The sequence below is a fragment of the Pseudomonas sp. NFPP12 genome, assembly GCF_900103205.1.
Classification (GTDB): Bacteria; Pseudomonadota; Gammaproteobacteria; order Pseudomonadales; family Pseudomonadaceae; genus Aquipseudomonas; species Aquipseudomonas protegens.
Map to the genome: position 1 here is coordinate 454,410 of NZ_FMWW01000002.1, position 109,565 is coordinate 563,974.

At 61.5% G+C, this 109,565-nt stretch carries 121 protein-coding genes and 1 other RNA gene (2 of these 122 cut by a window edge); 31 read left to right on the plus strand and 91 right to left on the minus strand.

All coding sequences use genetic code 11. From position 1 onward, the window contains the following. Positions 1 to 158, minus strand: partial view of a paraquat-inducible protein A gene (locus tag BLS75_RS09665; protein WP_015636707.1) — the 5' portion only. It extends 451 nt beyond the left edge of the window; only the first 158 of its 609 coding nucleotides appear in the window; the start codon lies at positions 156 to 158; its stop codon lies off the left edge, out of view. A gap of 151 nt (positions 159 to 309) precedes the next feature. On the opposite strand from BLS75_RS09665, the gene BLS75_RS09670 reads away from it, so the two are divergent. Beyond that, positions 310 to 957: a TetR/AcrR family transcriptional regulator gene (locus BLS75_RS09670; protein WP_072450736.1), complete on the plus strand. Its 648-nt coding sequence runs from the start codon at positions 310 to 312 to the stop codon at positions 955 to 957. Between the two features lie 7 nt (positions 958 to 964). Here the strand turns inward: BLS75_RS09670 and BLS75_RS09675 are convergent, their stop codons facing one another. Beyond that, entirely contained in the window at positions 965 to 1,399 is a 435-nt protein-coding gene (locus BLS75_RS09675; protein WP_011062813.1) for a multidrug/biocide efflux PACE transporter, read from the minus strand. A gap of 88 nt (positions 1,400 to 1,487) precedes the next feature. On the opposite strand from BLS75_RS09675, the gene BLS75_RS09680 reads away from it, so the two are divergent. Continuing rightward, the gene (locus BLS75_RS09680; protein WP_015636709.1) at positions 1,488 to 2,342 is read left to right on the plus strand and encodes a LysR family transcriptional regulator; all 855 of its coding nucleotides are present in this window, start codon (positions 1,488 to 1,490) and stop codon (positions 2,340 to 2,342) included. Positions 2,343 to 2,364: 22 nt separating this feature from the next. Here the strand turns inward: BLS75_RS09680 and BLS75_RS09685 are convergent, their stop codons facing one another. Further along, entirely contained in the window at positions 2,365 to 3,189 is an 825-nt protein-coding gene (locus BLS75_RS09685) for a LysR family transcriptional regulator (protein ID WP_011062815.1), read from the minus strand. A gap of 111 nt (positions 3,190 to 3,300) precedes the next feature. On the opposite strand from BLS75_RS09685, the gene BLS75_RS09690 reads away from it, so the two are divergent. Then, positions 3,301 to 4,026: an SDR family oxidoreductase gene (locus tag BLS75_RS09690; RefSeq protein WP_011062816.1), complete on the plus strand. Its 726-nt coding sequence runs from the start codon at positions 3,301 to 3,303 to the stop codon at positions 4,024 to 4,026. A gap of 52 nt (positions 4,027 to 4,078) precedes the next feature. Here BLS75_RS09690 and BLS75_RS09695 read toward each other — a convergent pair whose 3' ends face one another. From BLS75_RS09695 to BLS75_RS09710, 4 genes are all read right to left on the minus strand, one after another. Continuing rightward, positions 4,079 to 5,326 carry an RNA polymerase sigma factor gene (locus BLS75_RS09695; protein ID WP_011062817.1) on the minus strand — a complete coding sequence of 416 codons (1,248 nt, stop codon included), beginning with the start codon at positions 5,324 to 5,326 and terminating at the stop codon, positions 4,079 to 4,081. Then, on the minus strand, positions 5,326 to 5,817 hold the full coding sequence (locus BLS75_RS09700) for an SRPBCC family protein (protein WP_072450737.1): 492 nt from the start codon (positions 5,815 to 5,817) through the stop codon (positions 5,326 to 5,328). The genes BLS75_RS09695 and BLS75_RS09700 overlap by 1 nt, the downstream gene beginning before the upstream one ends. 26 nt (positions 5,818 to 5,843) lie before the next feature. Beyond that, entirely contained in the window at positions 5,844 to 6,188 is a 345-nt protein-coding gene (locus BLS75_RS09705) for a YciI family protein (RefSeq protein WP_011062819.1), read from the minus strand. 67 nt (positions 6,189 to 6,255) lie between these two features. Further along, positions 6,256 to 6,690, minus strand: coding sequence for a YybH family protein (locus BLS75_RS09710; RefSeq protein WP_072442730.1), 435 nt, complete (start codon positions 6,688 to 6,690; stop codon positions 6,256 to 6,258). 182 nt (positions 6,691 to 6,872) lie between these two features. Here BLS75_RS09710 and BLS75_RS09715 point away from each other — a divergent pair, with 182 nt between their 5' ends. Continuing rightward, the gene (locus tag BLS75_RS09715) at positions 6,873 to 7,358 is read left to right on the plus strand and encodes a GNAT family N-acetyltransferase (RefSeq protein WP_011062821.1); all 486 of its coding nucleotides are present in this window, start codon (positions 6,873 to 6,875) and stop codon (positions 7,356 to 7,358) included. Between the two features lie 34 nt (positions 7,359 to 7,392). Here the strand turns inward: BLS75_RS09715 and BLS75_RS09720 are convergent, their stop codons facing one another. After that, entirely contained in the window at positions 7,393 to 7,890 is a 498-nt protein-coding gene (locus tag BLS75_RS09720; RefSeq protein ID WP_072450738.1) for a GNAT family N-acetyltransferase, read from the minus strand. A gap of 211 nt (positions 7,891 to 8,101) precedes the next feature. Here BLS75_RS09720 and BLS75_RS32380 point away from each other — a divergent pair, with 211 nt between their 5' ends. Beyond that, entirely contained in the window at positions 8,102 to 8,242 is a 141-nt protein-coding gene (locus BLS75_RS32380; RefSeq protein WP_015636715.1) for a hypothetical protein, read from the plus strand. On the opposite strand, the gene BLS75_RS09725 is transcribed toward BLS75_RS32380, so the two are convergent. The 9 genes from BLS75_RS09725 to BLS75_RS09760 all read right to left on the minus strand — a co-directional run bounded on the left by BLS75_RS09725 (position 8,221) and on the right by BLS75_RS09760 (position 17,889). Next, entirely contained in the window at positions 8,221 to 8,913 is a 693-nt protein-coding gene (locus BLS75_RS09725; RefSeq protein WP_011062823.1) for a response regulator, read from the minus strand. The two genes, BLS75_RS32380 and BLS75_RS09725, sit on opposite strands and share 22 nt — an antisense overlap. Continuing rightward, the gene (locus BLS75_RS09730; protein WP_072450739.1) at positions 8,910 to 11,582 is read right to left on the minus strand and encodes a DUF4118 domain-containing protein; all 2,673 of its coding nucleotides are present in this window, start codon (positions 11,580 to 11,582) and stop codon (positions 8,910 to 8,912) included. Before BLS75_RS09730 ends, BLS75_RS09725 begins: the two co-directional genes overlap by 4 nt. Positions 11,583 to 11,660: 78 nt before the next feature. Beyond that, entirely contained in the window at positions 11,661 to 13,733 is a 2,073-nt protein-coding gene (gene kdpB, locus BLS75_RS09735) for a potassium-transporting ATPase subunit KdpB (RefSeq protein WP_072450740.1), read from the minus strand. Positions 13,734 to 13,745: 12 nt separating this feature from the next. Next, positions 13,746 to 14,429 carry a potassium-transporting ATPase subunit KdpC gene (gene kdpC / locus BLS75_RS09740; RefSeq protein WP_015636717.1) on the minus strand — a complete coding sequence of 228 codons (684 nt, stop codon included), beginning with the start codon at positions 14,427 to 14,429 and terminating at the stop codon, positions 13,746 to 13,748. 9 nt (positions 14,430 to 14,438) lie between these two features. Further along, a complete protein-coding gene (kdpA, locus tag BLS75_RS09745) occupies positions 14,439 to 16,145 on the minus strand; it encodes a potassium-transporting ATPase subunit KdpA (RefSeq protein WP_072450741.1) in 1,707 nt (568 codons plus the stop codon). Positions 16,146 to 16,158: 13 nt separating this feature from the next. After that, positions 16,159 to 16,329 carry a hypothetical protein gene (locus tag BLS75_RS32385; RefSeq protein WP_011062828.1) on the minus strand — a complete coding sequence of 57 codons (171 nt, stop codon included), beginning with the start codon at positions 16,327 to 16,329 and terminating at the stop codon, positions 16,159 to 16,161. Next, positions 16,313 to 16,411: a K(+)-transporting ATPase subunit F gene (gene kdpF / locus BLS75_RS09750; protein ID WP_019093583.1), complete on the minus strand. Its 99-nt coding sequence runs from the start codon at positions 16,409 to 16,411 to the stop codon at positions 16,313 to 16,315. Before kdpF ends, BLS75_RS32385 begins: the two co-directional genes overlap by 17 nt. Before the next feature lie 257 nt (positions 16,412 to 16,668). Further along, entirely contained in the window at positions 16,669 to 17,157 is a 489-nt protein-coding gene (locus BLS75_RS09755) for a GyrI-like domain-containing protein (protein ID WP_011062830.1), read from the minus strand. 69 nt (positions 17,158 to 17,226) lie between these two features. Next, on the minus strand, positions 17,227 to 17,889 hold the full coding sequence (locus BLS75_RS09760) for a LysE family translocator (RefSeq protein ID WP_011062831.1): 663 nt from the start codon (positions 17,887 to 17,889) through the stop codon (positions 17,227 to 17,229). A gap of 280 nt (positions 17,890 to 18,169) precedes the next feature. Here BLS75_RS09760 and alaC point away from each other — a divergent pair, with 280 nt between their 5' ends. Then, positions 18,170 to 19,381: an alanine transaminase gene (alaC, locus tag BLS75_RS09765; protein ID WP_053153377.1), complete on the plus strand. Its 1,212-nt coding sequence runs from the start codon at positions 18,170 to 18,172 to the stop codon at positions 19,379 to 19,381. Positions 19,382 to 19,483: 102 nt separating this feature from the next. Here the strand turns inward: alaC and BLS75_RS09770 are convergent, their stop codons facing one another. Together BLS75_RS09770 and BLS75_RS09775 are read right to left on the minus strand one after the other, a co-directional pair. Then, entirely contained in the window at positions 19,484 to 20,836 is a 1,353-nt protein-coding gene (locus tag BLS75_RS09770; protein ID WP_011062833.1) for a GntP family permease, read from the minus strand. Positions 20,837 to 20,920: 84 nt separating this feature from the next. After that, complete coding sequence (locus tag BLS75_RS09775; protein WP_011062834.1) at positions 20,921 to 21,454, minus strand: gluconokinase; 534 nt, start codon at positions 21,452 to 21,454, stop codon at positions 20,921 to 20,923. Between the two features lie 215 nt (positions 21,455 to 21,669). Between BLS75_RS09775 and BLS75_RS09780 the strand changes: the two genes are divergently transcribed. Next, on the plus strand, positions 21,670 to 22,701 hold the full coding sequence (locus BLS75_RS09780; RefSeq protein WP_011062835.1) for an HTH-type transcriptional regulator GntR: 1,032 nt from the start codon (positions 21,670 to 21,672) through the stop codon (positions 22,699 to 22,701). Positions 22,702 to 22,707: 6 nt separating this feature from the next. Here the strand turns inward: BLS75_RS09780 and BLS75_RS09785 are convergent, their stop codons facing one another. Continuing rightward, on the minus strand, positions 22,708 to 23,328 hold the full coding sequence (locus BLS75_RS09785) for a LysE family transporter (RefSeq protein WP_011062836.1): 621 nt from the start codon (positions 23,326 to 23,328) through the stop codon (positions 22,708 to 22,710). A gap of 66 nt (positions 23,329 to 23,394) precedes the next feature. Here BLS75_RS09785 and BLS75_RS09790 point away from each other — a divergent pair, with 66 nt between their 5' ends. Next, positions 23,395 to 24,324, plus strand: coding sequence for a LysR family transcriptional regulator (locus BLS75_RS09790; RefSeq protein WP_041119577.1), 930 nt, complete (start codon positions 23,395 to 23,397; stop codon positions 24,322 to 24,324). 4 nt (positions 24,325 to 24,328) lie between these two features. Here BLS75_RS09790 and BLS75_RS09795 read toward each other — a convergent pair whose 3' ends face one another. Continuing rightward, positions 24,329 to 25,243 carry a LysR family transcriptional regulator gene (locus BLS75_RS09795; protein WP_072450742.1) on the minus strand — a complete coding sequence of 305 codons (915 nt, stop codon included), beginning with the start codon at positions 25,241 to 25,243 and terminating at the stop codon, positions 24,329 to 24,331. A gap of 123 nt (positions 25,244 to 25,366) precedes the next feature. Between BLS75_RS09795 and BLS75_RS09800 the strand changes: the two genes are divergently transcribed. The 5 genes from BLS75_RS09800 (at position 25,367) to BLS75_RS09820 (ending at position 29,567) form a co-directional block, all read left to right on the plus strand. Further along, positions 25,367 to 25,798 (plus strand): PACE efflux transporter, encoded by a 432-nt coding sequence (locus BLS75_RS09800; RefSeq protein ID WP_015636721.1) that lies wholly within the window; start codon positions 25,367 to 25,369, stop codon positions 25,796 to 25,798. Between the two features lie 90 nt (positions 25,799 to 25,888). Further along, positions 25,889 to 26,521 carry a glutathione S-transferase family protein gene (locus BLS75_RS09805; protein ID WP_011062840.1) on the plus strand — a complete coding sequence of 211 codons (633 nt, stop codon included), beginning with the start codon at positions 25,889 to 25,891 and terminating at the stop codon, positions 26,519 to 26,521. 37 nt (positions 26,522 to 26,558) lie between these two features. Continuing rightward, positions 26,559 to 27,302 carry an NAD-dependent epimerase/dehydratase family protein gene (locus BLS75_RS09810; protein ID WP_015636722.1) on the plus strand — a complete coding sequence of 248 codons (744 nt, stop codon included), beginning with the start codon at positions 26,559 to 26,561 and terminating at the stop codon, positions 27,300 to 27,302. A gap of 179 nt (positions 27,303 to 27,481) precedes the next feature. Then, positions 27,482 to 28,897, plus strand: coding sequence for an MFS transporter (locus tag BLS75_RS09815; protein ID WP_019093580.1), 1,416 nt, complete (start codon positions 27,482 to 27,484; stop codon positions 28,895 to 28,897). Positions 28,898 to 29,057: 160 nt separating this feature from the next. Continuing rightward, on the plus strand, positions 29,058 to 29,567 hold the full coding sequence (locus tag BLS75_RS09820) for a hypothetical protein (protein WP_011062843.1): 510 nt from the start codon (positions 29,058 to 29,060) through the stop codon (positions 29,565 to 29,567). A gap of 60 nt (positions 29,568 to 29,627) precedes the next feature. Here BLS75_RS09820 and BLS75_RS32725 read toward each other — a convergent pair whose 3' ends face one another. After that, on the minus strand, positions 29,628 to 30,947 hold the full coding sequence (locus BLS75_RS32725; RefSeq protein ID WP_015636723.1) for a methyl-accepting chemotaxis protein: 1,320 nt from the start codon (positions 30,945 to 30,947) through the stop codon (positions 29,628 to 29,630). Between the two features lie 537 nt (positions 30,948 to 31,484). After that, a complete protein-coding gene (locus tag BLS75_RS09830; protein WP_041774414.1) occupies positions 31,485 to 32,345 on the minus strand; it encodes a LysR family transcriptional regulator in 861 nt (286 codons plus the stop codon). 98 nt (positions 32,346 to 32,443) lie between these two features. On the opposite strand from BLS75_RS09830, the gene gstA reads away from it, so the two are divergent. Both gstA and BLS75_RS09840 read left to right on the plus strand, forming a co-directional pair. Beyond that, the gene (gstA, locus tag BLS75_RS09835) at positions 32,444 to 33,046 is read left to right on the plus strand and encodes a glutathione transferase GstA (protein ID WP_041119583.1); all 603 of its coding nucleotides are present in this window, start codon (positions 32,444 to 32,446) and stop codon (positions 33,044 to 33,046) included. Between the two features lie 265 nt (positions 33,047 to 33,311). Further along, a complete protein-coding gene (locus BLS75_RS09840) occupies positions 33,312 to 33,737 on the plus strand; it encodes a GNAT family N-acetyltransferase (RefSeq protein ID WP_072450743.1) in 426 nt (141 codons plus the stop codon). An 18-nt stretch (positions 33,738 to 33,755) separates the two neighbouring features. Here the strand turns inward: BLS75_RS09840 and def are convergent, their stop codons facing one another. The 3 genes from def to BLS75_RS09855 all read right to left on the minus strand — a co-directional run bounded on the left by def (position 33,756) and on the right by BLS75_RS09855 (position 35,620). Further along, entirely contained in the window at positions 33,756 to 34,295 is a 540-nt protein-coding gene (def, locus tag BLS75_RS09845; RefSeq protein WP_011062848.1) for a peptide deformylase, read from the minus strand. A 2-nt stretch (positions 34,296 to 34,297) separates the two neighbouring features. Beyond that, positions 34,298 to 35,242, minus strand: a complete 945-nt coding sequence (locus BLS75_RS09850; RefSeq protein WP_015636729.1) for a YihY/virulence factor BrkB family protein — start codon at positions 35,240 to 35,242, stop codon at positions 34,298 to 34,300. 186 nt (positions 35,243 to 35,428) lie between these two features. Next, the gene (locus BLS75_RS09855) at positions 35,429 to 35,620 is read right to left on the minus strand and encodes a CsbD family protein (RefSeq protein WP_011062850.1); all 192 of its coding nucleotides are present in this window, start codon (positions 35,618 to 35,620) and stop codon (positions 35,429 to 35,431) included. Between the two features lie 210 nt (positions 35,621 to 35,830). Between BLS75_RS09855 and BLS75_RS09860 the strand changes: the two genes are divergently transcribed. After that, positions 35,831 to 36,208, plus strand: a complete 378-nt coding sequence (locus BLS75_RS09860) for a hypothetical protein (protein WP_015636730.1) — start codon at positions 35,831 to 35,833, stop codon at positions 36,206 to 36,208. Between the two features lie 61 nt (positions 36,209 to 36,269). Here the strand turns inward: BLS75_RS09860 and fadD1 are convergent, their stop codons facing one another. From fadD1 to BLS75_RS10080, 45 genes are all read right to left on the minus strand, one after another. After that, positions 36,270 to 37,961, minus strand: a complete 1,692-nt coding sequence (fadD1, locus tag BLS75_RS09865) for a long-chain-fatty-acid--CoA ligase FadD1 (RefSeq protein WP_011062852.1) — start codon at positions 37,959 to 37,961, stop codon at positions 36,270 to 36,272. A gap of 370 nt (positions 37,962 to 38,331) precedes the next feature. Next, a complete protein-coding gene (locus BLS75_RS09870; protein ID WP_072450744.1) occupies positions 38,332 to 39,153 on the minus strand; it encodes a Mom family adenine methylcarbamoylation protein in 822 nt (273 codons plus the stop codon). A gap of 138 nt (positions 39,154 to 39,291) precedes the next feature. Beyond that, positions 39,292 to 39,711, minus strand: a complete 420-nt coding sequence (locus BLS75_RS32055; protein WP_072450745.1) for a phage tail assembly chaperone — start codon at positions 39,709 to 39,711, stop codon at positions 39,292 to 39,294. A 12-nt stretch (positions 39,712 to 39,723) separates the two neighbouring features. Next, complete coding sequence (locus BLS75_RS32390) at positions 39,724 to 40,713, minus strand: hypothetical protein (RefSeq protein ID WP_072450746.1); 990 nt, start codon at positions 40,711 to 40,713, stop codon at positions 39,724 to 39,726. Continuing rightward, entirely contained in the window at positions 40,713 to 41,288 is a 576-nt protein-coding gene (locus tag BLS75_RS09880) for a YmfQ family protein (protein WP_072450747.1), read from the minus strand. Before BLS75_RS09880 ends, BLS75_RS32390 begins: the two co-directional genes overlap by 1 nt. Next, positions 41,285 to 42,355: a baseplate J/gp47 family protein gene (locus BLS75_RS09885; RefSeq protein ID WP_072450748.1), complete on the minus strand. Its 1,071-nt coding sequence runs from the start codon at positions 42,353 to 42,355 to the stop codon at positions 41,285 to 41,287. Before BLS75_RS09885 ends, BLS75_RS09880 begins: the two co-directional genes overlap by 4 nt. Before the next feature lies 1 nt (position 42,356). Then, positions 42,357 to 42,707 (minus strand): phage GP46 family protein, encoded by a 351-nt coding sequence (locus tag BLS75_RS09890; RefSeq protein WP_072450749.1) that lies wholly within the window; start codon positions 42,705 to 42,707, stop codon positions 42,357 to 42,359. Between the two features lie 62 nt (positions 42,708 to 42,769). Beyond that, positions 42,770 to 43,567, minus strand: a complete 798-nt coding sequence (locus tag BLS75_RS32060) for a hypothetical protein (RefSeq protein ID WP_143031424.1) — start codon at positions 43,565 to 43,567, stop codon at positions 42,770 to 42,772. A gap of 43 nt (positions 43,568 to 43,610) precedes the next feature. Then, the gene (locus tag BLS75_RS09895) at positions 43,611 to 44,171 is read right to left on the minus strand and encodes a phage baseplate assembly protein domain-containing protein (protein WP_072450750.1); all 561 of its coding nucleotides are present in this window, start codon (positions 44,169 to 44,171) and stop codon (positions 43,611 to 43,613) included. Further along, entirely contained in the window at positions 44,171 to 45,292 is a 1,122-nt protein-coding gene (locus BLS75_RS09900; protein WP_239690655.1) for a phage baseplate assembly protein, read from the minus strand. Before BLS75_RS09900 ends, BLS75_RS09895 begins: the two co-directional genes overlap by 1 nt. Next, entirely contained in the window at positions 45,282 to 46,607 is a 1,326-nt protein-coding gene (locus BLS75_RS09905; protein WP_072450752.1) for a DNA circularization protein, read from the minus strand. Before BLS75_RS09905 ends, BLS75_RS09900 begins: the two co-directional genes overlap by 11 nt. Next, complete coding sequence (locus tag BLS75_RS09910; RefSeq protein WP_072450753.1) at positions 46,604 to 48,835, minus strand: phage tail tape measure protein; 2,232 nt, start codon at positions 48,833 to 48,835, stop codon at positions 46,604 to 46,606. Before BLS75_RS09910 ends, BLS75_RS09905 begins: the two co-directional genes overlap by 4 nt. Before the next feature lie 177 nt (positions 48,836 to 49,012). Next, on the minus strand, positions 49,013 to 49,399 hold the full coding sequence (locus BLS75_RS09915; RefSeq protein ID WP_072450754.1) for a hypothetical protein: 387 nt from the start codon (positions 49,397 to 49,399) through the stop codon (positions 49,013 to 49,015). Between the two features lie 4 nt (positions 49,400 to 49,403). After that, positions 49,404 to 49,775, minus strand: coding sequence for a phage tail protein (locus tag BLS75_RS09920; RefSeq protein ID WP_072450755.1), 372 nt, complete (start codon positions 49,773 to 49,775; stop codon positions 49,404 to 49,406). Between the two features lie 13 nt (positions 49,776 to 49,788). Continuing rightward, entirely contained in the window at positions 49,789 to 50,886 is a 1,098-nt protein-coding gene (locus BLS75_RS09925; RefSeq protein ID WP_072450756.1) for a phage tail sheath C-terminal domain-containing protein, read from the minus strand. Between the two features lie 193 nt (positions 50,887 to 51,079). Continuing rightward, positions 51,080 to 51,646 carry a phage protein Gp37 gene (locus tag BLS75_RS09935; RefSeq protein ID WP_072450758.1) on the minus strand — a complete coding sequence of 189 codons (567 nt, stop codon included), beginning with the start codon at positions 51,644 to 51,646 and terminating at the stop codon, positions 51,080 to 51,082. After that, positions 51,646 to 52,137, minus strand: coding sequence for a phage protein Gp36 family protein (locus tag BLS75_RS09940; RefSeq protein WP_072450759.1), 492 nt, complete (start codon positions 52,135 to 52,137; stop codon positions 51,646 to 51,648). Before BLS75_RS09940 ends, BLS75_RS09935 begins: the two co-directional genes overlap by 1 nt. Then, entirely contained in the window at positions 52,134 to 52,628 is a 495-nt protein-coding gene (locus BLS75_RS09945; RefSeq protein ID WP_072450760.1) for an HI1506-related protein, read from the minus strand. Before BLS75_RS09945 ends, BLS75_RS09940 begins: the two co-directional genes overlap by 4 nt. Before the next feature lie 9 nt (positions 52,629 to 52,637). After that, entirely contained in the window at positions 52,638 to 53,531 is an 894-nt protein-coding gene (locus BLS75_RS09950) for a Mu-like prophage major head subunit gpT family protein (protein WP_072450761.1), read from the minus strand. A 26-nt stretch (positions 53,532 to 53,557) separates the two neighbouring features. After that, positions 53,558 to 54,529 carry a phage protease gene (locus tag BLS75_RS09955; protein WP_072450762.1) on the minus strand — a complete coding sequence of 324 codons (972 nt, stop codon included), beginning with the start codon at positions 54,527 to 54,529 and terminating at the stop codon, positions 53,558 to 53,560. A gap of 246 nt (positions 54,530 to 54,775) precedes the next feature. Continuing rightward, the gene (locus BLS75_RS09960) at positions 54,776 to 55,342 is read right to left on the minus strand and encodes a phage virion morphogenesis protein (RefSeq protein WP_083533695.1); all 567 of its coding nucleotides are present in this window, start codon (positions 55,340 to 55,342) and stop codon (positions 54,776 to 54,778) included. Positions 55,343 to 55,442: 100 nt separating this feature from the next. Next, on the minus strand, positions 55,443 to 56,729 hold the full coding sequence (locus BLS75_RS09965) for a PBECR2 nuclease fold domain-containing protein (protein WP_072450764.1): 1,287 nt from the start codon (positions 56,727 to 56,729) through the stop codon (positions 55,443 to 55,445). Next, the gene (locus tag BLS75_RS09970) at positions 56,729 to 58,273 is read right to left on the minus strand and encodes a DUF935 domain-containing protein (RefSeq protein WP_072450765.1); all 1,545 of its coding nucleotides are present in this window, start codon (positions 58,271 to 58,273) and stop codon (positions 56,729 to 56,731) included. Before BLS75_RS09970 ends, BLS75_RS09965 begins: the two co-directional genes overlap by 1 nt. Continuing rightward, positions 58,273 to 59,841: a hypothetical protein gene (locus tag BLS75_RS09975; protein ID WP_083533696.1), complete on the minus strand. Its 1,569-nt coding sequence runs from the start codon at positions 59,839 to 59,841 to the stop codon at positions 58,273 to 58,275. Before BLS75_RS09975 ends, BLS75_RS09970 begins: the two co-directional genes overlap by 1 nt. A gap of 34 nt (positions 59,842 to 59,875) precedes the next feature. Further along, positions 59,876 to 60,388 (minus strand): DUF3486 family protein, encoded by a 513-nt coding sequence (locus tag BLS75_RS09980; RefSeq protein ID WP_072450766.1) that lies wholly within the window; start codon positions 60,386 to 60,388, stop codon positions 59,876 to 59,878. Positions 60,389 to 60,390: 2 nt separating this feature from the next. Continuing rightward, positions 60,391 to 60,702, minus strand: coding sequence for a hypothetical protein (locus BLS75_RS09985; RefSeq protein WP_072450767.1), 312 nt, complete (start codon positions 60,700 to 60,702; stop codon positions 60,391 to 60,393). Further along, entirely contained in the window at positions 60,699 to 61,031 is a 333-nt protein-coding gene (locus BLS75_RS09990) for a hypothetical protein (protein WP_072450768.1), read from the minus strand. Before BLS75_RS09990 ends, BLS75_RS09985 begins: the two co-directional genes overlap by 4 nt. Continuing rightward, on the minus strand, positions 61,028 to 61,243 hold the full coding sequence (locus tag BLS75_RS09995) for a TraR/DksA C4-type zinc finger protein (RefSeq protein WP_072450769.1): 216 nt from the start codon (positions 61,241 to 61,243) through the stop codon (positions 61,028 to 61,030). The genes BLS75_RS09990 and BLS75_RS09995 overlap by 4 nt, the downstream gene beginning before the upstream one ends. Next, the gene (locus tag BLS75_RS10000) at positions 61,230 to 61,841 is read right to left on the minus strand and encodes a hypothetical protein (RefSeq protein WP_072450770.1); all 612 of its coding nucleotides are present in this window, start codon (positions 61,839 to 61,841) and stop codon (positions 61,230 to 61,232) included. The genes BLS75_RS09995 and BLS75_RS10000 overlap by 14 nt, the downstream gene beginning before the upstream one ends. Beyond that, complete coding sequence (locus BLS75_RS10005) at positions 61,838 to 62,440, minus strand: transglycosylase SLT domain-containing protein (RefSeq protein WP_083533700.1); 603 nt, start codon at positions 62,438 to 62,440, stop codon at positions 61,838 to 61,840. Before BLS75_RS10005 ends, BLS75_RS10000 begins: the two co-directional genes overlap by 4 nt. Before the next feature lie 32 nt (positions 62,441 to 62,472). Beyond that, positions 62,473 to 62,760, minus strand: coding sequence for a putative holin (locus tag BLS75_RS10010; RefSeq protein WP_239690656.1), 288 nt, complete (start codon positions 62,758 to 62,760; stop codon positions 62,473 to 62,475). 436 nt (positions 62,761 to 63,196) lie between these two features. Beyond that, on the minus strand, positions 63,197 to 63,706 hold the full coding sequence (locus tag BLS75_RS10015) for a hypothetical protein (protein WP_072450772.1): 510 nt from the start codon (positions 63,704 to 63,706) through the stop codon (positions 63,197 to 63,199). Beyond that, complete coding sequence (locus tag BLS75_RS10020) at positions 63,706 to 64,149, minus strand: Mor transcription activator family protein (protein ID WP_072450773.1); 444 nt, start codon at positions 64,147 to 64,149, stop codon at positions 63,706 to 63,708. The genes BLS75_RS10015 and BLS75_RS10020 overlap by 1 nt, the downstream gene beginning before the upstream one ends. Then, positions 64,146 to 64,565 (minus strand): gp16 family protein, encoded by a 420-nt coding sequence (locus tag BLS75_RS10025; RefSeq protein WP_072450774.1) that lies wholly within the window; start codon positions 64,563 to 64,565, stop codon positions 64,146 to 64,148. Before BLS75_RS10025 ends, BLS75_RS10020 begins: the two co-directional genes overlap by 4 nt. Before the next feature lie 21 nt (positions 64,566 to 64,586). Then, positions 64,587 to 64,657, minus strand: an RNA gene (locus tag BLS75_RS10030) — hammerhead ribozyme type II. Then, complete coding sequence (locus BLS75_RS10035) at positions 64,656 to 64,892, minus strand: hypothetical protein (protein WP_072450775.1); 237 nt, start codon at positions 64,890 to 64,892, stop codon at positions 64,656 to 64,658. The genes BLS75_RS10030 and BLS75_RS10035 overlap by 2 nt, the downstream gene beginning before the upstream one ends. 59 nt (positions 64,893 to 64,951) lie before the next feature. Next, positions 64,952 to 65,593, minus strand: coding sequence for a DUF3164 family protein (locus tag BLS75_RS10040; protein WP_072450776.1), 642 nt, complete (start codon positions 65,591 to 65,593; stop codon positions 64,952 to 64,954). Then, positions 65,590 to 65,982, minus strand: a complete 393-nt coding sequence (locus BLS75_RS10045; RefSeq protein WP_072450777.1) for a hypothetical protein — start codon at positions 65,980 to 65,982, stop codon at positions 65,590 to 65,592. Before BLS75_RS10045 ends, BLS75_RS10040 begins: the two co-directional genes overlap by 4 nt. Next, positions 65,972 to 66,466 (minus strand): hypothetical protein, encoded by a 495-nt coding sequence (locus BLS75_RS10050; RefSeq protein WP_072450778.1) that lies wholly within the window; start codon positions 66,464 to 66,466, stop codon positions 65,972 to 65,974. Before BLS75_RS10050 ends, BLS75_RS10045 begins: the two co-directional genes overlap by 11 nt. Then, positions 66,466 to 66,648: a hypothetical protein gene (locus tag BLS75_RS10055; RefSeq protein WP_072450779.1), complete on the minus strand. Its 183-nt coding sequence runs from the start codon at positions 66,646 to 66,648 to the stop codon at positions 66,466 to 66,468. The genes BLS75_RS10050 and BLS75_RS10055 overlap by 1 nt, the downstream gene beginning before the upstream one ends. Beyond that, complete coding sequence (locus BLS75_RS10060) at positions 66,632 to 67,006, minus strand: hypothetical protein (RefSeq protein ID WP_072450780.1); 375 nt, start codon at positions 67,004 to 67,006, stop codon at positions 66,632 to 66,634. The genes BLS75_RS10055 and BLS75_RS10060 overlap by 17 nt, the downstream gene beginning before the upstream one ends. Next, the gene (locus BLS75_RS10065; RefSeq protein ID WP_072450781.1) at positions 67,003 to 67,743 is read right to left on the minus strand and encodes a hypothetical protein; all 741 of its coding nucleotides are present in this window, start codon (positions 67,741 to 67,743) and stop codon (positions 67,003 to 67,005) included. Before BLS75_RS10065 ends, BLS75_RS10060 begins: the two co-directional genes overlap by 4 nt. Further along, positions 67,743 to 68,465, minus strand: a complete 723-nt coding sequence (locus tag BLS75_RS10070) for an AAA family ATPase (protein WP_072450782.1) — start codon at positions 68,463 to 68,465, stop codon at positions 67,743 to 67,745. Before BLS75_RS10070 ends, BLS75_RS10065 begins: the two co-directional genes overlap by 1 nt. 59 nt (positions 68,466 to 68,524) lie before the next feature. Then, the gene (locus BLS75_RS10075; RefSeq protein ID WP_345769795.1) at positions 68,525 to 70,591 is read right to left on the minus strand and encodes a DNA-binding protein; all 2,067 of its coding nucleotides are present in this window, start codon (positions 70,589 to 70,591) and stop codon (positions 68,525 to 68,527) included. Further along, on the minus strand, positions 70,551 to 70,895 hold the full coding sequence (locus BLS75_RS10080) for a helix-turn-helix domain-containing protein (protein ID WP_072450784.1): 345 nt from the start codon (positions 70,893 to 70,895) through the stop codon (positions 70,551 to 70,553). Before BLS75_RS10080 ends, BLS75_RS10075 begins: the two co-directional genes overlap by 41 nt. A gap of 148 nt (positions 70,896 to 71,043) precedes the next feature. On the opposite strand from BLS75_RS10080, the gene BLS75_RS10085 reads away from it, so the two are divergent. Beyond that, on the plus strand, positions 71,044 to 71,772 hold the full coding sequence (locus tag BLS75_RS10085; protein WP_239690657.1) for a LexA family transcriptional regulator: 729 nt from the start codon (positions 71,044 to 71,046) through the stop codon (positions 71,770 to 71,772). Between the two features lie 200 nt (positions 71,773 to 71,972). On the opposite strand, the gene fadD2 is transcribed toward BLS75_RS10085, so the two are convergent. Next, a complete protein-coding gene (gene fadD2 / locus BLS75_RS10090) occupies positions 71,973 to 73,661 on the minus strand; it encodes a long-chain-fatty-acid--CoA ligase FadD2 (RefSeq protein ID WP_011062853.1) in 1,689 nt (562 codons plus the stop codon). Positions 73,662 to 73,875: 214 nt separating this feature from the next. On the opposite strand from fadD2, the gene BLS75_RS10095 reads away from it, so the two are divergent. Together BLS75_RS10095 and BLS75_RS10100 are read left to right on the plus strand one after the other, a co-directional pair. Continuing rightward, positions 73,876 to 74,820 carry an alpha/beta hydrolase gene (locus tag BLS75_RS10095; RefSeq protein ID WP_053153403.1) on the plus strand — a complete coding sequence of 315 codons (945 nt, stop codon included), beginning with the start codon at positions 73,876 to 73,878 and terminating at the stop codon, positions 74,818 to 74,820. A gap of 49 nt (positions 74,821 to 74,869) precedes the next feature. Then, positions 74,870 to 75,340: a MaoC family dehydratase gene (locus BLS75_RS10100; RefSeq protein WP_015636732.1), complete on the plus strand. Its 471-nt coding sequence runs from the start codon at positions 74,870 to 74,872 to the stop codon at positions 75,338 to 75,340. A gap of 67 nt (positions 75,341 to 75,407) precedes the next feature. Here BLS75_RS10100 and BLS75_RS10105 read toward each other — a convergent pair whose 3' ends face one another. The 4 genes from BLS75_RS10105 to BLS75_RS10120 form a co-directional block, all read right to left on the minus strand. Continuing rightward, complete coding sequence (locus tag BLS75_RS10105; RefSeq protein ID WP_011062856.1) at positions 75,408 to 76,274, minus strand: efflux RND transporter periplasmic adaptor subunit; 867 nt, start codon at positions 76,272 to 76,274, stop codon at positions 75,408 to 75,410. Between the two features lie 10 nt (positions 76,275 to 76,284). Then, entirely contained in the window at positions 76,285 to 76,491 is a 207-nt protein-coding gene (locus BLS75_RS10110; protein WP_011062857.1) for a DUF1656 domain-containing protein, read from the minus strand. Beyond that, positions 76,478 to 78,466, minus strand: a complete 1,989-nt coding sequence (locus BLS75_RS10115; protein WP_072450786.1) for an FUSC family protein — start codon at positions 78,464 to 78,466, stop codon at positions 76,478 to 76,480. Before BLS75_RS10115 ends, BLS75_RS10110 begins: the two co-directional genes overlap by 14 nt. Positions 78,467 to 78,623: 157 nt before the next feature. Next, complete coding sequence (locus tag BLS75_RS10120) at positions 78,624 to 79,091, minus strand: ferritin-like domain-containing protein (RefSeq protein ID WP_011062859.1); 468 nt, start codon at positions 79,089 to 79,091, stop codon at positions 78,624 to 78,626. 232 nt (positions 79,092 to 79,323) lie between these two features. On the opposite strand from BLS75_RS10120, the gene BLS75_RS10125 reads away from it, so the two are divergent. After that, positions 79,324 to 79,560 (plus strand): DUF3820 family protein, encoded by a 237-nt coding sequence (locus BLS75_RS10125; RefSeq protein WP_072450787.1) that lies wholly within the window; start codon positions 79,324 to 79,326, stop codon positions 79,558 to 79,560. A gap of 13 nt (positions 79,561 to 79,573) precedes the next feature. Beyond that, positions 79,574 to 80,764: an aminotransferase class V-fold PLP-dependent enzyme gene (locus BLS75_RS10130; protein WP_072450788.1), complete on the plus strand. Its 1,191-nt coding sequence runs from the start codon at positions 79,574 to 79,576 to the stop codon at positions 80,762 to 80,764. A gap of 114 nt (positions 80,765 to 80,878) precedes the next feature. Here BLS75_RS10130 and BLS75_RS10135 read toward each other — a convergent pair whose 3' ends face one another. The 3 genes from BLS75_RS10135 to zwf are packed head-to-tail and all read right to left on the minus strand — an operon-like array spanning position 80,879 to position 83,731. After that, on the minus strand, positions 80,879 to 81,544 hold the full coding sequence (locus BLS75_RS10135) for a bifunctional 4-hydroxy-2-oxoglutarate aldolase/2-dehydro-3-deoxy-phosphogluconate aldolase (protein WP_015636736.1): 666 nt from the start codon (positions 81,542 to 81,544) through the stop codon (positions 80,879 to 80,881). A gap of 17 nt (positions 81,545 to 81,561) precedes the next feature. Beyond that, positions 81,562 to 82,275, minus strand: coding sequence for a 6-phosphogluconolactonase (gene pgl / locus BLS75_RS10140; RefSeq protein ID WP_072450789.1), 714 nt, complete (start codon positions 82,273 to 82,275; stop codon positions 81,562 to 81,564). Continuing rightward, entirely contained in the window at positions 82,262 to 83,731 is a 1,470-nt protein-coding gene (zwf, locus tag BLS75_RS10145; RefSeq protein ID WP_015636738.1) for a glucose-6-phosphate dehydrogenase, read from the minus strand. Before zwf ends, pgl begins: the two co-directional genes overlap by 14 nt. 312 nt (positions 83,732 to 84,043) lie before the next feature. On the opposite strand from zwf, the gene BLS75_RS10150 reads away from it, so the two are divergent. Further along, a complete protein-coding gene (locus tag BLS75_RS10150) occupies positions 84,044 to 84,904 on the plus strand; it encodes a MurR/RpiR family transcriptional regulator (RefSeq protein ID WP_169892262.1) in 861 nt (286 codons plus the stop codon). A gap of 31 nt (positions 84,905 to 84,935) precedes the next feature. On the opposite strand, the gene BLS75_RS10155 is transcribed toward BLS75_RS10150, so the two are convergent. From BLS75_RS10155 to edd, 11 genes are all read right to left on the minus strand, one after another. Continuing rightward, positions 84,936 to 85,790 (minus strand): D-hexose-6-phosphate mutarotase, encoded by an 855-nt coding sequence (locus BLS75_RS10155; RefSeq protein WP_019094568.1) that lies wholly within the window; start codon positions 85,788 to 85,790, stop codon positions 84,936 to 84,938. Between the two features lie 128 nt (positions 85,791 to 85,918). Continuing rightward, the gene (locus BLS75_RS10160; RefSeq protein WP_047288671.1) at positions 85,919 to 87,268 is read right to left on the minus strand and encodes a carbohydrate porin; all 1,350 of its coding nucleotides are present in this window, start codon (positions 87,266 to 87,268) and stop codon (positions 85,919 to 85,921) included. 88 nt (positions 87,269 to 87,356) lie between these two features. Then, positions 87,357 to 88,517 carry an ABC transporter ATP-binding protein gene (locus tag BLS75_RS10165; RefSeq protein WP_015636741.1) on the minus strand — a complete coding sequence of 387 codons (1,161 nt, stop codon included), beginning with the start codon at positions 88,515 to 88,517 and terminating at the stop codon, positions 87,357 to 87,359. 3 nt (positions 88,518 to 88,520) lie between these two features. Next, a complete protein-coding gene (locus BLS75_RS10170) occupies positions 88,521 to 89,366 on the minus strand; it encodes a carbohydrate ABC transporter permease (protein ID WP_011062869.1) in 846 nt (281 codons plus the stop codon). Next, positions 89,359 to 90,267: a carbohydrate ABC transporter permease gene (locus tag BLS75_RS10175; RefSeq protein WP_011062870.1), complete on the minus strand. Its 909-nt coding sequence runs from the start codon at positions 90,265 to 90,267 to the stop codon at positions 89,359 to 89,361. Before BLS75_RS10175 ends, BLS75_RS10170 begins: the two co-directional genes overlap by 8 nt. Before the next feature lie 120 nt (positions 90,268 to 90,387). After that, on the minus strand, positions 90,388 to 91,680 hold the full coding sequence (locus BLS75_RS10180; protein ID WP_011062871.1) for an ABC transporter substrate-binding protein: 1,293 nt from the start codon (positions 91,678 to 91,680) through the stop codon (positions 90,388 to 90,390). A gap of 116 nt (positions 91,681 to 91,796) precedes the next feature. After that, positions 91,797 to 93,056, minus strand: a complete 1,260-nt coding sequence (locus tag BLS75_RS10185; protein ID WP_072450790.1) for a D-mannose isomerase — start codon at positions 93,054 to 93,056, stop codon at positions 91,797 to 91,799. A 222-nt stretch (positions 93,057 to 93,278) separates the two neighbouring features. After that, the gene (locus BLS75_RS10190) at positions 93,279 to 94,748 is read right to left on the minus strand and encodes an ATP-binding protein (RefSeq protein WP_019094564.1); all 1,470 of its coding nucleotides are present in this window, start codon (positions 94,746 to 94,748) and stop codon (positions 93,279 to 93,281) included. Then, entirely contained in the window at positions 94,738 to 95,469 is a 732-nt protein-coding gene (locus tag BLS75_RS10195) for a response regulator (RefSeq protein WP_015636744.1), read from the minus strand. Before BLS75_RS10195 ends, BLS75_RS10190 begins: the two co-directional genes overlap by 11 nt. 69 nt (positions 95,470 to 95,538) lie before the next feature. After that, positions 95,539 to 96,495: a glucokinase gene (locus BLS75_RS10200; RefSeq protein ID WP_011062875.1), complete on the minus strand. Its 957-nt coding sequence runs from the start codon at positions 96,493 to 96,495 to the stop codon at positions 95,539 to 95,541. Next, complete coding sequence (edd, locus tag BLS75_RS10205) at positions 96,492 to 98,318, minus strand: phosphogluconate dehydratase (RefSeq protein WP_072450791.1); 1,827 nt, start codon at positions 98,316 to 98,318, stop codon at positions 96,492 to 96,494. The genes BLS75_RS10200 and edd overlap by 4 nt, the downstream gene beginning before the upstream one ends. 223 nt (positions 98,319 to 98,541) lie before the next feature. Here edd and gap point away from each other — a divergent pair, with 223 nt between their 5' ends. The 9 genes from gap (at position 98,542) to BLS75_RS10250 (ending at position 109,454) form a co-directional block, all read left to right on the plus strand. Further along, entirely contained in the window at positions 98,542 to 99,546 is a 1,005-nt protein-coding gene (gene gap, locus BLS75_RS10210; protein ID WP_011062877.1) for a type I glyceraldehyde-3-phosphate dehydrogenase, read from the plus strand. Positions 99,547 to 99,561: 15 nt separating this feature from the next. After that, positions 99,562 to 100,026, plus strand: a complete 465-nt coding sequence (locus BLS75_RS10215) for a methylglyoxal synthase (protein ID WP_072450792.1) — start codon at positions 99,562 to 99,564, stop codon at positions 100,024 to 100,026. A 73-nt stretch (positions 100,027 to 100,099) separates the two neighbouring features. Next, positions 100,100 to 100,618: an RNA polymerase sigma factor gene (locus tag BLS75_RS10220; RefSeq protein ID WP_011062879.1), complete on the plus strand. Its 519-nt coding sequence runs from the start codon at positions 100,100 to 100,102 to the stop codon at positions 100,616 to 100,618. A gap of 113 nt (positions 100,619 to 100,731) precedes the next feature. Beyond that, positions 100,732 to 101,700, plus strand: coding sequence for a FecR family protein (locus BLS75_RS10225; protein ID WP_072450793.1), 969 nt, complete (start codon positions 100,732 to 100,734; stop codon positions 101,698 to 101,700). 121 nt (positions 101,701 to 101,821) lie between these two features. After that, positions 101,822 to 104,428 (plus strand): TonB-dependent receptor, encoded by a 2,607-nt coding sequence (locus BLS75_RS10230; RefSeq protein ID WP_072450794.1) that lies wholly within the window; start codon positions 101,822 to 101,824, stop codon positions 104,426 to 104,428. Between the two features lie 112 nt (positions 104,429 to 104,540). Then, entirely contained in the window at positions 104,541 to 105,149 is a 609-nt protein-coding gene (locus BLS75_RS10235; RefSeq protein WP_011062882.1) for a biliverdin-producing heme oxygenase, read from the plus strand. Positions 105,150 to 105,266: 117 nt separating this feature from the next. After that, positions 105,267 to 105,668: a YbaN family protein gene (locus BLS75_RS10240; protein WP_072450795.1), complete on the plus strand. Its 402-nt coding sequence runs from the start codon at positions 105,267 to 105,269 to the stop codon at positions 105,666 to 105,668. A gap of 187 nt (positions 105,669 to 105,855) precedes the next feature. Beyond that, positions 105,856 to 108,000 carry a methyl-accepting chemotaxis protein gene (locus BLS75_RS10245; protein WP_011062884.1) on the plus strand — a complete coding sequence of 715 codons (2,145 nt, stop codon included), beginning with the start codon at positions 105,856 to 105,858 and terminating at the stop codon, positions 107,998 to 108,000. Positions 108,001 to 108,098: 98 nt separating this feature from the next. Beyond that, positions 108,099 to 109,454: a CoA transferase gene (locus tag BLS75_RS10250; RefSeq protein WP_072450796.1), complete on the plus strand. Its 1,356-nt coding sequence runs from the start codon at positions 108,099 to 108,101 to the stop codon at positions 109,452 to 109,454. A gap of 44 nt (positions 109,455 to 109,498) precedes the next feature. Here the strand turns inward: BLS75_RS10250 and BLS75_RS10255 are convergent, their stop codons facing one another. Then, positions 109,499 to 109,565: the end of a DNA-3-methyladenine glycosylase family protein gene (locus BLS75_RS10255; protein ID WP_072450797.1), read on the minus strand. The gene runs 809 nt beyond the window's last position; the window shows 67 of its 876 coding nt (coding positions 810-876); its start codon lies off the right edge, out of view; it ends in the stop codon at positions 109,499 to 109,501.

Below are 109,565 nucleotides of genomic sequence, written 5' to 3' on the forward strand. Positions count from 1 at the left end.
ATCGACAGGGCCAACAGCTGCTGCACACTCAGCCAACGGGCACGGGCCAGTACCGCGCCACAGCGCGAGCACTGGGCCGTCTGGCCTTTGCCGAGCGGCACGGACTCGTACAACGAATCGCAGTGTTCGCAGATGATCCAGTTGCGGGAAATAGTCATGGCCTTCAGATAGTCAGGAGGACAGCAGGTTCACTGAACGGAACCCGAAGCCGGGTATTTTCTGCAAAAGTAGAGGATGGTGTCTAGTTTTCTCTAGGACTGCACCCCACGCTCTACGCCATAATAGGCGCCCCCGGACATTTCGCTGACCATGACCGAATCCATTCCCTCCCCCGCCGCTCCCCACCGAGCCCCCAAACAGTCCCGTGGCCACGAACGGGTGATGGCGATCCTCGACGCTTGTGCCCGGCTACTGCCCAGCCAGGGGGCGGCGAACCTGACCATGCACGGCATCGCCCGGCTGGCCGGTACCTCCATCGGTTCGCTCTATCATTTTTTCAGTGACAAGCAGCAAGTGCTCGAAGCCCTGGGCCAGCGCCACATCGAAGCCCTGAGCACCATCACCAGCGACCTGCTGGCGGTTGCTCCGCAGGTCTGGACGGGGTCCAGTGGCCGACAAGTGATAGAGCGCATGGTGCTGCCGATCCTCGAATACCTGGAGCAGCACCCCGACCTGCTGCTGATGATCAACCCGGGGTTTGCCATGGGCCAGTTGCAGGCCCCGGACCTGCGCCTGCAGATCAAGAGCGTCTATCGCCAGGTCCTGGCGCTGCGCCTTCCCCAGGCCAGTGCCGCCGAGCGCGAGGCCTACGCCATGGCCATGCTCGGCCTGCCCATCGGCCTGTTCCATCTGGCCCTGGAACACCCCGAGTTCAAGAGCCAGCTGCTGCTCGAAGAAGTGCCGCGGGCGCTGGAAGCCTATCTGGCTGCCATCGAAGGGCGGCACCCGGCACCCTGAAACCGGCTCAGTGAGCCAGGCGCTGTTGCAGCCACTTGTCCCGCAGCACGTCGTAGACCCAGTGATAGACATAGGTGTACGGCAGGAAGAACAGCAGCACGCCGATGTCCAGGATGAACGCCTGCAGCAGGCTGATATTCAGCCACCAGGCAATCATCGGTACGCCCACTGCCACCAGCCCGCCTTCGAACATCAACGCATGCAGGACCCGGGTCCAACCGTTGTGGACCCACTGCAAGCGCTTGAGCAACCGGTCGAACAGGCCGTTGAACACCACGTTCCAGGCCAGGGCCAACAGGCCAATACCGATGGTCACCAGGCCCATGTCGGCCATGGGCTTGTCCATGATCCAGGACAGCAGCGGGGTGCAGATCAGCACCGCCAGCAGTTCAAAACCTACCGCCTGGAAGATGCGTTCGTTAAGGGATTTCTGAAGGCTCATGGCCGGCTCCTTGAATGAATGTGTTGCCGATCTTCCAGGACAAGGCCGATACTTCATAATCAATAACCATCGAGCAGGGCGATAGTTCATGGCCTCACATGAAGTGCTCCTGGCGTTTGTCCAGGCAGCCACCCAAGGTTCCTTTTCCGCTGCCGCGCGCAAGCTGGGCAAGAGCCAGTCCACCATCAGCGCGGCGGTGGCCAGCCTGGAGATCGACCTCGACGTGCAGCTTTTCGACCGTTCCAGCCGCAAGCCCGGCCTCACCCCGGCCGGGCATGTGCTGCTGCAGCGTGCCGAAGCAATCCTGGCTGCCACCAGCCGCCTGGAAATGGCCGCCAGCCAGCTGTCCCAGGGCATTGAGGCGAAACTCACGGTGGCGCTGTCGGACACCTACCAGTCGGATCGCTTCGAAAGCAGCCTGAGCGCCTTCGAGCAGCGTTACCCGGACCTCGAGCTGGAATGCCTGATTGCCGAGTGCGAAGACCTGATCGCCCTGGTGCAGAGCGGCCGGGCGCAGATTGCCTTTGCCGAGATGCAGGCCGACTACCCGGCGGACCTGGAGCACAAGACCATGCAAGAGCGCAGTGAGATTTCCCTCTACGTGGCCTGCAAGCATCCCTTGGCGCAGCAGGCCCGGGTCGATGAGGAAAGCCTGCGCCAGCACCGTGAATTGCGTCTGGCCACCGTGCTCAACCCCTACGACAGCCGCTGCCAGGGCCGGGTCTGGTCGGCCCCCAGCTACCTGATGCTGCTGGAGATGGCCCAGGGCGGCTTTGGCTGGGCGCCCCTGCCGCGCTGGCTGGTGGAAGGTTTTGGCGCGGGCAAGTTGCAGGAGCTGAACGTGCGTGGCTGGCCGCGCACCGTGGCGGTGGACGCGCTCTGGTCGCGCCTGCACCCGCCAGGGCCGGCGGGCAGCTGGTTGCTGGCGCAGATGCTGCAATGACCGCGCTCGTCAGCGCCGCCCGCTAGCCGATTGGCCGCAGGGTGCGCAAGTAGTCATGCAGCGTGCGCAAGGTCGCCGACTCCAGCGCCTGCACGGCGTAGCACAAGCCGATCCGCCGGCTGGGCGCCGGCAGGTGCAAGGCCCGGCTTTCTACCCCCTCGCGGCCCTGCACCAGCGACAGCGGCAGCATCGCCACCCCCAGGCCCGCCGCCACCATGTTCAGCGCCTGCTTCAAGCTCCCGGCATGCCCGGCCTGGGCTTGCACAGCACCGCCATAGAGCGCCATCAGGCGCTGGTGCGAGGCGTGCTCCGGGCAAGTGACCCAGTCCTCCACCCGGGGCTGGGGCTGCTCTTGCTCCAGCAGCCTGTGCCCCACTGGCACCGCCAGCACATAAGGCTCCTCCCATAACGGCAGGAACAATTCGTCCTCGCAGCACAGCTCTTCCACCGCCAGGCGCGCGTCGCCGACACAGCCTTCCTGCAAGGTCAGCAACAGGTTGGGCAACGCCTGCTGGGCCATTCGTACGAAAGCGGAGACCTGGCTGTCGGCAATATCACCTTCTACTCCCAGCTCCAGCGCCAAACGGCTTTCGTCCTGGCGAAACAGACGGCTCAAGCTCTCGGCCTCGGCCACCATGCGCCGGGCCTGGGGATACAGCACCCGCGCCTGCTCGCTGACTTCAACACCCCGTGGCTGGCGCAGGAACAACTGCGCCCCCAACTCGTCCTCAAGCTGTTTGATGGTCACCGACAAGGTCGGCTGGCTAATGCACAAGCGCTGGGCGGCAGCGGTGATGTTGCGCTCCTCGAACACCGCAAGGAAGGCTTTGAGATGGCGGACATCCATAGGAAATACCGATGACAGACAGAGGAATAAGGCATTTTTCAGCCTCAAGAGGGCTAAATATACTGCCCGCCCCGTAAAGCCATGCATTTTTCTTATTCCTGGAGTCCTCCCATGAGCAAGCCTCTCGTCATCATCACCGGCGCCAGTTCGGGCATCGGCGAGGCCACCGCCCGCCTGCTGTCGGCGGCCGGCCATCCCCTCCTGCTGCTGGCCCGGCGCGTCGAGCGCCTGCACGCCCTGGAACTGCCCGACAGCCTGAGCCGCGCGGTGGACATCACCGACCGCGCCGCACTGCTGGCCGCCGTGGCGGAGGCCGAAGCGCGGTTCGGCCCGGCGGACGCCCTGATCAACAACGCCGGGGTCATGCTCCTGGGGGAAATCAGCCGGCAGGACCCGCAGCAGTGGGAGCGCATGCTCGACGTCAACGTCAAGGGGCTGCTCAATGGCGTGCACGCCGTGGTGTCCGGGATGATCGAGCGCCGCCAGGGCACCCTGATCAACGTCAGTTCGGTGGCCGGGCGCAAGACCTTTGCCAACCACGTGGCCTATGTCGGCACCAAGTTCGCGGTCCACGGGCTCTCGGAAAACCTGCGCGAAGAGCTGGCGCCGCACAATGTGCGGGTCATCACCATCGCCCCCGGTGCGGTAGAAACCGAACTGCTGAGCCACACCACCGACGAGGCCATCAAGGCCGGTTACCAGGCCTGGAAACAGGACATGGGCGGTACGGTACTGAGTGCAGACGATGTGGCCGGGGCCATTGCCTTTGCCTACCAGCAGCCACAGCAAGTGTGTATCCGCGAGATCGTCCTGGCGGCGACCCGGCAGCAGGCTTGAGCCGGGGCGCGGTTGGCGCCCCGGCGGGTTCGGTCGCAGCCTTCGGCAGCGGCTACTGGGGGAGCTGGGCCAGGCGCTGTTCGAGGAAGCGCCGCTCGGGGGCTTGCCGGACCAGGGCCAGGGCCCGCTGGTAGGACTGGCGCGCCGCGGCGATATGCCCCAGTTGCCGGCAGAAGTCGGCACGAGCGGCATGGGCCAGGTGGTAATCCTGCAAGTCGCCGCGCAGCAGGATCGCTTCCACTTGCGCCAGCCCGGCACCGGGCCCGTCGCGCTGGGCCAGGGCCACGGCACGGTTGAGCTCGATCACCGGCGAAGGCTGCAGGCGCAGCAGCACGTCATACAAACCGACGATCTGCGGCCAGTCGGTCTGTGCTGCACTCGGCGCTTCGGCATGCACCGCGGCAATCGCCGCCTGCAGGCAATAGGGCCCGGCCTGGCCGCTGCGCAGGCCGCGCTCTACCAGGGCACAGCCCTGCTCGATCAAGTCCTGCTGCCACAACCCGCGATCCTGCTCGTCCAGCAGGACCAGCTCGCCGTCGCTGGAAAGGCGCGCGCCACGCCGTGACTCGTGCAACAGCATCAGCGCCAGCAGGCCCATCACCTCTGCTTCCGGCAACAGTTCCAGCAGCAGGTAGCCCAGGCGGATGGCTTCGCGGGTCAGGTCCTCCCGGGTCAGCTCGGCGCCCATGGAAGCCGAATACCCTTCGTTGAACACCAGGTAGATCACCCGCAACACGCTCTCCAGGCGCTCGGGCAGCTCGCTCAACGCCGGCACCTGGTAGGGAATCCGCGCATCGCGGATCTTCGCCTTGGCACGCACGATGCGCTGGGCGATGGTGGCCGGCGTGGCCAGAAAGGCCCGGGCGATTTCCTCGGTGCTCAGGTCGCAGATCTCCCGCAGGGTCAGGGGTACCTGGGCATCCGCCGCCAGCGCCGGGTGGCAGCAGGTGAAGATCAGGCGCAGGCGATCGTCTTGCACGTCCTCGGCGCTCCAGTCGTCCTGTTCCAGTTGCTCGAGCTGGCTGAGCAGCGCCGCCTGTGACGCCGCGAAGCGCGCCCGGCGACGCAGGGCGTCGATGGCCTTGAAGCGGCCGACAGACACCAGCCAGGCCCGCGGGTTGTCCGGCACGCCATCGCTGCGCCAGCGCTCCACCGCCACGAAGAAGGCTTCATGCAGCGCCTCCTCGGCCAGGTCGAAATCCCCCAGCAGGCGGATCAGGGTGGCGAGGATCCGCCGCGACTGCTCGCGGTAGACCTGCGCCACCGTTGCCGCGATGACTTCCCGAGGCTGGTCGCTCATCAGTCCGGCAGGTCCCGGGTGACCAGGGCCACCAGGCGCTCCAGGCTCTGCCCCCAGCCCTCGTGAAAGCCCATGGCCTCATGGGCCTTGCGATCGGCCTCGGTCCAGTGCATGGCGCGGGCAGTGTAGAGGGTCTGGTCGCCCTGCTCCTCGAAGGTCACTTCAGCGGTCATGAACGGCTTGCCCGAGGGGATCCAGCCCGGCAGGTAGGCGTCGGTAAACACCAGCCGCGACGGCGCGGCGATCTCCAGGAACACCCCCATGGTCGGGTACTCGCTGCCGTCCGGGGCGCGCATCAGGGTACGAAACTGGCCACCGACCCACAGGTCCATTTCACACTCCGGAGTGGTCATGCCGTGGGGCCCCCACCATTGCGCCAGCAAGGCCGGCTCGGTCCAGGCGCGAAAGACCTTGTTGCGCGGCGCGTCGATCAGACGGCTGATGGACAGTTCATGCTCGGCGGGCTTGCGGCCCGTGGTCTGGAAAGTCATCGCGAAACTCCTGTTTATCGTTGTTTTCAGGGATTCAATTCACGTACCGGACGCACTTCGACACTGCCGACCCGGGCCGCCGGTATCTGCCCGGCCACCTGGATCGCTTCGTTCAAGTCCTTGGCCTGGATCAGGTAGAAACCGGCCAACTGTTCCTTGGTTTCGGCAAACGGGCCATCGGTGATCGACAGCTTGCCGCCGCGCATGCGCACCGTGGTGGCGGTGTGCACCGATTGCAGCGCCTCGGCGGCAAGCATCCGCCCGCTGCCCTGGACCGACTCGGCATAGGCCAGGCACTCGGCATCCTCGGGGCTATCGGGCAGGCTGTGCAGCAACTGTTCGTCGCTGTAGACCAGGCATAGGTATTTCATGGGCACCTCCGGATTCGGGCTGAGCAACTATGGTCGCTGTTCGCCGCTTTGGCGAACCGCTGGTTGCTCAGGGTTGCAGGTCGAACTGGGTGGTCCCGGTGAGCATGTCGAACGGCGCCGACCAGTGCTCGTGCACCACCAGCCATTGGCCCGCACGGCGCTGGTAGGCGGCACTCACCCGCATCCAGCAGGCCTTGGTCACGCCCTCGGCATCGGTACCACCGCAATGAGCCAGCCAGTGGGCGAAGGCCAGCTCTTCGTCGGCCAGCACCTGCAACTGATGGAACTCGAAAATGCCCGGGCCGGGGCAGACCTGCATGCACGCTTCCCAGTGTTCGCGATAGGCGGCCTTGCCCTTGAATTGCAAGGCACCGACCGCGTCGAAAGAAGTGATGTCGTCGGCGTAGTAGCTGACAATACGCTGGATATCCCGGGCCATCACAGCCTGTTGCCAGTTGTCGATCAGGCTGCGGATCTGCGCTTCGTTGGATGGATTGTGCATGGCGAAACTCCTCATGAATGGAATGAACCGCTGCTGAACACCCCCTGCATCCACGCCGTTGAATGTTCAGTTCACCCTTAGTCGTCTGGCCATTCGCGCAATCGACACTGCGCATAAAAAAATTTACCGGTGGGGCAAAATCGCTAGAATCCGCCCCCTCCCCCCACCGGATCTACGTGCCCGTGACCACTCGCCTGGTGCCTTACGAACAGCTCGACAGCCACCAGCATGCCCGCTTGCTGGAGCTTGAGGTGCTACCCGGACAGAAGGCGTTTAGCGGGGACATTCATGGCGCGCTGTACACCCTCGACAACGCGCCGCGGGGAGCGATCAGGGGCTTTGCCCTGCTCAGCGAGGAGTGGCCGGTGGCCTTCCTGCTGCTCAAGCGCCCGCCCTGCCTGCCGGCCTGGGCCGATGCCGATAGCGCCAGCCTGCACGCCCTGCAAGTGGACCGGCGGCACCAGGGCCGGGGCTTCGGCCAGGCCTGCCTGCAAGCGGTGCCTGAGGCCGCCCGCCAGGCCTGGCCCGAACTCAAGGGCCTGACCCTGGCGGTGGACAGCGACAACCAGCCGGCCCTCAGGCTGTACCGCAAGCTGGGCTGGGTGGAAAACGGCGAAGCCTGCAAGGGCCGGATCGGCTATGAACGGCGGATGGCGCTGGCGTTCTGACCCCGGGCCCGCTGCTGCAAACCCGATATCCGTTCTACAGCGACTGCACCATCTCGTGCCAGGCCATGCCGCCGTGGTCCGACTCCGACGCCTTGATGTAGACAAAACCAAAGCGCTGGTACAGCGGTACATGGCGTTCCTTGCACATCAGGTGGATGCGCGCCTTGCCCAGTTCGCGCATGCGCGCGATGAAGGCTTGCAACAGTTGCCGGGACAGGCCCAGGCCCTGGAAGTCCGGGTGTACCACCACCGACATGATCACCACTTCCGGGCCCGCCGGGTCGTGGCCGATCAGTTCCTTGAAGGCCTCGTCGGCCATCTGCACATCGAAGGTAGCGCCGGAGTTGATGAAGCCGGCCACCACACCCTGCACCTCGGCAACGATGAAACCTTCAGGCCAGGTGGCGATGCGGGTGGCGATCTTGTCCCGGGTCGCGGCCTCGTCGCCTTCGTAGGCCAGGGTCTCGATGGCAAAGCAGCGGTCCAGGTCGGTGGGCAGGACGGTGCGGATCAGCGGAGTCGAAGCGGTCATGGGCGGCAACCTGGGGTCGGAGAAGGGCCGCCGATTCTATCAACAGTGCAGCCTGCGTATGCATTGCATAGGGATCGAAGGGGCCGCCGTAAAGCTTTCATATAAGCCCTGGCAACGCCTGCGCCAAGGGCTTATCTATCAGCTCCCCGACGTCAGGGTGGCCGGCCCGAGCGGGCCGGAACCGCCCCGTCCTGCCCCCAGGAGCTTTCCCATGAGCAATATCCAGATCGGCCTTCTACTGCTGTTCGGCATTGCCGCCTTCGGCTGCATCACCCTGTACATCGACTTTGTCCACGAACGGCGCCGCGGCGAAAAATCCCTGGGCCGGGATCACAGCCCCACCAGGCGGTAACCCACCTGCAACTCGGTGATCAGATGCTGGGGCTGGGCCGGATCGGCCTCCAGCTTCTGCCGCAGATGGGCCATGTGTACCCGCAGGTAATGGGCGCGGTCGACGTAGTCCAGGCCCCAGACTTCCAGCAGCAACTGGCGATGGGTCAGCACCCGGCTCTGGCCACGGATCAGCGCGCAGAGCAGGCGGTACTCGATCGGCGTGAGGTGCACAGGCAGCCCTTCGCGGCGCACCTCATGGGTGGCCAGGTCGACCTCGATGGCACCAAAGGCCACCTTGCTGGTAGCGGCCGCCGTACCGCTCTGGCCATGACGGCGCAGTTGCGCGCGAATCCGCGCCAGCAGTTCCGGCACGCCGAACGGCTTGACCAGGTAGTCGTCGGCGCCGGCATCCAGGGCGGCGACTTTCTCGTCCTCCCTATCCCGGGCCGACAGCACCAGGATCGGCACCGCCAGCCAGCCGCGCAGCTCGCTGATCAACTGCTTGCCGTCGCCGTCCGGCAGGCCCAGGTCGACGATCACCAGGTCCGGCTGGCGGCTGGCGGCATGGATCAGGGCGCGCTTGACGCTGTCGGCCTCGAACACCTGGAAACCTTCGTCCTCCAGGGCGATACCGACGAAACGGCGGATATTGGCTTCGTCCTCGACGATCAGGATGCGTGCGCTGCTCATAGGGTTTCCATGGAAGGCGGCTGACCCGCCGGCAAGTTGATGACAAAACTCAGCCCGGCATCGGCATGAGGCTGGGCCTCGATGCGCCCGCCATGGGCCTCGACGATACGTTTGGCCAGGGCCAGGCCCAGGCCGATGCCGGCCACGGCGGATTCCTGCTGACCGCGACTGAAGGCTTCGAACAGGCTGGCCGGGGAACTGCCCTTCGGGCAGCCCGGGCCGCTGTCGCTGACCTGCAGGATGATCTGCTGGTCGACCTGGCGGGCGCTGATCTGCACCAGGGTCCCGGCCGGGGTGTACTTGGCGGCGTTGTCCAGAAGGTTCACCAGCACCCGCTCCAGCAACAGCGCGTCCACTTCCACCAAGGGCAGCTGCGGCGCCATGGCCACTCGCAATTGATGCCCGGCCAGGGGCTCGCGCAGCTGGCGCAGGGCACTGCCGACAATCTCCTCCAGGGAGTTCCACTGGCGATTCAGGCGCACCCCGCGCTCCTGCATGCGCGCCATGTCCAGCAGGTTCTCGATCAGCCGCTGCATGGACGAAGCCTGATCGTGAATCCCTGCCAGCAGGTGCTTGAGCGGGCCCTGCGCAGCGTGGGGCAAGGCGGCGTCGGCGGCGCCGATGATGGTGGTCAAGGGCGTGCGCAGGTCATGGGAAATGGCCGCCAGCAGGGTGTTGCGCATGCGCTCGCCCTCCATCTGCAGCACAGTGCTCTGGGCTACCTCGACGTAATGCACGCGCTCCAGGGCAATCGCCAGCTGGCTCATGCAGGCCTCCAGCAGGCGCTGTTCTTCCGGCTCCTTGAGGCGCTCGGCATCCTCGGCTTCAAGCACCAGCACGCCACGCACCCGCATCGGCGCCTTGAGCGGCAGATAGCAGCCCTTGGCCGCCGCCAGGGTATCGGTGCCGCGCCCGGCCGGTTGGTCGTGGTCATAGGCCCACTGGGCGATGCTCTCGTCAATGGCCAGGGTATTGGCGCTCAGCGCCCGCACCCGGTTCTCGGCATCCGGCAACGCCAGCCCGACCCGAGCCTCGAACACCCCGCTGAAGGTACGCAGGGCCACGGCGCAGATCTGCTCCTCGGTCAACGCCGCCGACAGCTCACGGGCCAGCCCGGCCAGGGAGGTGGCACGGCGCTCGCCCGCGGCCGCGGTACGTGCTTCATGGCGCAGGCGCGCAGTGAGCTGGCCGGTGATCAGGGCAATCCCCAGCATCAGGGCGAAGGTGAAGAAGTACTGGGTGTCGTTGACCGTGAACGACCACACCGGCTGGACGAAGAAGAAATCGAAGCACAGCACCGCCAGCATCGCCGCCCAGACGCCGGGGCCACGCCCGTAGCGCAGCGCCACCAGGACCACCGTCAGCAGGAACAGCATGACCACGTTGGCCGGGTCGAACACTTTGAGCAGCAGCGCCGCCACCGCGGTGGCGGCAAAGCACGCCAGGCTCGCCCACAGGTAGGCCGGCGCGCGGCTGGGCGGCAGGCCGGCCTCGGGCTTGTCCACTGGCGCAGGGCGCCGGCTCAAGGGCCCATTGGCGATCACGATCTGGTCGATTTCCGGGTGCTGGCGGCTGATGCGGTCGCTCACCGACTGGTGCCAGAACTGCCAGACCTTGCGCGGGTAATGGCCCAGCACCAGGCGATTGGCGTTGTGCTCGCGAGCGCAGGCCACCAGGGCTTCGGCGACATCCATGCCGGGCAAAGTGGCGGTCTCGGCGCCAAACTCGGCGGCCAGGGCCAGGGTCTTCATGGCCGCCGCATAACGGGCGGCGCCGGCGCCACGGCGCTGGGCCGAAGCCACGTGCACCACCATCCAGTCGGCTTCGAGCTTTTGCGCCAGGCGCGCGGCTTCGCGCACCAGGCGCTCGTCCGCCGGGTCGCCGGCGACCCCCACCAGCAAGCGCTCGCGGGCTGGCCACAAGGCATTGATCGAACGCTCGCGGCGATAGTCGCGCATCTGTGCATCGACCCGGTCGGCGGTGCGGCGCAGGGTCAGTTCACGCAGGGCCAGCAGGTTGCCCTTGCGAAAGAAATGCCGTGAAGCGCGTTCGGCCTGGGGCCCGAGGTAGACCTTGCCGTCCTTGAGGCGGCGCAGCAGGTCATCCGGCGGCAGGTCGATCACCAGCACTTCGTGGGCTTCGTCGAACAGGTGGTCGGGCACCGTTTCGCGCACCCGGATGCCGATGATCCCGCTGACGATGTCGTTGAGGCTTTCCAGGTGCTGGACGTTGAGGGTGGTCCAGACATCGATCCCGGCCCGCAGCAGTTCTTCCACGTCCTGCCAGCGCTTGGGATGGCGCGAGCCGGGCACGTTGCTGTGGGCCAGCTCGTCCACCAGCAGCACCGCCGGGTGGCGCGCCAGGGCGGCATCCAGGTCGAACTCCGGCAAGGCGTAGTCGCGGTGCATCAGGCGGTGGCGCTCCAGCACTTGCAGCCCTTGCAGCAGCTCGGCGGTTTCTCGCCGGCCATGGGTTTCCACCACCCCGGCCACCACGTCGCGGCCCTGGGCCACTTCGTTGCGCGCCGCGGTGAGCATGGCGCAGGTCTTGCCGACTCCGGCGTTGGAACCGAAATAGATCCGCAGTTTGCCCCGTTGGGCCGCTTGCTCGTCCTGCTGCAGTTTTTCCAGCAGCGCATCGGGATCGGGGCGACCGTCGCGGGGCGGCATGTCAGCATCGAGAACAGCCATGTGCATCCTTAAATGGACAAGGCGGCACTCGAAAGAGCGCCGCCTTGCAAGTCCCTGTCAGACCAGGCCGAGGCCGGCCAGCAGCATGTCGATCAGCTTGATCCCGGCGAAGGGTACCAGCACCCCGCCCAGGCCGTAGATCAGCAGGTTGCGGTTGAGCAGCGCCGCGGCGCCAATGGCCCGGTACTTCACCCCCTTGAGCGCCAGGGGGATGAGGAACACGATGATCAGCGCGTTGAAGATCACCGCACTGAGAATCGCCGAGTTCGGGCTGTTCAGGTGCATCACGTTCAGCGCCGCCAGTTGCGGGTAAGTGGCGACGAAGGCGGCCGGTACGATAGCAAAATACTTGGCCACGTCGTTGGCCACGCTGAAGGTGGTCAGGGCGCCGCGGGTCATGAGCATCTGCTTGCCCACTTCCACCACTTCGATCAGCTTGGTCGGGTTGCTGTCCAGGTCCACCATGTTGCCGGCTTCCTTGGCCGCCTGGGTGCCGCTGTTCATGGCCACCGCCACGTCGGCCTGGGCCAGGGCCGGGGCGTCGTTGGTACCGTCGCCGGTCATGGCCACCAGCTTGCCCTTGGCCTGGTAGTCGCGGATCAGTTGCAGCTTGTCCTCGGGCCGCGCTTCGGCGAGGAAATCGTCGACCCCGGCTTCCACGGCGATGGCCGCCGCGGTCAGGCGGTTGTCGCCGGTGATCATCACGGTCTTGATGCCCATGCGCCGCAGCTCGGCGAAGCGCTCCTTGATCCCGCCCTTGACCACGTCCTTGAGCTCCACCACGCCCAGGGCCTGGGCGCCTTCACTGACCACCAGCGGGGTACTGCCACGGCGCGAGACTTCATCGACCTTGGCCTGCAAGGCCGGCGGGAAGCTGCCGCCCTGGGCCTCGATATGCCGGCGGATGGCATCGGCCGCGCCCTTGCGGATGCTCCGGCCCTCGGGCAGGTCGACCCCGCTCATGCGGGTCTGAGCGGTGAACTGCACGAAGCTGGCGCCCAGGGCGTGAAGGTCACGCCCACGGATGTCGAACAGTTGCTTGGCCAGCACCACGATGCTCCGGCCTTCCGGGGTCTCGTCCGCCAGGGAAGCCAGTTGCGCGGCTTGCGCCAGTTCGCTGTCCTTGATCCCCGGCGCCGGCAGGAAGGCGCTGGCCTGGCGGTTGCCCAGGGTGATGGTGCCGGTCTTGTCCAGCAGCAGCACGTCCACGTCCCCCGCCGCTTCCACGGCGCGGCCGGAGGTGGCAATGACATTGGCCGACATCATCCGGCTCATGCCCGCCACACCGATGGCCGAGAGCAGGCCACCGATGGTGGTGGGGATCAGGCACACCAGCAGCGCCACCATCACCGTGGCGCTGATCACACTGCCGGTGCCGCTCATGGCCACGGCGAAGATCGAGTACGGGCTCAGGGTCACGATCACCAGCAGGAACAGCAGGGTCAGGCCCACCAGGAGAATGGTCAGGGCCACCTCGTTGGGAGTCTTCTGGCGCTTGGCCGACTCCACCATGGAGATCATGCGGTCCAGGAACGACTCACCGGGGTTGACGCTGATGCGCACCACCAACCAGTCCGACAGCACCCGGGTGCCGCCGGTGACCGAGGAGAAATCGCCCCCGGCCTCGCGGATCACCGGCGCCGATTCACCGGTGATGGCGCTTTCGTCCACCGTGGCCACGCCTTCGATGACCTCGCCGTCCAGGGGCACCAGGTCGCCGGCCTCGATCAGCACCACCATGCCCTTGCGCAGTTCACTGGCGGCCATGGGCAACCAGGCGGCGCCATGCCGGGGCTGTTGCAGCAGCTTGGCCAGGGTCTGGCGCTTCATGCCCTTGAGGCTCGCCGCCTGGGCCCGGCTGCGGCCCTCGGCCAGGGCTTCGGCAAAGTTGGCAAACAGCACGGTGAACCACAGCCACAGGGTGATGCTGAGGATAAAGCCGCTGGGGGCCTCACCCTCGCCGCCCAGGGACTGGAACCACAGCAGGGTGGTGAGAAGGCTGCCCAGGTAGACCACGAACATCACCGGGTTCTTCCACTGCGCCTGGGGCAGCAGTTTCTTCACGGCATCCAGGCACGCGGTGAGCACTAGCCCACGGTCGAACAACGCTATACGAGGGTTGCTACTCATGATCGACGTCTCTTACTCACTGGCCGCAACGGGCGAGGAATGCAGGGGCGCTTGGGCATCCAGCGCCAGGTTGAGTTGCAGCACATTGACCCGGGGCTCGCCCAGCAGGCCGAAGGTGCGGCTTTCGCTGTGCGCCTGCAGCAGCATCAGCACGTCCACGGCGGCCATTTGCCGCTGGCGGGCCACCCGGTTCAGTTGCAGCCGGGCGTTGGCCAGGGAGATGTGCGGGTCCAGGCCGGAGGCCGAGGCGGTCACTGCGTCCACTGGCACCGGCATGTCTGCCGCCAGGCCATTGAGCTGGCGATAGGCGCTGACCCGCGCGGCCACGCTGTCCACCAGCTTCTGGCTGGTGGGGCCCAGGTTGCTGGCGCCACTGGCCCCGGCGTTGTAGGGCTGGGGCACACTCTTGCTCGGGTCCAGCGGATCGCTGCCCAGGGTCATGCTCGGGCGGCCCTGGAAATACTCCGGGCGGTCGAACGCCTGGCCGATCAGCGCCGAGCCCACGACCCGGCCATCACGCTGCACCAGGCTGCCCTGGGCCTGGAACGGAAACAGCAGGTTGGCCAACCCCGTGGTAACCAGCGGATAGGCCAGCCCGGTGAGCAGCATGAAGAACACCGCCGACACCAGCACCGGGCGCAACAGGCCCTTGAACAGCAGCGCGGTGGCGCCCTGGGTTTGCATTTGCGTAGTCATCACAACCCCTTACTTGTAGGTCTGGCCGGCGAGCAACTGCAGTTGCTCCACCAGCGGGCCGAGCGCGAGGGCCGGCAGGAAAGTCAGGCCACCGACCACCAGCACCACGAACACCACCAGCAACATGAACAGCGGCGTGGCGGTGGGAATGGTGCCGGCACCGGCCGGGATGTTCTTTTTCGCCGCCAGGGAACCGGCCACGGCCAGCATCGGCAGCATGGTGAAGAAGCGCCCCATGAGCATCGCCAGGCCAATGGTGGTGTTGAAGAACGGTGTATTGGCGTTCAGGCCGGCAAACGCCGAACCGTTGTTGGCGGTGCCCGAGGCGTAGGCGTAGAGCACCTCGCTGAAGCCATGGGGGCCCAGATTGTTGAGGCTGTTGAGAGTGCCCGGCCACAGTGCCGCCAGGGCGGTGAAACCGAGGATGCAGATCGGGTGCGCGAGCACCGAGAGCATCACCAGCTTGATCTCCCGGGCCTCGATCTTCTTGCCGAGGAACTCAGGGCTGCGACCGATCATCATGCCCACCAGGAACACCGTCAGCAGGGCGTACTGGATCAGGTTGATAAAGCCCACGCCGTCGCCGCCGAACACACAGTTGAGCATCATCTGCGCCAGGGGCACGAAGCCGCCCATGGGGGTCAGCGAGTCGTGCATGGCATTCACCGAACCGGTAGTGGCGCCGGTGGTGGTGGTGACGAACAGCGCGGTGTCGGCAATGCCGAAGCGCAGCTCCTTGCCTTCCATGTTGCCGCCGCTCTGGGTCTCCGACATCTGCTGGTCGGCACCGGCCTGGGTCAGCAGCGGGTTACCGCCCTGCTCCGCGGTGAAGACAATCGCCAGGAAGCCGACGAACATCACCAGGAAAGTGCCGAAGAACACCCAGCCCTGACGCCGACGCAGCAGCATGCTGCCGAAGGCATAGGTCAGGGCCGAAGGGATCAGCAACATGCTGAGGATGTGCAGGACGTTGGTCAGCGGCGTCGGATTCTCGAACGGGTGGGCCGCGTTCATGCTGAAGAAGCCGCCACCGTTGGTGCCGATGTGCTTGATCGACTCGAAACTGGCCACGGCGCCGACGATCAGTTGCTGCTGGGCGCCTTCCAGGGTGGTGGCCAGGGCCTGGGAGTTGAGGGTCTGGGGCATGCCCTGCCAGACATAGACCAGGGCCATGACCAGGCACAACGGCAGCATCACCCGGTACAGGGTGCGGGTGAAGTCGACCCAGTAGTTGCCCAGGTCCGCCGAGCTGGAACGGCTCAGCCCACGAATGAAACCGGCTGCCGCCACCACGCCGGCGGTGGCGCCGACGAACATCAGGAAGGTGATCACTGCCATCTGGCTGAAGTTCGACAGGCTGCTTTCACCTGAGTACGCCTGCCAGTTGGTGTTGGTGATAAAGGACGCGGCGGTGTTGAACGCCAGGTCCGGGGTCTGCGCCGCCAGCCCCAGGGGGTTGAGCGGTGTGCTGCCTTGCAGGCGCAGCAGCAGGTAGCCCAGCAGCATCATCGCCGCATTGGACAGCAGCAGGGCCGAGCCATAGCGGGCCCAGCCCATGGTTTCAGCCGGGTCGATCCCCAGCAGGCGGTAGGTGGCACGCTCCGCCAAGGCGTGGCCACGGCCGCTGAAGACCCGGGCCAGCCATTGGCCCATCAGCGCGGCCAGCCCGGTCATCAGGCCGAGGATCACCGCGTATTCCAGCACAGTACTCAACATGTCGATGCTCCGTTCAAATCTTGCCCATGGCGACGATGACCAGGGCCGTCAACACAAAGAACCCCAGGGTCAGGCCCACGAAGATCAGGTCGAACATGGCTGGTTTCCTTTCTGGTAGATGCCCGGACGGGCGAATGAAAGTGGGTGGCAGTTGCTGCGTGCGGTCATCAGAATTTCTCGGCACGGATCAGCGCATAACCCAGGTAGGCAAACAGCAGCACGGCGCACAAACCACTGGCGCCGTAGATGAATGGCAGTGTCAGCAAGGCAGCTCTCCCCTTAATGCTCAAAGGCGGTGCCGGGAGCGCAAAGCGCAACCCGGGCACGGCCGGTCAGGGCACCCGCGACGGGCGCCGGCAGGGAGTCGGGAACGCCTCGTCCACCGCTCTCCTCTGCGCCACGCAGGTTAGGTGAGGGCGCATCAAGGTCGGGCACTGATTGCCGGGGGCGGCATTAAGACGGCGTAAAGATTGCGGCGGTGCGGGGCTGGAGAATCGGGGACGGGCCAGCGCCCCCGAGGGGGTCATTCACTTTTCAGGGGCAGCCAGATTTCCAGTACCCCGGTGCCGGCCTGGGGGTTGAAGTCGGCGCTGTAGCGCTCGAATTCCGGGGCATCGGCGGCCTCTCGACCCGACTGGGGCAGCCAGGTGTTCCAGATGTAGTCGAAGGTCCGGGGCAAGTCCTGCAAGGCGCCGCCATGCTCGAACACCGCATAGTGCTGCGGCTGCACCTCGATCCAGCGATAGCGCTCGGGCAGATCGTCGAGCTTGCTGATCTCGACCCCGGCGATGTACTCGAAGCCGCCCTGGCCGTCGGGGTTGCAGCAGATGCCATAGGTCTTGCGGTCGACCTGCCCCGGCACCTTGCCGATGTGCGGCACAAAGCGCTGCCACAGCAGGCCGATGTCCTGGCGAGTGGCAGGAGTGAATCGTTCGCCGAGGCCGGCGATCAGCAAAAAACGCTCCCTTTCGAAGCGCGGTTCTGGGCCTCTGCCCTGTTCTTGCTCATCCATGAATGCCACTCCTGCCGCAGAAAAGATGGGTTCGGCACGAAGTATAGAAGCCAATAGCCAAGGCCAGGATCAGAGCGCCGGAAGGTCTGCCGCGCCCGTACCAAGGATGAACTCCTGGTAGCCGGATAGAATCACGTACACCGCGAAATAGCAGAAGATCGCCGCAGATGCCAGGTAGGAATAGCGCAACAGCTTGTCCCCCAGCAGCTTGCCGCCCTGGGTCGCGGCCAGGCACAGGCCCAGGGTCCAGACCAGCCCGGCACAGAAAAAGCCGGCCAGGAACAATCCCGAATCGGCAATCCCACCGCCCCCGGATCGGGCAATCAGGGTGCCGCCCACGGCAGCGAACCAGAGGATCGCACTGGGGGACGACATGGCCAGGAAGATCCCGCGGAAAAACTCCCGGCGCGGCGAACCCTGGTCCGCCTCCCCGGCGGTGGCCAGCACCGCGCTGTGATGGAGGGCGGCGTAGATCATCTTCGCCGCGAAGTACACCAGCAGGGCCGAACCGCCGATCCACAGCACCCAGCGCACGCTTTGGTATTGCAGCAGCACGGTCATCCCGGCCAGGGCCAGCAGCGCATAGATCAGGTCGCCGACACAGGTCCCCAGGCCCAGGCAGAAGCCCTGGAAATAACCCCGTTGCATGGCCAGGGTAATCATCGCGATATTGGCCACGCCGATGTCCAGGCACAGCGAAAGGCTCAACAAGAAGCCGCTGGTAAACTCCATCATTCATCCCGTTTGCTGCTGTTGTTCGAAGAGGGGCGAGGTGCGAGGAGCCCGGAAAAGCCGGGCCGGCTTAGGCAGCTCACAGCCCTTGCAGGCAAGAAGCGTGCACGTTATAGCGGCAAATCCTGCCCCCTCGCAAATCCGCACGGGCGCACCAAAAATAATTTTCCGCGCCTCTGGACAAGCCGGCGGCGGCGCCCGTATCGTCTGCCCCGCAGGCCACCGCAGTGGCCAACGTCGCTCGGACGGTTCCGGGCGCTTACGTCTTTTCGAGGCAACAATGGCCGAACAAGGTTCGCCGCGCCGCTTTGCGCGCATCGATCGTCTTCCCCCCTATGTTTTCAATATCACTGCCGAGCTGAAGATGGCTGCGCGTCGGCGCGGCGAAGACATCATCGACTTGAGCATGGGTAACCCCGACGGCCCTACCCCGCCGCATATCGTCGAGAAACTGGTCACCGTCGCCCAGCGCGAAGACACCCACGGCTACTCCACCTCCAAGGGCATTCCGCGGCTGCGTCGGGCGATTTCCCGCTGGTACAAGGACCGCTACGAGGTCGATATCGACCCGGAAAGCGAAGCCATCGTCACCATCGGATCCAAGGAAGGCCTGGCGCACCTGATGCTGGCCACCCTGGACCAGGGCGACACGGTGCTGGTGCCCAACCCCAGCTACCCGATCCACATCTACGGCGCGGTCATCGCCGGCGCCCAGGTGCGCTCGGTGCCGCTGGTGCCCGGGGTGGATTTCTTCGCCGAGCTGGAGCGGGCCATCCGCGGTTCGATCCCCAAGCCGAAGATGATGATCCTCGGCTTCCCGTCCAACCCCACCGCACAGTGCGTGGAGCTGGACTTCTTCGAACGGGTGATCGCCCTGGCCAAGCAGTACGACGTGCTGGTGATCCATGACCTGGCCTACGCCGACATCGTCTACGACGGCTGGAAAGCCCCGTCGATCATGCAGGTGCCGGGCGCCAAGGACATCGCGGTGGAGTTCTTCACCCTGTCCAAGAGCTACAACATGGCCGGCTGGCGCATCGGCTTCATGGTGGGCAACCCGGAACTGGTCAGCGCCCTGGCGCGGATCAAGAGCTACCACGACTACGGCACCTTCACCCCGTTGCAGGTGGCGGCGATTGCCGCCCTGGAAGGTGACCAGCAATGCGTGCGCGACATTGCCGAACAGTACCGGCAGCGGCGCAACGTGCTGGTCAAGGGCCTGCACGAACTGGGCTGGATGGTGGAGAACCCCAAGGCCTCGATGTACGTCTGGGCCAAGATTCCCGAGGCCTACGCGCACCTGGGCTCCCTGGAGTTCGCCAAGAAGCTGCTGGCCGAGGCCAAGGTCTGTGTCTCGCCGGGGGTGGGTTTTGGTGAATACGGCGACGATCACGTGCGCTTCGCCCTGATCGAAAACCAGGACCGGATTCGCCAGGCAGTGCGCGGCATCCGCGGCATGTTCCGCGCCGACGGGCTGGTGCAGAAAAGCTGAGATGCTTTCAGCCACAAAAAAACCGCAGCGATGCGGTTTTTTTGTACTCGCGTTTCACCGACAACCTGCTCCCTGTAGGAGCCGGCTTGCCGGCGAAGCCGTTTAAACCACCAACGACAGCAGCAGGATAAAGATCAGGCCCACCACCGAAAGGATGGTTTCCATCGCCGTCCAAGTCTTGAACGTCTCGGCCACGGTCATGTTGAAGTATTGCTTGACCAGCCAGAACCCGGCGTCGTTGACGTGGGACAGGATCAGCGAACCGGCGCCGGTGGCCAGCACCAACAGCTCGCGGTTGACCCCGGGAATCATCCCTACCACCGGCACCACGATGCCGGCACCGGTGATGGTGGCCACGGTGGCCGAACCGGTGGCGATACGGATCACCGCCGCCACCAGCCACGCCAGGAGGATCGGCGAGATCTGCGCATTGACCGCCATATGGCCGATCACGTCACCCACGCCGCTGGTCACCAGCATCTGCTTGAAGCCGCCACCGGCACCGATGATCAGGATGATCGCCGCGGTCGGCGCCAGGCTGGCATCCAACAGTTTGAGAATCTGCTTGGAACCGATGCCCTGCTTGTAGCCGAAGGTGTACAGCGACAGCAGCAGCGCCAGCAGCAAGGCGGTGATCGGGTGGCCGATCATGTCCATCCAGATGCGGAAGAAGTGTCCGTCCGGCAGCGCCACGTCGGCGAAGGTCTTGAGCAGCATCAGGAACACCGGCAGCAGCACGGTCACCAGGGTGACGCTGAAGCTGGGCAACTGGGCGGCCTGGGGCTCGCGGGCCAGTTGGTCCACCAGTTCCTGGGACGGATTGCCGGGAATGTACTTGGCAATGAAAGTGCCGTAGATCGGCCCGGCGATGATCGCCGTGGGCAGCGCCACGATCAGCCCATACAGGATGGTCTTGCCGATGTCGGCGCCGAACACGCCGATGGCCAGCAGCGGCCCCGGGTGCGGGGGCACCAGGCCGTGCACCGCCGACAGGCCGGCCAGCAGCGGAATGCCGATCTTGATCAGCGACACCCCGGTACGCCGCGCAACGATGAACACCAGCGGAATCAGCAGCACGAAGCCGATCTCGAAGAACAGCGGGATGCCCACCAGGAAGGCGGCGAACATCATCGCCCACTGCACCCGCTCCTTGCCGAACGAACGGATCAGGGTCTGGGCGATCTGATCGGCGCCACCGGACTCGGCCATCATCTTGCCGAGCATGGTACCCAGGGCCAGGATGATGCCGACAAAACCGAGCACGCCACCAAAGCCGTCCTGGAACGCCTTGATGATCTTGTCCACCGGCATGCCCGACGTCAGGCCGAGGAAACCCGCGGCGATGATCAGAGCGATGAAGGGGTGCAGCTTGAATCGGGTGATCAACACGATCAGCCCGATGATAGTGACCACTGCATCAACCAGCAGATAGGTCTCTTGGGACATGCCAAACATGGGATTGCCTCCGGTTTGTTGTTTTTATTAAAGCGTTAAAAACAAGGGCCGAGTGGGGTAGCGCTACCTTTTTCGAGCCAGCACTTAATGTGAAGGTTCCAGGCCATGCTCCAGCCACCATTGGTTGGCCAGTTCGGCCAGGCGCTGGACGCTCAGGGTGCTGGCATCCAGGGCCAGGGTGAGCGGCTCCCCCACCGGGGATTCGAGAGTGGCGAACTGACTGTCGATCAGGGTCGAAGGCATGAAATGCCCTGGCCGGTGCGCCACACGGTCGGCGGCGACTGCCGGAGTCAGTTCGAGAAAGACAAAGCCCAGGCCGGGCGTGGCGGCGCGCAGGCGCTCGCGGTACTTGCGCTTGAGCGCCGAGCAGGTCAGTACCGGGTGCTGGCCGGCGGCCAGGGCACGACGCAACTCATCGCACAGGCTGTCGAGCCAGCCGGCACGGTCTTCGTCGTCGAGGGGAATGCCGGCACTCATCTTGGCGATGTTCGCCGCCGGGTGGAAGGTATCGCCTTCAATGGCCATGGCGCCGCTGCGCTGGCACAGGGCCTGACTGACACTGGACTTGCCGCAGCCGGCAACACCCATGATGACCAGGGCGGTGATGGGTTGACTCATGAAACACCTCAGCGCGCAGACAGCGCTACCTTCGCAAATAGAAAATCTAGTACAAAAACAGTGTCTGCCGACGCCTTCTTGTCATTTTTGTGGGTTGCCGCGTATATAGTCCGCCAAACCAAAGAGCGAGGGTCAGGCACACCTCGCTCACGCATTGCAGCTGTTTCAGGACAGCGCTACCTTAGAGACTTGAATTTTGTTTGGCAAGCCGTCTGATGACCACTCATAAAAACGATAAAAACACCCGTACCACGGGCCGTCCCACCCTCAATGAAGTCGCCCGCCTGGCCGGAGTCAGCCCGATTACCGCCTCCCGGGCCCTGCGCGGCGTCAGCAGCGTGGCCACCGAACTGGTGGAAAAGGTGCAGAAGGCCGCGCAGGAACTGAACTACGTGGTCAACTCCGCCGCCCGCGCCCTGGCTTCGGCGCAGAGCCAGTCGGTGGTGGTGCTGGTGCCGTCGCTGTCCAACCTGCTGTTCATCGAAACCCTGGAAGCCATCCACCAGGTACTGCGCCCCAAAGGCTTCGAAGTGCTGATCGGCAACTGCCACTATTCTCGGGACGAAGAAGAAAACCTGCTGCGCAACTACATGACCTACCAGCCCCGGGGGCTGCTGCTGACCGGTTTCGACCGCACCGAAAGCGCCCGACGGATGATCGAGGCGAACAACATTCCCTGCGTCTACATGATGGACCTGGACTCCGGCGCCGGGCTCAACTGCGTGGGCTTCTCGCAATTGAACGCCGGCGAAACGGCGGCCCAGCACCTGATTTCCCGCGGGCGCAAGCACCTGGCCTACGTCGGTGCGCAACTGGACCAGCGCACCCTGCTGCGCGGCGAAGGTTTCCGCCGTGCCCTGCAGCAGGCCGGGCTGTACAACCCCGACCTGGAACTGCTGACCCCACGGCCCTCGTCCGTCGGCCTGGGGGCCGAGCTGTTCCTGCAACTGATGCAGAGCCAGCCCCAGGTGGACGCGATCTTCTTCGGCAACGACGACCTGGCCCAGGGCGCGCTGCTGGAAGCCATGCGCTGCGGGATCAAGGTGCCCGAGCAGGTGGCGGTGCTGGGCTTCAACGACCTGCCCTCCTCCGAACACATGGTGCCGCGCCTGAGCAGCATCAGCACTCCGCGCGAAGCCATTGGCCGCCGCGCCGCCGAACAGATGCTGACCCTGCTGGCCGGCAACAGCGTGGCCGAGCCGGTGGTGGACATGGGCTTTGAACTGCGGGTTCGGGAAAGCACCTGAAACGCCTCAGGGCCTGACGCTCAGGACACTGAGCAACAGGCCGAAGCCCACCAGCACCGCGCCGAACAACTGATCGATCCGGCGTTTGTAGGCCAGTAGCCGGCCGGCAATCGCCGGTGCCGAGAAAAACAGCGCCACCAGCACGAACCACAGTACGTGGGCCAGGACGATGATCGCGCCGTAGCCGATCTGCACCGGCAAGGCCGTGCCCGGCTGAATCACCTGCATGAACAGACTGAGAACGAAAATCATCGTCTTGGGGTTCAGGGCATTGGTCAGAAAGCCACTGCGCAAGGCGCCCCAGGTCGACATCCGAGCCCCCTCTGCCGGTTCTTCCCCCGGACGTTGCTCAGGGCTGCGCAACAGCTTGATGCCCAGGTAGATCAGGTACAGCGCACCCGCGATCTTCAAGCCGGTAAACCACAGCAGCGACTGCTGCAACAGCACCCCCACTCCCAGCAAGCTGTAGCCGATATGCACCATGACCCCGAGCCCGATGCCTAGGGCCGTGAACACGCCGTGGCGGCGCGAAAGCAGCAGGCTGTTGCGGGTTACCAGGGCAAAGTCGGCCCCGGGGCTGAGTACAGCAAGAATGGTAATGGTGATTACGAGTAACAGTTCGGTCACGTTGAATACGCCTAGGCTATAGAATCAGGCGCTACTGTATTGGGACCATGACCCAGGCCGATAACGATGAAAACTGACATTCCTGGTGATAAAAACTCACAACTCTCGCGACGGCGCCTGCCCCCGCTGAGCGCCTTGCGCTGCTTCGAAGCCGCTGCACGCCTGGAAAGCTTCACCCAGGCCGGCGCCACCCTGCACCTGACCCACGGCGCCATCAGCCGTGCGGTGCGCGCCCTGGAAGAGGACCTCGGCACCCCTCTCTTTGAGCGCCGCAGCCAGCGGGTCTTTCTCACCGCCGCCGGAGCCGAACTGCTGCACAGCGTGACCCAGGCCCTGGACCTGATCGAGAGCACCGCCAGCCGCCTGCGAGCCCCGGCTCCCGCAGCACCGCTGGTGCTGTCCTGCGAGCCGACCCTGCTGATGCGCTGGCTGATTCCGCGCATGCCGGGGTTCTATGCCGAGCACCCGCAAGTGCCGATCCAACTGCTGGCCGGCGGCGGGCCCTTCTCGTTCGGTGCCGGTATCGACCTGGCGATCCGCCGCAACGACTTTGCCTGGAGCCGCGACACCCAGGCCCACTGGCTATTCGACGAAGCCATAGGCCCGGTATGCCGCCCCGAGCGCCAGGCCGACTGGACCCCGGCAACGGCCGGGCTGGCGCAACTGGCGGCGCAGGCACCGCGCCTGCACAGCGCCACCCGGCCGCACGCCTGGCAACAGTGGCTGCAATTGCAGCAACAACCGGTTGCCCCGACGCCACCGGAGCAGGTCTTCGAGCACTTCTACTTCAGCCTGCAAGCGGCCGTGGCCGGGCTGGGTCTGGCCATTGCCCCCTGGCAACTGGTGCGTGACGACCTGGAGGGCGGGCTGCTGTGTGCGCCCTTCGGCTTTGTCGCCGATGGCAGCGCTTATTACCTGCTTTCCCCCCAGGCCATAGACCCGGATTCGGCCAGCGGAAAACTGCTGCACTGGCTGCGCCGGCAAGCCCTGGCGTAGGCACTCAGGCAGGCGGGGCCACGGCCCCCAGCGCCGGGTCCTCGCCGCTGAGCAATTGCACCAGGGCCAGGGCCCCCTTCTGCAAAGGCTGGTTCTTCAACCACACCGCGTGCACCGGCAACACCAGGCCGTTGTCGATGTTCTTGAAATGCAACCGTTGCAAGCGCCCCGCCGCCAGCAACGGCTGGATCACCGACAGCGGGAAATTGCCCCAGCCGATCCCCGCCTCCACCATGTGCAGGGCCATCGCCAGGCTGTCGGTGCGCCACAGCGACTCGCCCACCAGGGGCCGGGTATCACTCAGGGGCAGGTCGCGGCTGGCCACCACCACCTGACGGACCTTGATCAGCTCTTCCAGGTACAGCGAACCGTCACTGGCCTGGAACACAGGGTGCCCGGCACAAATGCAGGCAATCATCCGCTCGCAGCCCAGGTACTGGAAATACTCCAGGGCATTCACGCTCAACCCGGCAAAGGCCACGCCGACGCTGACCCGACCACTGTGCAAAAGGTGCAGCACGTCATCCTGGGGAGCACTGAGCAGCTCGACTTCCAGCAGCGGATAACGCTCGGCAATCAGCTTGATGGCGGCCAGTACCCGTTGCTTGTCGATGTCATCCACCACCGCGATCGACAGCTTGCTCTCCAGGCCCAGGGACAGCTCGACGGCATGCACCTGCAATTGCTTGAGCTGGTCGGCAATCAGCCGCGCATGGGGCGCCAGGGACAAGGCCAGCGACGTGGGCAGCGGCTCGCGGTGGCTGCGATCGAACAGCGCATACCCCAACTCCGCCTCGAGGTTGGCGATGCCCATGCTCACGGCCGAAGGCACCTTGCCCAAAGAACGCGCCGCCGCAGAAAAGGAGCCGCGATCGAGCACGGCGAGAAACAACTGGATGCTGTCGCTGGAGAAGTTCATGAGAAACAACCTATCAGGAAAACTGAAAGCTTCCGACTTTTTCTGTCACCTTGATTGAAGCTATCTTCCGCGCCCTGCGCCACCCTCAGGCTGGCCATTCCCATTCAAAATCGAGGAACCCGCATGCAAGGCGTGAAACGCAAACTGGTCTATGTCTCTTTATTCGAAGTGTTCGGCATGACCTTCTCGGCCCTGGGCCTGGCCCTGCTGTCCGGCACCTCGCCCAGCAGCACCGGGCCGCTGGCGGTGGTCATCACCAGCATCGCGGTGACCTGGAACTTCATCTACACCACCCTGTTCGAGCGCTGGGAAAGCCGCCAGCCATCGCGCACCCGTACGGTCAAGCGGCGCATTGCCCATGCCGTGGGTTTCCAGTTGACCCTGATCGTGTTCCTGATCCCGCTGATCGCCTGGTGGATGGCGATCAGCCTGGTGCAGGCCTTTCTCCTGGACCTGGCGCTGATCCTGTTCATCCCCTGCTACACCTTTGCCTTCAACTGGCTGTTCGACCGGGTTTTCGGCTTGCCGGCCTCGGCCCTCCCCGATCCGGCCTGAGATACCCGTATCGGCAAATTGATCGTCGCCGAGACGACACCACGCTGTTAGATTCCCATGGCCATCCAGTACCACGAACAAGGAAGCGTCATGGGAACCCGCTGCAGAATTCTCGGTAAAGCCTCGTCCATCAATGTCAGGAAAGTCTTGTGGACCTGTGAGGAGCTTGGGCTTTCCTACCAGCAGGAAGACTGGGGTAGTGGCTTTCAGTCCACCCATACCCCCGAGTTTCTCGCCCTCAACCCCAATGCCCAGGTACCGGTGCTGATCGACGACGCCGGGGTCCTGTGGGAATCCAACAGCATCTGCCGCTACCTGGCCAACCTGCACCCCGGCAGCGGCCTGCTGCCCACGGCCCCGCGCGCCCGGGCCCTGGTTGAACAGTGGATGGACTGGCAGGCCACCGAGCTGAACCCGTCCTGGAGCTATGCCTTCATGGGGCTGGTGCGCCAGCATGCGGATTACCAGGACAGCCAGCGCATCGGCGCCAGCCTGCTGGCCTGGAATGCCAAGATGCAAATCCTCGAACGCCAGCTCGAGCGCTCGGGCGCCTATGTTCTGGGCGAGGATTTCAGCCTTGCGGATATCGTTCTTGGCCTCTCGGTGAATCGCTGGAAGATGACCCCCATGGAGCACCCGGCCTACCCCGCCGTGGCCGCCTACTACGAACGCCTCAGCCTGCACCCGGGCTTCATGCTGCACGGGCGCAATGGCATCGCCTGAGCTGGCCATCCCTCCTCTGGCCCATCGGAGATTCGAAATGAACGGACTTAACGTACTACTGACCGGCGCTTGCGGCAGGATCGGCAAGGTGTTTTTTCAGGGCTCCCAAGAGCGCCACCGCTTCACCCTCACCGATCGGGTAGAGCCGGACTTCGAAATCCCCGCGCCACACCGCTTCGTGCGCCTGGACCTCGACGACCCGCAAGCCATCGGCCGCCTGCTCCCGGGGATCGACGTCATCGTGCACCTGGCCGGCATTCCCCATGCCAGCGCCAGCTTCGACGAGTTGCTGCCGAACAACATCCTCGCCACCACCTACCTGTTCGAGGCCGCGGTACAGGCCGGTTGCCGGCGCCTGGTATTTGCCAGCAGCGCCCAGACCATCGAGGGCTACCCGGTGGACCGGCAGATCACCCCGGGCATGCCGGTGATGCCAGCCAACCTGTATGGCGTGAGCAAGTGCTACGGCGAGGCGCTATGCGCCTTCTATGCCGCCAAGCGCGGGCTGTCCTGCATTGCCCTGCGCATTGGTGCGTTCGAAGACCCGAAACACCACGAACTGACCACCACCCGCGACCTGAGCGCCTGGCTCAGCCCACGGGATGCAGTGCAGCTGCTGCAACGGGCAGTGGAAACCCCGGGGGTGCAACTGCTGATCGGCCATGGCATTTCCAACAATCGCTTCAAGCGCCTGGACCTCAGCGAAACCACCCGGGTGCTGGGCTACGAACCGGTGGACGATGCCTTCCAGGAAGATTTCGGCATTCCCATCACCTACTGAGCCACCACCGGGCACCCGCCGTCACGCGCGGGTGCCCGGCGTTGCGCTATAAATCCGGCAGATGTAACGAAATACGACAATAAATCAGCGCATCCTCCGGTTTACGCACGTGGATTCACAATCCTTGGTTTCCGTTAGCAGGCTAAGATTTCCGCTCTGTGTCCTGTGGAATTCCCTGCATGCCCGCCTCTGCCCCGCTCACCAGCGACCTCGACCCTCAACGCGCCGCCGGCATCAGCGCGCGCATCGACCGCCTGCCTGCCGTGGCCACGATCTGGCGCCTGGTGGCGCTGCTGTCCATTGGCGGTTTTTTCGAGCTGTACGACCTGTTCCAGACCGCCTACATCAGCCCGGGGCTGATCCGCGACGGGATCTTCGCCAGCGGCAACCAGGGGGTGTTCGGTTTTTCCGACCAGGCGGCCTTCGCCTCGGCGACCTTTCTCGGCCTGTTCCTCGGCGCCAGCCTGCTGAGCCCGATAGCCGACCGTTTCGGACGCCGGGCGATCTTCACCTTCGCCCTGATCTGGTACACCCTGGCCACGGTGCTGATGGGGCTGCAGAGCACGGCGTTGGGGATCATCTGCATGCGATTCCTGGTGGGCATCGGCCTGGGCATCGAACTGGTGACCATCGACGCCTATCTCAGCGAACTGGTGCCCAAGCGCATGCGCAGCTCGGCCTTCGCCTTTGCCTTTTTCGTGCAGTTCCTGTCGGTGCCGGCAGTGGCGCTGATGTCCTGGTGGCTGGTGCCCCAGGCGCCCTGGGGGATCTCCGGCTGGCGCTGGGTGGTGCTGGCCAGTGCGGTGTTCGCCCTGTTCATCTGGTGGTTGCGCTCACGCTTGCCGGAGTCGCCACGCTGGCTTGCCCAGCACGGGCGCTTCGACGAAGCCGACCGGATCCTGCAAGGCCTCGAGACCCGTTGCGCCCGGGACTACGCCAAGCCGCTGGATGAGCCCGAACCCCAGGCCGTGGATATCCAGGGCCGTGGGCGCTTCGCCGATATCTGGCAACCGCCCTACCGCCGCCGGGCCCTGATGCTGATCGTGTTTCACGTGTTCCAGGCCATCGGCTTCTTCGGTTTCGGCAACTGGCTGCCGGCGCTGCTGTCGGGCCAGGGCGTGAGCGTCACCCACAGCCTGCTGTACGCCTTCATCATCACCCTGGCCTATCCCCTGGGGCCGCTGCTGTTCGTGCGTTTCGCCAACCGCTTCGAGAACAAGTGGCAGATCGTCGGCTCGGCCCTGGGCGCCATGACCTTCGGCACCTTGTTCGCCCTGCAGAGCAGCGCCCTGGGGCTGATTGTCTGCGGGGTGATGATCACCTTCTGCAATGCCTGGCTGAGCTTCAGCTACCACTCCTACCAGAGCGAATTGTTCCCCACCAACATTCGCGCCCGGGCGGTGGGCTTCTGTTACTCGTTCAGCCGTTTGTCGACGGTGTTCAGCAGTTTGCTGGTGGGCTTTTTCCTCGAGCATTTCGGCACGCCCGGGGTCCTGGCCTTTATCGTCAGCAGCATGCTGATCGTGATCCTGACCATCGGCCGCTTCGGGCCGCGCACCCGCAACCTGGCCCTGGAAGACATTGCCCACGCATGAAGACGGCGCCGGCAGCGGTTGCCTGAAAGCGGCAAGACTTGTCCGCTTGCTGGCAGCCACGACCGGCGTCTTGAGCCAAGCCCTTGATATACAAGGGCGTATCAATCGGCATGGAACTTGCTAAAACCTCAGCCTAGTTCTCTTACACAGGTTCCCGATCATGTTGGTCAACGCCCAGAAATCCGTTTCGGTGCAGCCCACCTCGCGCACCGATATGGACCCGACTACCGCAGCCGCCAGCGCGCTGTACAGCGGCATGCTGCAACAGGCCCAGAACTCCGTGACCTATCCGGCGTCCCAGTCCTCCAGCCAGCAGGCCAACAGCGTGGACGACAACGTCAACGCCGCCTTCGCCAAGACCCGCGTGCTGCTCCAGGCCACGCCACCGACCGCCAGCGCCGCGCAGGCTACCAGCGCGACGGAAACCGGCGCGCTGAGCGAGTTCAAGGACTACATGAGCAAGACCCCGGAACAGCGCCTGCGCGACAGCATCCTCAAGGACATGGGGCTGACCGAGGAAGACCTGAAGAACCTGCCGCCAGAGCGCCAGCTGGCGATCAACCAGGAAATTGCCCAGCGCCTGCAGGACAAGATGCAACTGGCCAAGGAAGAGAAAGACGCCAAGGACAGCGCCAAACCGGTGGACGAGAAGTTCCTCGCCGCGCTGTAACCCCGCTGGACGCAAAAGGGTTCCCCATGGGAACCCTTTTTTGTGCCCGGCGAAAACCGGCTACTGCAACTGCAGGGTCGAGTTGAACTGGCTGATGGCATCCACGACGTGCCGCGAGCCCTGCTGGATCTCCAGGATCACCTCCCCTGCCTCATTCGCCAGTTCGACCCCGAGCCCGGTGCGGCTCAGGCTCGACTGCATGCTGGTCACCGCGCTCGTCGACAGGTCGTGGTTCTTGCGCACCACCTCGACGATTTCCACCGTCGCCTGGCTGGTGCGCGCCGCCAGGCTGCGCACCTCGTCCGCGACCACGGCGAAACCGCGCCCGTGCTCACCGGCACGGGCGGCCTCGATGGCCGCGTTGAGGGCCAGCAGGTTGGTCTGGTCGGCGATCCCGCGGATGGTCTGGACGATGCTGCCGATGATGTCCGACTGCTTGCTCACCGCATCGATGCTGTGGGCCGCTTCATTGAGGTCATGGGAAATCTGCTGAATGATTTCCACGGTCTGCTGCACCACCTCCGAGCCCTTCTGCGCACAGGCGTCGTTCTGCACCGAGGTGCTGTGGGCGGACTCGGCGGCGGAGCGCAAGGTGGTCATCTGATCGGTGATGTCGCTGGCGATCTTCACCACCTTGTACAGGCGGCCCTTGGTATCGAACAGCGGGTTGTAGGAGGCTTCGAGAAACACCGTCTGCCCATACTTGTTTTCCCGCTCGAAACGATGGGAGTGAAACTCGCCACGGTTCAACGAAGCCCAGAATTGCTTGTACTCCGGGGATTCAGCCTCGGAACGGTGGCAGAACATGCTGTGATGCTGGCCAACGATTTCATTCAGGGTGTACTGCATGGTCTTCAGGAAGTTGTCGTTGGCGGTGATGATCCTGCCGTCCGGGCTGAACTCGATGATGGCCATGGAACGGCCGATAGCGTTCAGCAGGCTCTGGTTCTCATGTTCGACATGGATGCGTTCGGAGATGTCCGACGCCACCTTGATCACACTGCGCACCTGACGATCGGCATCGAACACCGGCATGTAGCTGGCTTCGAGCCAGATCTCCCGGCCACGCTTGTCCAGGCGCAGAAAAGTCCCGCTGACCGGTTCGCCACGCCCCAGGTCGCGCCACAGCTTGCTGTACTCCTCGCTGCGATAGAACTCTTCCTCACAGAAAATCCGGTGATGCTTGCCACGTATATCTTCTGCGGAGTAGCCCATGACCTGGCAGAAGTTTTCATTGGCATCCAGCACGATGCCATCGGGCGAGAACTCGATCATCGCCATGGAACGACTGATCGCCGCCAACTTGGCGTTGGCCTCGCTCAGCGCACAGTTGAATCGTTCGATTTCCAGCAGGTCAGCCTTGTGATGTAGGTTAAACATGGTTGTATCACCTTCAACGCTGTCTTTTGATTGACGGAAGTTTCTAGTCTTTCAACTGATCCACCACAACGATCTATAAAACAGGGCAAGCGCCTCCCTCCATATGAGAGAGGAAGTGTCAGGTGATAAATGATGTTTAATCGGAGAGTCCATGTTGCAACGCTCTTATCAAGCCATCCTTTACTTGATGCCCCATTTCCGGGCCTGACCTAACAAAGTTAAGAAACTCCATCTAAATCGACACTCCTGATACTGCGGTGCCTCTAACTGCGCACTCTCGCCTTTATTCATGGATTCAATACTGCGCCCTGGATGAAGGTCGCACGCATACCGGTTACAACGGCGCAGGCCGCGCGGGACGGATACTCATAGGCCAACAGATACGAATTTTCACAATTGAGCATAGACAGCCGCAGTCTCTATGCAAGGCCACCAGTCAGTCTGTTTTCACAACTTTCGAGGTATTGAAGTGCATTCGCGACAAGTAACAAACAAGACATAAACAGAGCCTGGGGCAAAGCCCGGGAAGCTCCCGCACTAAAACTCTTCGAGGGTCGACAGAAACGCCTGGACCAGAACACTCGACTCCCGCCCCGGCGCCGCTACCAGGGCGAACTCCCGCTCCACTCCTGTGCTCAGTTCCAGCACCCGCAGCCCTTCGCGCTGCACCGGTAACGTACTCTGTGGCACCAGAGTCACTCCCAGCCGCTCGCGCACCAGGCTGAAGGCACTGTTCCATTCCCGCACCTCCACCCGGACGTCGGCCAGGGGGATCCCGGCCTCGGCGGCCAGGCTGCGGGCATTCACCGAACAGCCCCCGGTGGCCAGGACAAAGGGCTGCGCCAGCAAGGTTTCAAGGTCGATGGTCGAGGCCTGCCAGGGGTGATCTTCAGGTAGTACCGCGACCCACGAATCACGCCCCAGCAACCAAGAGCGGCGCTCGGGGGCCGGGTTGAGCACGACCCCAAGGTCCACCAGTTGCGCCTCTAGCAGCGTTTCGACCTCATCATCACTGACCTCCAGCTGCACCACCTCGATGCCCGGATACAGCTGCTTGAAACGCCGCAGCAACGGCGGCAGGAAAGTCGCCAGGACCATGGGAAAGCCCGCCAGTCGCACACTGCCTTGAGGAATGCCCCGCGCCGCGTCCACCTGCCGGCGGACCTCGGCCAGGGCCTCGAGCATCACCCGCGCCTGGGCCAGCACCTGCAAACCGATCGCCGTGGGCAGCGCCTGGCGGCTCTCGCGGACAAACAGCTGCACCCCGAGCATGTCCTCCATCTGGGCCAGGGCCTGGCTGGCCCCGGACTGGGTCATGCCCACCTGCTCGGCGGCCCGGGTGATGGTGGCGCACTCGGCAATCGCCACCAGCAGGCGCCAGTGCATCAGGTTCATCATGGCAGTAGCTGTCCTTATGGTAGTGTTCTGAAAGATTAATTTTACCCATGTTGCCACCTTGCACGACACTGGCTCGCACGTTCACCAGAGACCTGCCGATGAAACTCTACTACGCCCCACAAGCCTGCTCCCTGGCCTCCCATATCGTGCTGCGCGAGCTGCAATTGCCGTTCGAGGCCATCCGCGTCGACAACCGCAGCAAGCGCACCGCCGACGGCCGGGACTTCCTCGCCATCAACCCCAAGGGCTACGTAGCCGCGCTGCAACTGGACAATGGCCAGGTCCTCACTGAAGGCCCGGCCATCCTGCAATACCTCGCCGACCTCAAGCCCGAGTCCGGCCTGGCCGCGGCCAATGGCAGCTGGGAGCGGGTGCGCCTGCAGGAAACCCTGAACTTCATCACCAGCGAAGTGCACGGGATCATGGGCTGGCTGTTCAATCCGGGGTTCGATGATGGGGTGAAAGAGGTGTTCAAGCAGAAGTTGTTCAAGCGCCTGGCCTTGCTCGAGCAGACGCTGGAACACCAGGACTACCTGCAAGGCGCGCAGTTCGGGATCGCCGATGCCTACCTGTTCACCGTCCTGCGCTGGACGGCATTGTTCGCCATCGACCTGGCGAACTGGCCGGCGCTGTCGCGGTTCCAGGCCCGGGTCGAACAGCGACCGGCGGTACGCGATGCCCTGGCGCTGGAACTGGCCTGAGGGGAGAGAACACGAAGCCCGCGGGGCGGGCTTCGTCAAAGTGATCAGTGGCCGAAGATATTCACTTCGGTCTTCTTGGCCTTTTTCTCGGCGCGTTTCTCGTCTGCGCTCTTTGCCGGCTTTTTCTTGGCATTTTTCTTGGCGTTCATACCTTTGGACATGACGTTCACTCCACTGATGCGGGAAAGGCTTCAGGTATAGCACCTATAGTCGGCCAGGGTTCTTTTATAATCCGCCGGCCCCTGTTGCCAAATCCGGAAACCTCATGCCCGACCTCCAGATCAACCTGCTTGCCGAGGTTGAACGGCCCTTGCTGAACAAGTTCTATCGCCAGCACCGGTCATCCATGCGCGCCGCTTCCGAGGGCCAGCTCTGGGTTGCCAGAAGCAGTAAAATCATCGCTGGCATGAGCCTGAGCCCTACAGCTGAAGGCTATTGGCTGACAGGCCTGTTCGTCGCCCCGACCAGTCGCGGCCAGGGGCTGGCCACCCAGCTGGTGGGGCAGGCCGTGCAAAGCGTCGAAGGCCCGGTCTGGCTGTTCTGCCATCCGGACCTGCAGGCCCTGTACCGGTCGATGGGCTTCTGCAGCACGACCTGCCTGCCACACGCCTTGAACGAACGGCTGGCCCGCTACCAGCGCAGCAAACCGTTGCTGGCCATGGCCATCGACCGGCCTGGGTCGAGGCCCTGACACCGGGCGGGCCGGGGCTTATTCGTCGGCGTTGGGGTCGAGGTCGGGAAACAGCACTTCGGTGAAGCCGAACTTGCTGAAATCGCTGATCCGCGAGGGGTACAGCCGGCCGATCAGGTGATCGCACTCATGCTGCACCACCCGGGCGTGGAAACCCGAGGCCACGCGCACAATGGGCTCGCCCCTGGGGTCGAAACCTTCGTAGCGAATGTGCTGGTAGCGCTGCACCGCGCCGCGCAGGCCGGGAACCGAGAGACAACCTTCCCAGCCCTCTTCCAGCACCGGGCTCAAGGGCGTGATCAGCGGATTGATGAGGATGGTTTGCGGCACCGCTTCGGCTTCCGGATAACGTTCGCTGTGCTCGAAGCCGAAGATCACCAGTTGCAGGTCGACACCGATCTGCGGCGCCGCCAGGCCGACGCCACCCACGCTTTCCATGGTCTGGAACATATCGTCGATCAGTTCCCAGAGCTCGGGGCTGTCGAACATTTCCGGCGGTACCGGCGGGGCGATGCGCAGCAGGCGCTCATCGCCCATCTTGAGGATTTCACGGATCATGATCAGGCTTCGTCAGTGGTCGGCTTGAGCGAGTGGTCCCGGCCCAGTCCCGAAACGTGTTGTTTTTCGTCGTGCTGGTCAAAGTCCTTTTCGCCAGGGTCCTTGCCTTCGGCCGACATGTGTTCGATCACCGCGTTCATCTCCGCTCCCAGCAACAGCACCGCGGCGGAGATATAGAAGTACAGCAACAGCACGATGATCGCTCCGATACTGCCATACATGGCGTTGTAGTTAGCGAACGTCTTCACGTAGTAGGCAAAACCCAGGGAAGCGACGATCCATACCACCACCGCCAGCACCGAGCCCGGGGTGATGAAGCGGAACTTCTGCTGCACATCGGGCATCACGTAGTACATCAGGGCCACGGCCACCATCATCAGCAGCACGATCACCGGCCAGCGCAGGATGGTCCACAGGGTGACGATGAAGTCCTCCAGGCCCACCTGCCCCGCCAGCCAGGCCATCACCTGCGGCCCCAGCACCATCAGCGCCGCGGCGGCCAGAAGCATGCCGGCAATGCCCACGGTGTAGAACACCGACAGCGGGAAGCGCTTCCAGATCGGCCGCCCCTCGACCACGTCGTAGGCGGCGTTCATCGCGCTCATCATCAGGCGTACACCCGCCGAAGCGGTCCACAGGGCGATGACGATACCGATGGACAGCAGGCCACCCTTGGACTGCTGCAATTGATCGATGACCGGGTTGACCTGCTCCAGGGCCTCGTGGGGCAGCACCAGTTCCGACTGCAGGCGCAGCCAGGTGAAGAAGTCCGGCAGATGGAGGAAACCGATCAGGGCGATCAGGAACAGAATGAAGGGGAACAGCGAGAACAGCATCTGGTAGGCCAGTGCCGAGGCGTAGGTGGACATCTCGTCCGCGATGAACTCATTCACCGTGCGGATCAGTACCCGGTGCAGGGGCAAACCTTTGAGGTCCGGAAAAATCATAGCGTCTCCTTTCGCCGCAAAAAGGTTGAAGTCGATAGCGACTCAGGGGGCGTTTTCTACAACAAATTAGCCTAGTTGGCGAACCGCAACCATTTCCAGTGGCCGATTCCCCTCTCTCACCCACACCTCACATGAAAACGGCCATCCGTGGATGGCCGCTGCAGTGGGTCATCGAACAGGCCGTTTTCAGGCCTTGTCGATGGTCTTTTTCACTGCATCCTTGGCTTTGCCCACCGCTTGCTGGGCTTCGCCTTTCTTCTCCTGCAGCTTGCCTTCAGCCTGCAGCTTGGTGTTGTCGGTGGCTTTGCCAACACCTTGCTTGACGTTACCGATGGCTTCGTTAGCCAGACCTTTTGCCTTATCCGCTGTGCTGCCCATGGTATTTCTCCGTAGAACATTCATTGATCGAACAAAGGGGATTGCGTCGTTACTCAAGGTTGACCCGCGGCTTTCGCGCAGAGTTTCAATTATTTTTGCCGGGCATTTCATCGCGCCGCCCAGGTAGCGCTTTATGTTTGCCGGGCAACCCGGGAGAATGCTCCCCCTGTTCAGGCCAAGCACTGAAGATCCAATCCCCGTAGGAACGTTATGAAACTCGATAAAAAGCAGGCTATCGCCCGCAGGAACCAGGAACTGGGCGGTGCGGTGCTGGGCGTCAACAACTGCCATTTCGCGGAGCTGAACCGCAACCGCAATATCTGGTGGTTCGATATCCTGGTCACCCGCCTGGCCATCGGCCAGTACGAATGGGTGCACCTGCTGCTGCACACCCCGGACACCGATCAACTGCTGCACCTGAAAGTGCCTACGGTGTTCCTGCGGGAAAAACTCGAAGGCCTGGTGATCCGCAACGAAGGCAAGCGCAAGGCCGCCCTGAGCCTGGAGTTGAGCGCCGACAAGGACTCCTTCCTCAAGGACGTGCGCCCGGCCGGCACCGGCGTGAGCTTCGCCCAGTTCCAGCAGTAAGGCGGGCGCCGCCCAATAAAAAAGCCCCGCACTGGCGGGGCTTTTTTGTGGGCGCTGCGGCTTACTTCTTCACGCCGAGCTTCTTCAGCTCTTCGTCACGCAGCTCGCGGCGCAGGATCTTGCCGACGTTGGTGGTTGGCAACGCATCGCGGAACTCAACAGCCTTGGGCACCTTGTAGCCGGTGACATTGGCACGCATGTGCGCCATCACCTGCTCCTTGGTCAGGGTCACGCCCGGCTTGACCACGATGAAGATCTTGATGGTCTCACCGGATTTCTCGTCCGGCACGCCGATCGCCGCGCACTGCAGCACGCCCGGCAGCGAGGCCAGTACGTCTTCCAGCTCATTGGGATAGACGTTGAAACCGGAGACCAGAATCATGTCCTTCTTGCGGTCGACGATGCGGATGTAGCCATTGGGCTGGATCAGCGCGATATCACCGGTCTTCAGCCAGCCTTCGCTGTTGAGGACTTCATCGGTGGCATCCTGGCGCTGCCAGTAGCCCTTCATCACCTGCGGGCCCTTCACGCACAGTTCGCCGACTTCGCCCAGGGGCAGCTCTTCCCCGGCGTCGTCCACCACCCGGCACAGGGTCGAAGGCACCGGAATGCCGATGGTGCCGATCTGGATGTTCTGGATCGGGTTGACCGTGGCCACCGGGCTGGTCTCGGTCATGCCGTAGCCTTCGCAGATCGGGCAGTTGGTCACTTCCTTCCAACGCTCGGCCGCCGCCAGTTGCAGGGCCATGCCACCGGACAAGGTGACTTTCAGCGCCGAGAAATCCAGCTTGCGGAACGCTTCACTGTTGCACAGGGCGACAAACAGGGTGTTGAGGCCGACAAAGCCGCTGAACTTCCACTTCGACAGTTCCTTGACCATCGCCGGCAAGTCCCGCGGGTTGCTGATCAGGATGTTGTGGTTGCCCATGAGCATGATGGCCATGCAATGGAAGGTGAACGCATAGATGTGGTACAGCGGCAGCGGGGTGATGAGGATCTCGCAGCCTTCATTGAGGTTTGAGCCCATCAGCGCCTTGCACTGCAGCATGTTGGCCACCAGGTTGCGGTGGGTCAGCATGGCGCCCTTGGCGACCCCGGTGGTGCCACCGGTATATTGCAGCACTGCCACGTCGCTGCTGGCAGGGTTGGCTTCCTGCACTGGCTGGCCATGGCCCTTGCGCAGAACGTCATTGAACTTGACGGCCTGGGGCAGGTGATAGGCCGGCACCATCTTCTTCACGTACTTGACCACGCTGTTGATCAGCAGGCGCTTGAGCGGCGGCAGCAGGTCCGCCACTTCGGTGACGATCACGTGCCTGACCCCGGTCTTGGGTACCACGGCCTCTGCCAGGTGGGCCATGTTGGCCAGGCAGACCAGGGCCTTGGCGCCGGAGTCGTTGAATTGGTGTTCCATTTCCCGCGCGGTGTACAGCGGGTTGGTATTGACCACGATCAGGCCGGCGCGGATCGCACCGAATACCGCGATCGGGTATTGCAGCAGGTTGGGCAGTTGCAAGGCGATTCGATCGCCGGGCTGCAAATCGGTATGCTGCTGCAGGTACGCGGCAAAGGCCCCGGACAGTTCGTACAGTTCACCGTAGGTGATTGTCTTGCCGAGGTTGCTAAAGGCCGGTTTGTTAGCGAAACGTTGGCAGGACTGCTTCAACACCGCCTGAATATTCGGATACTCGTCTGGATTGATATCGGCAGCAATCCCAGCTGGGTACTTATCCTTCCAAAAGTCTTCGATCATGGAAGCCCACTCCTCAGCAACGCGAATTCATCACCGCATTTGATGCGATTATTATTTGTCTGTGTTTTTTATTGGTGTCTATTGTTGGTGAGTCTGGCTTTTACTTAGGCCGAGAAGTCACAAAGCGCGCCGAGAGTAGCAGCTTTGGAAAAGGCCGACTAGAGCCAAAGAAGGCCTGAATAGTCACAAAAATGACTCAAGACACTTTAATAGTCACTTTTAGAGTAAAAATTCTACCCACCTGAATTCCGCTCTGGCCCGGGGCTTTGCGCCCCTCGGAATGCAGAGCGGGCAAGCCGGTTGCGCCAACCGGCTTGCCCGCCAGGTAAAAGCCTGTAAGCGCGCGCCGGTTTTGGCACCGTTTTGCACGTTAATTGGCACCGCGAGGCGTGCGCCGCAGCGGCAAATTTTGCGCCGCGTTTGGCACCTGGGTAAACCGACGATGCCTACGCCGCCCGGGCAGCGGCTGGCCAGGCTTCGGATACGGGAGCGGGCTGACCTTGCAGCGCTTCAGCCAGGACTGCTTAATCAAATAGATATAGCGGAACTGTCTGAGCCTATGGATCGTTGCGCGATCCAGATTTTCGCGCAGGAACTGTGCCCGACCGCCACTTGCTTTGTGCCGACTTAATAGCTGGCTGTGGTAGGTCTCGCCGTCCAGTTCGTAGAAGCTTGTCCAGTGGTGTCCAAAGTAGTGGAAGTTCGCGGCCTGATAAACCACGCCCCAAGCCCCACAGCGCTCATCAGCAAAGGATTGAATCCAGGCCACTGTTGGGCATGCACGCCTGATGTATTTGAAGCAGTAGCTTAGCGCACGACTTTCGCTGTTATGCGGCGCGATGTCATCGAGCCACATGCGGTTCAACTCCAGGTACTGACCTATCTCTGTGCCTGCCACGATCTTGTCAGCAGCCCTCGGGTTGAGGGCATAGCCAAACTGCAACACGCCGCGCATAACCCCATGCACCCAAACACCTAAATGGATGAAGCTGTTGGCGACGACGCGCCTTGAGTAGTGATTGGCCTTGATGATTCTAACCGCGTCAGCCCTGGGGATAACCGCGATATAGAAGTCGCGATGCCCAAAACCTGCTATGGCCTCAGTGCCAGTAATGAAACCGGGCTGCACTGCTGTTGGCGCGGTGAAAATGCCGGGGTGCGGCGGGTGATACGAGGGTTTCTGTTTTGCCACGAGTTGTTCCCATGTATGGAGACACTCGTTGGCGTTCTGTGGGGCAGCTCGTGGCCGTCTTGCTATTCAATGTCTGTGTAGGTTGTAACAACCGCTTACGCGGGCAAGCAGACGGCTACAGCCGCCCCAAAGCGACGGTCATTTAAGCCACTCAAGCCAAACAGGAGCTGCTGGCCGACACTCAAACAGCGGGAAATCTGACGATTGAGGCCACTCACGTAGCGCTTGCATGTATGTGAGCAATTCCTTGAACTGCTCGGGAGACAACGTTGTGGGTTTACCAAGCTCTAGCTCGTCACGGTGCCGATCTCGAATGCTGGACGAAGTCAAAAACGCTTGATCACGCCAAAACCGCTCTTCATCAGCCAGTTGTTCATCTGTTGGTCCCGGAGCATCAACAGCCACCGGAAAGCCGTTTTCATCTGGTACAAGGAGCTTGCCCGCAGACTCACTCAACAGCAGCACATCACGGGCGCCCTCACTGATGCGTTGCCCACCGTTGTCAGTCAGAGAGAAAGCAAAGCGGGCGTCAGCATCAATCCATTTTGCGTAAATCATAGAAAACCTCTCTTAGTAGTTTCCGAACGCCAACCATTTGAGCTGTCCCGTGCCCGCTGCCGCTGATGTAACTGAAAATCCGGTTGTCGATGATGCGGATACGTTCGTATAAGTGCCTGCGGGAGAACTGTTGCTGTACATGTTGTTAATCTTCAGATCTAGGTGACTGATCGCCGAAAACTGCAAAGGAAAAGTCACGCTTGCAGCAGTAGTTGTTCCCCACTGCACAACAAAACGGCCCAGCCACGACGGGAAAGCGATGTACCCATTTTCCCCTATGCTGATGGCAAAGCCCCATTTCGCCTTTTTAGCCGTTAAAGCTGCCGAGTCATCAACCCCTGCATTCATCTCAGTAATCGTTGCGATCCTCACAGCCCCGCGCTGGGTTTCGGTGGCCTGAGCTTTTATTGCGGCGTCGGCTTCGGTCTTGGTGTAGGCATCAGTGATTCCATAACCCGAAAGGGTCGTGGCTTTTGCGGCCTTGCCAGACAACGCATTGTCCATCAGGGTCTTGGTGTAGGCATCAGTGATTCCATAGCCCGAAAGAGTTGTGGCTTTCGCTGCCTTGTTCGCGAGCTCGCTTGTCATCGTCGCGGCGAAGTTGGGATCGTTGCCTAGTGCGTCGGCAAGCTCTTTGAGCGTATCGAGCGCAGCCGGAGAGGAAGCGACCAAATCCGCGACTCGGGCCTGAATCTCTGATTTAGTCTCTTGTTTTGTGTACGCATCAGTAATTCCGAAGCCAGCAATAGTTGTCGGCTTACCGTTGAGCTTTGACCATGTGTTTGCAATGGCTTGAATGGCCTGAATGGCCTTCAATAACTGAGAATCGTCAGCAGCATCCAGGCTCATGCCTGCCCCTTCGACGATGTGAACAAGTTCCCGCTGTATCGCGTTCAACCACGCTGCCTTGAGCAACGTAGCGTCTACACCTGCTCCGGGGTTTCCCTCGGTAAACTCACCAAGAGCGTTTGCCGACGCGGTACTCGCACCGATCTTTTGCATTAGTTGTCTCCGTAACCGAACAGCAGAATGGATTCGGCGGGTTTCATTTGATTGAGCCTGCACTCCAGTGGCTTATTGCCCCATGAAGCCAACGGGTCACCCGCTCCTGTGATTCCTGCAACGGCCTGATTGACCGTGACCGCTGGCGCGTTGACGCGCCATGTGAACGCCCAGTCGCCGCCGTTGATTGCGTCACCTGCTCGCGCTATGCCTGCACGAGCTGGGCGAAAGGTATCGATGGTTATGTCGTAGCCCAGGGACTTTGCCAGGGCGATAAAAAAAGACCGACTTTGACCGCCACGACCTTGCAGCTTGCTGACAACCGCCTGCACACGCTGGCGAACCGATTGCGGCACACCAACAAGGCAAGGATCTGGTAGGGCAAGCACGCGCTCCCAGTCGGTAAGCCCCATTCCAGAGTCGGCAAAAATGGCGCTGTAATTCGCCTCGGCTTGAGCATCGGACAGTGTCAGAGCGTTGGCCTCGGCTTCGATGGCAGCCGATAGGCGGGGCGCCGAGCCGTCATATGAAACTGGCGGGAGCAGCAGCCGGAGCTGGTCGGCAAGACTTGTCATTGCATCAGCCCCAGTGTGATGGTGCCGGGTCGAATCCAACCGATCAGGCTGGCGTCATCAGAAGCTTTGACGTTTCCGGCCGGGGCCGTAACTGAGCGATCTGTAACACCGGCCAGATTGTTGAGCATGGCCTCAATCTGTGAGCGCTTGAGCATCTCGCGAGGCTTGAGCGCCCCTAACAGAGTGTTGTACGCCGCCTGCGCGGCCACTTGCACGTCAGCAAGCTTGTAACCGTCCGCCAGCTCTACCAGAGCTGTGGAATCGACTGTGCGGACCACCGGGGCATAAACCCACACATCGGCAATCACCGAGCATTCGCCCAGGATGAACTCCTTGCAGTTGGCTATGACTTCGGCCGATGGGGTGCCGGTGCTGGCGGTGATCACCACGTCGACAGTACCCGCGCCACGCCGCATGGGCAGCACCAATGCATCTGCCACACCGTCCACGCTTCTGGCCCAGCGCTTGAAGTCATAAGCCGTGCCACCTGCTGGCGGCGACTGTATGAGGTCCAGGAGCCGGGCAAGCAAGGACTCGGTCTTTTCCTGATCATCACCACCGGTAGTCTCACCAGTGAAGCTGGCAGCCGAATCCATGCCCAACGGCGGGCTGGTGAGTACAAGGCCACCGGTCAGCTTGTTGAGATGGGCGCCGACAGTCTGCGCCCGGACAAGAACGGTTGCAGTGCCATCGGTGCCAATTGTCGCGCTAGCTAATGCGTCGAACTTCTCGCCGGTCACAACATGAGTGAGGGTGGCCCCTGGCAACAACTCGACACCTACAGCACCTTTCAGCGCGACGGCCCCTGTCGCCGCTACAGCGCCCTTGCGCAGCACTCCCCGAATGGCAGCCGCATGCACCAGTTCTTCTTCGTCGGCGGTGTCTGGGAAGATCTGGCGATACACCCAGGCGAGCTTCTGATACAGGCCCTCGACAGCCGCAGCAACGGCAGCAGAGCGCACATAGTTGTCACTGTCGGTGCCGATATCAGCCTCGGGCTGAAGGTTGCGAATGTCGCGCAAGATCGCGGCGAGAATGGTTTCCAGGGATGGCGCAGAAAAGGCCATATCAAATCACCCTTACAGGTTGGCGAAACACCTGCGGATTGCCGGTGGCGTCGATGATGTCGATTTGCAGGTCGAGCCAGCCGTTATGGGGCTGCTCGGCGGTGATGGTGATCTTCTTGGCGCGACCATCATCGAGCAGGGGCTTGAGGGCCTGCTCGGCGTATTGCTTTGCCAGGATGCCCACTCGGGGCAGATCCTTTTCGCGGCGAAGTTCATACAGGCGTGAGCCCAGGGCTGGGTCTTTCCACCATGTGCCGAGTGGCGTAATAAGACGGATGTAAACGGCGTTCGCAAGCGTATTGATACGCCGCCCCGTTAAATCGCCAGTAGTTGAGTTTATGCCTGCGTCCATGGGATGGATGATGCAGGCACAAAGGGCATTTCTTATTTCAGGTCGGTTTAAGGGTGTTCTATTTAGTTAGGAACCCTAACAGCACTCAGTACCGGATTAATTTGAGCGTTGTGGCCGTTGGGTAACAATCTACCGAAAAACAGAACCGTCGCGCCCTCCAAGTCCTCTGCTACAGCCCCATGAATCTGGTGTAGAACTGAGCACTCATCAGAGTTCAGCAGAAAACTGAATTCAGACCACTCCCCACTATTCAGATAATACCCACCGAAACCTCTACTATTCACCTCGTAGATCGGCCCCCAAAAACCATAGATTTTATTAGGCTCGCATCTGTGTAAATTCACCTCTGAACACCTGACAAATAGCTCGTCAGCGGTTCCTTGAATATAACCCGGGATATCCAAAACTCGCGTATCGCCAATGAATTTGTCTGACATCAAACGATCTAGCAGCCAGGACAAGGATCTACGCAACGTAACCGGTCCAGCTGCCCCCTGAGCTAAAGACACGACACCTCTTTGATCCTGGACATAGTCAGCAAACGAGTGAGCTGGAGTTAGTTGTGGATTACCCCACGGCACGTCAATGATTATATGAGTCTGTGGATTATAGTTTGCGTCGTCATCTACCGCAGCATCATATTTCCAATCACTTATAGACGACGCCTGCGTGCAGCCAGGTCCATGAAAAGCACCAAAACAAGCAGCCCGCCCACCAGAAGCTTTGCGAAAGTAAGACTTATGGCAACACTCAGGACAAATCAGATTCCTCCTGTAGTTGTGCAGCGTATGAGGATGTAGCGCCTGAAAAACCACCGTGTCATATGTGATCAAATCATTCTTGCAAACTGCATGTTCCATCTGTGGTTTCCTCCCTATCCAAGCGCCAATAGATAGCAGAGTTTCACTGAGGGCGCGATGGCTTAGGGCCGCCACCATGGTCATGTTGATTATAAATATCTCGATCTGCCTGCATGCTCCGCACACCGTCCGAAATTTCACCATCGGCCTTGATACTGCCTTGCGTATACTGGTCCCCGGTGATTTCAACCATCGGCGTATCAAACTGAATTTTATTCCGAGCCTTCACAACAAGCTCATCAGTCACAATCTCGATAACCCGCCCACGCTTCATATGAACGCAATCACCTTCATCGGTGTACAGCGAAACCTCCCCATCCTTCAGCGCCAATCGGTAACGCCCATCCTCACTGGCAACAACTACTGAGTGTTTGCTGTTCCCACCGACCGGGATAACGATGTACTCAGCACCCGGCAGCGGCGCAGAGCTGAAGCCGTAATACTGGAACTGCTCGCCCACCACCGCCTCACCCGCCAGCCCTTGCATCTGCACACCAATCAGCTTGCCGTGCGTGTTACGAGCTGCAACAGCCCGGAAGGGCAATCGAAAGCCAGACATCACGCGACGGACCTGCTCGCGCACCAAACGCCCCATATCGGCCATTACGCCCCCCTGATCATCTGAATAAACGCAGCATCGGCATTGGTTTTGCCCTTGTGCTTCTTCAACTTGTTGCCATCCAACACCCACATCTTGTCTTCACGCAGGCGCAGCTCAGTTATTTCCCCCTCACCACGGGACAGCCTGAGGGTGCGTGACATAAGAAAGTAGGTGTCATTGAGTCCATGCGGCTCACTGCGGACGACTACCCGCTGTCCAGGAGCCCATACCCGCCCATTGTCGGCACGATGCCCTTTGACGATGGCGCGTATTTCAAAGCCCTCCAAGCGGCTGTCAGCGAGGAGCTTCCTGGCGCGGGTCGTGGCCATGTCCTGGTTCTCACTGGAGCTATCGATTACCACCTTCGGACGGAAGATCCCGCGACGCGCCAGCGTCTCGTCCTGGATCACCGAACGCAGGTGAGCACGCTTGGTATCAAGCCCGTCGTTGTCGTACTGCCCGTGTTGGCCCAGGACCGTTATCTGGCTGTATCGATTGGCAATTGATCGACGAACACTCAAGCGCTCAACGTTGTTGCCCATGCCGTCCTCACGCAGTACCAATGTGCCGACTGGTGGCGCGGTGTAGTCCGGCCCACCGATGATCAAACGACCATCCGGCTCAACCCAGGGCCATAGCCCATTTGCCTCAGAAACCTGTAACAGCGCCTCCCAAGCGGTCTGGCCGGGCTCCACCTGGACCAATCGCCTGGTCTTGGCCTTGTCTGCGCGGATCTCGACTTGATAAGCCCCCAACGGCTTAACCACCTGCTCCAGGATCTGCGCCAGTGATGCCTCACGCATCGAAACAAACGGCGCCGAGCAGTCAACCAGGGGCGCCGCGTTGTCCCGGCCGTTGATCCGCATGGCAATACCACGGCGGGATATGTCGTGTTCAAACTCATCGATTTGCCCAGTCAAAACCCGGTCGCCATCCAGTGTTAGCGAACACGGCGCCCCTTCCTTGATCACCTCCGGGAGACGCAAAGCGTTCTTGGTGTGCAACTCAAGCTCGAAAGCGTCAGCCGGGGTCAACAAATCGGATTCGACTGACCAGCCGTCCCATGAGTCATGGGCCAAGCCACCGATAGACAGGCGAATGGATGGCATAGGGTTATTCAGCATAAGCACGCAGCACCTTACCAGCCGGGATGTTATGGGGGTTCTTGAGGTCAGGATTAAGGCGAATCAGTTCCACTGAACGCGCATGGTCGCCGTACCAACGGTGGGCCAGCAGGCGAAGGCTTGCGGGCGTCTGCACAACCCGCTCAATCATGGGCGGGCTTTGCAGTATTACCTGACGGCCTCGGGCTTGAATCATGGCGGCGGTGTTGCGTAGCGCCTCAATAACTGGCCGCGAGTCCTCGACACTGAAAAGGCGGCGCTGAAGCAGGATTGAGCCCTGGACCAACGAACGCACCAAGTTAACCAGCCCCTCGACCTCCACCGGGCTCAGCGTTGGCTTCTTGGCTTCAGCCTCAATCAAGATTGCCACCGCCTGAGCATGGGCAACCGCCAGCTCAGTGACGACCAGGACGACCAAGGAAAAGGCGCTGGCCTCCACCGGGTCATCAGGCATGCGATTCGGCAACAGACCCGCATCAGGAGCCACGCCCTCGCGGGCGCTTATCAGAAAACCGTTTCCCACCCTGGCAGCGTCAGTGGTCAAACCATCACCGCCCGGCATGGCGGCTGGAATGCCAGACCGCGAGAGCAAGGCCAATGAGGAGCTTGGAGTGCTGCCCTGTACAGAACTGCGGATTTGCGCTGGAGTTCTAAACAGGTCGCTTAGCGGGTCGAACGCGGCCGATGGATGTTTCGCCATTGACGCAACGCCAGATACAACTCCCAGAATCTGCGAGCGCAATTGCTGCACGCGCAAGAAGATACCCGGCAGCCCTAGCGCCTTCTCGATCAACCCCACCCAGCCCCCGCCAATCCACGACTGAATCTCAGCGACCAGGGAATCGATTCGGCCGAACAGGTCGAATATCCCATCCTGCCACCTGTATTGATCTTCAGGCTCCAAAACGCCGATATCGACAAACTCAAATTGCCGGGCGAAAAACGGCAGGTCTGGTGTGTCCTCAACGAACACCAAGCTAACCACGGCAGCATCAGGAGCATCCGCTACATGCTTGATTTCGACATTCTGAGACACGACGCTCAGACTGCCGTAAATCGGGTGTATCAGCTCGCCAGGGCCGATAATCTCCAAAGCACGAATAATGTTCTGAAGCTCAATTTCATAGTTGACCCCGAACACCACCAGTTGCATGGGAAAGCGGCGCGCACCCCGACCAAGATCCCGGACACTGTCTCCATCTTTAAAAGGGGTGCCATGCTCAGCCAGAGAGCGCTGCCACTGTACGCTCTCCTCAACAACCTGAATCGGAACACCCCGAAAGGATGCGTCCAGCAAAGTTTCTGCCCAACTCATTGGCCGCGCCTCATCTGGATATCCGTCCGGCGCTCAACCTCAGCCTGTATCAAGTGCGAATCCATACGCAGCTCGATCACCAAGGGCTGATCAAGAAGTCTCTGTAGCCGGGCCTGGGCCGCAGGCGTCTCAGTTCCCGCGCTCACAGCCCGGTTTGCCACACCTGCCGCCCACTGATTGGCGCCGTCGATAGGCAGACCCGCAGCCGTCATGCCCGTTTGCTGATGCGTCAAGCGTTGCGCCTGGGACGACAGCCAGTCCGAGGACTGCTCAGGGTTCTGTGCCGCGAGGTCTATCCGGTTGCGATAGAACGCGGTCTGATAGGCCCGCTGGCCGTCATCGAGCAGCACGCTACGCTGAGCATCACGCAGTCGCCCCTCATCGGTACTGGCACTGGCTCCCCCCACTTGCGTGGTGCCGAAAGCAAGCGCCGCTGGAGCAAGCCAGGGCGCTATAAACCCGCCCGGCTTGCCATTGCCCTGGGAAGGCTGTCCGCCCGGCAGGTCCGGCAGACCTGCACCCGCAAGCATGGGCGCAGGCCAGTTGGTGACGAAAACCGAACTCACGCCAGTGGCCTCCTCCAACACCTTACCAACCGCAATGTTCTTCAGTGTCTCAGGCCCCCCCATGAACTTGTTGAGCAGCGCCCCTGCGCCTGCTTTGGCACCACGCCCCGCGTAATAGCCGCCAACCCCCAAGGCTGCACCACCGAGTAGCATCTGCTCTCCGGACAGGTTCAGGTCATCGAGCAGATAGTTCCCCATATCTGCTAGCCCTTTGTTTAGTGGGGTTGCCATCCGGTCAATTGCTTCATTCAGAGTCGCTTTAACGCGGGCAGCGGAGCCACTGGCGCTATGGGTGTTTTCCTTCAGGTCGCGATTGAAGATCGGCGAGGAGGTTTCCAGCTCTTTGGCCCCTGACTTGAAGTCGTCGAGGCGTTCGCCAGTCAGCATGCTGCGCATGCCACGAACGGTGTCCTGGTCCATGCCTTTAAAGACAATGCCCATGAACTTGGCGCGCTGCTCATCGGTTTTCATCGCGCTGTACTTCCTTTTCAGATCTTCGAAAACCTCCATTGGGTTTCTGGAGCTGCCATCCTTCTTGTTGAAGAACTGAACACCACTAGCCTTAGTGATCTGATCCCGGTATTGCTTGTTGCTGAAAACTCGTAGGGTCGACTCCGCCAAAGTCCCCAGCCGGTCAGGTTGCAACTCCACCTTAGAAAGCGCCTCGGTAAAGGCCAGGGCCTGCTCAATGGACATACCTGCCGCAGACGCAACACCGCCAATTTTCGGAAACAGGTCGGACAGGTTCTCCAACTCGGCATTTCCCAAACGACCAGCGACTGTCATTTTTTGCAGGAGATCAAGGGCCGCGTCGGCCTTGTTTAAGTCGATATTGAATGCACTAGCCGCTGCTACAACCGCCTTACCCAAAACGGCAGAGTCCGCACCTGTGACGGCGGTTGCCTGCCCGATGGCATCGGCTGTCTTCTTGGCCGGGTCATACTTGACCCCGGATGCAATGAGCGTATTGAAACCGCTGTCCACATCCTCCCGACTGATGCCGTAGTCGGTGGCGATCCGGAAGCCCTCACGCTTCCAATCCTCTTTCTCCTCGGGTGACATGTCGGCGGTTTGCTTGGTGCGGATCAACTGGCGGTCTAATCGAGCGCTACCCGTCAGGCCAGCAACAACTCCTACCCCCAAGCCAAGTCCAGCTAGTTGGCCCTGAGCGGAGCTACCGAAGCCTTTAAGTCGGTCAAACTCCTGACGCACACCAGCAGCTATAGTCTTGAGGGCTCGCAGGTTGCGGCCACCATTCTGAGCCAAACGCCGAAAAGCCGACTCAGTGCGCTCAACGCTTTGGCGCAAAGGCTGCACACCTTGCCTATCAGCCCCGCTCAACTCGGTTTTTGCATTGCGGGCGGCTGTACGAGCAGCATTAGCCATCTCTTTCAGTTCGGCCGTGGTCTTGGTGAATTCGAATCGAGTATCAGCCCCGGCCTTTGCTGTCTCGCGCATCGAGCTACGCATGGTCTTGTAGCTAACCGCCCCGGCTTGGCCGATCTTGGTAACAGCCGCGCCAGCCTTCCATGCTTCATCGGCCAGGGACTTTGCCCCCTCCTTACCTGCTTTGCGCAAGTCACGGTTGAGCATCTCGACCTCGCGCCTACTGTTGCCCGAATGGGCCTGTATACGAAGCGCGACGCGCAGATCGGAACTCATTCAACACCCCCGAAGGTCTTGCAGATACAAGAAAGGCCCGGAACCGAGCCTTTCGTTACTTGGGTTTAGGCAGCGGTACACGCTTGCGTTGGGCGACGTAGCGTGTGCCCTGGACCTTGCCGATAATCAGCCCGATGCGGGCCTCTATTTCCGGCTTGGTCATCTTGCGAATTTCGTCTAGCCGGTAGCCGTTCCGGACAAGCCCATGCTCGATCCTTCGCCAGTCGGCGATACCGCGCTCAGCGGCTTGAGCTTTTTTTCCAGTTCGGCGTCAGCGTCGGCGATGATGGCGAGGTCGCTCTCATGCAAGGCGCCACACAGAAGCTCTGTAGTTAGCGCCCCCTGTGGAATATCCCCCAGTGCCAGCAACTGGCGCCGGTACACGTCCACGGTAATCAGTTGCAGGGGGCCGCTCGGGTACTCCTGCTGGGCGTTAATCAGATCACCCGTTACCGGCGCCCGTAACGTGAAATCCTTATGGTGACTTCCGGCGTAATAAACGCCGATACCCAGACACCCGGTTATGGTCAGGCCGTCCCATTGTTTGCTCGCTTTTTCGGTCATCTTGTTATTCCAGGTAGAAGTTCAGCGCGGTGATAGTCAGATCCCGGGTAGCCTCACCCTCGACCTGATACTTGGAGCCCATTTCCGCCAGTGAGCAGCCGGTCCAGGATTGGCGCTTTCCGCCCCCATCCTGGGGATAGATGGTCAACTTGGCGTCCATCAGTGCGCGCCAATCGGGCTCACCCGCTTTCGGAATCGGAACAGAGATTTTCAACTCATGCTCTTCAATACCCTTTGCCGTGCCAGTTGGGCGACCGGTGCGGTTCATGGTTTTCACGACCTTGCGACCAGTCTTTAGGCTTGGCTCAACGCTGGTCACTTCGTAGTCAGTGCCATTGATCTCCAGGACAATTTGTCCCACATAGTTATCAGCCATTCGGTGTCACCTCTTACAAAAGCAGATCGATACGACCGGCGAAAACGTGCAAGCCGTTAACAACATCGGTCGGAATAGAGGCATTCAGACGGTTCACGTCCTGGGCCGACCGCTCGACCACTAAGCCAGCGGCATTGGCGTCAACCTCTTCAACGATCTCCAGTTCCTCCAGCTTCTTGAGCACATCGAGCAGTTCGCCACGCACTGCCCCCGGAGTTTTGACGGAAAGTTTGGAGCGGGGGAATCGCAGCCGGACACGCTCGCGACAGGCATTGCGAACGTAATAGAGCGTCCGAATAGTGGTCAGGTCGACCAGAGAAACGTCATTGGCACCGGCCGCCGACTTGGTGTAGGTGCTGACTGCTCGGACAATTTGCACAACATCACCCGCACCCACCTCCAGCGGCGTTACTCCATTAGCCAGCGCCGTTTCTTGCTCAGTTCGGCCAAGGCGCTTGGTGATACCCGGGGCTTGAACACCGCCCAGCACAAGAGTGTTCAGCGGGCGTGCTGGATCTTCTTCGGAGGCGATCACTGCGGCATAGGCTGCCGCCACTTGGCGCGGACTCGATGCAGTTCCTGGCAAAACGGCCAACGTGATGGCGCCAGAGTTCAAAGAAGCAGCCAAAGTTGTGGCGGCTGACAAGGTGCCAGTCAATGCAGCTACACCGATGATGCTCTGTTGCTCAATGGAGTCGGTGTAAGTCTGGATATGGGTGCGCAACGCAGTGAGCGCCGACTGGGTGAACCACGCCGGAACAAGGATAGTGAATCCACCCATCGCAGTAGCATCCAGCGCGGCAGAAATGTTCGGCTCTGCGTCACCTTCCACCACCACGCCAACGGCCGAGATGGCGACATAGCGATAGGCTTTGATTGCGGCCTCAGTCATTTCTTTCGCCACCGGACCGAACAGTTCACCCGCCTCATCGGCGCTGTAAAACTGGGTCGGCACGTTGGCTGGCACCGTTGCATTCGGCCCCAGGGGCACAATCAAGCAAATGCTCTGCCTGTTGGTTGGCAGCGTCCGCACCGCCAAGCTGGTGTTGAACTCAAAGTAAGCACCCGGCTTGCGGATCGATGCCGGAATGGTGTCAAAGGAAATGCTCATTCATCGGCTCCTTTTGCGGGGCTTTTGGCACCGCTACGCGTCTTCTTAACAAGCAGCAGCTCGCCCTCGGCAACGCGGCGGCGGTAATACGAAGTGTCGGGAACCTCGACCGCATCGGCCGGAGCTGGCTCAATGCGCGTCAAAGGGTCTGACTCCCTGGGCACCAGCAAACCTGGCGCAGCGATAACGTGCATTACACGTCCCTCAGTTCGATTGTGTCGGTGGCCACCGGCTCGGGATTCTCCGATGGCGTGTGGTATTGCATGTCGATGCCGAGGAGTTCCGGCAGCGCTTGAGCGGGCTTTTCCCAATCCAATTCAATGACAAATGACTGGCCCAGGACTGACAGGTGATCGCTCGCAAACTTCCCATTGATCAGGTTTGAAAGCTCGGTTGGCCTGATAGCGGCTCTGCCCTCCCAGGGTTGCCAATCCACCAGTTGGTGCATACAGGCTTCCCAAAGTGCATAGCTGCCAATTTCTGAGCCGGTGCCACCGCGCCGGGTATCCCGTTCGCTGCGAGCATTTCGGGTGGCGATTACCAACCGGAAGGTGATCGGCACGCTGTAACGTGCTTGGCTTTTCCGGTTGAACACCGCCTTTGGCACCATAACCAGGACTGCCGGGCAGCGATTCAACAACCCTGACAAGAGATCCGGATCGCTCAATTCGCCGCCATAGCTTTCAACCTTCAGGCGCTGCAAGGTCTTGCACAACTCCTTGAGTCGGGCCTCAATCAGATCCTCCAGCTCCCCCAACATCACAGAGCCCTCAGGGTGCGACGGCTCATGAGTCTCGGGTTGCTGGTGATTTCGAATCTAGATTGCCCCCCTTCCGCCGCTCCGCGCTCCTTGTCCTCTGCCGCCAGCGCCTCCAAGCGCCTGATCACGTCCTTGTAAATGACGCGAACAGTGGAGTCTTCACGGCCCGCGTCGTCATACAAGTGATAGCGAGCGATCTCCGCCAAGTCGTCCGCCACCCAGGCGGGCGCATCTTCATTGGCGGGGCGAAACCGTAGATAGAAAGAAACCTCACTGCGCGCCCGTGTAACTACATCAGCGATCCGTGCCAACGTAGCCACAGCCGTCTCAACTTGTTCAGGCTCCCAGTCGTTGAGCGGCTTGCCTGCCGCAGCGGCAACCAATAGCTCAGGCTCGATAGGGAGCAGTTCACTAGGTGTTGCAACTTGAGTCAGTTGGCGAGCCCCGAATCGAAACAGAAGCTGACTAGCGGACGGCAGTGAGATGTTCATTTCGCTGCGCCTCGGGCCTTGCGGGTCTTGCTTTGCTCGCCTTCGGCTTGCGGCTGATCGACTACAGGACCAGGAGCGCCATCCAGAACCTGAGTCGTCCCGCTGTCGCCGCTCGACGACTGCCCATCTAGAACGCTGGCGGCGTTCTCCAGGCCTGACAGTTGATCCGAAGGAATGAGACTTACGGCTGGGACAGCAGGCAGTTCAACAACACCGCCCAAGGGCGCAACGATTGCTTGAGGCGCTTGCGACTGGCCGTCTTCCTGGGCGCTGGACGCTTGCGGCGGCAACGCTTCCGAACGATTTCCATCGAGTTGGTCCCCCGGGCCGGGTTCATCATCTTCATAACCGAGAATCAACTGGGGCTCTTTACTCAAAGCCAGCAGTTGCTCCTCGGTGAAGAAATCGTCGGGATACTTGGTTTTCTTGCTGGAGTGGGCGACACCGCAACGGCGGAACCCATCATGCTTGGCAACAATAACGATGGTCATAGCGCCCCCTTAATCCAGCCAGCTTGGCGCGAGGACTTCGGCAGTGCCTGCCCACTCGTTGCCACCGTCGGCGTCTTTTTTCAGGATCTTGCGGGCACTACCCTCCAGAACAGAAGGCACGACCAGGAGTCCAGGAGTGACGCCCAATGGTCGGCCGCCATCGCCCTTGAAGGCTTTCATGGCGGCACGAGCAGCGCCATAGCTGTCAGGGGTGAGAGGGGCTTTCGAGCAATAGGCAAACTGCCAGAACCCGAAACCGACTTGAGCCCGCGCATCGACGCCATAGCGGTATTCATCACGCATGAACACGCTTTCATCATCGAGGCTGGTCATCGCCTTCAACGCATAATCGCGGCGCTTCTGGAAGATCAGAGGCTTGATTGCGCGGCTCACATCGAGCAGATACCACGCAGGGCCGGTCCCCTCTTGAAAGTTACTTACCGATACAGCTGTGCCGGTGCCATCGTTGCTGGCGTAAACCGGATGATCAACGTCGAAGAAGTATTGACCGTCGTAGCACTTTTCGGACTGCCCGGCCTTCAGCAAGCCGAACACCAGCTCGTCAGGGTGCGTAGTGGAAGCCCGCCCCATTTCTTCGAACAGCGGCTTGTAAACGCCGACCTCGTCATCTTCGATGGCCGAGCGCGGAATCCCTACCGACGCTTCATAGCTCTTGTTGGTAATGGTGTAGCCGTGGGCGGCCATGTTTTTGAGAACACGCTCGCCAATCCACTCCCGAAAACTCGGGAACTGGCCGAGCCAACCATAGGTGTTGCTCGCCGACGAAGAAGGGACCAGCGTTGCGATACGCTGCCAGTCAGTTGGCGTTGCAGCCTGAGCCTTCTGGAACTCCGCCTTGAATGCCGTGTAAAGCGCCGCCAATGACGCTGGAGTAATAATCATGGGTAGTACCTTGCTGAGGGGCTGGGTTACGCCTTGCCCTGGAGAAATTCCGCATCACTCATACCGAGCAACGATGCGACCTGCTTTTCTTCGGCGTTGAGAGCCGTAGAGGTGCTTTCTGGCTTTCGGCTGTCGAGGCCGGAAGGAGTGCCCACGGTGGGAGCGGCTGCTACAAACGCCTTGAAGCGCTCCAGGCCCGCCTCGTCATGGCAAGACGCACGGTAGTAGTCGACAGTCGCCGGAACGATCTTTCCGGCCTGGGTGGCCGAGGTAAGCAGCGCGTCGACGGCCTTGTCGTGCTCTGCTTTTTTGTGCGTGGCCAACTGCTGCTCGGCATTGGCGGCGCGCCCCTCCATCGCGTCGAAATCCGCACGCGGAACAAAGCGCGCCAGATCAAGGCGCTCGGTATTGGTGGCTTGAGCCGTGGCTTTGAGTTGAGTAACGGCCGACATGGCCTGTTCTTCGGTCGCTGCATCGGGCAAGCCGAGCAGGGCCAGAAACGCTGGTGACAGTTTCACTGGCGTGATCTCCGGGTTTTCATTGTTGAGGGCGGTCAGAAGGAAATTCGGCTTGTTGGTCAGCCCTGCGCTGACCAAGAGGGCAATGCGCATGGTTTGCGGGTCATAGTCGAAGACAGGCGAAAGGAATCGATACTCGCGACTGACAACCTGGGCGGAACCCCTGGGCGTCCAATCAACACGCCCCCAAAGAGCGCCGTCGCGGGTTTCTACTTGCTTGATCCAGGCTGCCGCTGGTGCGTCTTCGCCTTTTGGCGCCCGGTGCTGGGTGGCATGCTCCCAATCGATTGGAAGATCGATGGAACGGCCAATAAAGCTGGATTGGACTTGGCTGGCCGCCAGCTCATCGAACACCCACTGACGACCATCTCGGCCAGTGACATTCGGTCCAGGCGGAATGAGTTCGACCCACTCGGGCGCCTGACCATCGGTGATGGTGGCGGAGAGGTCAGTATTGAGTGCGAGAAGTGTTCTTTTCATGCCGCCAGTTTGAGCGGCTGAATTCGATAGGGAGTTTCAGGGCGGTTTAAGGTTTAAACCAAATAGAGTTGAGGTGCTACGGAGTACAGCGAAGGGCCATTTTATACGCAGGCGCCGAAATTCTGCTGCATCTATCATGCAGCCATAGCCCCACAAGCAAATCTAACGCATGTCTAACGCTTTCCTCGACCAGCACCCGCCCCGGTTGTACCTGCAAGCCCCTCAAAACGTCGCCAGCGGGCTTTCCTAAGCCCCGCCATTCATAGCACCAGTAAGGTAATCGGAGATGATGGAAAGGATCTCAGCGTCATCCTCAGACGACAGACCAATATAAGGACGCGCCGGTAACTCCATCGCATGCGCTCCCCGGGTTGTCCACATCGCGAAATTGGACTTGCTGCGCTTCACAAAGCGATTGCCGACAGTTCCATTCTTGTGGCTGAAGTAAACCTGCTGCGACCTTGGCGCATGCTCAATTTTCCCACCGAACTGGTGAATGGCCCCATAAGGGCGGTCAGTACCGAACGCCAGTTCATTGCCACTTACACTATGCCGAAGGGTGTCTTGCAGATTGCCATCCTGGCGAAGGATCTTGTTCGACCCCTTCCTTGCGATAGTTGACGGAGCCAGAGGAGCCCAGGGCGACCCATCCGGCGCGACCTGTTGACGAAACCTGTCGTCAGTGGACTGATGCAAGTATTCCGCAATGTCCAGGAGGGGCGTCCGCAGATCCCCCATTCGCTCCAGTAACTCAGCAAGAGCCGACTCCGCCAGACGGTTGTCCAGTTCCACATTAAGCATTGCACCGGCCACTCTCACCTCCTACTATCTAGATTCATCCATTGAGTGAGCAGTCCCCGCCAGGACCTCCAGGCCTACACTCAGGATTAATCGCGTGTGGCGGCGCGCGGTTTCACTTCTTCTCGATCTGCGGTCGACGATAGAGCCGGACACCAATACGCAGCTGTTCCAGGTAGTCCGGATCATTGGCATCTGGTGAAAATGTCGTAACTCCATCCCACCCGTCATCCCCCACCTCAAACACCGACAAAGCAGGCACGGGCTCACCGTCGACTTGATAACGGGAGATGTAGCGGCGCCGGACAACTGCCCTGTTCTGTGAATAGAGCCATTCCAGCCGCACCCACACCTCATCCGGATCTTTAATCGCGTCAGCCAGCAACAGCAGCTCGCGAGCATGGCCGCGCTTCCTGATCTTCAAAGCGCCGGTTTTGGCACTGGTGAACAAATCCCGACCGACCACCACAGCATCACCCGTCACATCTTTGAACACCACTGGCGCCCGCTCTGCGGCACCGAACTCAGCAAGAAAGCGATCCACATATTCAACATCAGAGAGGCCTGAAGGCAGCAATCTGTCAGCCGCCATTTCACGCGCCGGAGGCAATGCACCTGGAGCGCGTCGATTGGGCAAGCCCGCGCCTTGCACACTGCTAGCCCGTGACCCTGGATCAGGCAACGGATCGAAAGCTTGCAGCGGTGGAACGCCTGCATTCAAACGAGACTGACCAGGAGCAAAATCAAACCCAGGATCAATGCCTTTAGGCACCCGGACAACACGCGGGCCATTGGGGCTATTTATGCCAATGGTCCGGTTCTCATACTCCACGACCGGAGCTGGCCCAACCTTGAGCCCCTGTCGATCAACGTCCCGCTGGCTGAGCATGTACTTTTTACACTTGCAACCCCAACCATTCTGGGGGCTGTGAGTCGCCCACCATGGATCATCTAAGGGAAGCACCGTCCCATCCCAAGCCAAGTGTTGTGGCCGTGGGTGCGCGCTGTCCCCGTGCCGGTATACGGCGAAGGGTCGACGCTTGCGTAACTCAGGATCAGCCATCTGAGCCTCACGCCCTGCGTTGTAGGACTGGCGCAAGTTGGTTTCATAGATCACCCGGCTCCGCCATCCCAGGCCGCCGTTGTACTGCCAGCCATGCTTGCTAACGATCTGGTCAAAGTCCTTGCGGAACTGCTCCAGCGTCAACCCTGTTGTGATGGCTTTTTCAACCGCTCCCCGCATATCAGACAACAGGGAGCGCTTAGTGGTCCCGGCCACCACGAACGCCCAATCATGTTCGACTTGATAAATGTCGGTCCAGGTGCGGGACGGAATGTCCGTCTTGCCCCGGAAGTAATCTATCTGCTCCTGGAAGGGCAAGGAGCCGTGAGACACAGCCATTACAAGCCCCTCAGGACGTCATACCGTCCGGCCATGCTCGCGGCCGCCATCCCGTCCGCCATAGCATCAGCCAACTGATCAGCATTCATTTCCGGATATACCTCGATCAGTCGGTCGCGAAACTCCTCCAGGGAGTCCACCGACTCCAAGAGTGAACGTATGGCCTCAACCATGTCATCCATACCCACCATTGCCGCCGCTTCAAGCGTGCCAACCTGATTATCAACAATGTCTCTCTGAATCATCGCTTGAGCTGACTGCTCGCGGTTTGCCGCCGTTGCCAGTGGTGTACTAACTGGCTTACCCAGCAACTTGGCACCAGGCGCAGGAGCTGGGAGGTTTAACTTATCCATCACGACTGACTGCTCGACCTCCAGACCCAATGGGACAAGCTTGTCCAAGGCATCGATCAGCAGCTTGATATTCTCGGGTTTGGGTACATCGACAATCAGGCGCGGATACTTTCGACCAGGAGCAAAATTTAGATCACAGAACGGACGGACAAACTGGCGGTTCAACGTGTTGCTGAGTGCTTTGGCGTCGGCCTCAAGGAGATCGAGGCGCACCTCGTTGTGAACCTGGGCCTGCGCCAAACTGGCGCCATCGTCGGCGCTCATTGTCTGACCGACCACAGCCTTACTAACCTGCTTATCCCACCACTCAGCCAATCCTTTAAAGAACTCGCCCGCGCCAGCCACATTGGCCGCCTGAGTGAAATCAATCCGCATGCTGTCAGGGATAACTGCCGCTGCATCACTGCCGAGGTTGGCGACAGCAGCCATTAACGTGTTGATATCGTCCTTGCTTGCATTCGGCCCATAGCGCCCAACCCGCATAGGGATACCGTAGATATCGGCGAACCCCATCCAGTCCTTCCAGGTCCAGGCCTTGCACATGTAGGCCACTGCCGCGACACGCGCCAGCCCGCCACGAATCGGCAGGCCGGAGCGAATACGCGGGTAATGGACAATGAATTTGTATGGGGCAAGCTCAATACCATTGACCGGATCTGCTTCATCGAGCAACCGAAGTTGTCGGCCTGTTTCGCGGTCAAACTGGAAGAAACGCTGATCACGGGGCTCGAAACGCTCAGGAGTCCAAACCTTACCGCTACGGTCCCACATGATTTCACTGACCGAGTAAGACTTGCCCAGGGCGTCCACAGCTTCGCTTTGCAGCTCGCCGAACTCGGGCGCCTCTACCACCTCCCGCAGCGCATCGGCACGGCGCACGTCTTCCGCCTCGTCTGTTGCCGCTTCAATACGGATGTTCAGACCAGCGACCGCCAGCTTGCGTGTGCCGAGGACCGAAGCGTAATGCGGATCACGCTCCTCCATCTCCTCAGCCAACGTCAAATAGTCATTGGCGGAACCATCATTCGCAGCCTGAAGGATGCTCGCCAGTCGCGTGGGTGTAAGGCCACTCGCAACAGAGGGGTGCCAAACCTGTCGAATTCCCGCCAACCGCGGGGCCGCCAACTCCTCTGTAAGCCGGTCGTACTCGATAGGGCGGCCGTACTGATCAACTATTTTGGACTGTGTCATTACCAGATGCCCTTCTGTGAGCGCCAACCGGCGCCGAGCGTGACCTTTCGATCTTGCACAGCGTTTGGTTGGACTCGGTGATATTCGAAGATCTCGACTTCCTGACGCGAAGCAAAGTCAGCCAACAACGCTGCAATACCTGCGTCGCCGTGGCGCTTGCCGCCGGACTTTTCGCCTTTGTCGTTGGTGCGTTTATCTGGGATGCGGGCCACACCCCGGACCATGCGGAAGGCACGTAGATCACTGCTGACATCTTTGTCGGCCGGGATGTCATACAAGGTGCCGTCCTCTAGGGCAGCCTTGAAAGGTGGCGTGTGTTCGCGATACCAGCCCTCGGTCAGCATTACCCGCTCGATGCGGTTAAACCCATAGCGAACGGCAGCGCTTTCAGCGATCTGCGAACCGTTGCCCCTGGCGTCATGGGCTCCCTTGAGCAAGTTGGGCAGACGATCAGCCATGTAGAACAGAATCTGTTCCTGCTGTGCAAAGGGGGTGTTACGCAGCTCAATGACAAACACCACACGCTTGCGCAGATCCTGCTCTTTAACCTGGGGCCAGATCACCGAAAGGTCGCCCGTGCGGGCAAAGTCCATTCCGTAATGGCTTTGCACGTCCTTGGGAATGGCCTCAAGCAACGGTTTTAAATGCTCTTCACACCACTCCAGACACTCAACCTGACGGACATGAGCATCTAGAGTTTCATAGCCTTGCGGGCAGTTCAGGCGCAGCACCTGGACATTGCGATTACTCCGCTGCTCGACCAGGGCCATACTCAGAAAAGCACCCCCGCCCTGAGACGGCACGCAATCAAGCTCCTCCTCGGCAGCGTCACCATAGAAGTCGTAGACGTCCTGGACCCAGGCGGCTTCTTCCTCAGCCTTGTATTCAATGCCCTTGCGCAAGCAAACCCGCTGATAAAGCCCATCCGCTACAGCGTCACGGAACTCACAACGGAACAGCTCGCCCTTGCGCTTGCCTGCACGAATATCATTGATCAGCTCATTGAAAGCGTTTTCTGTTCCATCGTGAGTGCTGATCACATGGACCTCACCACCCCAGATCAGTAGCGCAAGCGCGGCCTTCAACAGCTCAGCTAGATCCTGGTGAAACGCTGCCTCATCAATCACGACAACACCCTGTCGCCCCCGAAGGTTGGACGGTCGGCTGGTCAGTGCAACGATGCGGAGCCCACTGGGAAAGGTGATGGTGTAGGTCTTTATGTTCTTGTCCGGATCTTCGTCCGGCCAAATCCCCTCTTCAATTTCACTTGCTGCGTAGTCGTAGGCCCGCGCCCACATTCCGCAAGCCTGGATATATTCCACCGTCATGTCCTGGTTGTAGCCGAGATAGTAGACAGTCTGGCCGCCCGCCTCCTTTGAGGAAGCTGCCACCAAGACATTGTCGGCAGCCTCAGCCCAGGTCAAACCAATACGCCGGGACTTCTCGCCGACCTTCAGGGGAGCGCGAATGCCTATCCAGTTCTTCTGGTATTCCAGCAACACGGCAGGAGTGAGGGGCAGGTACTCACCGGACAGCACCTCCTGGAGCGGGGAAACAGTGTTGGTCATTTCAGCGCCCAACTTGCGAACAGGAACCGCCCACTCATGAGGCCACGCCCAAAATAGAACGCCGGATCTGGTCCACGGTCTTAGCGTCCAGACCACCTTTCTTGGCGATTTTCTCAACCTTGTCAGCAGCGGCCGCCGCCTTGTCGCGCACTTCAGCTTGCCATTTCTTCTGTACGACAGAGGCCCTGCCAAGCTCAGCGACCGCCTTTGCCACCTTTGGCAAGTCAATAGGTTTGTTGTCGGTCATCAACAGCTTAAACAGATGCTCCTGGACCAAACGCATCAGCGCCTCATTGACTGCGCCCTCATCATCCGGCGCAGCCTGTACCACCGCCTTAGCCTGCTCTGAAGCCATCTTCAACGACGCGAGCTTGACCTCAAACTCAGAGCCATAACGATGCAGCGCGCTTTTTCCAATGGAGTAGCCCCGGCTCCCCAGCTCGGACGATAGCGCCTCATAACCTGAGAAATTCGACTCAACCAGTGCTTGGTCAAGCCACTCTTTAACCTCGGGTGGAAGTCCGGCGACCTTGCTTCTCGGCGGCATGGTCACGACCAGTATTTTTCAGGGCGAGCGATACCCGGACGGCACTCAATCGAGTACTCCACGATATCAACGCCGTAGTGAGTCAGCCCACAGACCCACGCACCGGAAGGGCTTTTCTGCAGCGTGACCAATGAGCGATCAGCCAGATAGTCCAGCTCACGCCGCAATTCCAATTGCGTGGCGTCTGGATAGATGCCCTGGATAGTCGAAAGCACCACGGCCTCATGAGGGTCCACTGGCCGGGAAGTGTTGAGAGTGAGGAGGATGTACCAGCGCAGCGATTCGCGCCGTACCTTGGCAGGATCAGAAATCATTCACGGGCTCCCTTGAGCTGTACGTTTTCAAGCTTCAAGGCCAAGGCATCCAGCTTGGCCTCCAATACGGTTTGATTGCGGACATAGTCCTCGCGCTGGACGTAGTGCAAAGGCATCTCACCCTTGAGCCGTTCCAGGCGTAGCTCTACATCGCGCAATCGTTCTGAGTCCTTGCTTACTCCCTCAAAGCGCTTGTCCATCATGGAGAAGCGCTGTTCCAGCCTGCTTTCCATCTGCGCCAACAGGAGCTTGACCAGGCCCGCGAACATCGCCAGCACCGTGGCGGTAATGCCGATCATCTGCCACAGGGGCAGTTCAATAGTCGTCATTGGCGCGACAACCGTTCGTGTACGTCTTGGCAATCAATGCAGAGCATCACGCCTGGAACAGCAAGACGACGCCCCTCGGGGATCTCCAGCCCGCAGTCCACACATTCCAGCGCCGATACGCCTATAGGCTTGCGGGCCTGTGCCAAATGCGCCGCAATAGCGGCCTCTCGGTTCGCTTCCTCAACTACGGATGCGCGGTCAGTTACGTCCATGGGTGTTCCACTCGATAAGGCTATTCAGCTGGGCGCGGCACTTAGCGGAGCTTTCGCTGTTGCGTACATGGTTAGTCAGAAGGTCGGCAGGCGTTATGCCTGCAGGGAGCTGTTCAATGGCTCCGGCTCCACCGCCTTTTGAAGTAGCTCCGCTGGCGGACTGGCTGGCAGGCATAGCGCCGGAGGTAAGGGCTTGGTTCCACACGCGGACAAAGCCAACAGTGAAAACAGCCACAGGCAGAGGCTCAGGCGGCGCGTCCAGGGCGCGGCGATAAAGAGTCGTGACACGTTGAATCTCCCCGGTGAGCCGTTCGGTATTTTTCCGTAGCTCAAGACTTTTGTTCGTGAGTTGAAGCGCCAGAACATCCCCGCGCTGTTTCTCTGCGGCCAGTTCCTTAGCCGCCCTCTCTGCGGCTTCTTTCTTTTCGTTCGTGACTTCCAAGCGGAGCTTTCCTAGGGCCACTTCTCCCTCTCCTTTCGCGACCTCATAACCCCGCTCATAACCTTCTTGCTGATTAAGATTCAGCGTGAACGCAACAGCAGCGGACACGCCAAGAAGCAGAAGAAAAGGCACTGCCAGCCCAGCAAGAGACCTCATTGGCAGCCTCCCAGGCCCCACCCTTCAGCGATGTACACAGGCTCCCAACGCAACAAGATCAGGCGTGGGTATTGGCGGTTTTCTTTGAACGCTGCGGCCGAGCGGCCATCGTTAAAACGCTCGACTGAGTTGAACCAGACCAGCGGATCAGCACCCGAAGCCGAAGCCAACTTTCGATCTCGGATCACCCAACCAAGCCCCCCGTTGTAAGAGGAGAGAATCATGGCGTTCCGATCGCAGGTGTTGCGGGCCTTAACCCGACTGGCAAGCCAACGGTCATAGCTGACCAGCGCCTGCATCGACCACATCGGGTTATAGGGCTCGATCTTGCCCAGCGCCTTAGGGAAGGTTTGCGCCAGCCAAGTGGCAGTTGTAGGCATCACCTGACCCAGGCCCTGGGCACCGACCGGTGACTTTGCGTCGAACTTCCAGCGGCTTTCCTGATGGATCTGCGCCGCGAACATCGCCACAGGAGCATCAAGCCCCCATTCGGCCTGGGCAATACGAGTCAAGTCTCGCCGGTAGTGTTCAGCCTGCGGGGGAACTTCAGCCTTCGCACGGCCGAACAGGGCAACACCGACCACCAGGATCAGGAACATGAAAGAGGAACAGGTCCGAAGGGGGCGCATAGTCAGAGCCCCAGCGTCAGACCGAGAATGCAGGCCAGTACCACCAAGGCCCGGCGCATTCCCGCCAACGCTCGATCACCCGGCAAGACTTGATCCGGGCGCGCATAGGGAAACAGTGCCCGGTCGATCCAGTAGCCCAGCACACCGCCAAGAGTGACCAAGCCCGCTTTGTAGAGGACAACGACCATTTTGGTTGGGGCGACCAGGGCCAGACAGAGCAGCAGAACAACAGTGATCAGTGACCAAAAGGTCATTCGTGGCGCACGCGGACGCCGATGAAAGAAAGCCATCAGTGAGATTCCTGAGTTGATTGAAGTGAGGCGCGGATACCTGCAAGCGAACGAGCAGCGATAACGGGATCACCCCGTACAGTTTCTGCGGCCTTGTATGTACCGAGACACGGCGAAGACTGGCCGTCCTTAGGCCGTAACTTCTCTTTCTGCCTTACGTACTCGGCAACCCGGCGCTCATGACTTGCCACGATTAGCTCGACACTTGCGCGCCACTCCGGAGGGCACCTGTCCATCAGCGCCTTAACCTCAGATGTGAAAGGCTCTGCAATAACAAGCTCGGCGTACTGCCTGGACGAACGAGGGAAAAAGGACATTTGCGAGCCTGCCGGAGTTGGGGTCCGGGCTAGATTCGCTTACAGCAAGGAGGGGTTGTGTTTCTTGCACGCGCAAGAAAAAGCCCCGGACTGAGCGGGGCTTTAGGGGGGCTATTGAGTTACAAAGCGCGAATGGCTTTCATCGTTTTTATATCGTCCTCGGACGCTCCCTCACGGCGCTGTTGCGCCTCCCATTCGGCTTCTGACTGAACTTCAGAGTCAGCGGAGGAAGCTGACGGATTTTCGATCTGAGTTGAGCATGCGGCGCTGTCCTTCTCCCAGTTTGTCCGAGAGCGATCCAGTTCGCCTTGAGACAGCTTGCCGGTGTAGCAGCCACCGTTGATAAACAGAACATCACTGAGCATTTGTCGACAACCGGGATAGGCTGAAGCAGCCAACGCCTTTTGAGCGTGAAGCTGCTTGTTTGCAGAGCGCATAACCTCCGCCAGGACGGAGGTATCACGGGTCATACAGGCATCACGATTTTTTACCCAAAGCTCTTGGGCCAGAGCTTGGTTCGATTTGGCAAGGCTCAAATCGTCCTTGAGAGCAGTGTTAGGTTCCTGTGCCGAGCAGACCGTCGACACGTACAGCGCCGAAACCACTAACACCCCTCTCAAACCCATCATTAATGGACCGTCCCGTCTTCAAAGCCAAATAGGTCAGGCTCGTTGCGACGATGCAAGGCCCGCTGGCGCGCGATGATCTCATATATCGTTTGCGACGCAAGTTTGTACCTGCGAACCAAGGTTGATATCGGGGCGTTGTGGTCACGCCACGCCCGAAAGATTGCCGCGTCTCGCATTGCCTTCTTTAACGCATCCCCCCTGGGTAGGTAAATCACCGATCCGCCCATGGTGTCACAGATGGCAAACACTACTGATCTTGCGATCTCTGGCACCACCTCCGGGGTGCTGTGGAGCTTGCTATTCAATTCTGCCTCGGCAATCTCGACCATTTCCTTAAGCGTCCCCTCCCACCGAGTGATAACGGCCGGGTCTTCCATATGAGCCAGGACTTTATTCGGGTCTAGCCTGTCGCTGTCATCGGGAAACAACTGTTCATTGCTCACTGAGTCGGCCTCCCGTTTCGTTGCGCATCGTAGGTCAAGGCCGAAACCAGGCTGCCCAACTGTTTTGCGTTCAGCCACTCGACCCGCTCAACCTTGAACATGCGTAATGCCATGCCATCCGCATACTCCCAAGGGCGGCCAGCCTCGGCCATAAACGCCTCAATTTTTCCAACGAGTTTCTGGCGGTCGGGGGCAACGTTCGGAGCAGCACGCCCATTGCTTTTGGGCTTGGCCTTGGGTTGCCAGCCGAGCCGTTCAAACTCGGCCAGCACAGCGCCTATTTGACGCGGAGTGAGGTCTTTCGCAGAGGTGACATTCGCAACACGTTTGAGTAAGGCCCGATAAGTTTCGTCGTCTAGCCCTTGGTCCTTCTTGGCTATGTGGATCTTCGATAGCTGTAAATTACGTCGATTCATTTTCTCCTTTCTCCTTTACTTCCTCGGCAGCTCATCAGTATCCGAACGCCACACCGGATAGACCGCCCTAGTTGCCCGGGGCGGTTTCGCTCAATGGATAGTTGGGTTGAATATCATCTTCTCGCGCATTGCTTGGCAGACCTCACATGTACAACCGCCCATGTGACGGGCTGCACCTTCAAGCGGGATGCGGGCGATAAGCCGGGCGTTCTGAACCAGGACATTGGCGACCTGTCCAGCCTTGCTGCTGTTGAGCTGGTTCTGGTTGTCTACGGAGATGGAAACGCCATCGGCGCCGTCTTCTACTGTGATTTGAAACTTGGCCATTTGAACTGTTCTCGCTATTGGTCTGTATTGGTTGGCTTTTTCTGGAGCAATCGAGCTGTTCAATGCATCGTCGGCGGCACTGCGTCCGAAACAAAAATGCTCGCGATATCCAGGGGGATAGGCGCGTACTGGTCGGAATCGCCAATGCGCTCATAGACCCGGATATAGCTCTTTGAACCAACCACCTGGACAGCTTCACCAATAGCTTGCATCGCCCGTTGCCATCGTTCGTCCTTGATCTCAAGACGGCGCAGGCCCAACACGCGGCCAGTGCTGATTTCACCGGCTTTGTCTGTCCGAAACGCCTCATTAACCAGGACGCGCACCTCACTTCGGGCGTCCTGCGTCCACTCAGCGGCACATTCATCGATAAGAACCCGGGCTGCTTGAAGGCGCTCATCGAACTTGATTGAGTCCGCTACAGCATGGATTACCTTGTAACGGCCATCGAACGTCAGCAAAGAGACATTCCCTTTCTTCCCTCCAATACTGGCCTTGTATTGTTCGGCCGACATTTCGATAAATGCCTTGATATCGCCAAATGCCTGCCCCTTGAAAAGAGCCAGCGCCTTGGACAGTTCGCGAGCCTTGCCGACAAGATCAGTGACCAGTTCGTCACGTGCCAAGTCGATTGGCTTGATCAAGTCCACCGGGACCAAATGCCCTTTGGCGTCCTGGCGAAATCCTTCCGGAATATTCATATTTTCTGATGCTCCATATTCGTCTTGAGTTTGGTGTTGCCGTGCTTCAGGCCGTCTAAGATTTCGCCAATTCGGCGGCGACCATTCGCTCGTTGTTGATCTGTAAGGGCTGGTTTAGGCAAAGTTTGCTGCCCCTGCCGGACCGGTAGTTCTCGTATAAGGCTCGCTGGTGCGGGCCATCGCTCGCAGTTTGCGAACAGCGTTTCAAATGCAGACTTAACTCGACCGCTGTCCTGTTCTTCGTTCCAGCGCTGAGCCTTTTTCAGAGCTACCAACCAGATATCAAGAGTGAGGGTGATGGCGTCGGCTGCCGGGGCGCCATCCAGACGCAAAGCAACTAGCCCCATTAGTCCGGCAATCACCTCACGCTCAAGCCAGTCATCCGCCATTCAACCGCCCCTGTAATGCGGCCAATGCCGCCGTTGTCTGACTAGGCCGAGCGGAAGGCATTTGCCTCGCTGGCAAAGACTCCGGCAGAGCAGTAACCGCAGTTGTTTCTCCTTGCCACTGAGTCATGACCTGATAAAGCCAGCCATGCCCCTTCAGTGGAGTCATCAGCCGTCCAGCATCGCGAGCGGCCACGGCTTGCTCTATCGCCCAAACCCAGCAAGCCGGGGGCGCATTGAATACGATTCCATTGCGTTCAATGCGCTGTGCTTGCAGGTCCGGCAGCAACTCATTCAGAAGTTTCCCCACTCGATCCATCGTCAGTTCGCGGGTTTCAGGTCTGAACAACCCGATATAACGAACCAGAGTATTTCCGAGCTGGCCGGACAACTTAAAAGCGACACCTAAAGCGTCTCTGGCACCATCATGTGCAATTAGCGCATCGAGGCTTAAAGTGGTTCCACAGTTAGGGCAGCGAGTCCGCATCAGTGAACCTCCTGCTTAACGGCCGCCTTTTCAAACTCGGCCGCTTTGATTTGAGCGAACTTGTAAGTTTCGGAAAAGCCCACGCACTTTCCTTCCGCATAGATCCGGATCAGCCTACGACCGGCTATGTAGAACTGGACGCGAGCAACGGGAACTTGAGCAATCTCAGTGGACTGTTGCATTTCCGGCACCTGCACATGACGGGTTATAGGGGCAGTGCTGACATGCTCGCCAGTGCTGCATAGCTTGTGGGTTATGAGTTGGGGCCACCTTTTCGCGGTAGCTTTGGCATTGTTCGATTGTCACTGTCTCACTGAATGCAACACATTCAATACGCCCAAGTGAATCAAGAACACGGCGCTCAACACCCGCTGTGCTTTTGCTCCTGTACTTGTTAACCAGGATCAAACTTACAGCGGTACGACTCAGGCCAATTCGCCGGGCCGCCCGAGTGCGATTACTAACTGCCACTTCTGCTGCAAGCAATTTAATGAACAGTGGCGGCTCACTACCCCATGCAGAAATATCGATCTGCTTCATTCTGCAAGCTCCAACAAAGCACGTTGAAGCAAGCTAGGAGTCGGAGCTTTATCGCCAGTATCAACAAACTCCGAAACCAGCTGACGCAGGCGAAGATTCTCCTGTTCCATATCATTGCTAGGTTCAGAAGCAGTCGATACGCCTCCTGTAGTTTCTTTGGCGTATACCAGCGCTTCGGTGTTCGAATCGAATACCTTGATAGACTCCAACCGTTGAATAACGGGGTGTTTCGGCCCTGTATTCATTCCTGGTACAAATTCAAATGTTTGTTCGCGCTTGGATTCTTTGCTACTTGCGACCAGATAACCTGCTTTCACCAGTAGGACGAAATAGTTAAGGGCGTATGCCTGAGTAACGCGCACCCCGTTAACACTCGCCATCTGTGCAGCATCAGCAGCAGTCATTCTTTTCATGATGCGCATTGCACGCCAAAGGTTTTCCAGGCCAAGGCCGTGAGTGGAGCGCTGCCCATTGGACCGCACTCGCGGATAGTCGGCCCCCTCGTCGCGTACCAATCGCCAACGATGGTCCTTCGCGTCGCCACTTTCGTCGAAAACTTCGACAAGCTGAGCATTCCGCATAGCCAGGACGTAAGCCTTTACTTGAGCTATGGGTTGCCCTGATGCCGAAGCAATCATGCGCAGGGAGAAACCGGCCTTATTCGCCCTGACAGCCTCCCACATATGCTGCTTAGCAACTTTGCCGCCGGATACGCTGAGTTGAGTGGTCTTAGTCATTAGCTAGCCCTCCGAGACGGAGCGTCGCCATTGAACCATCCACGCTTTCCCCAGGCCTGAAGGTCAACCCGATCCAGCATCATGGCCGATGCTTCAGATTGGACTTTGTAAAGGTTCACCGCCGCCCGACGCAGACAACCCCGGGTCGCTTGATTCAGGTCTATCAACAGATCATCTGCGAAGACAAGTTGAGGGTAAGTCGACTTTGCCAACGCCTTGAGGTCATCCAGCGTTGCGGCTTGAGCCGGAACCCATTCAAGAACCCTGTTATGCAAGCGCTCTAGCTTCGCGAGCGACGCAGGCACCCGTTCCTCACCGATCAAAACAATCGTGCCTTGGCTGGCGTTGTAAATGTCGGTCAACGCATTTGCCACGGCCTTATCCAACAGGTACTGCACATCATCAACAATCAGAGGCCGCATCGATGCAGAGAGTTGAACGGCGATCTGATCAACCATTTCCGACATGGTTTTAGCTGGGAAAATGGACATTTCCCGAAGAATTGCCAACAGGAATGCCTTCTTGCTCCAGGCGTCCCGACACTCGACGTAATAAGCCCGATGCAAATTAGCCGAGTAAGCAGCCGCAACACTCTTACCAAACCCGCTTGGTCCATACATCGCTACAAGGCCCGGTAGTCCCACTGGGCGCGCCTGGGCTCGCTTAATTGCCCCCGCTAGTAAGCCCACATTTGTTAATGGAACGATTTTGGTTACACTCATTGTGTTTTATCTCCTTAAAGACGAGCTTGCCGGCTCGTTTACTGCTGAAAGCGTGGGAGTCACCCCACGTGTTGAAACACTTCTTTAATCGCTGAGAAGTCCGGATGGTTGGGATATGCCTTCCACCACTTGGCTTCCTCAGCGGTTAACTCCTTCCCAGACCTCAATTGCTCATCGAGCTTGACCCAGAGCCTGTAACGCGCCACGTCATCCCCTGGCACATTGAATTGCGGCCTCTGCGCGTCTAACGCCTGTGCATACTCCTGAGCTTCGATAAGCTGTTCACTGGTGAGCGTTGCCGAGGGTCTAGTCGTTGGGGCGATCATTTCGACCCGGTGTCCTGTCAGCGTCTCCAGCTTGTCCATACCCCGCTTGAGCTGGCCCTGTTGGCGTTTTTCACGGCTACGCTCCAAAAGGCTCATCGGCATATAGTCCGAGGCGTTTCCATCCAGCAGCGCCTCACCGATAAGCTCGCCCTCTAACGCATATGCCCAAACGCGCCCAGCATCTCTAACGTCATAGGCAAGCCGTATTTCTTGCCCATGCAAGGACCGTAAATCGTTGAGGAAATACGTCTGGTTCATCCATTGAATTTCTCCTCGATGCGTCTTGCGTATGACCTGAGGACGCATCAGCGACTCGATCAACTCAGGAGGGGCCACAACCGGCTCCCAGCCTTGTTCTATTGCGGCTTGCCATGCCTCGTCGGGGCTTGGGTGGCGTAAAGCTCCTGTAAGCGGATCTCTAAACTTTTCCAGTCCCCTATGAGGAGTTTTGTTGTAGGTGGATATTTCATCCTCAACCCCGGCCATGAATTCGCCGAAAGTCGGTAGATAGCGGGTTGCTCCTACTTCTTTGAGTTGTTTGCGACTGATCCGGTGGACCTTGCTTCCCACGTGCTTATCCATGTCAGCACCGATGTAACTAGTCAGTTTCTTAGCCGCTCGCACCCAGATAGTCTGATGCCCGCGCTCGGAGACCCCTCGGGCCTGACTGTTGTAGGGGATTGAGTGCTGCATCGTGCCGCCGAGGCGATCTACTACCTCGCGCACCATGTCGTTATCGAAGCCCGAGCCGTTATCGACGTAGAAGATGCCAAACATGCATTTCCGGACCGCATCCCGCAGGGCATCAAGCACACCTATTGCCGACTCAGCTTCCCCAACAGATATGCCGACCACTCTCCGGGTGGCCACATCCATAACGGTGGTGATTTCAGGCCGGTAGGGTTTACCCGTAATCGGGTTAATGACCTCTGCGTCAAACTTGTGTCCGTCCGCCGTGTACACGTCACCTGGAAACATGTTCTTGGTGGTTCTTCGGCGGAATGGCTGCAACGACTTCAGTTCTTGAGGACTCATGCGCCCAGCCTGTAACGCCTCCGGAGAAAGCTTTTTCAGGAACCGCTGGACAGCATGAATGCTGGGCAACGTGCCTTCGTACTTCCTGGAGAACTCGGCATAGCTCGCGGCAACACTTGGTTTAGTTGGTCGCTGATAGCACCGCAAAAAATCCTTGGCCCAGTCCGGAACAGTCAGGTTCGGACGCTGGCGCAGTGGCGCCAATCCGACTTCGCCGCCTGTTCTGTATGCGGCAAGCCAACGTTTCAGGCTCCGCTCAGACAGTGCACGACTTCCGGACTTTTTGTTGTTTGCCAGCTCAAGCCGCTCCATGAGATATGGGCTCAAGTCGTTGCTGTGGGCTTGCTTGACCAGAACCTCAATAGCTCGATTCTGCGAAACGACGGAACTCATTCGCTCAATCTCCCGAATGAAGCACAACCGGGCCGCCATTACGGACCTCTGTACATCGGTCAGGCGCGCAGCCCCTTTGTTCACTACAGGAGCTGTTGCCACGCCAATTGCTTCAGTGGTCGGCGCTGTGGTCACAGGCACGGCCTCTGCAATGGACTGAGCCATTAGTGCCGCTTGGGTTTCTGCTGGAAGACAAGTAAAGGGGTATTCAATCGCCTTGCTTCCACTGCGTTTCCGGCACTCCCAATCAAGCCGCAAAGCGACCTTTCGAACGCCCGGCACAGAGCCTGGAAGCCCCGGCAGCCCTGCCAGTTCCTGGGATGAATACCAATCACGCATCGGACTCGTCTCGCTGGGTTTTACTGTGACCATCCGGACGTTTTTCGGTATGCTTCGGATATACCGAATTAGATTCAGCACGGTTCGGACGCTGGCGAAGTGGAGAGCCGTCTACATTCCAACGCTCAGGCCACAGCTGCACAGGCTGAAGCCCTAGGGCTTGAGCAATTGCTCTCTCTACCCTCGGGTAGGGTCTTTGCTTGGCATTGCGGATTGCGCGCTCGTTGAGATCATGCTTTCTCGCAAGATCGGCAAAGTTGGTGCCGCGAACGCGGAGCTGAAACTTGATCCACTCCCAGCGCCTTTCTAAATCGAGCGGTATGTCGAAGGTTTCCATTTAATAACCATCATCTCGGGTGGTTTTTTTTGGCTTTCTAACGGCCGGTTTAGGACAATATATCCCGTATACGGGACTTGGTAAACCGAATTCGGGAGTTTTCATTCTCGTTTTTGGGTTTCACACTTGTCGAAATGGGAAAAAACTAGTGAATTCAGTGACTTACACGGAAAAGAAACATCCTCCGCAGGGCGAAAATGCGGTTTCTTTTCCGAATTCGGGAATAGAAACTCGAATAGCGACAGTCGCTGGCCTTTTCGAATCCCGAAAACAGGCTGCCGAAGCCGCAAAAGTGGCTCTGTCGTCTCTTCAGAGATGGATTGCAGGGGAAGGGATGCCAGCGTTTAACTCGTTGGCGTTGCTGGCTTCTGCTGTAGGGGTGTCTCTTGACTGGATAGCCTCGGGCCGGGGCGAGATGTACCCCTCAGAAGGCGCGCAAGCTCAAGCAGTCGACGAAAGCATTTATGCCTATGTACCGCTGTACGATGCCCGTATCAGCCAAGGACATGGCGCGTGGAGCGATGGAGCGCGCATCCTGACGATGCTGGCGTTTACAAAGTACAGCCTCACGAAAAAGGGCCTAGTGGCCTCACAGCTTGCTGCCGTGCGTGTGGACGGAGACTCCAACGAGCCAGCCCTAAAGGATGGGGATACGGTTATGGTTGATCTTTCCCGGAACGTGATCCAAGGCGAGGCGTTCTACGTAATCCGCCTGGATGACCTGCTTTACGCCAAGAGATTGCAGCGCCAGCTAGATGGCGGCGTGCTTGTGATCAGTGCCAACACGGCCTATCAGACTATAAGCGTCCCAGCAGATCGACTGGAGCGCCTACAAGTTGTCGGCCGGGTGGTTTGGTCTGGTGGCTGGATGATTTGAGCCAAGTGCCAAAAAGCCCGCTAAACGCGGGCTTTTTTGTCTCCATGAAATATTTTTGGCTTCGCGCCTCTTTTGGCACTGATTTTGTCCCTTTCTATCGCTCAACCCCTTATGTTTCCAGGGTCGCCCGTTTTCTTCCCTCTACTTCCCGCCAGTTTCCTTTAGTGCCATATCTCTCACCCCCTCACAAAGCCCTGGGCTCAAGCGATATCGCGCAACTCGCGGCGCAGGATCTTGCCCACCGGGGTCATCGGCAAAGAGTCACGCAGCACAATGTGCTTGGGCACCTTGTAGCCGGTGAAATTCTCTTTGCAGTAGGCCTTGAGCTCTTCAAGGCTGACCCCCGCCTCACGCGGCACCACAAACAGCTTCACCGCCTCGCCGGAACGCTCGTCCGGTATGCCGATGACTGCACAGTTGGCGACTTTCGGGTGAGCCATGACCACATCCTCGATCTCGTTCGGGTACACGTTGAAACCCGAGACGATGATCATGTCCTTCTTGCGATCGACGATGCGCACGAAACCGTCCGGATCGATCACCGCGATATCACCGGACTTGAACCAGCCCTCGGCGTCCAGCACTTCGGCGGTGGCCTCGGGTTTGTTCCAGTAGCCCTTCATGATCTGCGGGCCCTTGATGCACAGCTCGCCTCGCTCGCCCAGCGGCAGCTCGACGCCCTGGTCATCGATGATCTTCAAGGTGGTGCCCGGTACCGGCAGGCCGACGGTGCCCAGCCGCGAACGCTCGCCATAGGGGTTGGTACAGGCCACCGGCGAGGTTTCGGTCAACCCGTAGCCTTCGGTGATCCGGCAGCCGGTCAGCTTCTGCCAGCGCTCGGCGGTAGCCTTGACCAGGGCCGTGCCGCCAGAGTTGGTGAGCTTCAGATTGGAAAAATCCAGGTTCTTGAAATCCGGGTGATCCATCAGTGCCACAAACAGCGTGTTGAGCCCCAGTAGCGCAGAAAAACGCCACTTCTTCAGCTCCTTGATGAAGCCGCCGATGTCCCGCGGGTTGGTGATCAGCACGTTGTGGTTGCCGGTCACCATCATGCACATGCAGTTCGCGGTGAAGGCATAGATGTGGTACAGCGGCAGCGGCGCGATCATCACCTCCTGGCCTTCGCGCCACTGGGTGTGACCGTCGGGCCCATGCTGGCCGAGGCAGGCCCGCGCCTGCTGCATGTTGGCCACCAGGTTGCCGTGGGTCAGCATCGCGCCCTTGGCCAGGCCGGTGGTGCCCCCGGTGTACTGCAGCACCGCAACATCGTCGTGGCCCACCTGCAGTGGCTTGATGCTCTGGCCACGCCCCAGGCGCAGGGCACTCTTGAAGGAAATGGCCTGGGGCAGGTGGTAGGCCGGCACCATCTTCTTGACCTTGTCCACCACGGTATTGATCAGCCAGCCCTTGGCGCTGGGCATCATGTCGCCCATCCGGGCCTCGATCAGGAACTGGATATCGGTATCCCCCAGCACTTCCTGGACCTTCTGGCCGAAGATGTTCAGGTAGACCAGGGCCCGGGCCCCGCAATCCTTGAACTGGTGGCGCATCTCCCGCGCGGTGTACAGCGGGTTGGTATTGACCACCACCAGCCCTGCGCGCAAGGCTCCGAATACCGCGATCGGGTACTGCAAAACGTTGGGCATCTGCACCGCAATACGGTCTCCCGGAACCAGATCGGTATGGCTTTGCAGATAACCGGCGAAGGCCGCGCTGTAGCGTTCCAGCTCGGCGTAGGTGAGGGTCACGCCCATGTTGCTGAAGGCCGGGCGATCAGCGAATTTCTTGCAGGAACGCTCAAACACCTCGATCACCGACTTGAAGGCCCCCAGGTCGATCTCGTTGGGGACGCCAGCGGGGCGCTTATCATTCCAGAAATCAGGTTGCATTATTCTTGTCCTCTCTTGTACCTGAGCTGTCCGGGCCGCCACTGCAACGCTCTCAGGGGCGGGGCTCCTCGGACGTTAGCAGCTATGGCGATTCAGGCAAATATGCGCAAGTGTGTCATTAATTTTGTGAATCTTGCTTCCAACGGGCGCGCGAATCAGACGCCCAGGCACCGATGCGCTATAAATTGCAGCGTCTTCGAGCAAAGGAATCGCCATGACCCATGACACGTTCTGGTTGACCACGAGCGACCACCACCGCCTCTTCGTCAACCAGTGGCTGCCCGAACCGCCACTCAAGGCGGTGGTCCTGCTGTCCCACGGCATGGCCGAGCACAGCGGGCGCTACGCGCGCCTGGCCCAGGCCTTGTGCGCCGAAGGCTATGCCGTCTACGCCCCCGACCAGCGAGGCCACGGCAAGACGGCGGAACAGGGGGTGCTGGGCCACTACGCAGACCAGAACGGCTGGAGCAAGGTGGTCGGCGACCTGGCCAGCCTCAACCAGCACATCGGCCAGCAGCACCCCGGCACGCCCATCGTGCTGCTGGGCCACAGCATGGGCAGCTACATCGCCCAGGCCTATCTGCAACATCACAGCGCCAGCCTGCACGGGGCGATTCTCAGCGGCTCGAATTTCCAGCCGGTGGCGCTGTACCGCGCCGCCAGCCTGATCGCCCGCATCGAACGCTGGCGCCAGGGCGGCCAGGGGCGCAGCGCACTGATCGAATGGCTGTCCTTCGGGTCGTTCAACAAGGCGTTCAAACCCAATCGCACCGCCTTCGACTGGCTCAGCCGCGACCCGGCGGAAGTCGACAAGTACGTGGCCGATCCATTGTGCGGCTTTCGTTGCACCAACCAGTTGTGGATCGATCTGCTGGGTGGGCTGCAGCAAATCAGCAAGATTGCCAACCTCAAGCAGATCGATCCGGGCCTGCCGCTGCTGGTAATGGGTGGTGAATGTGATCCGGTGAGCGCTGGCAAGCGTCTCAAGGATCTGGCCAACGCGTTGCGCGAGGCCGGCAGCCAGTGCCTGCAACTCAATATCTACCCCCAGGCACGTCATGAGCTGTTCAACGAAAGCAACCGTGACCAAGTGACCCACGACGTGCTGGCCTGGCTCGACCAGGCCCTGCAGCACCGCCGGCCACCACGGTCGGAATAGCCGGTGCGCAGCCAGTGCGCTTATTTATCTGTCAGAGGATTTCAGCAACATGACCCAGGTAACCAACACGCCTTACGAAGCCCTGGAAGTCGGCCAGACCGCCCAGTACAGCAAGACCGTCGAGGAGCGTGACATCCAGCTGTTCGCCGCCATGTCCGGCGACCACAACCCAGTGCACCTGGACCCCGAGTTCGCCGCCGCCACCACGTTCAAGGAGCGCATCGCCCACGGCATGTTCAGCGGCGCGCTGATCAGTGCCGCCGTGGCCTGCGAGCTGCCTGGCCCGGGCACCATCTACATCGGCCAGCAGATGACCTTCCAGAAGTCGGTGAAGATTGGCGACACCCTGACCGTGCGCCTGGAGATCCTCGAAAAACTGCCCAAGTTCCGCGTGCGCATCGCCACTCGCGTATTCAACCAGCACGATGAACTGGTTGTGGACGGCGAAGCCGAAATCGCCGCTCCGCGCAGAAAGCAGACCGTGACCCTGACCACCCTGCCAGCCATCACCATCGGCTGAGCCTCGCTCTCCAGGAGCCGGCTTGCCGGCGAAGGCGATGCCGGCGCTTTCGCCGGCAAGCCGGCTCCTACTGTTTGCCGCCCTCCTCCACCTGCACACTGGCTGTCATGCCGGCGCTCAGGTTGATGCCTTCGGGCACCTTGTCGAGCTTGATCCGCACCGGAATCCGTTGGGCCAGGCGTACCCAGTTGAAGGTCGGCTCCACTTCCGCCAGCAGTTGCCCGTCAGGCGTGGCATTACGGTCGGTGATCCCCCTGCTGATGCTTTCCACATGGCCTTGCAGGGCATCACCGGCGCTCATCAGCCAGACCTTCACCGGGTCGCCGACCTGGATCCGCGGCAACTTGGTTTCCTCGAAATAGGCCTGGACATAGAAGGTCGAGTCATCGATCAGCGCCATCACCGGCTGCCCGGCATTGACGTAGTTGCCCTCGGCCAGGCGCAAGTTGGTGATATGCCCGTCACGGGGCGCATGCACCTGGCTACGGGCCAGGTTCAATTCAGCGACCTTGGCCTCGGCCTGGGCCTGGCGCAGCTCGCCACGGGCGATGCCGGCGTTGATCTGGGCGTTCTCGCGCAGCTCGGCGCTGATGGCCTGGGGGCCAAGAGCAGCGCGGCGGCTGGCTTCATGTTCGCGCAGGCTCAACTGCTGCTGGCGGGTCTGCACCACCGCCTGGGCTTTTTCCAGGGCGGCCTCGAAACGGTCGCGGTCAATACTCAGCAACAGCTCGCCGGCCTTGACTGGCTGGTTGTCCGCCACCTTGAGCTCGCGCACCCAGCCGGACACATCCGGGGCGACTATCACCACGTCGGCGCGGATCCGCGCATCGCGGGTCCAGGGCGTCAGCATGTAGTACTGCCACAGGTGATAACCGGCAAAGATCGCCACCGCCACCAGGCAGAGGGTAAACACGACACGTACGGGTGTACGCATGATCAACTCCTTATAAGGGCCCCAGGACCAGCGTAATGACCGTCAATACACAGACGTACAGGGCACAATCGAACAGTGCTTCGTGCCAGATCCAGCGGCCCAGCCCGGTTACCCGCACCAGCATCCGCAGGGCACCGGTCAGCACCAGCGCCAGCACCACATAAATCAGGAACGGGCTGAGCAGCACCCCGCCCAGCGACCACTCACGCAGCCCCATGACTCTCCTCCTGCTGCCGGCACCAACTGCGCCAGCTGCTTTGCAATTGCACGACGGCGCCCTGCGCCAGTTTCAACGCATCACTGGGCGGCTGCTGCCCCAGCGCCTCCAGCAGGGCCACGCTGGGCTGCTCCAGGGCATCCTGACGACTGCCCGCCGGGCCTTGTTCCAGGGTGCGCTGCAGGTGCTCGAAATAAGCTCGCTGCGCAGCGCCGACCGGCACCTGGGCCACCGCCAGGCTCAGGCGCAGGTGCATCAGTTCGTCGCCGATATCCAGGCCCAGCAGGCCATCGTCCCAGCGGCTGCGGGCCGGCTCCGGCAGTTCCGGATAATGCCGCGCCAGTTGCAACAGGCGGTCGGCCATGCGCCCGCCAAACCAGCTTTCCGCACCCCGCAGGTTGCGCCGGGTCAGGCGCACCAGGTCGTGCAGGGTCGCAGCCAGCAGGCGCCGGCCGTGCCACGCCGGGTTGCGCAGGATCAGCAGATGGAAGGCCAGCACCGCGGCGCCCACCCCCAGCACCATGGCCTGGGCGTTATTGAAGAAACTGGCCACATCGAAACTCATGCGGTTCATCGGCGAGATCAGCACGATGAAGTGCAGGCAGAACGAAGTGGCCGTGGCGCCGATCTGCGGCTTGGCCATGCCCAGGGCGCCGAAGAACAGCGGCACGCCCATGGCCATCGCCAGCATCGGGAAACCGCTCCACTGGGGCAGCAGGATCTGTCCCACCACGAAGGCTGCCGGAACCGCCAGAAAGATCCCGCGCATGAAGCTCATGCCGATCTGCGCCCCGTTCTCGCGGCTGGCGAACAGGCTGCAGACCACACAGGTCAGGAGCATCGCCCCGGAGGCCGCGGGCCAGGCGGTGGCCAGCCAGAAGCTGGCCACCGTCAGAAAAGCCAGGGCGCTGCGGGCGCCGAATACCAGGGCCAGCGACAAGTCGCGGTGAGGTGTCAGCGTCGCCGGCTGCACCATTGCCCCGCGTCCCTCCTGCACCGCTTCAAGGGCCTGAGTGGCAGCCAGGGCGGTGTCCAGCAACAAGCTGAAACGCGCCAGGCAGTAACTCTGCGCCGGGCTGATCGCCCCATCGCGGGAGGCCTCCAGCACCCGTGGCGACAAGGCTTGCAGGCTGGCCCCATCAGCGCTGTCCAGGGCCGCCAGGACCTGATCCATCCACGGCTGCAACCGCGCAGCTTCGACGCTATCCAACTGCTTCCACTGGCGCCGCACCGAACGGGAGATGCGCAGCAGCATCAACAGTTTCTGGCTCAGGCCACCGATCGCCCGGGCCCGCTGGCGGCCCAGCGGGCCTTCGAACCAGGCATGTTCGCGCTGGGCATCGACGGCGACGATGCGCCCGAGGATCTCCAGCAGGCCCTTGCGGGCCTGGGCATCCCCGGCCAGGGTGGCACCGGCCGCCTGCATCCCGCTGTGCCAGGCGCTGCGGGCCTGATCGGCCAACTGTCGCTCGACGCGCAGCGGCCAGAGCAGCGCGCTGCTGGCGGTGGCACAGATGATGCCCAGGGAAATCTCCGTACAGCGGGCCACCGCCTGGTCGAAGATCCCCAGGGGATGGCTGATGGCCGGCAAGGCAATGATGGCCACGGTGTAGCCGGCCAGCACGAAGGAGTAGGACCAGGCACTGCGCAACAGGGTCGAACTGGCCGTGCACAACCCCAGCCACAGCGCCAGGGCCAGGAGGAACAGCCAGGGGGTCTGGGCGAACAGCCCCATGAACAGCACCGACATAAGGGTGCCCACCAGGGTCCCCAACAGCCGCGCCAGACCTTTTTGCAGGACCATGCCGGACAGCGGCTGAGCCACGATGAATGCGGTCATCAGGGCCCAGGCCGGTTGCTCCAGCCCCCAGCGCAATGCCAGCCACAGCGCTACCCCACCACCGAGCAGGGTCTTGATCGCGAACTGCAATGCAGGAAGGTTGGGAGCAAGCAGGGCTTGCAGGGTAATGGGCACGGCTGGCAACTCTTGGCAGGACAAACACAACGATAGTCGCGATAGGCATCAGCGAAGCTGGGCTAATTATTAGCTAGCTAACTAAATACCGTCCAGCATTAAATTACCGGCATAAAAAAACGCCAGACTGGCTGGCGTTTTTGACAGGTTTTGACCCTTACGAACGGGCGCGTGCCTGATTGCGCAGGGCTTTGACCTGGTCGTGATTGCGTTGCACGCCGTGGTACTGGCGCTCTACCACATCACGAATGCCCACCAGGTTGTGCTTGTTGATCTTCTCCAGAGCCTCCTTGTAGGCCTTCAGTGCATGGTCTTCACCACGCTCGGCTTCGTTGAGCACCGCCTCCTCGTCCTTGCCGGTCACCAGGGACTTGAGGTCGACCCAGCGACGGTGCAGGTCGCCACTGACACTGGTGGAGGTTTCCGGATCACCGCCCATGGAGCGCACTACCGACTGCAGTTCTGCCGCGGCCGTGGCGCAATCGGTGGAGCGCTTGATGAACAGCGCCTTGAGCTCGGGGTGCTTGATGTCTTCGGCACAGGTCTTGAACCCTTCCTGACCGTCCTTGCTGGTCTCGATCAGGCTGTTGAGTACCGAAATAGCTTCTTTGTTCAAGTCAGTCATTTTCTGGTTCCTTGTGGGTTGCGAGAATTGGGTTAACTCGAGAGTTGAGTTAGTTGAGTTAACTGTTGCACCCGCCATGCCAGACTTGGATTATATTTTTATTCCTTACTATTCAATTACTTAGAAAATATACAAAAATCTGTATCCGAGTTATTTGCATGATCTGTCATTTGGCCTCCATGCAGAATGCCTGTATTTTCCAAGGCTCTTGAATGACACGACAGCCCCCGCCATGACCCCTGAAACTCTTGAACTGCTGGTCACCCGGGAAATGCCCTTCGGCAAATACCAGGGCCGCATCCTGGCCGACCTGCCCGGCCCCTACCTGAACTGGTTCGCCCGGGAAGGTTTTCCCAAGGGCGAACTCGGCGGCCTGCTGGCCCTGATGCAGGAAATCGACCACAACGGCCTTAGCGACCTGCTCGATCCCCTGCGGGCCAAACATGGCAAACCCAAACCCCGTCATTGAAAAAGAGCCCTCCATGCCAAGGACTGCAGCCACACTTGCCCACGACGAAGATCATTGGCAGGGCATCGCTCGCCAGTTCGACATCGAGCCGGGGCCGATCAACCTGGAAAACGGCTACTTCGGGCGCATGACCCGCAGCGTGGCCCAGGAGTACCAGCACAACATCCAGTGGGTGAACCGCAGCAACTCGCTGCTGGTGCGCCAGCGCTTCGAGCAGATCTACGCGCTGGACATCCGCCGCCAACTGGCGGCGCTGCTGCAGGCGCCGGAAAACGCCGTGGCCCTGACCCGCTGTGCCTCCGACGCCCTGCAATCGCTTATCCGCAACTACAACCGCCTGCAACCGGGCGACCAGGTGCTGCTCAGCGACCTGGAGTACGACACGGTCAAGAGCGCCATGCGCTGGCTGGCCCGCCAGCGCGGCGTCGAAGTGATAGAGATCGTCCACCGGCATCCTGCCAGTTTTGACAGCCTTGCAAGCACCTACAAAGACGCTTTCGAGCGCTACCCACGGCTCAAGCTGATGCCCCTGACCTATGTCACCCATCGCAGCGGGCTGGTGATGCCGGTCCGGGCAATTGCCGCCGCCGCTCGGGAACACGGGGTCGACATCATCCTCGACGGCGCCCACGCCCTGGGCCAGATCGACTTCGACCTTCGCGACCTGGGCATCGCCTTCGCCGGTTTCAACCTGCACAAGTGGATCGGCGCACCGCTGAGCCTGGGCTTTGTGTATATCCACCCCGAACGCCTGGAAGACATCGACCCGGACATGGACGAGTTCCATTTTCCCCGTGACGACGTGCGCGCCCGTACGCCCTACAGCACGCCAAACATTCCGGCGCTGATGACCCTGCCCCGGGTGTTCGAGGAACACCGGGCGATGGGTGGTGCAGCGGCCAAGGGCGCGCGCCTGAACTACCTGCGCCATAGCTGGAGCGAAGCGGTGCGCGAAATGGACGGGCTGGAAGTCATGACCCCGCAGGACCCGCGCCTGTGCTGCGCCATCAGCGCTGTGCGCTTCACCCGCCACCAGGACCAGCAAGCCCTGGCGGATCGCCTGCTACGGGACTACAACCTGTTTACCGTGGCCCGCAATGGCGCAGGGTTCGGCACCTGCATCCGCATCACTCCGGGGCTGACCACTCCCCTTGCGCATATGCAGCAGTTGATCGAAGCCCTCACCGACCTGGCCGGCCGGTAAGCCCTGCCCGCCTGCCGCGCGCCGGGCAGCGCTATTCTCCAGGCAAAAAAAAACGGTGCGCCGACCAAGCGCACCGTAAAGCCGTAGAACACACCAACGAATCGGGTAGAACCTTCAGTCCAGCAGGGCCAGGGCCTCGGCCGTGCACTCCTGGATCCGTGCCCAGTCGCCGTTCTTGATCCACTCGGGATCGAGCATCCAGCTACCGCCGACACACATCACATTCTTGAGCGCCATGTAGCTCTTGATATTGGCCGGGCCGACGCCGCCGGTAGGGCAGAACTTGACCTCGCCGAACGGCCCGCCCAGGGCCTTGATCGCCGCCACGCCACCACTGACTTCCGCCGGGAACAGCTTGAAGCGGCGGTAGCCCAGGGCATAACCCTCCATGATCCCGGAGGCATTGCTGATCCCCGGCAGCAGGGGAATCGGGCTGGCCACGCTGGCTTGCAGCAGGTCGCGGGTGATGCCCGGGGTGACGATGAACTGCGAACCTGCCGCCTCCGCCGCCACCAGCATCTGCGGGTCGAGCACAGTGCCGGCGCCGGTCACCAGCTCCGGGCGCTGTTCGCGCAGGATCTGGATCGCCTTGAGGCCGAATTGCGAACGCAGGGTCACTTCCAGGGCGGTCAGGCCGCCGGCCGCCAGGGCATCGGCCAGCGGCAGGACATCCTGCTCGCGGGCAATGGTGATCACCGGCAGGATCCGCGCCTTGGCGCAGAGGCTGTCGATCAGGGCAACTTTGTCCGCCATGGAAACGGTCGGGGCGAGGTTTGTCATAGCGGCTGATCCTTGGCTCATGGGCACCAGTAAATCTCTAACGGGGTTTGCAGGAAGGCGCGAATCGGCATTTCGGCGACAGCGTCACCAGCCAGTGCGGCGCTCAGGGTGGTCAGCTTGGACTGACCGGAAATCGACAACAGGCTGTTGCGGGCCGAAGCCAGCAATGCCCGGCTCATGCTCAGGCGCTGATGGGGCACGCTGGGCGCCAGCATCGGCCAGCAGCGACGAGTGCCATCGACCTTGAGCGCTTCAGCCAGGTTCGGGCTGTTGGGGAACAGCGACGCGGTGTGGCCGTCATCCCCCATGCCCAGCACCAGCACATCGATGCCCGGCAGTTCGGCCAGCAGACTGTCCGCTTGCAGGGCAGCCTCTTCAAGATTGGCCGCCGCACTGTAGAGGCCGAGGAAGCGAGCCTTGGCCACCGGCCCCTGGAGCAGGTAGCGCTTGAGCAGGCCCGCATTGCTGTCGGCATGCTCCACAGGCACCCAGCGCTCGTCCGCCAGGGTGATCAGCACCTTGGACCAATCCAGCTCCTGCTTCACCAGGGCCTGGAAAAACGCCACCGGGCTACGGCCACCGGACACCACCAGGGTGGCGTTGCCGCGCGCGGCAATGGCCTCGCGCAGCAGCTCGGCGACCTTCAGCGCCTGGCCTTCAGCCAGCAGCGTGGGGCTGCGGAATTCGTGGGCGCGCACGCCCGCCGGCAGTTGCAAATCAGATATCGCCATACCAAGACCTCCCATCCCGCGTGATCAGTGCAATGGAGCTCATCGGCCCCCAGGACCCGGCCGCGTACGGCTTGGGCGCATCGCCGGATTTCTTCCACCCGGCAATCAACTGGTCACACCACTTCCACGCGGCTTCGATTTCATCTTTGCGCACAAACAGGTTCTGATTGCCGCGCATCACTTCCAGCAACAACCGCTCGTAGGCATCGGGGATCCGTGCACTGCGATAGGTATCGGAAAAATTCAGCTGCAACGGACCGCTGCGTAGTTGCATGCCCTTGTCCAGGCCCTGCTCCTTGGTCATCACCCGCAACGAGATACCTTCGTCCGGCTGCAGGCGGATGATCAGCTTGTTGCTGATCTGCAGGCGCTGCTCGGGGGCGAAGATATAGTGCGAGGGTTCCTTGAAGTGGATGACGATCTGCGACAGCTTCTGTGGCATGCGCTTGCCGGTGCGCAGGTAGAACGGCACACCGGCCCAGCGCCAGTTGCGGATATCGGCGCGCAGGGCGACAAAGGTCTCGGTGTCGCTCTGGGTGTTGGAGTTTTCTTCCTCCAGGTAGCCCGGCACCGACTGGCCTTCGCTGTGGCCGGCGATGTACTGGCCGCGCACCACCTGGGTGGTCAGGCCTTCCGGGCTGATGGGCGCCAGGGCCTTGAGTACCTTGACCTTCTCGTCGCGGATGCTGTCGGCCGAAAGGTCGGCCGGCGGGTCCATGGCGATCAGGCAGAGCAGTTGCAGCAAGTGGTTCTGGATCATGTCCCGCAGTTGGCCGGCCTTGTCGAAATAGCCCCAGCGACCTTCGATGCCGACCTTCTCGGCCACGGTGATTTCCACGTGGGAGATGTAGTTCTGGTTCCACTGGGTTTCGAACAGGCTGTTGGCGAAACGCAGGGCAATCAGGTTCTGCACCGTTTCCTTGCCCAGGTAGTGGTCGATCCGGTAGATGCGGGTTTCCGGGAAGAACTGCGCCACCGCGTCGTTGACCTTGCGTGATGAATCCAGGTCCGAGCCGATGGGTTTTTCCAGGACCACACGGGTGTGCTGGTTGAGCCCGACCCGGGAGAGGTTTTCGCAGATCGCGCCATATACCGCCGCCGGGGTGGCGAAGTAGGCAATCAGGCGCTGCTCGCTGCCGACACGTTCGGCCAGGGCGACGTAGTCCTCGGCCTTGAGGAAGTCCACATGCAGGTAGCTCAGGCGGGCGAGAAAACGCTGCAGGACCTGGCTATCGATATCCTTGTCGCCGACATACTTGTGCAGCTCGGTTTCGATATTCGCCAGGTGCTCCTGCTCGCTGCCAGGCTCGCGGGCCAGGGCCAGGATGCGCGTGTCGTCATGCAGCAAACCGGCGGCATCGAGTTGGTACAGGGCGGGAAACAGCTTACGCAGCGCCAGATCGCCCAGCGCGCCAAACAAGGCAAAGGTGCAGGGTTCAACCGTTATCGAAGGCATGATGTTTGTTCTTTTATCAAGTTAAGCTACAAATACCTTTTTTCAAGGCATCACTCAAGGAAAAATGTAGTAATAAACACAACATTTTTACAAAATACAGATTCCAGGTGGTGGTCGATCCGGGCCATCAGTAGGATAGGCCACCTCTCAACTTCGCATTGCAGGCGCGCCAGCGACCCGGTGCGCAGCGCAATCGCAGCAAGCTCAAAAGGCCTGCACCGACAATCCGTCGGCGCGCCTTGCTCGATTGACCGCTTCCCGGCCCTGCCCGCAGCGCCTGTCTAGCCGATCTAGGAAACCTTAATGGACCGAGTGCGAAACCTTCTGGAGCAGATCCAGAACCGTCTTGAAGAACTGAACAAGGCGGAACGTAAAGTCGCCGAAGTCATCCTGCTCAACCCGCAGCAGGCGACTCGCTTCAGCATCGCCGCCCTGGCCCAGGCTGCCTCGGTCAGCGAACCGACGGTCAATCGCTTCTGCCGCTCCTTTGGCGTCAGCGGCTACCCTGAACTCAAGCTGCAACTGGCCCAGAGCCTGGCCAGCGGTGCGGCCTATGTCAGCCGTGCCGTGGAGGCCGACGACAACCCAGAAGCCTACACGCAAAAGATTTTCGGCAGCGCCATCGCCTCCCTGGACAGCGCCTGCCAGGCCCTGGACCCGAACCTGATCAGCAAGGCCGTGGACTTGTTGATCCAGGCCCGGCAGATCCACTTCTTCGGTCTCGGCGCCTCGGCCCCGGTGGCCCTGGACGCCCAGCACAAGTTCTTCCGCTTCAACCTCGCCGTCACCGCCCACGCCGATGTGCTGATGCAACGGATGATCGCGTCGGTGGCTCATACCGGCGAATTGTTCGTGATCATTTCCTACACCGGCCGCACCCGCGAACTGGTGGAAGTGGCGCGTATCGCACGGGAAAACGGCGCCTCGGTGCTGGGGCTGACCGCAGAAAACTCGCCACTGGCCAAGGCCAGCACCTTGAGCCTGAACATCCCGCTACCGGAAGACACCGACATCTACATGCCGATGACCTCGCGGATCATCCAGCTCACCGTGCTCGACGTGCTGGCCACCGGCATGACCCTGCGCCGCGGCGTGGATTTCCAGCCACACCTGCGCAAGATCAAGGAAAGCCTCAACGCCAGCCGCTACCCGGTGGGCGACGAGTTCAACTGAAGCCGGGCCGGTTCGCCGGCCAGCCGGCTCCCTACCCCGCAGCGCGCGCCTGCAAGCTCAGGTGCGCTTGCTCCCCGGGCGCCAGGCGCAGGCTGTCGGTGCCCCCCACAGCCGCTTCGACACAGACGAACCGCGACACCTCGTTCCAGCTCACCCCCAGCAGCGGCCGGGTGCCGGGGTGCCAGACCACGGTGTCGGCATGGTCACCGGTATCGATGCACAATTCGCGCTGCCAGGCGTGATCCTTGAGCTGCAACTCACCCTCGTGCTGGAACACCCGCTGGCAACCGCCCTCGACCCGCAACTCGCCCTGCTGCTGGCAGACCTGACGGTTCAACTGGTCATAACCCTGGGCGCCATCGAGCCCAGACAGCGCTATCTCGCCGACATCACCAATACGCCAGTAGGCGTGCAGAGCCTGGCTCAACTGGCAGGGTTCGGTGTCCTGGTGCTCGGTGCTCAGGCGCAGGTCCATGCTCTGGCCCAGGTGCGCATGCAGGTCGACCTTCCAGTCGCACAATTGCAATTGCCAGTGCAGGCGCACGCCCTCTTCATCACTGCTGCTGTCCAGCAGCTTCCAGTCCAGCAGCCGCGCCCAGCCATGGGAAGGCCAGGCATTTTCGCTGGGATGGCGCCCATACCAGGGCCAGCACACCGGCACTCCGCCACGGATCGCCCCCACCTGCGGCCACTTCGCCGCACACCACAGCCAGGGCTTTTGTCCGGCCGGCTGGAAGTGCAGCAACTGGGCACCCTGACGACTGAACACGGCCTGGCACAGCGGGTGATCGATCACCAGCACGTCACGCAGTTGATAGCGCTCCCAGGCAAACACCGGGCGCTCGCGCAAGGATCTGAAAAAGCGTTGTAGCGGATGCTCATGCATGGGCCGCAGTCCTGAAAATCAATGCTGTCTCGCTACTCATGAGGGGGCCGCCGGCCCGACAAAAAAAAGCGGACGGCCCAGGCCATCCGCAAAATGCGCACAGAGAGAAGGAGCTTATCGCAACGGCCTTAGAACACCGACTGAATTTTCAGGCCGGCCACCAGCGCGTTGTCGACTTCATCCACACCACCCGGGTGGGTGATGTATTGCAGGTTGGGGCGCACGGTCAGCCAGTTGGTGACGTGGAAGCCGTAGTTGATCTCGTAGTTGTATTCGGTGTCGCGCAGCGGCATGTACAGCGGGTTGTCGTAGTTGCTGATGCCGTTGTCCTCGTTGATCAGCTGGGCGTTCTTGCGCACATCGTCGTTGACATGGATCCGAGCAAAACCGATGCCGACGTCATCTTTGGGACGCGCATCGAACGGCCCCTTGTACACGAACATCAGCGACTGGTAGTTGTCGACGACGTTGGTGTCCTTGTCGTGGAAGGTAGCGTTGGCGGCGATGTTCAGGCCCCGGGAAGCATCACCGTTGTGCGTGGTGAGTTGCTGCTGCCCGACGAACCAGTAGCCGTGCTTGCTGTTGTGCACGCGATAGGCATCGCCGGTGTCCGCGGCATCCTGACCATTGACGTCCTTGCGCACATCATTGGCATCGGCCGTGCTCTTGTAGTAACCGACGCGGTACTCGCCCGGCAGGCTGTTGAGCTTCGGCGACCAGACCAGTTCCACCGGCAATACGGTGCCCTTGGTGCCGCTGCCGCTGAGCTTGAAGCCGTTGCCGTGCTCCAGTTGCGACGGGTTCTGGTTGTAGGCGCCGATTTGCGCATACAGCTCGGGGGTGATGTTGTACTTGATGCGCAGCGCCGCCTGGCTGACCGGCCAGTTGTACCAGATGCCGGTGGCCCAGTTACCCACCTGGGAGCCGCAGAACGCCAGGTTCTGGAAGTCGCAGGGGAAGGTGTTGAAGTCTTCGCCTTCGCCGAAGTAGCCGGCCTTGACGTCCAGCTTGCCGTCGAGGAACTGGTGCTGAACCCACAACTGGGTCAGGCGGACCATGTGCCCCCGGCCATAGACCTCCTGGGAGGAGCTCAAGGTGCCGGCACGCGGGTCGCCGATGCGGTCGTTGGAGATGTTCTGGCCGTTACGGTTGGTCAGCTGGATCTTGGCCTGGGTGTTGTCCCAGCCCAGCAGCTTCTGCAGGTCGAACGCCACGCCCAGGCCGAACTGGTCGCTGTAGCGCCCGGTCTTGTCGTCGTTGTAACCACCATGCAGGTTGGCGCCCATTTCACCGACGTAGTCGGCCTTGATGTCGATCCCCTGCTCGATCAGCTTGGTGCGCTCGCCGCCCCAGTCGCCGGTCATCCATTTCGAATCGGCGCTGAACGCCTCATCGGCCATGGCATTGCCGGACAGGACCAGGGCCGCCACCGCCGACAACTGGCAGAGCAATCGGGTGTTGCTGTGTTGCTTTTTCATCCCTACATCCTCGTCTTTATTGTTATTAACGATTTATCCAACGCGGTTTACAGCAGTGGCGACGGATGACAGGCCATCCGTCACGGATTCAGCGACCCTTGAACTGCGCCACATTGCCGCCCCGAGCCTCTGTCACCGGTGCCCCGGCGGCGCCCAGGCGTTCACCGCTCTGGGCGTCGAACAACAGCACCCGGGCCGGATCGAACTGCAGTGTCAGGGTTTCCCCGGCCTCGGGGGCCTGGTCCGGTGCCAGGCGGCAGCAGACCTTGGTGCCATTGAGCGTGACGAACACCAGGGTGTCGGGGCCGGTGGGCTCGATCACCTGGACCTCGGCACGAATGGTCGGCAGGCCGTTGGCCTCGCCCGCGGCCAGGGCGATCTGTTCCGGGCGAATGCCGAGGATCACCTCACGGTCTTCCAGCCCGGCATCCTGGGGCCCCAGGGGCAGCTCGCAGCGAGCCTGGCCACTGTCCAGCAGGGCCAGCAGGCGGCCGTCCTTGCGCTGCAGGCGCAGGGGGATGAAGTTCATCGGTGGCGAACCGATGAAGCTGGCCACGAACAGGTTGGCCGGGTCGTTGTAGATCTGCTTCGGGGTGCCGAACTGCTGGATGATCCCGTCCTTCATCACCGCCACCTTGTCACCCAGGGTCATGGCTTCGATCTGGTCGTGGGTGACATAGACCGTGGTGGTTTTCAGACGCTGGTGCATCAGCTTCATTTCTGTGCGCATCTCCACCCGCAGCTTGGCGTCGAGGTTGGACAGCGGCTCGTCGAACAGGTAGATCTTCGGCCGCCGCGCCAGCGCCCGGCCCATAGCCACCCGTTGCTGCTGGCCACCGGAGAGCTGGCCCGGCTTGCGGGTGAGCAGGTGCTCGATCTGCAGCAGCTTGGCCACCCGTGCCACTTCCGCGTCGATCTCGGCGGCGGGCATCTTGCGGATCTTCAGGCCGAAGGCGATGTTGTCGCGCACGCTCATGGTCGGGTACAGCGCGTAGGACTGGAACACCATGGCGATGTCCCGATCCTTGGGGCTCATGCCGCTGATGTCGGCGTCGTCCACCAGGATCGCCCCGCCACTGATGTTCTCAAGGCCCGCGATGCAGTTCATCAGGGTGGATTTGCCGCAGCCGGATGGGCCGACGAGGATCAGGAATTCACCGTCATCGATCTTCAGCTCGATGTTCTTCAGGGTGTCCGGCAGGCCGGCACCGTAGGTCTTGTTGACGTTGCGTAATTCGAGAGTTGCCATGCCTTACCCCTTGACCGCGCCGGACGTCAGCCCGCGCAGGAAATACTTGCCGGCGAAGATGTAGACCAGCAGTGTCGGCAACCCGGCGATCATCGCCGCTGCCATATCAACGTTGTATTCCTTGGCCCCGGTGCTGGTGTTGACCAGGTTGTTCAGGGCCACGGTGATCGGTTGCGCGTCGCCACTGGCGAACACCACGCCGAAGAGGAAATCGTTCCAGATCTGGGTGAACTGCCAGATCAGGCAGACCATGATGATCGGCACCGACATCGGCAAAAGGATCTTGCCGAAGATGGTGAAGAACCCGGCACCGTCCAGGCGCGCAGCCTTGACCAGCGCATCCGGCACGCTCACGTAGTAGTTGCGAAAGAACAAAGTGGTGAAGGCCAGCCCGTAGACCACGTGCACCAGCACCAGGCCGGTGGTGGTGTTGGCCAGGCCGAACTTGCCCAGGGTGAACGAAGCCGGCAGCAGCACCGTCTGGAACGGCAGGAAGCAGCCGAACAGCAGCAGGCCGAAGAACAGTTGGGAGCCGCGAAAGCGCCACATCGACAGCACGTAGCCGTTCATTGCACCGATGAAGGTGGAGATCAGAACCGCCGGCACGGTGATCTTCACCGAGTTCCAGAAGTAGCCACCGACAGTGTCCCAGGCCTTGATCCAGCCGATGCCGTCCACCACCTGTGGCCAGCTCAAAAGGTTGCCGGTGCGGATATCCTCCGGGGTCTTAAAGCTGGTGAGCAGCATCACCACCAGCGGTATCAGGTACACCGCCGCCGCCAGCAGCAGGGTGGCGTAGATGGCGATCCGGCTGAAGTTCAGGGTCGGTTTGCCAAGGGAGTCAGTCATGGCGCTTGCCCCGCAGTTCGGAATACAGGTACGGCACAAGGATGGTCAGCACGGCGCCCAGCATCAGCATGGCGCTGGCCGAACCTATGCCCATCTGGCCGCGGCTGAAGGTGAAGGAATACATGAACATCGCCGGCAGGTCGGAGGAATAGCCCGGCCCGCCCGCGGTCATCGCCGCCACCAGGTCGAAGCTCTTGATGGCGATGTGGGCGAGGATCATGAAGGCACTGAAGAACACCGGCCGCAGGCTCGGCAGGACAATCTTCAGGTAGATGGTCGGCAGGCTCGCACCGTCCACCTGGGCGGCGCGGATGATCGACTGGTCGACACCCCGCAGGCCGGCGAGGAACATCGCCATGACAAAGCCTGAGGCCTGCCACACCGCGGCGATCACCAGGCAGTACACCACCCGGTCCTGATCCACCAGCCAGTCCAGGCGAAAGCCTTCCCAGCCCCAGTCGCGAAGCATCTTGTCCAGGCCCAGGCCGGGGTTGAGCAACCACTTCCAGGCGGTACCGGTGACGATCATCGACAGCGCCATGGGGTACAGGTACACGGTGCGGATAAAGCCTTCCTTGCGGATGCGCTGGTCCAGCAGCACCGCGAGGAACACTCCCAGCACCAGGCTGATGGCGATGAACATGCCGCCGAAGACCGCGAGGTTCTTGCTCGCCACCCACCAGCGGTCGTTGTCCATCAAGCGCAGGTATTGCTGCAGGCCGACCCACTTGTAGCTCGGCATGAAGCTGGAATTGGTAAAGGACAGAATGAACGTCCAGATGATGTAGCCGTAGAAACCCACCAGCACGATCACCATGCTCGGTGCCAGCACCAGCTTGGGTAGCCAGCGCTGCAATGCATCTAACGGTGAGGCTTTGCTGAAAACCGCCACAGAGCTCATCGGAATAACCCAGTCAGGAGTGAATCCGGGCTGCACACCGTCGCTGCATGGGCCGGGGCACAGGCAGGGCGGCGACAGTCACGGGTGAGCCGCCGGCGTACCGGCGGCGGGGTTCAAGGATTACTGCGCGGCCTTGACCGCCGAAGCCAGCTGCGCACTGGCCTTGGCCGGGTCCGCATCCTTGTCGTTCATGAAGTTGGTCACCACGTCGAAGATCGCGCCCTGCACCGCCAGGGAAGTGGCCATGTTGTGCGCCATGCTCGGCTGCAGGCCGCCGGTCTTCTCGTCTGCCAGGAAGTCCTTGGCCGACGCCTGGGCGCAGGAGTCGAAGCCCTCGGCGCTCATGTCGTTGAGCATGTCGGTACGCACCGGGATCGAACCCTTGTTGATGCTGAAGACTTTCTGGAAGTCCTTGCCCAGGGCGACCTTGGCCAGGTCCTGCTGGGCAGCGATATCGCCCTTGCGGTCGGCCTTGAGCTTGAACACCGCCAGGGAGTCGATGTTGTAGGTGAAGGCCTTGTCGGTACCCGGGAACGGTACGCACTGGTAGTCCTTGCCGGCGACCTTCTTGGCCGCGGTCCACTCGCTCTTGGCCCAGTCGCCCATCATCTGCATGCCGGCCTTGCCGCCGATCACGTCGGCTGCGGCAATGTTCCAGTCACGCCCGGCACGGTTGGGGTCCATGTAGCCGGTGATTTTCTTCAGCTCGGTGAAGGCCTTGGCCATTTCCGGGCCGGAGAGGGTTTTCTGGTCCAGGTCCACCAGGGCTTTCTTGTAGCCCTCCGGGCCCATGACCGAGAGTACCACGTCTTCGAACACGGTGCTGTCCTGCCACGGCTGGCCACCGTGGGCCAGGGCGATGAAGCCGGCGGCCTTGAGCTTGTCGCCGGCGGCATAGAATTCTTCGAGGGTGGTCGGGGCCTTGTCGATCCCGGCTTTCTTGAACACGGCAGGGTTGATCCACAGCCAGTTGACCCGGTGGATGTTCACCGGCACCGCCACGTAGTCACCTTCGTACTTGACGGTATTGGCCACCTTGGGCGATAGCAGGCCGTCCCAGTTCTCGGCCTTGGCCACGTCCTTGAGGGTGTCGGTGCTGAGCAGGCCGGTGCTGCCCCATTCCTGGATATCCGGGCCCTTGATCTGCGCCACACCCGGCGGGTTGCCGGCCACGGCGCGGCTTTTCAGCACGGTCATGGCAGTGGAGCCGCCACCGCCGGCCACGGCGCCGTCCTTCCAGGTGAAACCGTCTTTTTCCACTTGAGCCTTGAGCACATCGACGGCGGCTTTTTCACCACCCGAAGTCCACCAGTGGACGACTTCCACGGAACCTTTGGAGTCGGCGGCGAGGGCACTCAGGGGAAACAGAGAGGCAAGGGAAATGACAGTGGCGAGGCGAGAAATCGCATTCATTTGAAGTACCTTTCTTGTTGTTATGCATGCAAGTCTGGTGCTTGCGCTGCAAACGAGTCTAAACAGCCTAGTCGATCATTCGAGTAACGAAGCGATGGGGAAATGTCACCACATGGTTACACAAGGCCCGGAACAGACACCTGGGCCAATGCCGAAGCCATGCTCGGGGCCAACGGCAGGCGCGGGATCAGCACCGCCTGCCAGGCGTGATAGAGGTCCGGCTTGCCGCCCCAGATCCGGGCTGACGGCTGGTTGTCCGGGCCCAGTTCGTGGTGCCAGCTACCGTGCCTGCGGTCGATGAAATGGGCCTCGCAGAACTCCCAGAAACAGCGGTACCAGGCCTCGTACTGAGCCTGGCCGGTGCGTTTGAGCAAGGCGCTAGCGGCGGCGCTGGCCTCGGCGTGGGTCCAGTGCAGGCGCTCGCGCACCACTGGCCGTTGGTCCCAGTCCAGGGTGTAGACCATGCCCGGGGCGCCATCGACGCTCCAGCCATGGCGGCAGTTGCTTTCAAACAGCTTCTGCGCGTCCTGCACCAGCCAGCCAGGGGTCAGCATGCCAGCCTTCACCCGCGAAGCCTCCAGGTGCAGCAACAGCCGCGCCCATTCGAAGCCGTGTCCCGGGGTGGTGCCAAAGGGCCGGAAACCGTCGGCGGGAAAGGCCCGGTTGTAGTCACGAAGTGGTTGCCAGGCGAGGTCGAAATGCTCGATCACCATGAAGTCGTTGGCCGCCGCCTGAGTGTGGATCACCCGCTCGACGATCCGCAGGGCACGGGTCAGCCAGCGCGAGTCCTGGGTGACATCGGCCAGGGCCAGGAACGCCTCGGTGGCGTGCATGTTGCTGTTGGCACCGCGATAGGCTTCCGGCTCACTCCAGTCGCAGTTGAAAGACTCGCGCAGCGCACCCTCCTCCTCGCTCCAGAAATGCCGGTCAATGATGGCGATGGCCTCCTCCAGCAAACGCTCGGCGCCGGGACGTTGGGCCACCACCGCGGAGCTGGCCGCCAGAGCGACAAAGGCATGCAGGTAGGCGGCCTTGGTGCTGTTGCCGTCGGCCTGCCCGGCCACGGCGAACCAGCCGCCGTGCTCGGCATCACGCAAGGGCCCGCCGAGGGCGGCGATGCCGTGGTCCACCAGAGCGGCATAACCCGGCAGGCCCTGGATATGGGCCATGGCGAAGCTGTGGGTCATGCGCGCGGTGTTCATGGTTTCGGCCTGGGCGCCGCTGGGCAGGCGGCCCTGTTCATCGAGGTTGCCAAAGCCCGCAGGGAGCCGTGAGGCCTTGGCAAAATCCAGCAGGCGCAGGCCTTCGGCGGCGAGCCAGGCCTGATGTGCAGCGGCATTCAGCCAACTGCTGAATGGCAGGGAGAGAGCGTCCATGGATGACCTGTTGTTGTTTTTATCGAAGGCTTGAGTCTAATCAAGCCGCCTGCGACCGCAGGTAACGAAGGACCAGCGCAATGTCACCAAACCGTGACATTGCACTCCCCCATAGGAGCTGGCTTGCCGGCGAAGAGGCCCTTGAGCCCTGTGGTGCCCTTGAGGACGCCTTCGCTGGCAAGCCAGCTCCGACACAAGCCAGCGCTTACAACGGCCGGCAGGTCAGTCGAAGGTCCGGGGCAAGTAAAGGGTTACGCGCAGGCCGCCTTCGCGCAGGTTCTGCAGGCTGACTTCGCCGCCATGGCTGTGGGCGATGTTGCGGGCAATCCCCAGGCCCAGGCCGTAGCCCTGCTGCTGGCCAGCAAGACGGAAGTGCGGCTCGAAGACTTGCTCCAGGCGCTGCTCCGGTACGCCGGGGCCTTCGTCGTCGACATGCAGGACAAAGCCGCTGTCGTCGTCTTCGATGTGCAGGTGAGCGTTCTGTCCGTACTTCAGGGCATTGTCGATCAGGTTGCCCATGCAGCGCTTGAGCGCCAGGGGCTTGCCCGGGTAGCTGGCCAGGGCCCGGCCCTGTTGGGTCACGCGGCCATTGCCGTTGGGTGCCAGATAAGGCTCTACCAGGCAGTCGAGTACCTGATTGAGGTCCACCGGCTCGATGTTCTCGTGGATGTCGGTGTCCTTGACGCACTGCAGCGCGCCTTTGACCAGCAATTCCAGTTCATCCAGGTCGCGCCCGAACTTGGCCTGCAGTTGCTCGTCCTCCAGCAATTCCACCCGCAGGCGCAAGCGGGTGATGGGGGTGCGCAGGTCATGGGAGATGGCGCTGAACAGCTGGCTGCGCTCGGTCAGGTAGCGGCTGATGCGCTCGCGCATGCTGTTGAAGGCCCGCCCCACTTCCACCACCTCGCTGCCACCGCCCTCCGCTACCGGCTCGACGTCGGCCCCCAGGGACATGTCCCGCGCCGCCCGGGCCAGGCGCTTGAGGGGCCGGCTCTGCCAATGCACCAAGAGGCCGATGAACAACAGCAGAAAACCGCTGGTGAGCAGGATGAACCACACCTGCTGCGCCGGCAGGCCCTGTTCTTCCAGGCTGGTGTAGGGCTCGGGCAACAGCGAGGCGATGTACAGCCACTCTCCCGGCGCCATCTGGATCTGGGTCACCAGCACCGGCGGGTTTACCGGTTCCAGGGTCAGGGCGTAATGGGCCCAGGAGCGCGGCAATTCGTCGAGCTTGAGGCCGCCATTGAAGATCCGCAGGTCATCGGGGCTGACGAAGGTCACGGAGATATCCGCGTCATTGCCCAGGGACTGGCGCAACACCTGCTCCACGGCTTGCAACACCGCTTCTTTGCGCGGGGTGGCGGGCAGCACCTGCATGCCCAGGGGCTTGTCGTTCAGGGTCACGACAAACCGCGTACCGCCCATGCTGCGCAACTGGTCCAGCACCAGGGGCCGGTACGCCACCGGCAACGAACGCAGGTAACTGACGCTGGCGGTCATCGAGTGGGCCAGGCTGCGGGCGCTGGTCACCAGCCCTTCGAGTTGGGTGGCGCGCAGTTGGGAAACCCAGATCACGCTGGACAGCGCCTGGGCGAACAGCACCGCCAGCAGGGTCAAAAGCAGCATCCGCCCCAGCAGGGAACGGGGCACCGGCAGGCGCCGCAGCACTTTGCGCAATGCCTCAGTGGCCATTGCCGGCAACCACATTGGCTGCCAATTGATAGCCACTGCCGCGCACGGTACGAATCAGCCGCGGCGGCTTTTCGGTGTCACGCAGACGCTGGCGCAGGCGGCTCACCGCCATGTCGACGATGCGATCCAGGGGCATCAGGTCACGCCCGCGGGTGGCATTGCCGATGGTGTCGCGATCGAGGATTTCCTGGGGATGGTCGAGAAACAGCTTGAGCAGAGCGAAGTCGGCGCCGGAGAGAATCACCTCCTCGCCATCGTTGTGAAACAGCCGGTGGCTGATCACATCCAGGCGCCATTCGTCGAAGCACAGCACCTCGCCGACAACCCGCTCCTGGGTGAACTGCACGCGCCGCAGCAGGGCCTTGATCCGCGCCTGCAGCTCCCGGGGGCTGAAAGGCTTGCCCAGGTAGTCGTCGGCGCCCAGCTCCAGGCCGATGACCCGGTCGGCCTCGTCGGAGCTGGCGGTCAGCATGATGATCGGCACCTGGCTGCGCTTGGGATGCTGGCGGATCCAGCGGCACAGGCTGAAGCCGTCTTCGTCCGGCAGCATCACATCGAGGATCACCAGGTCGCTGGGCGCCTCGTTGAGGGCCAGGCGAAAGCCGGCCCCGTCGGCGGTGCTGCGCACCTGGAAGCCGCAGCGGCTGAGATAGGTTTCCAGCAGCTCGCGAATTTCCTGATCGTCGTCAACCAACAAAATCGACTTACTGACTGAACTCACCGGGGCCGTCCTTATTGTTAGGCAGGGTGCGCGATTATGCCTGATGCCGGGTCGCCTGCCAGGGCGACGTCAGCCCTGGGCCTGCTCCAGGGCCACGCCGGCACCGGTGAGTCCGGAATAGGGCGCGGTCACCAGCCACACCGGGATGCCCTTGAAGTAATCGCTCATGCAACCCTTGTCGGCAAAGCTCTTGGCAAAGCCGCTGTGGATGAAGAAATCGGCAAAGCGCGGAATCACCCCACCGACGATGTACACCCCGCCACGACCCCCGGTGGTCAGCACGTTGTTGCCCGCCACCCGGCCCAGCCAGCAGCTGAACTGCTCCAGCACTTCCCGGGCGATCGGGTCGCCGGCCAGGCCGGCCGCGGTGATGGCCTCCGGAGTCTCGAGCCGCGGCTCATGGCCGTCCACCGCACAGATCGCCCGATACACCCGGGGCAGGCCGCCACCGCTGAGGGCGGTCTCGGCGCTGACATGGCCGATCTCGTCGTGAATGTGCTGCCAGAGCTGGGTTTCCCGCGCACTGCTCAAGGGCAGGTCGACATGCCCGCCCTCTCCCGGCAAGGCCATGTAACGACCGTCGCCGAAGTTCAGCAGGGTGCCCACCCCGAGGCCCGTGCCCGGGCCGATCACCACAGCCGGGCGCAAGGGCTCGGCAACGCCTTCGCAGACCACGCGAAATTCATCCGGCTGCAGGCGGGTCATGCCCAGGGCCATGGCCGAGAAGTCGTTGACCAACAGCAGTTGGTCCACCTGCAAAGCCTGGCAGAAAGCCTGGCGGCTCAGGCGCCAGTGGTTGTTGGTGAAACGAAACTCATCGCCGCTGACCGGGCCGGCCACCGACAGGCACACCGAACCTATGGCCCCCAGGGCCAGCCCCTGGTCCCGCAGGTAGGCCTTGATGGCGTCTTCCGGGCAGCTGTAGTCCGCGGTGGCGTGGACTTCGATCGCCTCCAGTTGTTGGTCTTTCCACAACGCGAAGCGCGCGTTGGTGCCACCGATATCACCGACCAGGGCCAGTTTCACTTGAGCGTCTCCAGGGCAGAGGTAAAGGCGCTGGCGCCCTGCTCTGCCGAGCTGAAGGCCATGCGCATGAAGGCGAAGAGTTCGCGGCCGGTGCCAACGTTGTTGCCCAGCAGGCCCTTGGCCGGCTCCCGGGCGGCGAATTCTGCGGCGTCTACCTTAAGCTCCAGGGTGCCCTTGACGCCATCCACGCGGATGATATCGCCGTCCAGCACCCGGGCCAGCGCGCCACCCACCTGGGCTTCGGGGCTGACATGGATCGCTGCCGGAATCTTGCCCGAAGCGCCGGACATGCGCCCGTCGGTGACCAGCGCCACCTTGAAGCCACGGTCCTGCAACACACCGAGGAACGGGGTCATCTTGTGCAGCTCGGGCATGCCGTTGGAGCGCGGGCCCTGGAAACGCATCACCGCGACGAAGTCCTTCTCCAGCAGGCCGGCCTTGAACGCATCGGCCAGGTCCTGCTGGTCCTGGAACACCACGGCCGGGGCCTCGACGATCTGGTGCTCCGGGGCCACGGCGGAAACCTTCATCACGCCGCGACCGAGATTGCCTTCCATGACCCGCAAGCCACCCTCCGCAGAGAACGCCCGGGCCACCGGGCGCAGGATGTTTTCGTCCAGGCTTTCGATCGGGCCGTCGCGCCACACCAGCTTGCCGTTGTCCAGGAAGGGTTCCTGGGTATAGCGGCTCAGGCCGCGGCCGGCCACGGTATTGACGTCTTCGTGGAGCAGGCCGGCTTCCAGCAGCTCGCGGATCAGGAACGACATGCCGCCCGCCGCCTGGAAGTGGTTGATATCGGCCTTGCCGTTTGGATAGACGTGGGAAAGGGTCGGCACCACCTCGGAGAGGTCGGCCATGTCCTGCCAGGTCAGCTGGATGCCCGCCGCCTGGGCGATGGCCGGCATGTGCAGGGTGTGGTTGGTGGAGCCGCCCGTGGCGTGCAGGGCAACGATGGAGTTGACCAGCACGCGCTCGTCGACGATCTCGCCAATCGGCATGAAGGCCCCGCTCTGCCTGGTCAGGCGGGTGACCTGCTGCGCCGCCTCATGGGTCAGGGCATCGCGCAGCGGTGTATTGGGGTTGACGAAAGAGGCGCCCGGCAGGTGCAGGCCCATGACTTCCATCAGCAACTGGTTGGTGTTGGCGGTGCCGTAGAAAGTGCAGGTGCCGGGGCTGTGGTAGGACTTCATTTCCGACTCCAGCAGTTCCTCGCGGCTGGCCTTGCCTTCGGCGTAACGCTGGCGCACGTCGGCTTTCTGCTTGTTGGAAATGCCCGAGACCATGGGCCCGCCCGGAACGAAGATGGTCGGCAGGTGACCGAAGCGCAGGGCGCCCATCATCAACCCCGGGACAATCTTGTCGCAGATCCCCAGCATCAGCGCGGCATCGAACATGTTGTGAGAGAGGGCCACCGCCGTAGACAGGGCGATCACTTCACGGCTCGGCAGGCTCAGTTCCATACCGGCCTCGCCCTGGGTCACGCCATCGCACATGGCCGGGGTGCCGCCGGCGAACTGGCCCACCGAGCCGATCTCGCGCAGGGCGCGCTTGATCTGCTCGGGGAACACCTCGTAAGGCTGGTGCGCCGACAACATGTCGTTATATGACGAAACAATTGCCACGTTGGCCGCATTCATCATCCGCAGGTTGTGCTTGTCGTCGGTGCCGCAACCGGCCACGCCGTGGGCGAAGTTCGCACATTGCAGCTTGCCCCGCTGCGGGCCGTCGCTGGCGGCATCGCGGATCAGCGCGAGATAGGCCTGGCGAGTGGCGCGACTGCGGGCGATAAGCCGTTCGGTGACCTCAAGAACGCGGGGATGCATGTGTAGAACTCCAGGCTAACGGATGTGGCGACCTGTTTGTCTATGCTGATCAGACGCGCCACCGCTCAGGGACAGCGGAGGGTGTTTCTGACCATTTGGACCAGTTGATTCAGGTCACTCGTTGTAGATAAGACAAAATATTGCCACTAAAAAGGCTTGTTTTCTATTTCTATGCGAATAATCTTGTAATTCCAACAACAAATTCAACGACAGGCGTTTGCACATGACTCTTCGAATCGCAATCAATGGTTTTGGCCGTATCGGCCGTAACGTCCTGCGCGCACTTTATACCCAAGGCTATCGCCAGGATCTGCAGATCGTCGCTATCAACGATCTCGGAGACAGCGCTATCAATGCCCACCTGCTGAAATACGACACCGTGCACGGCACTTTCGACGCCCAAGTCGAACACGATCAGGAAAGCCTCACCGTGAATGGCGACCGGATTGCCGTCAGCGCCATCCGCAACCCGGCCGAACTGCCCTGGGCCGCGGAGAAGATCGACGTGGTGTTCGAATGCACCGGCCTGTTCACCGACCGCGCCAAGGCTGCCGCCCATCTGACCGCCGGTGCCCGCAAGGTCATCATCTCGGCCCCGGCCAAGGGCGCCGACGCCACCGTGGTCTACGGGGTCAACCACGACATCCTGCGCCAGTCGCACCAGATCATCTCCAACGCCTCGTGCACCACCAACTGCCTGGCGCCAGTGGCCCAGGTACTGCACCGCGAGCTGGGCATCGACAACGGCCTGATGACCACCATCCACGCCTACACCAACGACCAGAACCTCACCGACGTCTACCACAGCGACCCCTATCGCGCCCGTTCGGCCACCCAGAACATGATCCCGAGCAAGACCGGCGCTGCCGAAGCGGTGGGCCTGGTGCTGCCGGAGCTGGCTGGCAAGCTGACCGGCATGGCCGTGCGAGTACCGGTGATCAACGTGTCCCTGGTGGACCTGACGGTGACCCTCAAGCGCGACACCACCGCCGAAGAGGTCAATGCGTTGCTCAAGAGCGCCAGCCAGCACTCGACGATCCTCGGCTACAACACCCTGCCGCTGGTCTCCAGCGACTTCAACCACAATCCGCTGTCGTCGATCTTCGACGCCAACCACACCAAGGTCAGCGGTGGCCGGTTGCTCAAGGTGCTGGCCTGGTACGACAACGAGTGGGGTTTCTCCAACCGCATGCTGGATAACTGCCTGGCCCTGTGCAACGCGGAATAAAACGGATATTCGTCGATGATCGGTATCAGTTTCACCCACAAGACCATGGCCGCGCGCAAGCGCATCGCCCTGGTCGCCCATGACCACTGCAAGGCGTTCCTGCTGGAGTGGGCCGGGCGGCAAAAGGCGCGCCTGGCCGAGCACGAGCTGGTTGCCACCGGTACCACCGGCCTGTTGCTGAGCAAGCACCTGGGGCAGCCGGTGGAAAGCATGATCAGCGGCCCCCTGGGCGGCGATCAGCAACTGGGGGCGCAGATTGCCGAGCAACGGGTCGACCTGCTGGTGTTCTTCTGGGACCCCTTCGAACCCCAGCCCCATGATCCGGACATCAAGGCCCTGTTGCGGGTAGCGGCGGTATGGAACATTCCGGTGGCCTGCAACGAGTGCAGCGCCGACTACCTGCTCAGCAGCCCGCTGATGAACCAGGCCCATGAGCACCGGATTCCCGACTATCAGGCCTACCTGGCCGGCCGAGGATAATTCACGCAAGGCTTGACCATTGACGTAGATGACAATCATTATCATCTGCTGAAAAAATGGATCAGGCCTTGCTGTGAGTCAATCGCACTTCAACCACGTCTTCCTCACCCAACGCATTTCTCTGCTGCGAACGCTGGAGCGGATGGTCAACAACCACAGCACCGCCGAAGACCTGCTGCAGGAAACCTACCTGCGCGTGACCCGGGCCCTGAGCGAGCGGCCGATCACGCACCTTGAACCCTTTGTCTTCCAGACCGCGCGCAACCTCGCCCTGGATCACCTGCGGGCCCGGCGCATCCAGGGCCGCACCCTGCTCGAAGACGTACCGCCGGAGGTGGTGGAGAATGTCGCCGCGCCCGTCAGCAGTGCCGAAGACGCGGCCCACGCCGAGCAGATGCTGGAACGCCTGAACCTCAGCCTCGGCCAGCTCAGCCCGCGCCAGCAGCAGATCTTCATCCTCAGCCGCCTGCACGGCCACAGTTACCAGGAGATCGCCGACGAGCTCGGGGTTTCACTGAGCACGGTGCAAAAGGAATTGAAACTGATCATGGCCATCTGCATCGGCGTCGCCGAACGTCTCGACGGCCAGTGAGTCTCAACCGCTGAGCAGAATGACTGCGGCAGCCCCGAGCCTTTGTTAACCTTGGCCGGCTTTCGCTCTCTCTTGAAAAAACAGCCGCGCACAGACGCAGCCGAGGAACACCCGTGACGGATTTTCACAGCGCCGAGCCGCCCACCCCTGCCGGCCCGCACTCAAGCACCCTGGCCATGGATCAGGCACTGGATTGGCTGATCGAGCTGGAACATCCGAACGAGGAACAAGTGCGCCAGTTTCATCAGTGGCTGGCGGCTTCACCGCTCAACGCCCAGGCCTTCGAAAAGGCCCAGGCGATCTGGAATGGCCCGCAAGTGGCGCAATGCGCCCTGACCCTGGCAGCGCCACCGAAAGTCTCGCGCCTGGCGCGCCTGCGCCCCCACTGGAAACCCCTGGCCACCGCCGCGGTGCTGCTGCTCGGATTATTCAGCTTCAGCAACCTGCCGCTGCGCCTGCAGGCTGACCACCTGACCCAGGTCGGCGAGCGCCAGCGCCTGCAGCTCGAAGACGGTTCCAAGGTGCTGCTCAACACCAACTCGGCCTTTTCCAGCGACATTAACGATCACCAGCGCGTGGCCCGGCTGTACCAGGGCGAAGCCTTCTTCGAGATCCCCGGCAATCGCGGCCTGCCCCTGGAACTGGACGCCGGCCCGGTCAAGGCCAGCGTGCGCGACACCACCTTTGCCGTGCGCTACCTGGACGGCGTGGCACAAGTCCAGGTGCAGCGCGGTGACATCGACCTGCGCGCCACCCACGCCGACCAGCGCCTGCGCCTGCGCGCCGGGGAAAGCGTGCGGGTCGGGCCCCAGGGCTTCGACCAGCCGGCCAGGCTCGACGCCGACAAGGATCTGGCCTGGGTCCAGGGCCGCCTGGTGTTCGAGAACTGCCCCCTGAGCCAGGTCCTGGCCGAACTGCGGCGCTATTACCCGGGCTGGATCGTCAACAACAACGAACACCTGGCAAAGGTCGCGGTAACCGGCAACTACCGCCTGGATCAGCCTCTGGACGTGGTGCGTTCCCTGGCCCACATCACTTCGGCACGGCTTTCCGAGTTCCCGGCACTAGTGATTCTCAACTGAGAACAATTATTTTTACGCGATCTCTAAGGGTCGTACGTCTCGTTATAGCCAATGCAACTGATTCGCATTTTGAATGTGTATCTGCACCTATAAAAGTTTCGTGCGACCCGGAGCGCTCTCGATGTCCCCTCGCCTCAACAGCCGATCCCCTGTTCCCTGTGCCCGCCTGCAAAACTGCACCTTGTCGCTGCTGACCGCAGCCATCCTGCTGGCCGGCGCCCACGCTGCCCCCGTGATGGCCGCCGATGCCCCGGCATCCTCCAGCCAGCGCATGGGCAACTACAACTTCGCTATCGCCCAGCAGCCGCTGGTATCGGCGCTCAACGCCTTTACTGCGGTCACCGGTTGGCAAGTGGGCCTGCCGGCGGAGCTGGGCAGCGGGGTGTCCTCCCCGGGCGTGCGCGGTTCGCTGCCACCGGAAAAGGCCCTGGATCGGCTGCTCAGCGGCACCAACCTGAGCTACCGCAAGCTGGGCAACAACAACATCGTTCTGGAAAAACGCAGCGCAGCCAATGTGGTGAACCTGCAGCAGGTGACCATCAGCGCCACCCGTCAGGAGCAGGACATCAACTCGGTGCCCAGCACCGTGAGCGTGCACACCCGGGAAGAACTCGACCGCCAGAACGTCAACAACATCCGCGAACTGACCCGTTATGAACCAGGCGTCTCGGTGGGTGGCGCGGGCCTGCGTGGCGGCGGTATCAGTGGCTACAACATCCGCGGCATCGATGGCGACCGGATCCTGACCCAGGTCGATGGCGTAGAAGTGCCCAGCAGCTTCTTCAACGGGCCCTACGCTGAAACCCAGCGCAACTACGTCGACCCGGAAATCATCAAGCGCGTGGAAATCCTCCGCGGCCCGGCTTCGGCGCTGTATGGCAGCAATGCCATCGGCGGCGCTGTGAGTTATTTCACCCTGGACCCGGATGACATCATCAAGCCAGGCCAGGATCTGGGCGCCCGCCTGAAAAGCGGCTACAGCTCCTCCGACAACAGCTGGCTGACCTCCGGCACTTTCGCCGGGCGCAGCGGCGAATTCGACGGCTTGCTGCACCTGAGCCAACGCAATGGCCGCGAAACCGAATCCTACGGCAGCACCGGCGGCACCGGCCTGAACCGTACCGAAGCCAACCCGGAAACCGTGCGCACCACCAGCGTGCTGGCCAAGCTGGGCTGGGACTACAACGACGATTCGCGCCTGGGCCTCACCTACGAGAAGTACAAGGACGACCGCGACAGCAACCAGCGCAGTGTGGTCGGCGGCCTGTTCTTCAACGGCACCGGCAGCAACCTGTACCGCGCCCGCACCGCCAACGACACCATCACCCGCGAGCGTTTCGGCCTGGAACACAGCTTTGCCCTCGACAGCGTCCTGGCGGACAAGATCAAGTGGAGCCTGAACTACCAGATCGCCAAGACCGACCAGCATGCCGACGAGATCTATCAGTCCGGGCGCCGTGTGGCGCGTACCCGCGACACCCTGTACCAGGAAAAGCAATGGGTCTTCGATGCACAACTGGACAAGGCATTCACCCTGGCCGATACCGAGCACTTGCTGACCTACGGCACCAACATCAAGCAACAGAAAGTGACCGGCTACCGTTATGGCACCGCCACCTGCCTGAACGTGGCCACCAACTGCTCGGCCATTGGAGCCCCCAGCGCATCCCGGGGAGACAGCATCCCCAAATCCAGCGACTTCCCGGACCCGACCATCAACACCTATGGCCTGTTCGTCCAGGACCAGATCCAGTGGAACGACTGGACCTTCCTGCCCAGCCTGCGCTACGACTACACCCAGCTCAAACCTCACGTGACCGACGAGTTCGTCAACACCATCGCCGCCGCCGGAGGCAAGGCCTCGGAAATCAATGCCAGCGAAAAGACCTGGCATCGCCTGTCGCCCAAGTTCGGCCTGACCTACGCGCTGACCGAGCAATACACCTGGTACGGCCAGTACGCCGAAGGCTTCCGCACACCGACTGCCAAGGCGCTGTTCGGACGCTTCGAGAACCCGGGTGCCGGCTATTCGGTCACCCCCAACCCGGACCTGAAGCCGGAGAAGAGCAAGAGCTGGGAAACCGGCCTGCGCGGCAACTTCGAGCACGGCAACTTCGATGTGGCGGTGTTCTATAACAAGTACAGCGATTTCATCAACGAAGATGCCATCGCTCCCGGCTACAACCAGATCAAGTTCCAGACCGCCAACATCAAGCACGCCACCATCAAGGGTGCCGAAGCCAAGGGCCGCCTGAACCTGGACGCCCTGGGTGCTCCACAGGGCCTCTACACCCTGGGCTCGGTGGCGTACGCCTACGGTCGCAATGCCGACAACGGTGAACCGATCAATAGCGTGAACCCGCTCAAGGCGGTGTTTGGCCTGGGCTACGACCAGGATAACTACGGCACCTTGCTCAGCTGGACCCTGGTCAAGCGCAAGGATCGGGTCGATGACACTGCGTTCAAAGCCCCGGACGGCCTGACCACCAGCAGCCAGTTCAAGACCCCCGGCTTCGGCATTCTCGACCTCACCGGGTTCTACAAGGTTACCGACGACGTCACTGTCAACGCCGGCCTGTACAACCTGACCGACAAGAAATACTGGAACTGGGACGACGTGCGCGGCTATGACGGCGTCGGCGAGGCCGGCATGCTCAACCCCGCCAACCTCGACCGCCTGACCCAGCCCGGCCGCAACTTCTCGGTCAACCTGGTGTGGGATATCTGACGCCTGGACACCTCACTGCCCTTTTTCATCCAGGGCAGTGAGGATTTTTTACTGTGTCGCGTCTTCTTGTTCGTCTAGTCACTAAGTGCCTCTCATTCTCAAGGACATCTGCATGACCTCCCAGGATTCCTCCCAGCGTCACCACCTGCGCTCCCAACGCCTGAACCAGATCACCCACGAGCCGCATTCCAAGCTCGACGCCCTGGTCAAGGCCCATGCGCCCTTCGAAACCCAGGGTGCATTCGCCCGTTTCGTGGTGGCCCAGTACCTGTTCCAGTCGGAACTGGTGGACCTGTACAACGATGCCGAACTGAACAAGATCGTCCCGGACCTGGCCGAGCGCTGCCGCGCCGAAGCTGCCAAGGCTGACCTGGCCGACCTGGAAACCGAGGTTCCTGCGCCAGTGGCCGGTGCCGTCAGCAACCCGAGCCAGGCCGAAGCCCTGGGCTGGATCTTCGTCTCCGAAGGCTCCAAGCTGGGTGCCGCGTTCCTGATCAAGCGCGCCGTGGGTCTGGGCCTGAGCGAAACCTTTGGTGCCCGTCACCTGGGCGAACCGGCCGGTGGCCGCGCCGAAGGCTGGAAAACCTTCACCCGCATCCTCGACGGCCTGGAGTTCACCGCCGAAGAAGAAGCCGCGGCGGAAAAAGGCGCCCTGGATGCCTTCAACCGCTTCACCGTGTTGCTGGAACAGGCTTACTCCGGCGCCGCACAACCGGCCTGACCCGCGTAGTTGCGGGCAGGTGGCGCGCCAAGGCGTGCCCCTGCCCGCAGCGGTATTTTGTCGGCCGGCGGCATTCGCGGATTGAGCCGTACGACGCGTTACCTCATCATCGAAACCATGACCCCCACTCGCCCCTCCTCGTCGAAGATTTCCCGCCTGCTGTTTGGCGCGCTGGCCTATGTCAGCCTGGCCATCGGCCTGATCGCCATCGTCGTGCCCGGCCTGCCAACCACCGAGTTCATCCTGCTGGCTGCCTGGGCCGCCACCAAGAGCTCGCCACGGCTAAGCGCCTGGATGGAGAACCATCGCCTGTTCGGGCCTATCCTCTGCAACTGGCGCAACGGCCGGATCGTCAGCCGCAAGGCCAAGGTCAGCGCCACGGTCAGCATGCTGCTGTGTGCCGGATTGATGCTGACCCTGCTCAACCATCACTGGACGATGTATGCCGCCATTGCCGGCATGACCCTGGGCAACCTGTGGATCTGGTCACGCCCCGAAGCCCTGCAGCAGGCCTCCTGACCTGCGCCCGCTGGCAGCTATGCCCTTGCCCCCGAGGCCATATATGTCAAGGACATGACCGTTCGTCGGCAGCCCCTCACGCAAAGGCCGTCCGAGCCGATGTTCCGGGCATAGCGCTGAATGGACTTGGCGACCGGAGTCATCCGATTCCGTGCTTTCCATCCGTCCTTTCGCGAGATCGCCCCCCATGTTCGACTCTCTCTCCATTCGCCTGAAAATAGTGCTGTTGTCCGGACTGTGCCTGTTGGGCGTAGTGGCGCTGATCGTCGGCATGAACCTGTACCAGAGCCAGCAGAACAACCAACTGGTCAACACCTCCAGCACGCGGATGCTCACCGCCGGGGTCGAAGAGTTGTTGCAGGCCAAGGCCGCCGACCAGGCAGTACGGGTGCAGAAGACCTTCGGTGAAAGCAACCTGGTGATCACCGCCCTGGCGGACCAGGTACGCGACCTGCGTGACATGGCGAGCAAGCGCGGCCTGGAAGCTGCGGCACTGCGCGAAGAGCTCAACCACAGCCTGAAGACCGCCTTCGAGCGCAATCCCAAAGTGCTCGGCATCTGGCTGGCCTACGAACCCAACGCCCTGGATGGCAAGGACAGCGAATTTCTCAATGACGCAGCCCGTGCTTCCAACGAACGCGGGCGCTTCGCCACCTACTGGAGCCGATCCGGGGGCCAGCAGTTGAACACCGTGATGGTGGAAGACGACCTGACCAAGACCACCCTCAACCTCAGCGGCACCCCCTACAACGTCTGGTACACCTGCCCCCGCGACAGCCGCCGTACCTGCCTGCTGGACCCCTACGCCGACACCATCGGCGAGGACAAGAAACAGGTGCTGATGACCACCATCTCCCAGCCCTTGCTGGTGGACGGCAAGGTCATCGGGGTGATTGGCGTCGACATCGCCCTGGACTCCCTGCAGGCCGCGGCCGGCGAGTCCCAGCGCTTTCTGTTCAACGGTGCCGGGCACATGATGATCGTCGCCGGCAGCGGCTTGCTGGCGGCCGTGGGCGCCGATGCCAGCCAGGTCGGCAAGAACATCAACGAAACCCTCGGCGCCCAGGGCAAGGATATCCTCGCGCTGCTCGCCGGCAACCAGAACAAGGTCCTGCAACAGGGTGAACTGATCCGCGCGGTCTACCCCTTCAGCCCGATTGCCGATGCCAAGCCCTGGGGCGTCACCATCGACCTGCCGCAACAAGTACTGCTGGCAGACTCGGTAAAACTGCAAGGCCTGCTGGATGAGGCCCAGACCAGCGGCACGGTGAAAACCGTACTGGTGGCCGTCGGCGCCGGCCTGCTGGGCCTGCTGCTGATCTGGCTCAGCGCCTCGGGCGTGACCCGCCCGATCAACAGCGTGGCGCAGATGCTCAAGGCCATCGCCAGCGGCGACGGCGACCTGACCCAGCGCCTGGACTACAGCAAGAAAGACGAACTCGGCGAACTGGTGGGCTGGTTCAACCGCTTCCTCGACAAGCTGCAACCGACCATCGCCCAGATCAAGCAGAGCATCACCGAAGCCCGGGGCACCGCCGACCAGTCTTCGGAAATCGCCCGCCAGACCAGTGAAGGCATGCAGGTGCAGTTCCGCGAAATCGATCAAGTGGCCACCGCCTCCAACGAAATGAGCGCCACTGCCCACGATGTTGCCAACAGTGCCTCCAATGCCGCCCAGGCCGCCCGTGGCGCAGACCAGTCGGCCAAGGAAGGCATGACCATCATCGAGCGCAGCACCCGGGACATCAGCCTGCTGGCCGACGAGGTGAGCAAGGCGGTGGGGGAAGTCGAAGCCCTGGCGGTGAGCAGCGAACAGATAGGGTCGGTGCTGGAAGTGATCCGCAGTATTGCCGAGCAGACCAACCTGCTGGCCCTCAACGCCGCCATCGAAGCGGCTCGCGCCGGGGAAAGCGGTCGCGGTTTCGCCGTGGTGGCCGATGAAGTGCGCAACCTGGCCAAGCGCACCCAAGACTCGGTGGAGGAAATCCGCGTGGTGATCGAACGCATCCAGAGCGGCACCCGGGATGTGGTGACCACCATGCACGCCAGCCAGAGCCAGGCGCAGAACAATGCCGGGCAGATCCAGCAGGCAGTCCAGGCCCTGGGCAAGATCAGCGACGCGGTCACTGTGATCAGCGACATGAACCTGCAGATCGCCAGCGCTGCCGAGCAGCAGAGCGCGGTGGCCGAAGAGGTCAACCGCAACGTCTCGGCGATTCGCACCGTGACCGAAACCCTCACCGAACAGGCCAGTGAGTCGGCCCAGGTCAGCAGCCAGCTCAATGCCCTGGCCACCCAACAAATGAAACTCATGGATCAGTTCCGCGTGTAAGCGCTGCTCCGGCGCCAGCCGCGGCCGATGACCAGGGGTGATCGACAGCCGCGGCAGTTTCAGGGTGCAATGCCCTCCCCTGATCCGCGGAGTGGGCCATGACCGAGTTACTCGCATCCATCCAGGCCGCGCTGGGCCTGGCGTCATCAAGCAGCCGGCAAACCGGCCAGGGCGCCCTGCCCTCGGCCTTCGCCGTGACCGACCTGGCCAGCGCCAGCATTGCCGCTACCGGGCAGGCAGTCGCTGAACTCCTGTACAGCCAGACCGGACGCCTGCCAGAGGTCAGCGTCGACCGGCGCCTGGCCTCGTTCTGGTTCGCCAGCTCGATCCGCCCGCAGGGCTGGAGCCTGCCATCCCCCTGGGACCCGATTGCCGGCGACTACGCCAGCCGCGACGGCTGGATTCGCCTGCACACCAACGCACCTCACCACCGGGCCGCCGCCGAACGGGTGCTGGGAGCGGTGACCGAACGTTCGGCCATGGCCGCCCAGGTGGCCACCTGGAACGCCCTGGAACTGGAGCAGGCGATAGTCGACCAGGGCGGTTGTGCCGCGCAGATGCGCAGCTGGGCGCAGTGGCAGGCCCACCCCCAGGGCCAGGCGGTAAACAGCGAACCCCTGGTGCACTGGCTGCCCCAGGCCGATCAGCGGCACAAGGCCTGGAGCGGTCGCGTCGACCGGCCCCTGGCCGGGCTCAAGGTACTGGACCTGACCCGGGTCCTGGCTGGCCCGGTGGCCAGCCGCCTGCTGGCGGGGCTCGGGGCCGAGGTGTTGCGCATCGATCCGCCACACTGGAACGAGCCGGCCCTGGAGCCGGAGGTGACCCTGGGCAAACACTGCGCGCGCCTCGATCTGCACGACCTTGAGCAGCGTACCCTGTTCGAAGGCCTGCTGGCGCAGGCCGACCTGCTTCTGCATGGCTACCGCGCCGATGCCCTGGAACACCTGGGTTATGACGCCCAGGCACGCCAGATAATCGCTCCGGGGCTGATCGAAGTCAGCCTCAATGCCTACGGCTGGAGCGGCCCCTGGCGCAACCGCCGGGGCTTCGACAGCCTGGTGCAGATGAGCTGCGGCATCGCCGAAGCCGGCATGGCCTGGAAAGCCGCGGACAGGCCTGTACCACTGCCGGTCCAGGCCCTGGATCACGCCACCGGTTACCTGATGGCAGCCAGCGCCCTTCGGGCACTGACACGGTCCCTGAGCGGCGACCAGGGCGTATCGGCGCGCCTGTCCCTGGCCCGCACCGCCCAGTTGCTGGTTGATCATTCCCCGTCAGCGACCGCCGAAATTCCACCGCGCGCCGAAGACCACGAGGATCAGGGGCTGGTGCTGGAACAGACCCCTTGGGGGCCGGCGCGGCGCCTGCGGGTGCCGTTGCACATCAATGGAACGCCGGTGCAGTGGAGTTGCCCGGCCACCGCCCTGGGCGCCCATCGCCCCAGATGGTGGTGAAGGCCTTGGCTGGCAGTTGATCCCGTAGGAACCGGCGGACCGTTTCAGCCCATGGCCGCCCACAAATGCTGCGCCGCATAACCGCGCCACGGCCGCCAGGCCTCGGCCCGG

What these genes read in the sequence shown, in the direction of transcription:
- BLS75_RS09820 (WP_011062843.1), top strand. Translation starts at nt 29,058, where the DNA reads ATGTTGGTCAACGCCCAGAAATCCGTTTCGGTGCAGCCCACCTCGCGC.
- BLS75_RS09810 (WP_015636722.1), top strand. Translation starts at nt 26,559, where the DNA reads ATGAACGGACTTAACGTACTACTGACCGGCGCTTGCGGCAGGATCGGC.
- fadD2 (WP_011062853.1), bottom strand. Translation starts at nt 73,661, where the DNA reads ATGCAACCTGATTTCTGGAATGATAAGCGCCCCGCTGGCGTCCCCAAC.
- BLS75_RS10160 (WP_047288671.1), bottom strand. Translation starts at nt 87,268, where the DNA reads ATGAAAAAGCAACACAGCAACACCCGATTGCTCTGCCAGTTGTCGGCG.
- BLS75_RS09955 (WP_072450762.1), bottom strand. Translation starts at nt 54,529, where the DNA reads ATGAAAAGAACACTTCTCGCACTCAATACTGACCTCTCCGCCACCATC.
- BLS75_RS09775 (WP_011062834.1), bottom strand. Translation starts at nt 21,454, where the DNA reads ATGAGTCAACCCATCACCGCCCTGGTCATCATGGGTGTTGCCGGCTGC.
- BLS75_RS09710 (WP_072442730.1), bottom strand. Translation starts at nt 6,690, where the DNA reads ATGCACAATCCATCCAACGAAGCGCAGATCCGCAGCCTGATCGACAAC.
- BLS75_RS09985 (WP_072450767.1), bottom strand. Translation starts at nt 60,702, where the DNA reads ATGATTTCTGATCCTGCCAAGGTACGGCGCGAATCGCTGCGCTGGTAC.
- BLS75_RS10190 (WP_019094564.1), bottom strand. Translation starts at nt 94,748, where the DNA reads ATGGCCACTGAGGCATTGCGCAAAGTGCTGCGGCGCCTGCCGGTGCCC.
- BLS75_RS09950 (WP_072450761.1), bottom strand. Translation starts at nt 53,531, where the DNA reads ATGATTATTACTCCAGCGTCATTGGCGGCGCTTTACACGGCATTCAAG.
- BLS75_RS10035 (WP_072450775.1), bottom strand. Translation starts at nt 64,892, where the DNA reads ATGGCCAAGTTTCAAATCACAGTAGAAGACGGCGCCGATGGCGTTTCC.
- BLS75_RS09755 (WP_011062830.1), bottom strand. Translation starts at nt 17,157, where the DNA reads ATGGATGAGCAAGAACAGGGCAGAGGCCCAGAACCGCGCTTCGAAAGG.
- BLS75_RS09850 (WP_015636729.1), bottom strand. Translation starts at nt 35,242, where the DNA reads ATGATTTTTCCGGACCTCAAAGGTTTGCCCCTGCACCGGGTACTGATC.
- BLS75_RS09925 (WP_072450756.1), bottom strand. Translation starts at nt 50,886, where the DNA reads ATGAGCATTTCCTTTGACACCATTCCGGCATCGATCCGCAAGCCGGGT.
- BLS75_RS32060 (WP_143031424.1), bottom strand. Translation starts at nt 43,567, where the DNA reads ATGGAACATGCAGTTTGCAAGAATGATTTGATCACATATGACACGGTG.
- BLS75_RS09935 (WP_072450758.1), bottom strand. Translation starts at nt 51,646, where the DNA reads ATGTTGGGGGAGCTGGAGGATCTGATTGAGGCCCGACTCAAGGAGTTG.
- BLS75_RS09790 (WP_041119577.1), top strand. Translation starts at nt 23,395, where the DNA reads ATGAAAACTGACATTCCTGGTGATAAAAACTCACAACTCTCGCGACGG.
- zwf (WP_015636738.1), bottom strand. Translation starts at nt 83,731, where the DNA reads ATGCCTTCGATAACGGTTGAACCCTGCACCTTTGCCTTGTTTGGCGCG.
- BLS75_RS10080 (WP_072450784.1), bottom strand. Translation starts at nt 70,895, where the DNA reads ATGGAAACCTTCGACATACCGCTCGATTTAGAAAGGCGCTGGGAGTGG.
- kdpB (WP_072450740.1), bottom strand. Translation starts at nt 13,733, where the DNA reads ATGAGTAGCAACCCTCGTATAGCGTTGTTCGACCGTGGGCTAGTGCTC.
- BLS75_RS10120 (WP_011062859.1), bottom strand. Translation starts at nt 79,091, where the DNA reads ATGACTGACTTGAACAAAGAAGCTATTTCGGTACTCAACAGCCTGATC.
- BLS75_RS10005 (WP_083533700.1), bottom strand. Translation starts at nt 62,440, where the DNA reads ATGTTCCTGATCCTGGTGGTCGGTGTTGCCCTGTTCGGCCGTGCGAAG.
- BLS75_RS09970 (WP_072450765.1), bottom strand. Translation starts at nt 58,273, where the DNA reads ATGACACAGTCCAAAATAGTTGATCAGTACGGCCGCCCTATCGAGTAC.
- BLS75_RS09995 (WP_072450769.1), bottom strand. Translation starts at nt 61,243, where the DNA reads ATGGACGTAACTGACCGCGCATCCGTAGTTGAGGAAGCGAACCGAGAG.
- BLS75_RS10060 (WP_072450780.1), bottom strand. Translation starts at nt 67,006, where the DNA reads ATGAAGCAGATCGATATTTCTGCATGGGGTAGTGAGCCGCCACTGTTC.
- BLS75_RS10250 (WP_072450796.1), top strand. Translation starts at nt 108,099, where the DNA reads ATGACCGAGTTACTCGCATCCATCCAGGCCGCGCTGGGCCTGGCGTCA.
- alaC (WP_053153377.1), top strand. Translation starts at nt 18,170, where the DNA reads ATGGCCGAACAAGGTTCGCCGCGCCGCTTTGCGCGCATCGATCGTCTT.
- BLS75_RS32390 (WP_072450746.1), bottom strand. Translation starts at nt 40,713, where the DNA reads ATGCAAAAGATCGGTGCGAGTACCGCGTCGGCAAACGCTCTTGGTGAG.
- BLS75_RS32055 (WP_072450745.1), bottom strand. Translation starts at nt 39,711, where the DNA reads ATGATTTACGCAAAATGGATTGATGCTGACGCCCGCTTTGCTTTCTCT.
- BLS75_RS10170 (WP_011062869.1), bottom strand. Translation starts at nt 89,366, where the DNA reads ATGACTGACTCCCTTGGCAAACCGACCCTGAACTTCAGCCGGATCGCC.
- BLS75_RS09730 (WP_072450739.1), bottom strand. Translation starts at nt 11,582, where the DNA reads ATGCCGCCCCGCGACGGTCGCCCCGATCCCGATGCGCTGCTGGAAAAA.
- BLS75_RS09940 (WP_072450759.1), bottom strand. Translation starts at nt 52,137, where the DNA reads ATGAACATCTCACTGCCGTCCGCTAGTCAGCTTCTGTTTCGATTCGGG.
- kdpC (WP_015636717.1), bottom strand. Translation starts at nt 14,429, where the DNA reads ATGACTACGCAAATGCAAACCCAGGGCGCCACCGCGCTGCTGTTCAAG.
- BLS75_RS09680 (WP_015636709.1), top strand. Translation starts at nt 1,488, where the DNA reads ATGGCCTCACATGAAGTGCTCCTGGCGTTTGTCCAGGCAGCCACCCAA.
- BLS75_RS09770 (WP_011062833.1), bottom strand. Translation starts at nt 20,836, where the DNA reads ATGTTTGGCATGTCCCAAGAGACCTATCTGCTGGTTGATGCAGTGGTC.
- BLS75_RS09705 (WP_011062819.1), bottom strand. Translation starts at nt 6,188, where the DNA reads ATGAAATACCTATGCCTGGTCTACAGCGACGAACAGTTGCTGCACAGC.
- BLS75_RS10065 (WP_072450781.1), bottom strand. Translation starts at nt 67,743, where the DNA reads ATGACTAAGACCACTCAACTCAGCGTATCCGGCGGCAAAGTTGCTAAG.
- BLS75_RS10230 (WP_072450794.1), top strand. Translation starts at nt 101,822, where the DNA reads ATGTCCCCTCGCCTCAACAGCCGATCCCCTGTTCCCTGTGCCCGCCTG.
- kdpA (WP_072450741.1), bottom strand. Translation starts at nt 16,145, where the DNA reads ATGTTGAGTACTGTGCTGGAATACGCGGTGATCCTCGGCCTGATGACC.
- BLS75_RS10240 (WP_072450795.1), top strand. Translation starts at nt 105,267, where the DNA reads ATGACCCCCACTCGCCCCTCCTCGTCGAAGATTTCCCGCCTGCTGTTT.
- BLS75_RS10100 (WP_015636732.1), top strand. Translation starts at nt 74,870, where the DNA reads ATGACCCAGGTAACCAACACGCCTTACGAAGCCCTGGAAGTCGGCCAG.
- BLS75_RS09965 (WP_072450764.1), bottom strand. Translation starts at nt 56,729, where the DNA reads ATGGCTGTGTCTCACGGCTCCTTGCCCTTCCAGGAGCAGATAGATTAC.
- BLS75_RS10045 (WP_072450777.1), bottom strand. Translation starts at nt 65,982, where the DNA reads ATGGCGGATGACTGGCTTGAGCGTGAGGTGATTGCCGGACTAATGGGG.
- BLS75_RS10105 (WP_011062856.1), bottom strand. Translation starts at nt 76,274, where the DNA reads ATGCGTACACCCGTACGTGTCGTGTTTACCCTCTGCCTGGTGGCGGTG.
- BLS75_RS09880 (WP_072450747.1), bottom strand. Translation starts at nt 41,288, where the DNA reads ATGACAAGTCTTGCCGACCAGCTCCGGCTGCTGCTCCCGCCAGTTTCA.
- BLS75_RS10000 (WP_072450770.1), bottom strand. Translation starts at nt 61,841, where the DNA reads ATGAGGTCTCTTGCTGGGCTGGCAGTGCCTTTTCTTCTGCTTCTTGGC.
- BLS75_RS10010 (WP_239690656.1), bottom strand. Translation starts at nt 62,760, where the DNA reads ATGGCTTTCTTTCATCGGCGTCCGCGTGCGCCACGAATGACCTTTTGG.
- BLS75_RS10130 (WP_072450788.1), top strand. Translation starts at nt 79,574, where the DNA reads ATGCCAAGGACTGCAGCCACACTTGCCCACGACGAAGATCATTGGCAG.
- edd (WP_072450791.1), bottom strand. Translation starts at nt 98,318, where the DNA reads ATGCATCCCCGCGTTCTTGAGGTCACCGAACGGCTTATCGCCCGCAGT.
- BLS75_RS10175 (WP_011062870.1), bottom strand. Translation starts at nt 90,267, where the DNA reads ATGAGCTCTGTGGCGGTTTTCAGCAAAGCCTCACCGTTAGATGCATTG.
- BLS75_RS10185 (WP_072450790.1), bottom strand. Translation starts at nt 93,056, where the DNA reads ATGGACGCTCTCTCCCTGCCATTCAGCAGTTGGCTGAATGCCGCTGCA.
- BLS75_RS09975 (WP_083533696.1), bottom strand. Translation starts at nt 59,841, where the DNA reads ATGACCAACACTGTTTCCCCGCTCCAGGAGGTGCTGTCCGGTGAGTAC.
- BLS75_RS09675 (WP_011062813.1), bottom strand. Translation starts at nt 1,399, where the DNA reads ATGAGCCTTCAGAAATCCCTTAACGAACGCATCTTCCAGGCGGTAGGT.
- BLS75_RS10040 (WP_072450776.1), bottom strand. Translation starts at nt 65,593, where the DNA reads ATGAATATTCCGGAAGGATTTCGCCAGGACGCCAAAGGGCATTTGGTC.
- BLS75_RS10235 (WP_011062882.1), top strand. Translation starts at nt 104,541, where the DNA reads ATGACCTCCCAGGATTCCTCCCAGCGTCACCACCTGCGCTCCCAACGC.
- BLS75_RS10110 (WP_011062857.1), bottom strand. Translation starts at nt 76,491, where the DNA reads ATGGGGCTGCGTGAGTGGTCGCTGGGCGGGGTGCTGCTCAGCCCGTTC.
- BLS75_RS09725 (WP_011062823.1), bottom strand. Translation starts at nt 8,913, where the DNA reads ATGAGCAGCGCACGCATCCTGATCGTCGAGGACGAAGCCAATATCCGC.
- BLS75_RS10245 (WP_011062884.1), top strand. Translation starts at nt 105,856, where the DNA reads ATGTTCGACTCTCTCTCCATTCGCCTGAAAATAGTGCTGTTGTCCGGA.
- BLS75_RS09780 (WP_011062835.1), top strand. Translation starts at nt 21,670, where the DNA reads ATGACCACTCATAAAAACGATAAAAACACCCGTACCACGGGCCGTCCC.
- fadD1 (WP_011062852.1), bottom strand. Translation starts at nt 37,961, where the DNA reads ATGATCGAAGACTTTTGGAAGGATAAGTACCCAGCTGGGATTGCTGCC.
- BLS75_RS10025 (WP_072450774.1), bottom strand. Translation starts at nt 64,565, where the DNA reads ATGAATCGACGTAATTTACAGCTATCGAAGATCCACATAGCCAAGAAG.
- BLS75_RS10015 (WP_072450772.1), bottom strand. Translation starts at nt 63,706, where the DNA reads ATGATGGGTTTGAGAGGGGTGTTAGTGGTTTCGGCGCTGTACGTGTCG.
- BLS75_RS10180 (WP_011062871.1), bottom strand. Translation starts at nt 91,680, where the DNA reads ATGAATGCGATTTCTCGCCTCGCCACTGTCATTTCCCTTGCCTCTCTG.
- BLS75_RS09830 (WP_041774414.1), bottom strand. Translation starts at nt 32,345, where the DNA reads ATGATGAACCTGATGCACTGGCGCCTGCTGGTGGCGATTGCCGAGTGC.
- BLS75_RS10155 (WP_019094568.1), bottom strand. Translation starts at nt 85,790, where the DNA reads ATGCATGAGCATCCGCTACAACGCTTTTTCAGATCCTTGCGCGAGCGC.
- pgl (WP_072450789.1), bottom strand. Translation starts at nt 82,275, where the DNA reads ATGGCGATATCTGATTTGCAACTGCCGGCGGGCGTGCGCGCCCACGAA.
- BLS75_RS32725 (WP_015636723.1), bottom strand. Translation starts at nt 30,947, where the DNA reads ATGTTTAACCTACATCACAAGGCTGACCTGCTGGAAATCGAACGATTC.
- BLS75_RS09860 (WP_015636730.1), top strand. Translation starts at nt 35,831, where the DNA reads ATGAAACTCGATAAAAAGCAGGCTATCGCCCGCAGGAACCAGGAACTG.
- BLS75_RS09685 (WP_011062815.1), bottom strand. Translation starts at nt 3,189, where the DNA reads ATGGATGTCCGCCATCTCAAAGCCTTCCTTGCGGTGTTCGAGGAGCGC.
- BLS75_RS09910 (WP_072450753.1), bottom strand. Translation starts at nt 48,835, where the DNA reads ATGAGTTCCGATCTGCGCGTCGCGCTTCGTATACAGGCCCATTCGGGC.
- BLS75_RS10070 (WP_072450782.1), bottom strand. Translation starts at nt 68,465, where the DNA reads ATGAGTGTAACCAAAATCGTTCCATTAACAAATGTGGGCTTACTAGCG.
- BLS75_RS10165 (WP_015636741.1), bottom strand. Translation starts at nt 88,517, where the DNA reads ATGGCAACTCTCGAATTACGCAACGTCAACAAGACCTACGGTGCCGGC.
- BLS75_RS32380 (WP_015636715.1), top strand. Translation starts at nt 8,102, where the DNA reads ATGAGCAATATCCAGATCGGCCTTCTACTGCTGTTCGGCATTGCCGCC.
- BLS75_RS09670 (WP_072450736.1), top strand. Translation starts at nt 310, where the DNA reads ATGACCGAATCCATTCCCTCCCCCGCCGCTCCCCACCGAGCCCCCAAA.
- gstA (WP_041119583.1), top strand. Translation starts at nt 32,444, where the DNA reads ATGAAACTCTACTACGCCCCACAAGCCTGCTCCCTGGCCTCCCATATC.
- BLS75_RS10125 (WP_072450787.1), top strand. Translation starts at nt 79,324, where the DNA reads ATGACCCCTGAAACTCTTGAACTGCTGGTCACCCGGGAAATGCCCTTC.
- BLS75_RS09905 (WP_072450752.1), bottom strand. Translation starts at nt 46,607, where the DNA reads ATGAGTTGGGCAGAAACTTTGCTGGACGCATCCTTTCGGGGTGTTCCG.
- BLS75_RS09720 (WP_072450738.1), bottom strand. Translation starts at nt 7,890, where the DNA reads ATGACCGCTTCGACTCCGCTGATCCGCACCGTCCTGCCCACCGACCTG.
- BLS75_RS09885 (WP_072450748.1), bottom strand. Translation starts at nt 42,355, where the DNA reads ATGGCCTTTTCTGCGCCATCCCTGGAAACCATTCTCGCCGCGATCTTG.
- BLS75_RS09895 (WP_072450750.1), bottom strand. Translation starts at nt 44,171, where the DNA reads ATGGCCGATATGGGGCGTTTGGTGCGCGAGCAGGTCCGTCGCGTGATG.
- gap (WP_011062877.1), top strand. Translation starts at nt 98,542, where the DNA reads ATGACTCTTCGAATCGCAATCAATGGTTTTGGCCGTATCGGCCGTAAC.
- def (WP_011062848.1), bottom strand. Translation starts at nt 34,295, where the DNA reads ATGATCCGTGAAATCCTCAAGATGGGCGATGAGCGCCTGCTGCGCATC.
- BLS75_RS09800 (WP_015636721.1), top strand. Translation starts at nt 25,367, where the DNA reads ATGCAAGGCGTGAAACGCAAACTGGTCTATGTCTCTTTATTCGAAGTG.
- BLS75_RS09900 (WP_239690655.1), bottom strand. Translation starts at nt 45,292, where the DNA reads ATGCTGAATAACCCTATGCCATCCATTCGCCTGTCTATCGGTGGCTTG.
- BLS75_RS09760 (WP_011062831.1), bottom strand. Translation starts at nt 17,889, where the DNA reads ATGGAGTTTACCAGCGGCTTCTTGTTGAGCCTTTCGCTGTGCCTGGAC.
- BLS75_RS09980 (WP_072450766.1), bottom strand. Translation starts at nt 60,388, where the DNA reads ATGCCGCCGAGAAGCAAGGTCGCCGGACTTCCACCCGAGGTTAAAGAG.
- BLS75_RS09840 (WP_072450743.1), top strand. Translation starts at nt 33,312, where the DNA reads ATGCCCGACCTCCAGATCAACCTGCTTGCCGAGGTTGAACGGCCCTTG.
- BLS75_RS10215 (WP_072450792.1), top strand. Translation starts at nt 99,562, where the DNA reads ATGATCGGTATCAGTTTCACCCACAAGACCATGGCCGCGCGCAAGCGC.
- BLS75_RS10135 (WP_015636736.1), bottom strand. Translation starts at nt 81,544, where the DNA reads ATGACAAACCTCGCCCCGACCGTTTCCATGGCGGACAAAGTTGCCCTG.
- BLS75_RS10095 (WP_053153403.1), top strand. Translation starts at nt 73,876, where the DNA reads ATGACCCATGACACGTTCTGGTTGACCACGAGCGACCACCACCGCCTC.
- BLS75_RS10050 (WP_072450778.1), bottom strand. Translation starts at nt 66,466, where the DNA reads ATGCGGACTCGCTGCCCTAACTGTGGAACCACTTTAAGCCTCGATGCG.
- BLS75_RS09990 (WP_072450768.1), bottom strand. Translation starts at nt 61,031, where the DNA reads ATGACGACTATTGAACTGCCCCTGTGGCAGATGATCGGCATTACCGCC.
- BLS75_RS09890 (WP_072450749.1), bottom strand. Translation starts at nt 42,707, where the DNA reads ATGGACGCAGGCATAAACTCAACTACTGGCGATTTAACGGGGCGGCGT.
- BLS75_RS09805 (WP_011062840.1), top strand. Translation starts at nt 25,889, where the DNA reads ATGGGAACCCGCTGCAGAATTCTCGGTAAAGCCTCGTCCATCAATGTC.
- BLS75_RS09945 (WP_072450760.1), bottom strand. Translation starts at nt 52,628, where the DNA reads ATGACCATCGTTATTGTTGCCAAGCATGATGGGTTCCGCCGTTGCGGT.
- BLS75_RS09915 (WP_072450754.1), bottom strand. Translation starts at nt 49,399, where the DNA reads ATGACCGAAAAAGCGAGCAAACAATGGGACGGCCTGACCATAACCGGG.
- BLS75_RS09690 (WP_011062816.1), top strand. Translation starts at nt 3,301, where the DNA reads ATGAGCAAGCCTCTCGTCATCATCACCGGCGCCAGTTCGGGCATCGGC.
- BLS75_RS10055 (WP_072450779.1), bottom strand. Translation starts at nt 66,648, where the DNA reads ATGCAACAGTCCACTGAGATTGCTCAAGTTCCCGTTGCTCGCGTCCAG.
- BLS75_RS09855 (WP_011062850.1), bottom strand. Translation starts at nt 35,620, where the DNA reads ATGGGCAGCACAGCGGATAAGGCAAAAGGTCTGGCTAACGAAGCCATC.
- BLS75_RS09700 (WP_072450737.1), bottom strand. Translation starts at nt 5,817, where the DNA reads ATGACTTTCCAGACCACGGGCCGCAAGCCCGCCGAGCATGAACTGTCC.
- BLS75_RS09795 (WP_072450742.1), bottom strand. Translation starts at nt 25,243, where the DNA reads ATGAACTTCTCCAGCGACAGCATCCAGTTGTTTCTCGCCGTGCTCGAT.
- BLS75_RS09815 (WP_019093580.1), top strand. Translation starts at nt 27,482, where the DNA reads ATGCCCGCCTCTGCCCCGCTCACCAGCGACCTCGACCCTCAACGCGCC.
- BLS75_RS10075 (WP_345769795.1), bottom strand. Translation starts at nt 70,591, where the DNA reads ATGGTCACAGTAAAACCCAGCGAGACGAGTCCGATGCGTGATTGGTAT.
- BLS75_RS09695 (WP_011062817.1), bottom strand. Translation starts at nt 5,326, where the DNA reads ATGAGCGACCAGCCTCGGGAAGTCATCGCGGCAACGGTGGCGCAGGTC.
- BLS75_RS09920 (WP_072450755.1), bottom strand. Translation starts at nt 49,775, where the DNA reads ATGGCTGATAACTATGTGGGACAAATTGTCCTGGAGATCAATGGCACT.